At 64.3% G+C, this 112,655-nt stretch carries 108 protein-coding genes, 1 tRNA gene and 1 pseudogene (1 of these 110 running past the window's edge); 51 read left to right on the forward strand and 59 right to left on the reverse strand.

Annotation, left to right across the window (positions count from 1 at the left end):
- The coding region (locus O7A05_RS13390; RefSeq protein ID WP_135879549.1) for a transposase at positions 1-290 on the forward strand (290 nt) is incomplete at its 5' end.
- 264 nt (positions 291-554) lie between these two features.
- Positions 555-743: a hypothetical protein gene (locus O7A05_RS13395; protein WP_337093569.1), complete on the forward strand. Its 189-nt coding sequence runs from the start codon at positions 555-557 to the stop codon at positions 741-743.
- Positions 744-887: 144 nt separating this feature from the next.
- Here the strand turns inward: O7A05_RS13395 and nagA are convergent, their stop codons facing one another.
- From nagA to O7A05_RS13415, 4 genes are read right to left on the reverse strand one after another with little or no spacing between them, the layout of a single operon-like run.
- A complete protein-coding gene (nagA, locus tag O7A05_RS13400; protein WP_337093570.1) occupies positions 888-2,048 on the reverse strand; it encodes an N-acetylglucosamine-6-phosphate deacetylase in 1,161 nt (386 codons plus the stop codon).
- Complete coding sequence (locus tag O7A05_RS13405; RefSeq protein WP_337093571.1) at positions 2,045-3,076, reverse strand: SIS domain-containing protein; 1,032 nt, start codon at positions 3,074-3,076, stop codon at positions 2,045-2,047. The genes nagA and O7A05_RS13405 overlap by 4 nt, the downstream gene beginning before the upstream one ends.
- Complete coding sequence (locus tag O7A05_RS13410; protein WP_224588455.1) at positions 3,073-3,852, reverse strand: GntR family transcriptional regulator; 780 nt, start codon at positions 3,850-3,852, stop codon at positions 3,073-3,075. Before O7A05_RS13410 ends, O7A05_RS13405 begins: the two co-directional genes overlap by 4 nt.
- A gap of 43 nt (positions 3,853-3,895) precedes the next feature.
- Complete coding sequence (locus O7A05_RS13415) at positions 3,896-4,777, reverse strand: glucosamine kinase nucleotide-binding domain-containing protein (protein ID WP_337093572.1); 882 nt, start codon at positions 4,775-4,777, stop codon at positions 3,896-3,898.
- A 200-nt stretch (positions 4,778-4,977) separates the two neighbouring features.
- Between O7A05_RS13415 and O7A05_RS13420 the strand changes: the two genes are divergently transcribed.
- From O7A05_RS13420 to O7A05_RS13445, 6 genes are all read left to right on the forward strand, one after another.
- Positions 4,978-5,886, forward strand: a complete 909-nt coding sequence (locus O7A05_RS13420; protein WP_337093573.1) for an N-acetylmuramic acid 6-phosphate etherase — start codon at positions 4,978-4,980, stop codon at positions 5,884-5,886.
- 50 nt (positions 5,887-5,936) lie between these two features.
- On the forward strand, positions 5,937-7,196 hold the full coding sequence (locus O7A05_RS13425) for an ABC transporter substrate-binding protein (protein WP_337093574.1): 1,260 nt from the start codon (positions 5,937-5,939) through the stop codon (positions 7,194-7,196).
- A 239-nt stretch (positions 7,197-7,435) separates the two neighbouring features.
- Positions 7,436-8,365 carry a carbohydrate ABC transporter permease gene (locus tag O7A05_RS13430; RefSeq protein WP_128259962.1) on the forward strand — a complete coding sequence of 310 codons (930 nt, stop codon included), beginning with the start codon at positions 7,436-7,438 and terminating at the stop codon, positions 8,363-8,365.
- Between the two features lie 8 nt (positions 8,366-8,373).
- Positions 8,374-9,213 carry a carbohydrate ABC transporter permease gene (locus tag O7A05_RS13435; protein WP_337093575.1) on the forward strand — a complete coding sequence of 280 codons (840 nt, stop codon included), beginning with the start codon at positions 8,374-8,376 and terminating at the stop codon, positions 9,211-9,213.
- A gap of 61 nt (positions 9,214-9,274) precedes the next feature.
- Positions 9,275-10,336, forward strand: coding sequence for a Gfo/Idh/MocA family protein (locus O7A05_RS13440; RefSeq protein ID WP_337093576.1), 1,062 nt, complete (start codon positions 9,275-9,277; stop codon positions 10,334-10,336).
- Between the two features lie 15 nt (positions 10,337-10,351).
- Positions 10,352-11,350 carry an ABC transporter ATP-binding protein gene (locus O7A05_RS13445; protein ID WP_337093577.1) on the forward strand — a complete coding sequence of 333 codons (999 nt, stop codon included), beginning with the start codon at positions 10,352-10,354 and terminating at the stop codon, positions 11,348-11,350.
- 305 nt (positions 11,351-11,655) lie between these two features.
- On the opposite strand, the gene O7A05_RS13450 is transcribed toward O7A05_RS13445, so the two are convergent.
- The 5 genes from O7A05_RS13450 to O7A05_RS13470 form a co-directional block, all read right to left on the reverse strand.
- A complete protein-coding gene (locus O7A05_RS13450) occupies positions 11,656-12,501 on the reverse strand; it encodes a fumarylacetoacetate hydrolase family protein (RefSeq protein ID WP_337093578.1) in 846 nt (281 codons plus the stop codon).
- A 200-nt stretch (positions 12,502-12,701) separates the two neighbouring features.
- Positions 12,702-13,433: an SDR family oxidoreductase gene (locus O7A05_RS13455; RefSeq protein ID WP_337093579.1), complete on the reverse strand. Its 732-nt coding sequence runs from the start codon at positions 13,431-13,433 to the stop codon at positions 12,702-12,704.
- 228 nt (positions 13,434-13,661) lie between these two features.
- Complete coding sequence (locus O7A05_RS13460; protein WP_337093580.1) at positions 13,662-16,037, reverse strand: aldehyde dehydrogenase family protein; 2,376 nt, start codon at positions 16,035-16,037, stop codon at positions 13,662-13,664.
- Between the two features lie 168 nt (positions 16,038-16,205).
- Positions 16,206-17,258 carry a deoxyribose-phosphate aldolase gene (deoC, locus tag O7A05_RS13465; RefSeq protein WP_337093581.1) on the reverse strand — a complete coding sequence of 351 codons (1,053 nt, stop codon included), beginning with the start codon at positions 17,256-17,258 and terminating at the stop codon, positions 16,206-16,208.
- A gap of 435 nt (positions 17,259-17,693) precedes the next feature.
- Positions 17,694-18,521, reverse strand: coding sequence for a ferredoxin--NADP reductase (locus O7A05_RS13470; protein WP_224713703.1), 828 nt, complete (start codon positions 18,519-18,521; stop codon positions 17,694-17,696).
- A gap of 222 nt (positions 18,522-18,743) precedes the next feature.
- Between O7A05_RS13470 and O7A05_RS13475 the strand changes: the two genes are divergently transcribed.
- The 3 genes from O7A05_RS13475 to O7A05_RS13485 all read left to right on the forward strand — a co-directional run bounded on the left by O7A05_RS13475 (position 18,744) and on the right by O7A05_RS13485 (position 23,734).
- Positions 18,744-20,816: a hydantoinase/oxoprolinase family protein gene (locus tag O7A05_RS13475; RefSeq protein WP_337093582.1), complete on the forward strand. Its 2,073-nt coding sequence runs from the start codon at positions 18,744-18,746 to the stop codon at positions 20,814-20,816.
- Between the two features lies 1 nt (position 20,817).
- Positions 20,818-22,518, forward strand: coding sequence for a hydantoinase B/oxoprolinase family protein (locus O7A05_RS13480; protein ID WP_337093583.1), 1,701 nt, complete (start codon positions 20,818-20,820; stop codon positions 22,516-22,518).
- A 268-nt stretch (positions 22,519-22,786) separates the two neighbouring features.
- Complete coding sequence (locus O7A05_RS13485) at positions 22,787-23,734, forward strand: phosphatase PAP2 family protein (protein ID WP_337093584.1); 948 nt, start codon at positions 22,787-22,789, stop codon at positions 23,732-23,734.
- A gap of 40 nt (positions 23,735-23,774) precedes the next feature.
- Here the strand turns inward: O7A05_RS13485 and O7A05_RS13490 are convergent, their stop codons facing one another.
- Genes O7A05_RS13490 through O7A05_RS13515 form a run of 6 tightly spaced genes read right to left on the reverse strand, consistent with a single transcriptional unit; the run spans position 23,775 to position 30,884 of the window.
- Entirely contained in the window at positions 23,775-24,236 is a 462-nt protein-coding gene (locus O7A05_RS13490) for a MarR family winged helix-turn-helix transcriptional regulator (RefSeq protein WP_337093585.1), read from the reverse strand.
- Entirely contained in the window at positions 24,233-24,817 is a 585-nt protein-coding gene (locus O7A05_RS13495; RefSeq protein ID WP_337093586.1) for an amino acid synthesis family protein, read from the reverse strand. Before O7A05_RS13495 ends, O7A05_RS13490 begins: the two co-directional genes overlap by 4 nt.
- A complete protein-coding gene (locus O7A05_RS13500; RefSeq protein WP_337093587.1) occupies positions 24,810-25,694 on the reverse strand; it encodes a UPF0280 family protein in 885 nt (294 codons plus the stop codon). Before O7A05_RS13500 ends, O7A05_RS13495 begins: the two co-directional genes overlap by 8 nt.
- On the reverse strand, positions 25,694-27,235 hold the full coding sequence (locus O7A05_RS13505) for a 6-hydroxynicotinate reductase (RefSeq protein ID WP_337093588.1): 1,542 nt from the start codon (positions 27,233-27,235) through the stop codon (positions 25,694-25,696). The genes O7A05_RS13500 and O7A05_RS13505 overlap by 1 nt, the downstream gene beginning before the upstream one ends.
- Entirely contained in the window at positions 27,232-29,979 is a 2,748-nt protein-coding gene (locus O7A05_RS13510; protein ID WP_415927011.1) for a molybdopterin-dependent oxidoreductase, read from the reverse strand. Before O7A05_RS13510 ends, O7A05_RS13505 begins: the two co-directional genes overlap by 4 nt.
- A 47-nt stretch (positions 29,980-30,026) precedes the next feature.
- The gene (locus O7A05_RS13515) at positions 30,027-30,884 is read right to left on the reverse strand and encodes an FAD binding domain-containing protein (protein ID WP_337093590.1); all 858 of its coding nucleotides are present in this window, start codon (positions 30,882-30,884) and stop codon (positions 30,027-30,029) included.
- Between the two features lie 271 nt (positions 30,885-31,155).
- Here O7A05_RS13515 and pncA point away from each other — a divergent pair, with 271 nt between their 5' ends.
- Positions 31,156-31,770 (forward strand): bifunctional nicotinamidase/pyrazinamidase, encoded by a 615-nt coding sequence (gene pncA / locus O7A05_RS13520; RefSeq protein WP_337093591.1) that lies wholly within the window; start codon positions 31,156-31,158, stop codon positions 31,768-31,770.
- Positions 31,771-31,828: 58 nt separating this feature from the next.
- Positions 31,829-33,229, forward strand: coding sequence for a sodium:proton antiporter (locus tag O7A05_RS13525; protein ID WP_337093592.1), 1,401 nt, complete (start codon positions 31,829-31,831; stop codon positions 33,227-33,229).
- 114 nt (positions 33,230-33,343) lie between these two features.
- Here O7A05_RS13525 and O7A05_RS13530 read toward each other — a convergent pair whose 3' ends face one another.
- The 8 genes from O7A05_RS13530 to gcvA (O7A05_RS13565) all read right to left on the reverse strand — a co-directional run bounded on the left by O7A05_RS13530 (position 33,344) and on the right by gcvA (O7A05_RS13565) (position 42,075).
- Positions 33,344-34,072 (reverse strand): ABC transporter ATP-binding protein, encoded by a 729-nt coding sequence (locus tag O7A05_RS13530; RefSeq protein WP_337093593.1) that lies wholly within the window; start codon positions 34,070-34,072, stop codon positions 33,344-33,346.
- A complete protein-coding gene (locus tag O7A05_RS13535; protein ID WP_337093594.1) occupies positions 34,065-34,793 on the reverse strand; it encodes an ABC transporter ATP-binding protein in 729 nt (242 codons plus the stop codon). The genes O7A05_RS13530 and O7A05_RS13535 overlap by 8 nt, the downstream gene beginning before the upstream one ends.
- Positions 34,790-35,752, reverse strand: a complete 963-nt coding sequence (locus O7A05_RS13540; RefSeq protein WP_337093595.1) for a branched-chain amino acid ABC transporter permease — start codon at positions 35,750-35,752, stop codon at positions 34,790-34,792. Before O7A05_RS13540 ends, O7A05_RS13535 begins: the two co-directional genes overlap by 4 nt.
- The gene (locus O7A05_RS13545) at positions 35,749-36,630 is read right to left on the reverse strand and encodes a branched-chain amino acid ABC transporter permease (protein ID WP_337093596.1); all 882 of its coding nucleotides are present in this window, start codon (positions 36,628-36,630) and stop codon (positions 35,749-35,751) included. The genes O7A05_RS13540 and O7A05_RS13545 overlap by 4 nt, the downstream gene beginning before the upstream one ends.
- A 16-nt stretch (positions 36,631-36,646) precedes the next feature.
- Positions 36,647-37,951: an ABC transporter substrate-binding protein gene (locus O7A05_RS13550; RefSeq protein ID WP_337093597.1), complete on the reverse strand. Its 1,305-nt coding sequence runs from the start codon at positions 37,949-37,951 to the stop codon at positions 36,647-36,649.
- 156 nt (positions 37,952-38,107) lie between these two features.
- On the reverse strand, positions 38,108-39,526 hold the full coding sequence (locus tag O7A05_RS13555; RefSeq protein ID WP_337093598.1) for a hypothetical protein: 1,419 nt from the start codon (positions 39,524-39,526) through the stop codon (positions 38,108-38,110).
- Between the two features lie 81 nt (positions 39,527-39,607).
- Positions 39,608-40,912: a nicotinate phosphoribosyltransferase gene (pncB, locus tag O7A05_RS13560; protein WP_337093599.1), complete on the reverse strand. Its 1,305-nt coding sequence runs from the start codon at positions 40,910-40,912 to the stop codon at positions 39,608-39,610.
- 188 nt (positions 40,913-41,100) lie between these two features.
- Complete coding sequence (gene gcvA / locus O7A05_RS13565; protein WP_337093600.1) at positions 41,101-42,075, reverse strand: transcriptional regulator GcvA; 975 nt, start codon at positions 42,073-42,075, stop codon at positions 41,101-41,103.
- 213 nt (positions 42,076-42,288) lie between these two features.
- Here gcvA (O7A05_RS13565) and speB point away from each other — a divergent pair, with 213 nt between their 5' ends.
- From speB to O7A05_RS13585, 4 genes are all read left to right on the forward strand, one after another.
- Positions 42,289-43,344, forward strand: coding sequence for an agmatinase (speB, locus tag O7A05_RS13570; protein ID WP_337093601.1), 1,056 nt, complete (start codon positions 42,289-42,291; stop codon positions 43,342-43,344).
- A gap of 140 nt (positions 43,345-43,484) precedes the next feature.
- The gene (locus tag O7A05_RS13575) at positions 43,485-44,285 is read left to right on the forward strand and encodes a transporter substrate-binding domain-containing protein (RefSeq protein ID WP_337093602.1); all 801 of its coding nucleotides are present in this window, start codon (positions 43,485-43,487) and stop codon (positions 44,283-44,285) included.
- 77 nt (positions 44,286-44,362) lie between these two features.
- On the forward strand, positions 44,363-45,031 hold the full coding sequence (locus O7A05_RS13580; protein WP_337093603.1) for an amino acid ABC transporter permease: 669 nt from the start codon (positions 44,363-44,365) through the stop codon (positions 45,029-45,031).
- Positions 45,028-45,675 carry an amino acid ABC transporter permease gene (locus tag O7A05_RS13585; RefSeq protein ID WP_337093604.1) on the forward strand — a complete coding sequence of 216 codons (648 nt, stop codon included), beginning with the start codon at positions 45,028-45,030 and terminating at the stop codon, positions 45,673-45,675. The genes O7A05_RS13580 and O7A05_RS13585 overlap by 4 nt, the downstream gene beginning before the upstream one ends.
- Before the next feature lie 41 nt (positions 45,676-45,716).
- Here the strand turns inward: O7A05_RS13585 and O7A05_RS13590 are convergent, their stop codons facing one another.
- A complete protein-coding gene (locus tag O7A05_RS13590; RefSeq protein WP_337093605.1) occupies positions 45,717-47,120 on the reverse strand; it encodes an MATE family efflux transporter in 1,404 nt (467 codons plus the stop codon).
- A gap of 244 nt (positions 47,121-47,364) precedes the next feature.
- On the opposite strand from O7A05_RS13590, the gene O7A05_RS13595 reads away from it, so the two are divergent.
- The 6 genes from O7A05_RS13595 to O7A05_RS13620 all read left to right on the forward strand — a co-directional run bounded on the left by O7A05_RS13595 (position 47,365) and on the right by O7A05_RS13620 (position 53,736).
- A complete protein-coding gene (locus O7A05_RS13595) occupies positions 47,365-48,282 on the forward strand; it encodes an AraC family transcriptional regulator (protein WP_337093606.1) in 918 nt (305 codons plus the stop codon).
- Positions 48,283-48,521: 239 nt separating this feature from the next.
- Complete coding sequence (locus tag O7A05_RS13600; RefSeq protein ID WP_337093607.1) at positions 48,522-49,796, forward strand: ABC transporter substrate-binding protein; 1,275 nt, start codon at positions 48,522-48,524, stop codon at positions 49,794-49,796.
- A gap of 100 nt (positions 49,797-49,896) precedes the next feature.
- Entirely contained in the window at positions 49,897-50,763 is an 867-nt protein-coding gene (locus O7A05_RS13605; RefSeq protein WP_337093608.1) for a carbohydrate ABC transporter permease, read from the forward strand.
- Positions 50,760-51,587, forward strand: a complete 828-nt coding sequence (locus O7A05_RS13610) for a carbohydrate ABC transporter permease (RefSeq protein ID WP_337093609.1) — start codon at positions 50,760-50,762, stop codon at positions 51,585-51,587. The genes O7A05_RS13605 and O7A05_RS13610 overlap by 4 nt, the downstream gene beginning before the upstream one ends.
- 14 nt (positions 51,588-51,601) lie before the next feature.
- The gene (locus O7A05_RS13615) at positions 51,602-52,648 is read left to right on the forward strand and encodes an NAD(P)-dependent alcohol dehydrogenase (RefSeq protein ID WP_337093610.1); all 1,047 of its coding nucleotides are present in this window, start codon (positions 51,602-51,604) and stop codon (positions 52,646-52,648) included.
- A gap of 2 nt (positions 52,649-52,650) precedes the next feature.
- The gene (locus O7A05_RS13620) at positions 52,651-53,736 is read left to right on the forward strand and encodes an ABC transporter ATP-binding protein (RefSeq protein ID WP_337093611.1); all 1,086 of its coding nucleotides are present in this window, start codon (positions 52,651-52,653) and stop codon (positions 53,734-53,736) included.
- 5 nt (positions 53,737-53,741) lie between these two features.
- Here O7A05_RS13620 and O7A05_RS13625 read toward each other — a convergent pair whose 3' ends face one another.
- The 9 genes from O7A05_RS13625 to gcvA (O7A05_RS13665) form a co-directional block, all read right to left on the reverse strand.
- Positions 53,742-55,328, reverse strand: a complete 1,587-nt coding sequence (locus O7A05_RS13625; protein ID WP_337093612.1) for an FGGY-family carbohydrate kinase — start codon at positions 55,326-55,328, stop codon at positions 53,742-53,744.
- Positions 55,325-56,008 (reverse strand): HAD-IA family hydrolase, encoded by a 684-nt coding sequence (locus tag O7A05_RS13630; protein WP_337093613.1) that lies wholly within the window; start codon positions 56,006-56,008, stop codon positions 55,325-55,327. The genes O7A05_RS13625 and O7A05_RS13630 overlap by 4 nt, the downstream gene beginning before the upstream one ends.
- A 22-nt stretch (positions 56,009-56,030) precedes the next feature.
- Entirely contained in the window at positions 56,031-57,509 is a 1,479-nt protein-coding gene (locus O7A05_RS13635) for a mannitol dehydrogenase family protein (protein ID WP_337093614.1), read from the reverse strand.
- Positions 57,510-57,673: 164 nt separating this feature from the next.
- Positions 57,674-58,444 (reverse strand): L-iditol 2-dehydrogenase, encoded by a 771-nt coding sequence (locus O7A05_RS13640; RefSeq protein ID WP_337093615.1) that lies wholly within the window; start codon positions 58,442-58,444, stop codon positions 57,674-57,676.
- A complete protein-coding gene (locus tag O7A05_RS13645) occupies positions 58,441-59,445 on the reverse strand; it encodes an ABC transporter ATP-binding protein (protein WP_337093616.1) in 1,005 nt (334 codons plus the stop codon). The genes O7A05_RS13640 and O7A05_RS13645 overlap by 4 nt, the downstream gene beginning before the upstream one ends.
- Positions 59,446-59,491: 46 nt before the next feature.
- On the reverse strand, positions 59,492-60,316 hold the full coding sequence (locus O7A05_RS13650) for a carbohydrate ABC transporter permease (RefSeq protein WP_337093617.1): 825 nt from the start codon (positions 60,314-60,316) through the stop codon (positions 59,492-59,494).
- Positions 60,317-60,522: 206 nt separating this feature from the next.
- Positions 60,523-61,395 carry a carbohydrate ABC transporter permease gene (locus O7A05_RS13655; protein WP_337093618.1) on the reverse strand — a complete coding sequence of 291 codons (873 nt, stop codon included), beginning with the start codon at positions 61,393-61,395 and terminating at the stop codon, positions 60,523-60,525.
- A 143-nt stretch (positions 61,396-61,538) separates the two neighbouring features.
- The gene (locus O7A05_RS13660) at positions 61,539-62,849 is read right to left on the reverse strand and encodes an ABC transporter substrate-binding protein (protein WP_224515040.1); all 1,311 of its coding nucleotides are present in this window, start codon (positions 62,847-62,849) and stop codon (positions 61,539-61,541) included.
- A 173-nt stretch (positions 62,850-63,022) separates the two neighbouring features.
- Positions 63,023-63,931 carry a transcriptional regulator GcvA gene (gene gcvA, locus O7A05_RS13665; RefSeq protein WP_337093619.1) on the reverse strand — a complete coding sequence of 303 codons (909 nt, stop codon included), beginning with the start codon at positions 63,929-63,931 and terminating at the stop codon, positions 63,023-63,025.
- 62 nt (positions 63,932-63,993) lie between these two features.
- Between gcvA (O7A05_RS13665) and O7A05_RS13670 the strand changes: the two genes are divergently transcribed.
- Positions 63,994-64,227: a hypothetical protein gene (locus O7A05_RS13670; protein ID WP_337093620.1), complete on the forward strand. Its 234-nt coding sequence runs from the start codon at positions 63,994-63,996 to the stop codon at positions 64,225-64,227.
- 20 nt (positions 64,228-64,247) lie between these two features.
- Here O7A05_RS13670 and O7A05_RS13675 read toward each other — a convergent pair whose 3' ends face one another.
- Positions 64,248-65,204, reverse strand: a complete 957-nt coding sequence (locus tag O7A05_RS13675; RefSeq protein ID WP_224515038.1) for a sugar-binding transcriptional regulator — start codon at positions 65,202-65,204, stop codon at positions 64,248-64,250.
- Between the two features lie 206 nt (positions 65,205-65,410).
- On the opposite strand from O7A05_RS13675, the gene O7A05_RS13680 reads away from it, so the two are divergent.
- Positions 65,411-66,043, forward strand: a complete 633-nt coding sequence (locus O7A05_RS13680; protein ID WP_337093621.1) for an HAD family hydrolase — start codon at positions 65,411-65,413, stop codon at positions 66,041-66,043.
- Positions 66,044-66,112: 69 nt separating this feature from the next.
- On the opposite strand, the gene O7A05_RS13685 is transcribed toward O7A05_RS13680, so the two are convergent.
- The 8 genes from O7A05_RS13685 to ureC form a co-directional block, all read right to left on the reverse strand.
- Positions 66,113-66,880 carry a class II aldolase and adducin N-terminal domain-containing protein gene (locus O7A05_RS13685; RefSeq protein ID WP_337093622.1) on the reverse strand — a complete coding sequence of 256 codons (768 nt, stop codon included), beginning with the start codon at positions 66,878-66,880 and terminating at the stop codon, positions 66,113-66,115.
- A gap of 82 nt (positions 66,881-66,962) precedes the next feature.
- Complete coding sequence (ureG, locus tag O7A05_RS13690) at positions 66,963-67,595, reverse strand: urease accessory protein UreG (RefSeq protein ID WP_337093623.1); 633 nt, start codon at positions 67,593-67,595, stop codon at positions 66,963-66,965.
- Positions 67,592-68,032, reverse strand: a complete 441-nt coding sequence (locus tag O7A05_RS13695; RefSeq protein ID WP_224637988.1) for a DUF3995 domain-containing protein — start codon at positions 68,030-68,032, stop codon at positions 67,592-67,594. The genes ureG and O7A05_RS13695 overlap by 4 nt, the downstream gene beginning before the upstream one ends.
- Complete coding sequence (locus tag O7A05_RS13700; protein ID WP_415927004.1) at positions 68,029-68,766, reverse strand: urease accessory protein UreF; 738 nt, start codon at positions 68,764-68,766, stop codon at positions 68,029-68,031. Before O7A05_RS13700 ends, O7A05_RS13695 begins: the two co-directional genes overlap by 4 nt.
- Entirely contained in the window at positions 68,693-69,256 is a 564-nt protein-coding gene (gene ureE / locus O7A05_RS13705) for an urease accessory protein UreE (protein ID WP_337093624.1), read from the reverse strand. Before ureE ends, O7A05_RS13700 begins: the two co-directional genes overlap by 74 nt.
- Positions 69,253-69,858, reverse strand: coding sequence for a glutathione S-transferase family protein (locus O7A05_RS13710; RefSeq protein WP_337093625.1), 606 nt, complete (start codon positions 69,856-69,858; stop codon positions 69,253-69,255). Before O7A05_RS13710 ends, ureE begins: the two co-directional genes overlap by 4 nt.
- Positions 69,859-69,914: 56 nt before the next feature.
- Entirely contained in the window at positions 69,915-70,508 is a 594-nt protein-coding gene (locus tag O7A05_RS13715; protein ID WP_337093626.1) for a hypothetical protein, read from the reverse strand.
- Positions 70,509-70,601: 93 nt separating this feature from the next.
- Positions 70,602-72,314: an urease subunit alpha gene (gene ureC, locus O7A05_RS13720; RefSeq protein WP_415927005.1), complete on the reverse strand. Its 1,713-nt coding sequence runs from the start codon at positions 72,312-72,314 to the stop codon at positions 70,602-70,604.
- A 182-nt stretch (positions 72,315-72,496) separates the two neighbouring features.
- Between ureC and O7A05_RS13725 the strand changes: the two genes are divergently transcribed.
- Together O7A05_RS13725 and O7A05_RS13730 are read left to right on the forward strand one after the other, a co-directional pair.
- Complete coding sequence (locus O7A05_RS13725; RefSeq protein ID WP_337093627.1) at positions 72,497-72,874, forward strand: hypothetical protein; 378 nt, start codon at positions 72,497-72,499, stop codon at positions 72,872-72,874.
- A 117-nt stretch (positions 72,875-72,991) separates the two neighbouring features.
- Positions 72,992-73,477: a hypothetical protein gene (locus O7A05_RS13730; protein WP_337093628.1), complete on the forward strand. Its 486-nt coding sequence runs from the start codon at positions 72,992-72,994 to the stop codon at positions 73,475-73,477.
- A 17-nt stretch (positions 73,478-73,494) separates the two neighbouring features.
- Here the strand turns inward: O7A05_RS13730 and O7A05_RS13735 are convergent, their stop codons facing one another.
- From O7A05_RS13735 to O7A05_RS13755, 5 genes are read right to left on the reverse strand one after another with little or no spacing between them, the layout of a single operon-like run.
- On the reverse strand, positions 73,495-73,800 hold the full coding sequence (locus tag O7A05_RS13735) for an urease subunit beta (RefSeq protein WP_095799089.1): 306 nt from the start codon (positions 73,798-73,800) through the stop codon (positions 73,495-73,497).
- A 7-nt stretch (positions 73,801-73,807) separates the two neighbouring features.
- Entirely contained in the window at positions 73,808-74,401 is a 594-nt protein-coding gene (locus tag O7A05_RS13740; RefSeq protein WP_337093629.1) for a HupE/UreJ family protein, read from the reverse strand.
- A gap of 26 nt (positions 74,402-74,427) precedes the next feature.
- The gene (locus O7A05_RS13745) at positions 74,428-74,682 is read right to left on the reverse strand and encodes a DUF1272 domain-containing protein (RefSeq protein ID WP_224515024.1); all 255 of its coding nucleotides are present in this window, start codon (positions 74,680-74,682) and stop codon (positions 74,428-74,430) included.
- 11 nt (positions 74,683-74,693) lie between these two features.
- Positions 74,694-74,996 carry an urease subunit gamma gene (locus O7A05_RS13750; protein WP_337093630.1) on the reverse strand — a complete coding sequence of 101 codons (303 nt, stop codon included), beginning with the start codon at positions 74,994-74,996 and terminating at the stop codon, positions 74,694-74,696.
- A gap of 21 nt (positions 74,997-75,017) precedes the next feature.
- On the reverse strand, positions 75,018-75,866 hold the full coding sequence (locus O7A05_RS13755; protein WP_415927012.1) for an urease accessory protein UreD: 849 nt from the start codon (positions 75,864-75,866) through the stop codon (positions 75,018-75,020).
- A 235-nt stretch (positions 75,867-76,101) separates the two neighbouring features.
- Between O7A05_RS13755 and O7A05_RS13760 the strand changes: the two genes are divergently transcribed.
- From O7A05_RS13760 to O7A05_RS13770, 3 genes are all read left to right on the forward strand, one after another.
- Positions 76,102-76,356, forward strand: coding sequence for an acyl carrier protein (locus tag O7A05_RS13760; protein WP_041003067.1), 255 nt, complete (start codon positions 76,102-76,104; stop codon positions 76,354-76,356).
- A 4-nt stretch (positions 76,357-76,360) separates the two neighbouring features.
- A complete protein-coding gene (locus tag O7A05_RS13765) occupies positions 76,361-77,569 on the forward strand; it encodes a beta-ketoacyl-[acyl-carrier-protein] synthase family protein (RefSeq protein WP_337093632.1) in 1,209 nt (402 codons plus the stop codon).
- Positions 77,570-77,706: 137 nt separating this feature from the next.
- The gene (locus O7A05_RS13770) at positions 77,707-78,411 is read left to right on the forward strand and encodes a glutathione S-transferase family protein (protein WP_337093633.1); all 705 of its coding nucleotides are present in this window, start codon (positions 77,707-77,709) and stop codon (positions 78,409-78,411) included.
- A 5-nt stretch (positions 78,412-78,416) separates the two neighbouring features.
- Here O7A05_RS13770 and O7A05_RS13775 read toward each other — a convergent pair whose 3' ends face one another.
- The 4 genes from O7A05_RS13775 to O7A05_RS13790 form a co-directional block, all read right to left on the reverse strand.
- Complete coding sequence (locus tag O7A05_RS13775) at positions 78,417-78,740, reverse strand: hypothetical protein (RefSeq protein ID WP_337093634.1); 324 nt, start codon at positions 78,738-78,740, stop codon at positions 78,417-78,419.
- Between the two features lie 151 nt (positions 78,741-78,891).
- On the reverse strand, positions 78,892-79,518 hold the full coding sequence (locus O7A05_RS13780) for a nucleoside triphosphate hydrolase (protein WP_337093635.1): 627 nt from the start codon (positions 79,516-79,518) through the stop codon (positions 78,892-78,894).
- A gap of 264 nt (positions 79,519-79,782) precedes the next feature.
- Positions 79,783-80,889, reverse strand: coding sequence for a hypothetical protein (locus O7A05_RS13785; RefSeq protein ID WP_337093636.1), 1,107 nt, complete (start codon positions 80,887-80,889; stop codon positions 79,783-79,785).
- Positions 80,890-81,114: 225 nt separating this feature from the next.
- The gene (locus O7A05_RS13790; RefSeq protein ID WP_337093637.1) at positions 81,115-82,923 is read right to left on the reverse strand and encodes a methyl-accepting chemotaxis protein; all 1,809 of its coding nucleotides are present in this window, start codon (positions 82,921-82,923) and stop codon (positions 81,115-81,117) included.
- Between the two features lie 307 nt (positions 82,924-83,230).
- On the opposite strand from O7A05_RS13790, the gene O7A05_RS13795 reads away from it, so the two are divergent.
- Positions 83,231-84,247, forward strand: a complete 1,017-nt coding sequence (locus O7A05_RS13795; protein WP_415927006.1) for a D-alanyl-D-alanine carboxypeptidase family protein — start codon at positions 83,231-83,233, stop codon at positions 84,245-84,247.
- A gap of 212 nt (positions 84,248-84,459) precedes the next feature.
- Here the strand turns inward: O7A05_RS13795 and O7A05_RS13800 are convergent, their stop codons facing one another.
- On the reverse strand, positions 84,460-84,909 hold the full coding sequence (locus O7A05_RS13800) for a universal stress protein (RefSeq protein ID WP_337093638.1): 450 nt from the start codon (positions 84,907-84,909) through the stop codon (positions 84,460-84,462).
- A 498-nt stretch (positions 84,910-85,407) separates the two neighbouring features.
- Here O7A05_RS13800 and O7A05_RS13805 point away from each other — a divergent pair, with 498 nt between their 5' ends.
- The 5 genes from O7A05_RS13805 to O7A05_RS13825 all read left to right on the forward strand — a co-directional run bounded on the left by O7A05_RS13805 (position 85,408) and on the right by O7A05_RS13825 (position 89,466).
- Complete coding sequence (locus O7A05_RS13805) at positions 85,408-86,343, forward strand: DUF1003 domain-containing protein (protein WP_337093639.1); 936 nt, start codon at positions 85,408-85,410, stop codon at positions 86,341-86,343.
- Positions 86,344-86,567: 224 nt separating this feature from the next.
- Positions 86,568-86,644: transfer RNA gene (locus O7A05_RS13810), tRNA-Arg, on the forward strand.
- A gap of 447 nt (positions 86,645-87,091) precedes the next feature.
- Positions 87,092-87,565 carry a hypothetical protein gene (locus O7A05_RS13815; protein WP_337093640.1) on the forward strand — a complete coding sequence of 158 codons (474 nt, stop codon included), beginning with the start codon at positions 87,092-87,094 and terminating at the stop codon, positions 87,563-87,565.
- 128 nt (positions 87,566-87,693) lie between these two features.
- A complete protein-coding gene (locus O7A05_RS13820; protein WP_337093641.1) occupies positions 87,694-88,329 on the forward strand; it encodes a hypothetical protein in 636 nt (211 codons plus the stop codon).
- Between the two features lie 291 nt (positions 88,330-88,620).
- Entirely contained in the window at positions 88,621-89,466 is an 846-nt protein-coding gene (locus O7A05_RS13825; protein WP_337093642.1) for a toll/interleukin-1 receptor domain-containing protein, read from the forward strand.
- Positions 89,467-89,599: 133 nt separating this feature from the next.
- Here the strand turns inward: O7A05_RS13825 and mocR are convergent, their stop codons facing one another.
- A complete protein-coding gene (mocR, locus tag O7A05_RS13830; RefSeq protein ID WP_337093643.1) occupies positions 89,600-91,072 on the reverse strand; it encodes a rhizopine catabolism transcriptional regulator MocR in 1,473 nt (490 codons plus the stop codon).
- 652 nt (positions 91,073-91,724) lie between these two features.
- Between mocR and iolE (O7A05_RS13835) the strand changes: the two genes are divergently transcribed.
- The 6 genes from iolE (O7A05_RS13835) to iolG all read left to right on the forward strand — a co-directional run bounded on the left by iolE (O7A05_RS13835) (position 91,725) and on the right by iolG (position 97,713).
- Complete coding sequence (gene iolE / locus O7A05_RS13835) at positions 91,725-92,654, forward strand: myo-inosose-2 dehydratase (RefSeq protein ID WP_337093644.1); 930 nt, start codon at positions 91,725-91,727, stop codon at positions 92,652-92,654.
- Entirely contained in the window at positions 92,644-93,525 is an 882-nt protein-coding gene (locus O7A05_RS13840; RefSeq protein ID WP_337093645.1) for a polysaccharide deacetylase family protein, read from the forward strand. The genes iolE (O7A05_RS13835) and O7A05_RS13840 overlap by 11 nt, the downstream gene beginning before the upstream one ends.
- 56 nt (positions 93,526-93,581) lie before the next feature.
- Positions 93,582-94,562 carry a rhizopine catabolism ABC transporter substrate-binding protein gene (locus O7A05_RS13845; RefSeq protein ID WP_337093646.1) on the forward strand — a complete coding sequence of 327 codons (981 nt, stop codon included), beginning with the start codon at positions 93,582-93,584 and terminating at the stop codon, positions 94,560-94,562.
- A 99-nt stretch (positions 94,563-94,661) separates the two neighbouring features.
- Complete coding sequence (locus O7A05_RS13850; protein ID WP_415927007.1) at positions 94,662-95,780, forward strand: ABC transporter permease; 1,119 nt, start codon at positions 94,662-94,664, stop codon at positions 95,778-95,780.
- On the forward strand, positions 95,780-96,598 hold the full coding sequence (locus O7A05_RS13855; RefSeq protein WP_337093648.1) for an ATP-binding cassette domain-containing protein: 819 nt from the start codon (positions 95,780-95,782) through the stop codon (positions 96,596-96,598). The genes O7A05_RS13850 and O7A05_RS13855 overlap by 1 nt, the downstream gene beginning before the upstream one ends.
- A 122-nt stretch (positions 96,599-96,720) precedes the next feature.
- On the forward strand, positions 96,721-97,713 hold the full coding sequence (gene iolG / locus O7A05_RS13860; protein WP_337093649.1) for an inositol 2-dehydrogenase: 993 nt from the start codon (positions 96,721-96,723) through the stop codon (positions 97,711-97,713).
- Positions 97,714-97,733: 20 nt separating this feature from the next.
- Here the strand turns inward: iolG and O7A05_RS13865 are convergent, their stop codons facing one another.
- Positions 97,734-98,843, reverse strand: coding sequence for a Gfo/Idh/MocA family protein (locus tag O7A05_RS13865; protein ID WP_337093650.1), 1,110 nt, complete (start codon positions 98,841-98,843; stop codon positions 97,734-97,736).
- A gap of 157 nt (positions 98,844-99,000) precedes the next feature.
- Here O7A05_RS13865 and O7A05_RS13870 point away from each other — a divergent pair, with 157 nt between their 5' ends.
- The 9 genes from O7A05_RS13870 to phnN all read left to right on the forward strand — a co-directional run bounded on the left by O7A05_RS13870 (position 99,001) and on the right by phnN (position 108,742).
- Positions 99,001-99,846, forward strand: a complete 846-nt coding sequence (locus O7A05_RS13870; protein ID WP_041000137.1) for an SIS domain-containing protein — start codon at positions 99,001-99,003, stop codon at positions 99,844-99,846.
- 155 nt (positions 99,847-100,001) lie between these two features.
- Complete coding sequence (locus O7A05_RS13875) at positions 100,002-101,936, forward strand: bifunctional 5-dehydro-2-deoxygluconokinase/5-dehydro-2-deoxyphosphogluconate aldolase (protein ID WP_337093651.1); 1,935 nt, start codon at positions 100,002-100,004, stop codon at positions 101,934-101,936.
- 32 nt (positions 101,937-101,968) lie between these two features.
- A complete protein-coding gene (gene iolD, locus O7A05_RS13880) occupies positions 101,969-103,819 on the forward strand; it encodes a 3D-(3,5/4)-trihydroxycyclohexane-1,2-dione acylhydrolase (decyclizing) (protein ID WP_337093652.1) in 1,851 nt (616 codons plus the stop codon).
- Positions 103,820-103,968: 149 nt separating this feature from the next.
- Positions 103,969-104,883 carry a myo-inosose-2 dehydratase gene (iolE, locus tag O7A05_RS13885; protein ID WP_337093653.1) on the forward strand — a complete coding sequence of 305 codons (915 nt, stop codon included), beginning with the start codon at positions 103,969-103,971 and terminating at the stop codon, positions 104,881-104,883.
- Between the two features lie 81 nt (positions 104,884-104,964).
- The gene (locus O7A05_RS13890; protein ID WP_127859449.1) at positions 104,965-105,177 is read left to right on the forward strand and encodes a DUF3329 domain-containing protein; all 213 of its coding nucleotides are present in this window, start codon (positions 104,965-104,967) and stop codon (positions 105,175-105,177) included.
- 14 nt (positions 105,178-105,191) lie between these two features.
- Positions 105,192-106,004 (forward strand): 5-deoxy-glucuronate isomerase, encoded by an 813-nt coding sequence (iolB, locus tag O7A05_RS13895; RefSeq protein ID WP_337093654.1) that lies wholly within the window; start codon positions 105,192-105,194, stop codon positions 106,002-106,004.
- Between the two features lie 247 nt (positions 106,005-106,251).
- On the forward strand, positions 106,252-106,959 hold the full coding sequence (locus O7A05_RS13900) for a DUF1045 domain-containing protein (protein WP_337093655.1): 708 nt from the start codon (positions 106,252-106,254) through the stop codon (positions 106,957-106,959).
- Positions 106,960-106,979: 20 nt separating this feature from the next.
- Positions 106,980-108,119, forward strand: a complete 1,140-nt coding sequence (locus O7A05_RS13905) for an alpha-D-ribose 1-methylphosphonate 5-triphosphate diphosphatase (protein ID WP_337093656.1) — start codon at positions 106,980-106,982, stop codon at positions 108,117-108,119.
- Positions 108,116-108,742, forward strand: a complete 627-nt coding sequence (gene phnN, locus O7A05_RS13910) for a phosphonate metabolism protein/1,5-bisphosphokinase (PRPP-forming) PhnN (RefSeq protein WP_337093657.1) — start codon at positions 108,116-108,118, stop codon at positions 108,740-108,742. Before O7A05_RS13905 ends, phnN begins: the two co-directional genes overlap by 4 nt.
- Positions 108,743-108,904: 162 nt before the next feature.
- On the opposite strand, the gene O7A05_RS13915 is transcribed toward phnN, so the two are convergent.
- From O7A05_RS13915 to O7A05_RS13940, 5 genes and pseudogenes are all read right to left on the reverse strand, one after another.
- Positions 108,905-109,720: an ABC transporter ATP-binding protein gene (locus tag O7A05_RS13915; RefSeq protein ID WP_337093658.1), complete on the reverse strand. Its 816-nt coding sequence runs from the start codon at positions 109,718-109,720 to the stop codon at positions 108,905-108,907.
- On the reverse strand, positions 109,720-110,457 hold the full coding sequence (locus O7A05_RS13920) for an ABC transporter permease (protein WP_337093659.1): 738 nt from the start codon (positions 110,455-110,457) through the stop codon (positions 109,720-109,722). Before O7A05_RS13920 ends, O7A05_RS13915 begins: the two co-directional genes overlap by 1 nt.
- A gap of 3 nt (positions 110,458-110,460) precedes the next feature.
- Positions 110,461-111,207: an ABC transporter permease gene (locus O7A05_RS13925; protein WP_337093660.1), complete on the reverse strand. Its 747-nt coding sequence runs from the start codon at positions 111,205-111,207 to the stop codon at positions 110,461-110,463.
- A gap of 89 nt (positions 111,208-111,296) precedes the next feature.
- Positions 111,297-112,153 (reverse strand): annotated as a pseudogene (locus O7A05_RS13930) (transporter substrate-binding domain-containing protein).
- A 180-nt stretch (positions 112,154-112,333) separates the two neighbouring features.
- Positions 112,334-112,655: the 3' end of an ABC transporter permease gene (locus O7A05_RS13940; protein WP_337093663.1), read on the reverse strand. 674 nt of this gene lie beyond the right edge of the window; the window shows 322 of its 996 coding nt (coding positions 675-996); the start codon falls outside the window, past its right edge; its stop codon occupies positions 112,334-112,336.

The raw sequence follows: 112,655 nt of genomic DNA on the forward strand, positions 1-112,655 counted from the left end.
TCGGCCAGCGCTCGCCCAAGGCGATCGCGGCACTGGTCGGCCTTGCCCCGTTCGACAACAAGAGCGGCAAGCTCAACCGCAGGAGCCAGATCCAGGGCGGGCGATCACGCGTGCGCCGCGCCCTCTACATGGCAGCCCTCACTGCCATTCGAACCTGTGAGCGCTTCAAGACCTTCTACACCGCACTTGCTGCCCGGTCGGGCTCCAAGAAGCTCGCTATCATCGCCGTCGCAAGGAAGCTCCTGGTCGTCCTCAACGCCATCATTCGCGACAAAACCGCATTCGCATGAACACAGTTGCCATGCCGTGACGCCAAGGCGCTTGTAACGTTGCAGAATTCTGCACCGTTGCGCCCTATGGCGTTGCCGATATTTTGAAGGAGCATTAACGGACGGGGAACAGCCGGGCAACGATAGCTTATTTCTTCTACTGCCTAGGCGCTATTATTCCAATTACCGCGGTTGTTGTACTATTTGCTTTGCAGACCATGCCGCGATGACATACATCTCTTCGTGAGCGCTCTCGCCTAATTTCGTGTTCATCGGAAGGCAAAGATGTCCGGGATCATAATCGATCAACTGGAACGCCTTAAAACGGCAAAAGGAAAGGAACTTCTAGCCGAGGATCGCCTGGAGGATGTAAAAGTTACCAGTGTGGCACCTCCACCTATCCCTAGCGATGAACGCATCAAGATCGAGGTCGGCGAAGACGGCGCACCAAAGGTCACGGTACGTAAGCCTTAGTCTACCTTCCGCGCATCTCTTTTGTCGCGAAACTCCCAAAAACCCCTGATACATTTTAAGGCTCATAAGCAGCAGGCCTCAAATCTTCATGGTCAGAAAATGTCTGTCCCGGTAAAACCTGCCCGAGGATGACGACCGAAAGGCCTACGCTCCCAAAACCTTCTCGCCGCCGATCCAGACGTTTCTGACATCCAGCCCCTCCGACAGTCCAACAATGTCGGCCGCTGTCCCGTTGGCGAAACGACCGAGCCGGTGCGCCTGGCCGATTGCCTCGGCGGGGTAGAGCGAGGCCATGCGCAGGGCTTCGTCGAGATCGAGCCCGACGACGCGATGGACGTAGCGCACGGCGGAAATCATATCGAGATCGGCGCCGGCCAGCGTGCCGTCGGCAAGCCGCAGACTCCCGTCCTTGCGGTAGATGGTGCGTCCGTTGAGCGTGAAGGAGGTCATGTCGGTGCCGATCGTCGCCATGGCGTCGGTGACCAGCACGATCTTGCCCGGTCCCTGCTTGCCGCGCAGCGCAAGGATCATCGTCGCCGGATGGACATGGATGCCGTCGGCGATGATGCCGGCGTACATGCCGCCGGTGTCGATCGCCGCGCCCGCCAGGCCCGGCTCACGGTTGCCGATCTGGCTCATGGCGTTGAAGAGGTGCGTGACCACCGTGGCGCCGGCTTCGGCGAAGGCGGTGGCCGTCGTGTAGTCAGTATCGCTATGGCCGAGGCTGACGACAACGCCGGCTTTGGCGAGCGCCGTGACGCGGGCCGGCTCGACCGATTCCGGCGCGATCGTGGTGAGCAGGACGGGGAGCTGTTGGCGCGCCGCGATCAGCGCCGCCTGGTCGGCGTGGGTCATCGGCCGGATCAGCGCTGGATCATGCGCGCCTTTGCGGGCGATGGAGAGATGCGGACCTTCCAGATGCAGGCCGAGGAAGCCCGGCACCTTCTCCCTGGCCGCCTCGGCGCCGGCGGCGATCGCCGCGGCGGTGATCGCCGGTGTGTCGGTGATCAGCGTCACCAGCAGCGCCGTGGTGCCGAAAGGCGCATGCGCCCGGCAGATGGTCTCGATCGAGGCGACGTCGGGATGGTCGTTGAGCATCACGCCGCCGCCGCCATTGACCTGGATGTCGACGAAACCGGGCACCAGCAGGCCGCCGCCGGTCTCGACCGTCGAAACGCCGGACGGAATCGCCCCGGCGGGCAGGATGGCTTCGACGACATCGCCCTTGACGACAAGGGCGGCGTTGTCATGCCAGTCGGCACCGTCGAAGATGCGGGCGCCGGCGAGTGCGAAACGGTCGCTCATACGGTTTCCGTCACCTTGCGCAGGTTGCGCGGCGTGTCCGGGTCAAGGCCGCGATGGCGCGCGAAGGCCTCGACGAAGCCGTAGAAGGACACGATCAGCGGCAGCGGATCGGTCAGCGGGTGGCCGGTGGCGACATGCGGCAGAAGCCGCGCGGCCTTCGCCTTGTCGGAGGTGATGAAGGCGGCGGCGCCCTTGGCCGTCAGACCGTCGGCCGCCTCGGCGAGCGAGGGTTCGGACGCATCGCGCGCGGCAAGCGCCAGGACCGGGAAACCCGGCCCGACCAGTGCCAGCGGCCCATGCATGACCTCGGCGGCGCTGTAGGCCTCGGCATGCATGGCGCAGGTTTCCTTAAATTTCAGCGCCGCCTCGCTGGCGATCGCGAAGGACGGGCCGCGGCCGAGGATGAACAGCGATTGCGGGTTCTCCAAAGCGCCGGCGAGTGCCATCCAGTCGCAGGCGATCGCCTTCTCGAAATGGCCGGGAAGGCCGGCGAGCGCCTTAAGCAGTGCTCGGTCATCGGTGGCATGCGCCATCAGCGCAAGGCCGGCAACGGTCGAGTTGACGAAGGTCTTGGTGGCCGCGACAGAGCGTTCCGGCCCCGCCAGGATATCAATGGCAAAGTCGGAGGCGCGAGCCAGCGGCGAATCGGCCGTGTTGGTGATGGCGACGGTGAGCGCGCCGCCGGCCCGCGCGGTTTCGGCCATGGCTACGATGTCGGGGCTCTTGCCCGACTGCGAGACCGCAAGACAGGCCGAGCCTCGGAGTCTCAACCTGGCGCCATAGATCGACGCGATCGACGGCCCAACGGAAGCGACCGCCAGGCCCGCCGTCAGCTCGACGGCATATTTCATGAATGTCGCGGCATGATCGGACGAGCCGCGCGCCACGGTGACGACGAAGTGGGGATCGCGCTCGCGCAGGCCGCGCCCCGCTTCGGCCAAAGCCGAGGCCGAGCCGTCGAGAAGGCGGGCGGCGGCTTCAGGGATCTCGTCGATCTCGCGCCGCATATGGGTGGTGTTGGCGCTCATGGCCGGATCTCCTCTCCCGGCCCGGTCAGCCGGAGTTCCGCGACGAAATCGTAGGCGTCGCCCCTGTAGACCGAGCGGGTGAACTCGATCACCTTGCCGCTCGCCAGATAGGAAATGCGCTCGATCTGCAGTCCGGCAACCCCCGGCGGCACCTCCAACAGCCGCGCATCGGCGTCGCCGAGATTGGTGGCCGAAATGCGCTGCACGGCGCGGACCGGGCGATTGCCGGTCATGCCCAGCGCCGCATAGAGCGACGAGCCGATCGCTTCGGGGTCGGGCAGGACGCTGGCCGAGAGCGCCGCGCGCTCGATCGCCAGCGGTGTGTCGTTGGCGATGCGCAGGCGCGCGACGCGCGCCACCAGCTCTGTCGAGGAGAGGCCCAGCACCATCATCTCATCCGGCGACGGCGCATAGAGGCCGCGGTCGAGCCAGACCGAACGCACATTCATGCCGCGGCGCGCCATGTCCTCGGTGAAGGAGGTGAGCCGCGACAGGGACTGCTCGACGCGCTCCATGCGCGGCGCGACGAAGGTGCCCGAGCCATGACGCTGGACGAGGATGCCGCCCTTGACCAGGTCCTGCACCGCCTTGCGCACGGTCACGCGCGAAATATCGGCCTTGCTGGCGATGTCACGCTCGGAGGGCAGCGCGTCGCCCGGACCGATCAGGCCGCGATTGACCGCTTCCTCGATGCTGCGCCTGAGCTGCAGGTAAAGCGGCGCGCCGCTTTGCGAGGATTCTTTCAACATGGCGAAGATCTGGTCGGCGGCGCTCATCGCGACGCCTCCGGCAACATGGCGAAGATCTGGTCGGCGGCGCTCATCGGCCGGCCTCCGAGCCACCTGCGAAGATGCGCAGGGCTATCTGCACGGCGCCGCCCAGCGCGTCGTCGAGCGGGGCTTTGAGCAGCGCCTGATAGCGCGCCGAAAGGCGCGGCGCATAAAGCGGCGCCAGGCCGCCGAGCAGGCAGAGCGGAGCATCGTCGGCAAGATCGAGCGCGCCGAGCGACGCCTCGACATCGGCGACTGCCTTGTCGAGGATAAAATTGGCGACGAGATCGCCCTTTTCGGCATGCTCGAAGACCTTTGGCGCGAAGCCGCCGAAATCGCCGGGCTTGGCGTTGGTGGTGAATTCGACCACGTCTTCGGGATTGTTGCGGAAGACGGCGAGCATGGCGTCGGTCAAAGGCGATCCCGGACGGATGCCGTCATAGGCAAGCAGCGTCTGCTCGAGCAGGTCGCGGCCGATGCGGGCGCCGCTGCCCTGGTCGCCGACCTGGAAACCCCAGCCGCCAATCGCGCGCGACTTGCCCTCCTTACGCGCCATATAGGCAGTGCCGGTGCCCAGAATCGCCATGGCGCCGTCACTGGGCCCGACCGCGCCCTCGAGCGCGATCTCGGCATCGGTCTCGACGCGGCTCTTGCTGAAGGGCAGGATCGCTTCGAGCTGCTGCCGGTAGGTGCCGACATTGGCGCCGGCGAGGCCGAGAACGGCCGGTGTTTGCGGGATCAACTCCGGATCCTCGCCCGCGGCCAAGAAAGCCTGCCGTGCCGCCTCGACGATGTTGGCGCGAGCGCCGGTGAGGTCGGTACGAATGTTGGCGGCGCCGCTCTTGGCGCGGCCGAGGACGGCGCCGTCGACGGTCGCAAGGGCCGCCCTGCAGCTGGTGCCGCCGCCATCGATGCCAAGCACGAATTTCACGCGATTTCTCCTCGGGGCCGGATAATACCAATAAAATACCAATAGCCAAGAGTTAATTTCGGCTCAAAAAAGATTAAGCCATATTTTATTGAAGGCGCACGCTAATTTGCCGCCGAGCGAAGTCCGCAGCTGGAAATTCGTTAATGCGTGTGGACAAGTGGTATTTTTTTGGTATTGTTCGCTCAGTTGGAGGGAAATAGATGGCCGAGACGCGCACGGAAGCGCTCCACCAGAATGCCGAGGGGCTGGATGTCCAGGCCCCGGAAGCCATTCTGGCGTTCCTGGCCAACGCCCAGATCGAGGCCAGCAAGGCCGTGCATGGCGCCATCCCGGCGATTGCCGTAGCCGCCGAACTCATCGCGAAGCAATTGAAGGGCGGCGGCAAGCTCGCCTACGCGGCGGCCGGCAGCTCCGGTCTGATGGCGGTGGCCGACGCGCTGGAACTGCCGGGTACCTTCGGCATTGCGCGCGACCGCATCGCCGTCCTGATCGCCGGCGGCGACGAGGCCTTCCGCACGCTGGCGGGCGGACCGGAGGACGACACCGAGGAAGCGGCGGCGGCGGTTGCCGCGGCTGCGATCGGCAAGGGCGACTGCCTGATCGCCGTCTCCGCCAGCGGTTCCACGCCCTATGCCGTGCGGGCGCTCGAAGACGCGCGCAGCCGGGGCGCCGCCACCATCGCCATTGCCAACAACCGGGGCGCCGTCCTGTTCAAGCAGGCCGACGTCGCCATCCTGCTCGAAACCCCGCCTGAGCTGATCGCCGGCTCGACGCGCATGGGCGCGGGCACCGCGCAGAAGATCGCGCTCAACATGCTGTCGACGCTGACCGCGATCCATCTCGGCTATGTCCATGACGGCTACATGGTCAACCTCACCGCCGACAACATCAAGCTGCGCGACCGCGCCGTGCGCATGGTCGCCGCCATCAGCGGCAAGAGCCGCGAAGACGCCGCCCGCCTGCTCGAGGAGAGCGGCGGCGTCGTCAAAACCGCCATTCTGCTCGCCGCGGGCGCCGCCAACGCCGACGCGGCCGAGAAGATACTGGAAGGAACCGGCCAGAAGCTTCGGCCGGCGCTTTCCGCGATCGAGGGGAGCAAGGGGCGCTGAGCCCCTGTTCTCAAAACCGAACCTGAAAAAGGTCAACAGGGAGACTGAAGATGAAGACCAAACTACTGACGGCCCTTCTGCTCGGCACAAGCATCCTCGGCACGACCGGGATGGCGCTGGCCGAGGACGTGACGCTCAACATCGAAAGCTGGCGCGGCGACGACCTGACCATCTGGAAGGACAAGCTCATTCCGGCCTTCGAAGCCAAGAACCCCGGCATCAAGGTGGTGTTCGCGCCTTCGGCCCCGACCGAGTATGACGCGGCGCTGGGCGCCAAGCTCGCCGCCGGATCGGCCGGCGACCTGATCACCTGCCGCCCCTTCGACAAGTCGCTCGAACTGTTCAAGAAGGGCAACCTTGCCGATATCAGCTCGCTGCCCGGCATGGAGAACTTCTCGCCCGTCGCCAAGGCCGCCTGGCAGACCGACGACGGCAAATCGAGCTTCTGCGTGCCGATGGCTTCGGTGATCCACGGCTTCATCTACAACAAGGACGCCTTCGACAAGCTCGGCATCAAGGTGCCGCAGACCCGCGACGAGTTCTTCGCGGCGCTCGACAAGATCAAGGCCGACGGCACCTACATTCCGATGGCGATGGGCACCAAGGACCTCTGGGAAGCCGCGACCATGGGCTACCAGAATGTCGGCCCGAACTACTGGAAGGGCGAGGAAGGCCGCCTGGCGCTGATCAAGGGCGAGCAGAAGCTGACCGATCCGCAGTGGGTTGAGCCCTTCAAGGAGCTGGCGAAGTGGAAGCCTTACCTCGGCGACGGCTTCGAGGCGCAGACTTATCCAGACAGCCAGAACCTGTTCACGCTCGGCCGCGCCGCCATCTATCCGGCCGGCTCGTGGGAGATCGGCCTGTTCAACACACAGGCGCAATTCAAGATGGGCGCCTTCCCGCCGCCGGTCGAGAAGGCCGGCGACACCTGCTACATCTCCGACCATACCGACATCGGCATGGGCCTGAACGCGGCCTCGAAGCATCAGGCAGAAGCCAAGAAGTTCCTGGAATGGGTCGCCTCGCCTGATTTCGCCACCATCTATGCCAATGCGCTGCCGGGTTTCTTCAGCCTGAACAGCAAGCCGGTGAAGATGGAAGACCCGTTGGCGCAGGAATTCGTCTCCTGGCGCGGCAAGTGCAAGTCGACGATCCGCTCGACCTACCAGATCCTGTCGCGCGGCACTCCGAACCTCGAGAACGAGACCTGGGTTGAATCGGCCAATGTGATCAACGGCACCGACACGCCGGAAGCCGCGGCCAAGAAGCTGCAGGACGGCCTCGACAGCTGGTATAAGCCGGCGAAGTAAGAGCATCGATTGCGATGCCGGCCGGGCACGCCCGGCCGGCATTCGAACACTTCCAGATAGCGATTGTCGGCGCAGCCTCCCGGTCTTACCCTCACCTTGCGGGGAAGACGGAGCCGATCTGTCGCTGGCCTGTTTTTCCTCCGATAGGGACGAGCGGGCCGTGCGTCGAGGCATCAGCTAGCATCACCTGAACTGGAACCCAGAGACGGCGGGGAACCGAACTCATGGATACCAAACTTATGGCTGCAGAAACGCGAGCGAAAAGACCGATCCGCTGGCATGTCGGCGTCTTCCTGGCGCCGGCGGTGCTGGTCTACACCGCATTCATGATCCTGCCGCTGTTCGGCACCCTCCAGCTCTCGCTATTCCGCAACATCGAACAGTCCCAGGTCTTTGTCGGACTGGGCAATTTCCGCACGCTGTTCGGTGATCCGAACTGGTCGGTGAATTTCTGGAATGCGCTGCGCAACAATGTCTGGTTCTTCATCATCCACATGCTGGTGCAGAACCCGATCGGCATCCTGCTCGCGGCGCTTCTTTCCAGCCCCAGGCTGCGCTTCACCGCCTTCTACCGCACGGCGATCTTCGTGCCGACGATCCTGTCTTTCGTCATCGTCGGTTTCGCATGGAAGCTGATCCTGTCGCCGATCTGGGGCGTGGCCCCGCATCTGATGGATTTCGTCGGGTTGAAGAGCTTCTTCACGCCGTGGCTCGGCAAGGAGCAATATGCGCTGACCGCGCTCAGCCTGGTCTCGGTCTGGCAGTTTGTCGGCATCCCGATGATGCTGATCTATGCAGCATTGCTGTCGATCCCCGACGAGGTGATCGAGGCGGCCGAATGCGACGGCGTCACCGGCATGGCGCAGTTCTGGAAGATCAAGCTGCCGCTGATCCTGCCCTCGATCGGCATCATCTCGATCCTGACTTTCGTCGGCAACTTCAATGCTTTCGACCTGATCTACACGGCGCAGGGGGCGCTCGCCGGGCCGAACTATTCGACCGACATCCTCGGCACCTTCCTCTACCGCGCCTTCTTCGGCTTCCAGCTGCAGGTCGGCGATCCCAACATGGGCGCCGCGATCGCCACGATCATGTTCCTGATCATCCTCGCCGGCGTCTGCGTCTACCTGTTCCTCGTGCAGACGCGCCTGCGTCGCTACCAGTTCTGAGGCGCGCCATGAGCACAGCCACCCGTTCGCTTCCCCGCGCCGTCGGCGCGCATGCGATCCTTTTGACCTACACCGCGATCGCGCTGTTTCCTGTGATCCTGGTGGTGATGAATTCGTTCAAGTCGCGCGCGGGTATTTTCGGCGCGCCGCTGACGCCGCCGACGCCAAAAACGTTCGACCTGATCGGCTACACCACCGTGTTCGGCCAGGGCGACTTCATCCACTATTTCCAGAACAGCCTCGTCGTCACCGTCGCCTCGCTGTTCTTCGTGCTGCTGTTCGGCGCGATGGCCGCCTTCGCGCTGTCGGAATACCGCTTCCGCGGCAACACGATGATGGGGCTTTACCTCGCGCTCGGCATCATGATCCCGATCCGCCTCGGCACCGTCGCCATCCTGCAGCTGATGGTGGCGACGGGGCTCGTCAACACGCTGACGGCGCTGATCCTGGTCTACACCGCGCAAGGCCTGCCCCTGGCGATCTTCATCCTGTCCGAATTCATGAAACAGGTGTCCGACGACCTGAAGAATGCGGGACGCATCGACGGACTATCGGAATACACGATCTTCTTCCGGCTGGTGCTGCCGCTGGTGCGCCCGTCCATGGCGACGGTCGCCGTCTTCACCATGATCCCGATCTGGAACGATCTGTGGTTCCCGCTGATCCTGGCGCCGTCGGAAGAGACCAAGACGGTGACGCTGGGCGCGCAGCTCTTCCTCGGCCAGTTCGTTACCAACTGGAATGCGATCCTGGCCGCGCTGTCGCTGGCGATCCTGCCGGTGCTGATCCTCTATGTCATCTTCTCGCGGCAGCTGATCCGCGGCATCACGTCGGGAGCGGTGAAGTGAATGGAGCCCTACAACTCTCCGTCGGCGCATTCACCCTCTCAGGAAAAAGTGGAGCAGTCAGGTGAGCGATAAAACCCCTCTTCGCGTTGTGGTCGCCGGCCTCGGCAATATGGGGCGCAGCCATGCGCTGGCCTATCATACCAATCCGGGCTTCGAGATCGCCGCACTCGTCAACCGCTCCGACGTGCCGCTGCCGGACGGGCTCGGCGGCTACGGCATAAGGCGCTCCTTCGATGACGCGCTGCGCGACGAGAAGCCGGACGTCGCGGCGATCGCCACCTATTCCGACAGCCACGCCGATTATGCGGTGCGCGCGTTCGAGGCGGGATGCCATGTCTTCGTCGAAAAGCCGCTGGCGACGACGGTTGCCGACGCGCAGCGCGTCGTCGATGCCGCCAAAGCCAACGGCAGGAAACTGGTGATCGGTTATATCCTGCGCCACCATCCGTCCTGGATGCGGCTGATCGCCGAGGCGCGCAAGCTCGGCGGCCCCTATGTGTTCCGCATGAACCTCAACCAGCAATCCTCCGGCCACACCTGGGACACGCACAAGCAGCTGATGCGGACGACGTCGCCGATCGTCGACTGCGGCGTGCATTATCTCGACGTGATGCTGCAGATCACCGATGCCAGGCCAATAGAGGTGCGCGGCATGGGTGTGCGGCTCAGCGACGAGGTGGCGCCGTCGATGTACAATTATGGCCACCTGCAGGTGCTGTTCGAGGACGGGTCGGTCGGCTGGTACGAGGCCGGCTGGGGGCCGATGATCTCGGAGACGGCCTTCTTCGTGAAGGACGTGATGTCGCCCAAGGGCTGCGTCTCGATCGTCATGAAGGAGGGTGTGAAGTCCGACGACATCGACACCCACACCAAGACCTCGACCATCCGCCTGCACAGTGCGGCGACCGGACCGGACGGCAAATTCGCCAAGGAAGACCAGCTGCTGTCGATGGAGGGCGAGCCGGGCCACCAGGAGCTCTGCGACCTGGAGCAGGCCTTCCTGCTCAAGGCCATCCGCGAAAATATCGACCTCACCCGCCACATGGACGATGCCGTGAAGTCGCTCGCCGTCTGCCTCGCCGCCGACGAGAGCGTGCGCAGCGGCAACACCGTGAAACTCTAGAACAGGAACGAAGCCGTGGGCTCGCTGAAGATCGAGAATGTGAAGAAGGCTTTCGGGCCGGTCGAGGTGCTGAAGGGCATCGACCTCGAAGTGACGGATGGCGAGTTCGTCGTCTTCGTCGGCCCGTCGGGCTGCGGAAAATCGACGCTGCTGCGCGTGATCGCCGGCCTGGAGGATTCGACCTCCGGCCGCGTGCTGATCGACGGCGCGGACGTCTCGGTCACGCCGCCGGCGAAGCGTGGCATCGCCATGGTGTTCCAGACCTATGCGCTCTACCCGCATCTGACGGTGAAGAACAACATGGCGCTGGGGCTCAAGCAGGCCGGCACGCCGGCGGCCGAGATCGAACGCCGCATCAAGATCGCTTCCGCCATGCTGTCGCTCGAGCCCTATCTCGAGCGCCGGCCGGCGGAGCTGTCGGGCGGACAGCGCCAGCGCGTCGCCATCGGCCGCGCCGTGGTGCGCGAACCGAAACTGTTCCTGTTCGACGAGCCGCTGTCGAACCTCGATGCGGCGCTGCGCGTCAACACCAGGCTTGAGATCGCGCAGCTGCACCGGCGGCTGAAGGCGACGATGATCTACGTCACCCACGACCAGGTCGAGGCGATGACGCTAGCCGACAAGATCGTGGTGCTCAACGCCGGCCGCATCGAGCAGATCGGCAGCCCGATGGAGCTCTATAATTCGCCGGCCAACGAATTCGTCGCCGGCTTCATCGGCTCGCCGAAGATGAATTTCATCGACGGCGCCAGGCTGGGCGAGACGGCGAAGACCATGGGGGTGCGGCCGGAACATCTGACCGTCGACGCGAAGTCCGGCGCCTGGAAAGGCACGGTCGTGCATGCCGAGCATCTCGGCGCCGACACCAATCTCTATCTCGACTGCGAGAAGGCGGGACTGGTCACCGTGCGCATCTTCGGCGTCTACAATGCCGAGCCGGGCGCGACGCTCTACGCGACGCCGGATGCGGCGAAGACGTATAGGTTCGGGGCGGATGGGAAGGTGCTGAGGTAGGCGGCGTTTCTTTCCTCTCCCTCCGGAGGGTGGAGGGGTGGCGCCGCGAAACGGCGACGGAGTGGGGGAAGACCTAGACCCAAGTCGAAGCCGTAGAGCAGGAACCGCGGCGCTAGTGCGGGCGCCTCGGCACAGCGAATGATGAATTCTTTGGACCCTTGATGTTGGTCTTGACGAGTGGTCGAGCCCCCACTCCGTCTCGGCTTCGCCGAGCCACCTCTCCCCCGATCGACGGGGGAGAGGAAGGGCGCGAAACCACCTTCTCTCTTTCCGGAATACCAAAAGGAGAGAACGAAAAGTCCGCGCTACTCATCCGCCTTGAAGGTCTGCTTCTGCTGGCCCAATCCCTCGATGCCCAGTTCCACGACGTCGCCGGGCTTCAGGAACACCGGCGGCTTCATGCCGAGGCCGACGCCGGGCGGGGTGCCGGTGGAGATGATGTCGCCGGGATGCAGCGACATGAACTGGCTGAGATAAGACACCAGGTACTTCACGCCATAGACCATGGTCCTGGTCGAGCCGTTCTGCATGGTCTTGCCGTTGACGGTCAGCCACATCTTCAGGTTCTGCGGGTCGGCGACCTCGTCCTTGGTGACCAGCCACGGGCCGGTCGGGCCGAAGGTGTCGCAGGACTTGCCCTTGGTCCACTGGCCCTGGCGCTCGGCCTGGAAGGCGCGCTCGGAAACGTCATGCGCGACGCAATAGCCGGCGACATAATCCAGCGCGTCGTCCTCCGAGACATATTTTGCCGTCTTGCCGATGATCACGCCGAGCTCGACTTCCCAGTCGGTCTTGACCGAGCCGCGCGGGATCAGCACGTCGTCATCGGGCCCGACGATCGCGGAGCTTGCCTTCATGAAGATGATCGGCTCTGGCGGCACGGTGGCGCCGGTCTCGGCGGCGTGATCGGAATAGTTCAGGCCGATGCAGATGAACTTGCCGGTGCCGGCGACACAGGCGCCCAGGCGCGGCTTGCCAGGGACCACCGGCAGCGACTTCGGATCGAGCTTTGAGAGCGTCTCCAGCGAGGCCGGATGAAGCGTCGTACCGGCGATATCGGCGACATGAGCCGAAAGGTCACGGATCGTGCCATCCGCATCGAGCAGGCCGGGCTTTTCGCTGCCAGCTTCGCCATAGCGCAACAACTTCATCATTCTTCTCCTAAGGTGCGGCCTGAAGCCATTTTGCAAAATTCGTTTCGATTGGGTGAGGTTGCGAAAAGCCGGGCGGACCGTAGCCATCGATCTGATCGCCGGCAAGCGCGAACGCCGCATCGGGCGATCCGGCGAAAGGGATTTTCAGACTGATCGATGCAGAACCCCGATCTCCCTGCCAAGCCCTTTCCGATCCCTCAGATCGACCAGCCGCCGTCGATGTTGTAGGCCTGCCCCGACGTGTAGGTGGCGCCGGCCAGGTAGACGGCGAGGTCGGCGATTTCTTCCGGCGTGCCAAGCCTGCCCATGGGCTGGCGGGCGATGAAGGCGGCGCGCGCCGCCTCATAGTCGCCCTGCGCATGCATGCGGTCCTGCAGGGACGGGCTTTCTACCGTGCCGGGGCAGATGGCGTTGCAGCGAATGCCCTTGGCGACATAATCGGCGGCGACCGCTTTGGTCAGGCCGACCACGGCCGCCTTGGTCAGGCCGTAGACGAAGCGGTTCGGCACGCCCTTTTGCGAACTCGCCAGCGAGGCCATGTTGATGATCGAGCCGTCGCCGCGCTCCAGCATGCCGGGCAGCACGGCGCGGATGGTGCGGATCATCGAACGGACGTTGAGGTTGAGCGCGAAGTCGAGATCCTCGTCCTTCATCTCGAGGATGGAGCCGCCATGGACGAAACCGGCGCAGTTGAACAGCACGTCGACGCGGCCAATCTCGGCGAAGGCAGAGGCGACGGCAGCGTCGTTCAGCACATCGAGCTTGCGGGTCTTGATGCCTGATGTCTTGGCCAGCTCGGCCAGCAGCGGCTCGTCGATATCGGTGGCGTGAACGGTCGCGCCCGCCTTGGCGAAAGCCAGCGCGCTTGCCCGGCCGATGCCTTGCGCCGCCGCGGTGACGACCACCACTTTACCTGCCAGATCCGCCATGTTTTTCTCCTCGCCTGCCTAGTGCGTCCGCGTCTATCGATGGCCGGTCCGGGCGTCATGCGCCAGACCGCCAGCACAGTACGGCCTAAGTTCTTGCCCACAGATAAAGATGTTTTTTCTGGTTAAAGAACACCTGCATAAGCGTCAAGCCCGAACGCCATCACCCTTTGCGACAGCAGCCAAAACGGCTCCGGCACGCGGGGTGCGGGCGTGCCTCGTGCGGAGGCATCAGTCGCCGTAGGGCACCCAGACGTTCTTGACCTCGATGGCGCGGCGCAGGAACGGTTCGCCGGCGGCCTCGCTCGAGGTCCAGTCGAGCGTGCGGCCGTTGCCGGTCCAGACCCGCTTCAAGTTGCCGATGGAGTCGGCCTCTGCCTTGGCGCAGATGCCGGCATCGGCGAACACCCAGAGCCCGTCGACATCGTCATGCTTGGCCAGAACGCCGGCGAGCTCGGCGCTGCGGCCGGTGACGATGTTGATGGCGCCGGCAGGCAAGTCGGAATATTCGATCACCTGGTAGAGGTCGGTCGCCAGCAGCGGATGCCGCTCAGACGGGACGGCGACGACGGTGTTGCCCATGGCAAGCGCCGGCGCGACCAGCGAGATGAAGTTGAGCAGCGGCTGGTTGTCCGGCGCGACGATGCCGACGACGCCAACCGGCTCATGCAAGGCAAGCGTGACGACACGGGCCGGCGGCTGGTGGACGCGGCCCTCGAACTTGTCGGTGAGGCCGGCATAGAGGAACAGCCGCTCGATCGACAGCTCGACCTCCTCCCGCGCGGCTTTCCCCGTCGCGCCGGTCAACTGGACAAGGCGCGCGGCGAACTCATCGGCGCGGCCCGAAAGGTTCTCGGCGAGATAATAGAGCACCTGGCTGCGGTTAAAGGCCGTCGCTTCCGGCCAGGCCTTGCAGGCGCGCGCAGCGGCGACCGCGTCGCGGATGTCCTTCCGGTTGCCGAGGCCGACTTCGCCGGCAAGCTTGCCCTTGGCGGTGGCGATGGCGAGTGAATAGTTGCCATCCGGCCGCGCCTGCTTGCCGCCGATGAACAGCTTTGCCGTGCGATCGATCGCCGTGCCGTCGGCCTGTTCGACCGGCTGGGCGGAGCCGGAGGCTGTCGGCTTGATGACAGGTCCGACGGGCAACTTCACCGCCAGATATTCGAACATGCCTTCGCGGCCGCCCTCGCGGCCAAAACCGCTTTCGCGATAGCCGCCAAAGCCGCAGGCGGCGTCGAACATGTTGGTGCCGTTGATCCATACCACGCCTGCCTTCAATTGCGGCGCGACATGCAGGGCCAGATTGATGTTCTCGCTCCACACCGAAGCAGCCAGGCCGTAGCGCGTGTTGTTACCAAGCTCGATCGCTTCCTCGGTGTTGCGGAAGCTCATCGTCGCCAGCACCGGCCCGAACACCTCTTCCTGCGCCAGTATGTTAGCCGGCGACACACCCGTCGCAAGCGTCGGCAGGTGATAATAGCCGGAGGATGGCAAAGCGGCGTCCGGCTGCCAGCAGACGGCGCCCTGTTTCGCCCCCTCGGCAATGAGACCCTTGACGCGGTTGAGCTGGGTGCGGTCGACAAGCGGGCCGATATCGGTGTTCTTGTCGAGCGGGCTGCCGACGCGCAGCCGGCTCATCCTGACCTTGATCTTGGCGATGAAGGCTTCGGCGACGCCTTCCTGGACCAGCAGCCGCGAGCCGGCGCAGCAGACCTGGCCCTGGTTGAACCAGATGCCGTCGACCAGACCTTCGACGGCGCTGTCGAGATCGGCATCCTCGAAGACGATGAAAGCCGACTTGCCGCCGAGCTCCAATGACAGTTTCTTGCCCGACCCGGCGGTGGCCTTGCGGATGATCTTGCCGACTTCCGAAGAGCCGGTGAAGGCGATCTTCTGGACGCCGGGATGATTGACGATGGCCGCACCGGCCTCCGGTCCGCCCTGGACTATGTTGACGACGCCTTTCGGCACGCCGGCCCGCTCGCAGATCTCGGCAAACAATATAGCGGTGAGCGGCGTGAATTCGGCCGGCTTCAGCACCACCGTGCAGCCGGCGGCCAGAGCCGGCGCGATCTTCCAGGCCAGCATCAGCAGCGGGAAGTTCCACGGAATGACCTGGCCGACGACGCCGACCGGCTTGTGGTTGGGAAAATCCTTCTCGAGCGTCTGCGCCCAGCCGGCATGATGGATGAAGTGGCGGATCGCCAGCGGCACGTCGATGTCGCGGCTCTCGCGGATCGGCTTGCCGTTGTCGATCGATTCCAGCACCGCGAACAGGCGCTGATGGCGCTGCATGGCGCGGCCGATGGCATAGAGCACTTTCGCTCTGGCATAGCCCGAGGATGCCGACCATTTCGGCAGCGCCTTTGCCGCAGCAACGACCGCGGCATCGATGTCGGCGGCGCCCGCATCTGAGACCTTGGCAAGCAGCTTGCCGGAGGAGGGTTCGCTGGTCTCGAATGTCCTGCCGCCTGCCGCCGCCTTCCATGCGCCGTCGATGAACAGCGCCTTGGAAAAATCGCGGCCGGCGAGCCAGGCGTCGGCCTCATTGCGGGCTTCCGGCGCCGGGCCGTATTCCATGGCGTGATAGCGTTCGAGGATGTTCATGGGGCGCCTCCTTTACCCTCCCCCTTGCGGGGAGGGTCGATCGGCAAAGCCGACCGGGGTGGGGGTAAATGGCTGATGGTTTCGTTCATTGGACTGGCTGTTTTTAGTTCTTTTGACCCCACCCCGCCGCTGCGCGGCGACCCTCCCCACAAGGGGGAGGGTGGAAGCTCACGCCATCGCGTGGCGGTGGTTGGCCGAATAGTGGCCGGTCAAATGATGTTCGAGCTGGCGTTCGATGTCGGTGAGCAGGCTGGACGCGCCGAAGCGGAACAGGTCCGGCTCGAGCCAGGGACGGCCGAGCTCTTCCTTCATCAGCACCAGCCAGTCGAGCGAGACTTTGGCGGTGGAGATGCCGCCGGCCGGCTTGAAGCCGATGAGATAGCCGGTCTCCTCGAAATAGGCGCGGATGGCGCGCACCATGGCAAGGCCGACGGGAAGCGTGGCGTTGACGCTTTCCTTGCCGGTCGAGGTTTTTATGAAATCGGCGCCCGCCATCATCGCCACCATCGAGGCGAGCATGACATTGCGCAAAGTGGCGAGGTCGCCGGTGCCGAGAATGACCTTGAGATGCGCATCGCCGCAGGCCGCGCGCATGGCGACGATCTCGTTGAACAGCTCGCGCCACTTGGCGCCATAGACCAGGCCGCGCGGGATGACGACGTCGATCTCGTCGGCGCCGTCCTTCACCGAAGCCTCGATCTCCTGCAGGCGGGTCGAGAGCGGCGCCAAGCCGTGCGGGAAAGCAGTCGAGACGGCGGCGACATGGATGCCGGTGCCGCGCACAGCGTCGACTGCCGTGGCCACGAAGGGATGATAGACGCAGACCGCCGCCGGGCGGATCGTTTGGCCTGATATGCCGAGACCCTCGACGATATCGCGGCGCAACGGGTTGATCGCCTTGGCGCAAAGCCGGCGCACGCGCTCGTCGGTGTCGTTGGAGTTCAGCGTGGTGAGGTCCATGCAGGCAATGGCGCGCAAGAGCCAGGCGGCCTGGTTGTCGGCCTTGATCGAACGCCGCTTGGTGAGCGTCGCAACACGGCGCTCCAGCGCCGAGCGGTTGACGCTGCGCACCGATTCCAGGAAGCCGAGATCGAGCTTCATGCCGGGGTTGCGGGCAATGCCGTGCTCCAGCGGCACCGGCGTGTTGGCGGCGGCGCGCGCCGGCAGCGGCATCACCTTGGACGCGCCTACGCCTGCGCCAGCCTCGCGGATCGTGCTCATCTCCTGCCCTTTCATTTCAGCGCCTTTGCGCTTTATGCCTTCGTGGGTGTCACTGGGTGGCAGGCACGAAGATAGCCCGTGAAGCGATGCTTCACGAGTCTTTCAAAAGGTCATAGCGCAAAAAGGCCGCTCAGGCAGCAGATTTTTGACCGTATGGTCAAAACATCATGCTGGGTAGGCGCTCCCGGCGTTGGAGATTGGCCGCAACGCCCATCCCTTCGTCATACTCGGGCTTGACCCGAGTATGCATGCCGTGACCTCTGCCGCAGAGTGCAACGGTGCAGAATTCTGTAACCGCCGCAACGCCTTAGCATAACGGCATGGATTCTAGGGTCTGCGCGCGTCGCTCCGCTCCTTGCTCGCCCTAGAAGGACGAAGCGCGAATGTCGTCGCTAATCTCACGCCTCCAACAGAGCTGGCGGACCGCGATATGCCTCAGCCGACGAAGGCGCGCTCGACGACGAAGCTGGCCGGATGGCTCAACGAGCCTTCCTGGAAGCCGAGGCTCTCGGCGAGTTCCTTGACGTCCTTCAGCATGTGCATCGAGCCGCAGATCATGATGCGGTCCGTCTCGGGATTGAGCTTGTCGATGCCGAGGTCCGAATAGAACTTGCCCGAGCCGATCAGAGCAGTGATGCGGCCCATGCGCGCCGATTCCTCGCGCGTCGTCGAATTGTAGAGCGTGACGCGGCCGCCGGTCAGCTCGCCGATCAGCGGGTCGCTCTCGAGCCCGGCCACCAGTTCCTGGCCATAGGTGAGCTCGGCGTTGTCGCGGCAGGTGTGGGTGAGGATGACCTCGTCGAACTTCTCGTAGGTGTCAGGGTCGCGCAGCAGGCTGGCGAAGGGCGCGATGCCGGTGCCGGTCGAGATCATGATCACGCGCTTGGCGGGCGTCAGCGCGTCGAGCACCAGCGTGCCGGTCGACTTCTGGCGCATGATGACGGTGTCGCCGACCTCAATCTTCTGCAGCTCGGAGGTCAGCGGACCGTCCGGCACCTTGATCGAGAAGAATTCGAGCTCATCATCCCAGGCGGGGCTGGCGACCGAATAGGCGCGGAAGATCGGCTTCTCGGCATTGGGCAGGCCGATCATGACGAACTCGCCGGAGCGGAAGCGCAGCGACTGCGGCCGGGTGATGCGGAAGGAGAACAGCCGATCGGTGTAATGCTTCACCGACACCACGGTCTCGGCATAGACATTGGCCGGGATCGGGAACTGCAGCGGCCTTGCGCCGGCGACGTTCAACGCGGATGTCGTGTTCATTCCAACCCAACTTTCCGGCCCAGATGAAACGCACTGGGCGCCAAACTTTCTCCTGCGCGCCCGAACGGTCAGGTCCCGACGTGCTCGCTGCACATTGACAAGCGGTAAGCTCTTGTGTCGGAAACTTATTAGTATACAAATGATCTTGAGGTCAAGATGGCGACGTAAAAGGCCTTTCCAAACCAAGGCATATCCGTAGTCCTGGCATTTCGGGTTTCGGCAATGAATGAGAAATTTTCGGCGTCGGCGGGAAGCGTCGTAGCTGGCATCGATGTCGGCGGGACTTTCACCGATCTGCTTTTGATCGACGGCAAGGCAGGCGGCAAGGTCCATATCGCCAAGACCCCGACCACAGTGGAAAACCAGGCCTTCGGCGTGGTCGCAGCCCTTGGCGCCACCGGCTTTCCGATCGACGGCATCGACCTCATCGTGCATGGCACGACGACCACGACCAACGCCGTGCTGGAGCGTCGCCTGGCGCGGACCGGCATGATCACCACGCGCGGCTTTCGCGATGTGATCGAGCTTGGCCGGCGCACGAGGCCGCAGGCCTATGGCATGACGGGCACTTTCGTCCCCGTCATTCCCCGAGACCTTCGGCTCGAAGTGTCGGAGCGGGTCGAGGCGTCGGGCGCCGTGCGCATCCCACTCGACGAAGCCGAGATGCGCGATGCGGTGAAGAAGCTGCTCGACGCCGGCTGCGAGTCGCTGGTCATCCATTTCCTGCACTCCTACGCCAACCCCTCGCATGAACGGCGCGCCGCCGAGATCGCGGCGGAATTCTGGCCGAACGGCCACATCACCACCGGCCATGCGCTGCTTTCGGAAGCGCGCGAGTTCGAACGCGGCGTCACCGCGGCGGTCAACGCCTCGGTTCAGCCGATCCTCGAGCGCTATGTCGAGCGGCTGCGCAAGGAGCTGGCGGCAAAGGGCTACGCCCGCGACTTCTTGATCATGAACGGCAATGGCGGCATGATCTCGGCTCGCTTCGTCACGCAGGAATCGGCCAAGACCGTGATGTCCGGCCCGGCGTCGGGCGTGATCGCCGCTGCCTATACCGGAAAACGCGCCGGCTTCGGCAACCTCGTTACCTACGACATGGGCGGCACCTCGACCGACGTGGCCCTGATCCGCAACGCCGAGCCCGCCGTGTCGAACGAGATCGAGATCGAATATGCAATGCCGATCCATGTGCCGATGGTGGCGGTGCACACCGTCGGTGCCGGCGGCGGCTCGATCGCGCGCGTCGATGCGGCCGGGCTGATCCAGATCGGCCCGGAAAGCGCCGGCGCCAACCCAGGCCCGATCTGCTACGGGCGCGGCGGCATCGAGCCGACCATCACCGACGCCAATCTGGTGCTCGGCCGCCTGGCGCCGAAGAAATTGCTCGCCGTCGACAATCCGGTCACGGTCGAGCGTGTCACCGATATTTTCGAGGACAAGATCGGCAAGCACACAGGCCTCTCCGGCGTCGAAGCGGCGGGTGCTGTGCTGAGGCTCGGCAACATGAAGATGGCGGGCGCCATCCGCATGGTCTCGGTGTCGCGCGGCCACGATCCACGCGATTTCGCGCTGTTCGCCTTCGGCGGCGCCGGGCCGCTGCATGCGACGGCGCTCGCACGCGAGCTCGGCCTGCCCAGGGTGCTGGTGCCGGCGCGCCCGGGCATCACCAACGCGCTCGGCTGCGTCGTCGCCGATCTCAGGCATGACTTCGTCAACACAATCAACCAGCCGGTCGGCAGCCTCGACGAAACTGCGCTTCGCGAGGTATTGGAACGGCACCGTAACGAAGGCGAGGCGTTGATCGCCAAGGAAGCGGTGAAACCCGAGGTGACCCGCGTCACCCATTCGGCCGACATGCAGTTCGTCGGCCAGACGCACATCATCAACGTGCCGCTGACCTCCTCGTCAGTTTCACGAGAAACACTGCAGCTTCTGTTCGAAAAAGCCTATTTCGCCCGCTTCAAGGTCGAGCTGCCGGAAATCCGCGCCAACCTGGTCAACCTCAACACCTCGGTCACCGGCGTGCGGCCCCAGATCGACCTGTCACGGCTGATCGACCCCGCGGGACGCGCCGCCACGCTCGAGGAGGCGCGGCGCGAAATCCGGCCGGTCTGGTACAGCGGGCGCTGGCACGACACGCCGGTTTACGCGCGCGAAAAGCTGCCGCTCGACGCAACAATTGCGGGGCCGGCGATCCTCGAGCAGATGGATGCCACCACCGTGCTCGAACCAGGCGACCGGGCGCGCTCGGATGCCGACGGCAACATCATCATCGACATCGGCGAGGCTTGAAATGGCAAAGCTCGACACGATCACGCTTTCGGTGCTGCAGGCGGCGCTGCAGCAGGTCTGCGACGAGATGGACCTGACCTTCTCGCGCGCGGCCTTCTCGCCGGTCATCGCGGAAGCCAATGACCGCTCGGACGGCATCTATTCGGCCGTCGACGGCTCGCTGATCGCGCAAGGCAGCCAGGGCCTGCCGGTGTTTGTCGGCGTCATGCAATATTCGACCAAGACCGTCATCGAAATGATCGCCGACGGACGATGCCTGCCGCCGGAGCCCGGCGACATTTACATCGTCAACGATCCCTATCTCGGCGGCACGCATCTGATGGATGTGCGCTTCGTCATGCCGGTCTATCGCGGCGGCCAGATCTTCTGCTGGCTTTCCAACACCGGCCACTGGCCGGATATTGGCGGTTCGGTGCCGGGCGGCTTCTCCGCTTCGGCCACGGCGGTCGAACAGGAAGGCCTGCGCCTGCCGCCGGTGAAACTGTTCAAGAAGGGCGCGCTCGATCCGGAGATCTACGCCATCATCTGTTCCAACATCCGCGTCGCCGACCAACGCATCGGCGACATCCGGGCGCAGGCCGCCGCGCTGCTGATCGGCCAGGACAGGCTCAACGAGATACTGGATCGTTACGGTGACGAAACCGTCGTCGAGGCGATCGCGGAACTGCGCCGCCGCGCCGCCGAGCAGATGCGCGCCTCGATCGCCGTCATCCCTGACGGAATCTACCGCTCGCAGGCCTTTGTCGATTCCGACGGCGTGGTGAACGAGCCGCTGACCATCAGTCTCGCCGTCGAGAAGCAGGGCGACACGCTGATCTTCGACTTTGCCGGCTCATCGAAACCCTGCGCCGGACCGATGAATAGCGTGCTAGCGACGACCTTGTCGTCGGTTTATCTCGCCATGCGGCATATTTTTCCGGAAGTGCCGATCAGCGCCGGCGCTTTCGAGCCGCTGAACGTCAAGCGGCCGGAAGGCACCTTCCTCGACGCCAGATATCCGCGCCCGGTCTCGGGCTGCGCGGCGGAGGTTTCGCAGCGCATCGCCGAAGCGGTGTTCGCGGCCATGGTGCAGGCGTTGCCGGAAAAGGTGACGGCGGCGCCCGCCGGCTCCAGCGGCAATTTCGCGCTCGGCGGCAATGATCCGGCGCGCGGGCGCGACTATGTCATGTACCAGATCTCGGGCGGCGGTTATGGCGGCAATGCCAGACACGACGGCTTGAGCAATGGCTGTTCGACGATCGGCATTTCGAAATCGCCCCCGGTCGAGATCATGGAACAGGCCTTTCCGGTGCTCTACCGGCATTACGCGCTGCGCGAAGGGTCCGGCGGCGCGGGAAAACATCGCGGCGGCTTCGGGCTTGCCTATGAGGTCGAGATATTGCGCGGTGAAGCGCGCGCATCCTTCGTCATGGACCATGGACGCTTTGGGCCACAAGGCGCGCTCGGCGGCAAGGACGGCGCGCCGAACAGCGTGACGGTGTTCCGGAACGGCGAAGCGCATGTGCCGCCGCATCTTTCCAAGGAACAGGACATCGCGCTCAAGGCCGGAGACCGCGTGCGTGTCGGCACGCCCGGCGGCGGCGGGTATGGCGACCCGCGCGAGCGCGACCCGAAGCAGATCGCCGAAGATATTAGGCTTGGCTACTATACATCCGAACAAGCCAGAGAGATGTTTGGCACTGTTGTTTTCACCGGCTTGTAGCAGCGATCCTTTATACAGTTCCGTTCCGTCGTTTATTTTTTGACGACTCAACTCCTATGAAACAAGCTAATAACATTTTAAGTCCCCTAATATAGACGTGCCTCCCTGGGTGGTTTGGGGGCATTCATTCGTGGGATCGCTCAACGATATAACTGTCGGCTCGGGTCTGCCGGGCAGGCCGCAATCGCGGTCCGGCCAACCGGCGGATATCGAGCAGATCGCCGATATCTCGCACAAACTGCTCATCTTCTGCCTGCTCTACACTGCCGTGGCGGTTTTGATCTGGCCAGCGGCATATTATCAAATCGCGCAAGAATATCTGTCCCGGCTCATGTTCTGGGGTCCGCTCTCCGTCTTCGTGGTGATCATTCCGGCGGCAGTGGTCAATTCGCCCAGATCGCCGATCGGATTCCTCGTGAGTGCGCTCAGATCGAACGGGCTACGGGCATTGGTCGTTCTGACGGTGTTCATCCTGTCGCTTGCCGCCTTCACAACCTACAAGGTGAACATCCCGGCCATCGTGCCTTTCTACAGCGACAAAGCGCTGGCCGACATCGGTGAGTTTTTGCACGGCCAGGCGCCGTGGCGGATCGCCCATGCATTCGATTCCGACACATTGGCGCTGCTCGTAGCGGTGACATATTCCATGATCTGGTTTCTCGAATGGTTCGGCATGGTGCTCCTCGCAGCGCTGCACGCCAATCAGTTGCTGCACCTTCGCTATCTTGTCGCGCTTGCGTTCGTCACCGTGGTGGTCGGAACGCTCATGGCGACGGTATTTTCCTCCGTCGGCCCGATCTTCTACGACGAGTTTCTTGGCAGTACGCGCTTTGCGGACCTGCTGGAGGCGTTGAGGCGAAGTCCCTACAACGAGCATGTCCTGCACTATTCCGATTACCTGCTGAGAAATTACAAGGCCAACAATCCAGCGCTTGGTTCCGGGATATCCGCCATGCCCAGCATGCATGTGGCGGTCGCCACCCTGAACGCCTTCTATCTCGCGCGTCTCAACCGCTGGCTTGGGGTTGCGGGCTGGGCATTCGCGATCTTTATCCTGTTCGGCTCCATCTATACCGGCTGGCACTATTCCGTTGACGGCTACATTGCGATGCTGATCGTTGCCGTGATCTGGCGGCGCACCGCAGGTATTCTCGACGGCAAGGCTGAAGCTTCCGGGTCGCCGACGAGCGCATTGCACCCTTCGCCCGCTATTTGACCGACAATACCGCGCTGGCGCTTCCCGCCACAAATTGTCTCTAAGCCAGTTTCGCCAGCAGCCGCAGGAACGTCGCGGTCTCCTTGGCCGTCAGCGGCGCCAACGTCTCCTCGGTGATGGCGCGCGCGAGCGGGATCAGCCGCTCGATCGCCTCACGGCCTTCCGGCGTCAGATTGACCAGCAGGCGCCTTTTGTCGACCTCGTGCTTGGAGACTTCGACCAGCCCGCGCGCCTTCAGCCGGTCGATGACGCCCTTCACGGTTGCGGCGTCCATGGCGATCAGCGTTCCCAACTGGTTCTGCGAGGTTTCGCCGATGTCGTAAAGCTTGGCCAAAGCGGCAAATTGCGGCGGCGTCAGGTCGCCGATATGCGAGGCGAAGATCGAGACATGGCGCTGATGCGCCTTGCGCAGGATGAAGCCGACCTGGTCCTGCAGGTGGTAGTTGTTCTCGTCGCTGTCTTCGGCCTCGACCAGCCGCAGCAGATTGTCCTCGGCGCTCATCTGAGGCCGTCCCATGCCTTGATGTCCTCTGCCGCCAGCCCGCCCATGCGGTTGTGGATGCGCGGACCGCAGGTCATGGCGAGGCAGAACAGGATCTCGTCCGGACGCGGGCCGTCGCTGATGCCGACCTCCATGGCGTCGAAATGGCTGCGCACATAGGCGGCGTTGATGTGGCCGAGCGGCACATCGAGCCTTGACCCGAAGGCGCCGACCTTCTTGGCCGAGGGCACGATCGCCTTGGCATCGCCGAGACGCTCGCGCATGGCGTAGCCGCCCGGCACATGCCACAGCGCGCCGTGCTCCAGCTCCCCTGCCGTGCCGACGATCGCGCCCTTGCCGTAGCCGTCGATCTTCTTCACGTCGCCGCCAAGTGCTGCGATCAGCCTGTCCGAGAGCAGAAGCCCGAGCGGCTTCAGGTCCTCCATCGCGCCCTGCAAATCCTCGACATAACGGCCGGCGAAGGGATTTTTCACAAGCGCCATGGCAGCCGCGCGCAGGCGCGGCTCTCTGGCCGTGGGTCCGCCCTCGTGGAAAATCTCCTCGGTCAGAACCGCAATCTTGCGGATCGGAAACTCAGGCATCGGCAAATTCCTCCAGTGCATGCTTGTCGGGCGCAGCGAGCATCACCGAGCCACTGATGCGGGCCTCGCCCGCCAGAAACAGCGCCGACGCGGCGATCAGGCCGCGCCGGCGAAAATCCTCGGCGACGGCAAGGCCGTTGTCCAGCGCGCGCGCAATCTCGGCGGCGTCAAGTGGGCCGACGCTTTGCGTCACCGGCATCTCACCGAGATCGCTGTCTGGCGCCAGCTCGCGCGCCGCAACGCGTGCGATGGCGGGATGTCCAGGCAGATCGACGGCGTTGGCAATCAGCGTCGCCGCCGCGTCGGCCTCGGCGCCGGTCGGCGCCAGCACCGTGACGGCGTCGGCTATGCCCAGCGAAAACGACCGGCCGCGCCAGCCGCTGGTGGCAACGCCGCGCACGCCCTCCTCGGCGCGAATGGCGACGCGGTCGGCCATGCCATTCCCGGTGCCGGCGATCGCCACCGTCATCGTCTGGCCGATGCCAAGATGGAGAGCGCAGTCGCCGCCATTGTTGACGTAAGCGCGGTCGAGCCGGCGGCCGGCGAGCATTGCGCTGAGAATTTCGTCGGCTACCGAACCGGCAACGGCGGCCATCGGCGTGATGAAGCATTCTGCCAACGGCATGACGGCAGCCTCCATGCGGCGCGCGGTCGGACCGGCGAAATCGCGCGGCGCCAGGAAGAAGGCCGGCAAGCGCAGTTCGGGCAGTTCCTCGACCACCTCGATCAGGATTGTCTGAAAGCGGGCAACCGCCTGTTCGTAAGCGGCGCGGCATTCCTCCGCTTCGCCAAAGGCCTCGACGATCAGGTCGATCGGACCATGGTTGAGATGGAGCCGCCTGCCGTCGGCAAGCCAATGCGCCTGCGGGCCGTTCATCATCCGGCCCCGTTCGCCGCCGCGCGCCGCAGCTGCGCCAGCGGCGGCCAGGGATTGCCGGCCGGCGCGCCGGTGTCGCTGCGCGGATTGAGATACTCACCACCCTTGGTGAGAATGTCCTCCACGCTGCGGATCTCGTTCTCATAGCCGCCCAGCCTGACATAGTCGTCGCGGCGCATGGTGAACTCGATCGGCGCGACCAAAGCCGGCGTCGGCACATAGCCGAAGGCGCCTTCCGGCACGCGGGTGACGTCGACCATCAGCGTGATGCCGCCGCCCGGCCAGACATAGACCGGCGCGCCGCCCACGGTCACATAGGTCTTCAGCCTTTGCACCGAGCGGGTGAGGTTGACCGGGTTTTCGGTGACGCCGGCGCGCAGCGAGCCGCCGGCGCCGCCAATGAACAGAACCGTGCACAGCGCCGGCTCGCAATTGTCCTCGATCAGGCCGACGGACTTTTGCAGCCGCTCGGGAAATGGCTTCTGGACCGGCTTCAGCTGGTCGTCCAGCTCGTAATAGGCGAACTGCTCGCCGGTGGTCGACACCATCAGCAGCGACAGGCCGGGACGCGCGCCCTTCTTGGCGTTCCAGTCACCGAGGATCGATAGCGGATCGGAAATCGTGGTGCCGCCCCAGCCGAGGCCGGGTTCCGACACCTTGAAGTAGCGGCCGGGCGTCGAGCGGCGGCCGATAATCTTTATCCCGGTATCTTCCCAGCCTAGCACCTTGCCGGCCTGATGCTCGGAGACGACGCCGGTGATGTGGTCGTCGACCACCACGACCTCATCGACGAGGCCGCGCCATTGCGTGGCAAACATGCCGATGGTCGCCGAGCCGCAGCCGACGCGCATGCGATGCTCGACCTTGCCGTCGATGACCGGCGCCTTGCCGGCCTCGACGATGACGGTTGCGCCGCCATCGATGGTGAGCTCGACGGGCTTGCGGTTGCAGAGATTGAGCAGCGCGTCGCAGGTGGCACGTCCCTCCGCTTTCGAGCCGCCGGTCAAATGATGGACGCCGCCAAGCGACAGCATTTGCGAGCCGTATTCGCCCGTCGTGACATGGCCGATCGCCTCGCCTTCGGAGCGCACCGTCGCCGTCTCGTCGCCGATGTGGCGGTCGGTGTCGATCTTCACCTTGACGCCGCAATAGGAGAAGATGCCTTCGGTGACAACAGTGACGAGATCGACGCCTTCGACTTCCTGGCTGACGATGAAAGGCGCGGGCTTATAGTCCGGATAGGTGGTGCCGGCGCCGATCGCGGTGACGAAGCGGCGGCCGGTGTTGACCAGCTCGCCGTTCCATGCCTCGCCCTCGGCGACGAAAGGCACGACCGCGCCGCCCGTCTCGGCCGCGTGGTCGAGGATGGTCAGCGGATCCATGCGCACGATGCGGCCGCCGACATTGCCGTAGCGGTCGCAGGCGCCGGTGCGGCCGTCGGCGATGTAGCACATGACCGGGCAGGCATCGCAGCGGATCTTCTCCGCCACCTGCTTCTCACCGGGATCGTGGGTTTCGAAACGTTCGGCAAGCTCGCTCATCGGCGCGCCTCCTTCTCGCGGATCGCTGCCAGGATGCGGCTCGGCGTCGCCGGCACCTTGGTGACTAGGACACCGGTGGCATGACGGATGGCGTTGAGGATCGCCGGCGCCGTCGGGATCAGCACATGCTCGCCCAGGCCCTTGGCGCCGAAAGGGCCTTCGGGGTCGGGTACTTCGACCAGAATATGCTCGACCGGCGGCACGTCGCCGATGGTCGGGATGAGATAGTCGTGCAGGTTCTCGGTACGGCCGGGGATGTATTCCTCCATCAGCGCCATGCCGATGCCTTGCGCGATGCCGCCCTCGATCTGGCCTTCGACCAGCACCGGGTTGATCGCCTTGCCGACATCATGCGCGGCGGTGATCTTGATCAACTTGACGGTGCCCAGCTTGAGATCGACCTCGAGCTCGGCGATCTGCGCGCCATAGCCGTAGACCGCGTAAGGCTTGCCCTGGCCCTTGGCGTCGAGCGGCAGCGTCGGCGGGTCGTAGGTTTCTTCCGCGACGAAGACGAAGCCGTCGGCATCGGCCTTGAGCGCAGCGAGATCGATGCGCCGCGCGGCATCGCCCTCCCGGATGGAGATGCTGTCGCCGTCGAGCGCGATCGTCGCCTGACCAGAGACATTGGCAAAACGCAGGATTTTCTCACGCAGCGCCCGGCCGGCTTTCTCGGCGGCCCTGCCGGTGACAAAAGTCTGCCGCGAGGCGGAGGTCTTGCCGGCATCGGGCGTGATGGCGGTATCGGCGCTCTTCAGCTTGAACTTGTCCAGCGGCAGGCCGAGCGCGTCGGCGCAGATCTGGGCGATGACCGTGTTGGAGCCCTGGCCTATATCGACCGCGCCCTGGTGCAGGACGACGTCGCCGGAGGCCGAGATGCCGACCTTAATGGTGGACGGATTGGGTAACGAGGTGTTGCCGCAGCCATACCAGCAAGAGGCGACGCCGACGCCGCGCTTGCTTGCGGCATGGGTCGCATTGAACGCCTCCGCTTCCGCCAGCGCACGCGCCCAGTGCGGCTTGAGCTGTTCCAGGCATTCGCCGATACCGACACCGGATTCGAGGTGCTGACCCGTGACTGTTTCGTACCCGTTACGAAGACAGTTTTTCAGCCGGAAGTCGAGACGATCCATGCCGAGCTTGGCGGCGAGCTCGTCATAGAGCGTTTCCTGCATGATGGTGGCTTGCGGCACACCGAAGCCGCGGAAGGCGCCGGCGATCGGGCCATTGGTGTAGATGGCGTAGCCCGTCGCCCGGTAGTTTGGCGTGAGGTAAGGGCCGGAGGCATGCACCGGCACGCGGTTGGCGACGGTCGGGCCCCAACTGGCATAGGCACCGGTGTTGAAATCGCCCTCGAAGACCATGCCTGTGACACGGCCTTCGGCATCGGCGCCGATCGTCGCCTTCATCTCGGCCGGATGGCGCTTGGTGGTCGACATCATCGATTCATTACGGGTGTAGGCAAGTGCGGCCGGCCGACCCGTCTTCATCGCCACAAGGCCGATGAGAGGCTGCAGCGAGACATCGAGCTTCGAGCCGAAGCCGCCGCCTGTGGCGGTCGGCACGATACGGACCTTCTCCACAGGAAGGCCCAGCACTTTCGCCGTGTCGTCGCGGTCCATGTAAGGCGCCTGAGTGCAGGCGATGACGACCAGCGTATCGCCATCCATATAGGCGTAGCCGGCTTCGGGTTCGATATAGGCGTGCTCGACAAAGGACGTCTCGATGGTGCCGGAGACGGTGGCGGCCGCGCTGGCGAACGCTCCTTCCGGATCGCCACGCTCGACATGGCCGGAGGTGAGCAGATTGGCCGGGCGGTGCGGATGGATCAGCGCAGCACCGTCGGCTTTCGCGTCGCGCGGCTGCAGCACATGCGGCAGCTCCGTCCAGGCGATAGGGAAATCCGTCAGGTCGAGATCGAGGATCGCTTCGCGGTCGCCCGCCACCAGCGCCACCGCCTCGCCGCGCAGGCGGACAAAACCCTCGGCCAGCGCCGGCTGGTCGGCGAAGGGGCCGATGACGCCAAAGCAATTCTTTCCCGGAATGTCGGCGGCGGTGAAAACGCCGGTGAGGCCAGGATGCGCCTTGGTCCAGGCGTCGAGATCGCCGAAGCTGAATCGAGCGTGATAATGCGGCGAGCGGATGACCAGGACGGACAGCGCGTCGGCAGGGAAGGAGTCGCCACCAAACTTCTCGTCACCGGTGACCTTCGGCACGCCGTCGAGGCGGATCGGCGAGGCGCCGACCGCGTGGCCCGCTTCCGGCAGGCGAAGATCGATGCTGTTCATGTGCTGCGAGGCCTGCATCACCGCCGCAATGATCTTTCGGTATCCCGTGCAGCGGCAGAGCACGCCGCCCAGCGCATCCTGCGTCTCGGCCTCGCTCGGCGTGGGGTTGCGGTCCAGCAGCGCGGTGGCTGCCACAAGCAGGCCGGGCGTGCAGATGCCGCATTGCGCGGCGCCATGTTCCAGGAACGACGCCTGCAGGGCAGACAGCCGGCCATTGGCCAAGCCTTCGACAGTGGTGACGGAAGCGCCGACCACCGAGGCCGCCGGCACCAGGCAGGCACAGACGGGATTGCCGTCGACCAGCACCGTGCAGGCGCCGCAATCGCCGGCATCGCAGCCGACCTTGGTGCCGGTCAGCCGCAACTCGTCGCGCAACACCTGCGATAGCCGCCTGACCGGCGGCACGGATACGTTGACAGCCGCGCCGTTGACCTCGAAGGCGATGTCGGCGCGTTCCATGCCCGACTGGGCCATGCCGGACTGGGTCATGCCGGATTGGACCATGCTCATGCGGCCACCTTGCCTTGATCAAGCCCGACCGCCGCGCACACGGCACGGACGACGATCTCGCGCGCCGCTTGCTCTCGGTACTCGGCGCTGCCGCGCACATCGGCGATCGGCGACAGTTCATCGAATGGCGCCGACAGCACTGCATCGGCAAGCGCTTCATCGATCGGACGCCCGCGCAGGGCCGCCTCGACGCCGGCCAGGCGGCGGGCAACCGCCGAGCAGGAGCCGACGGCGATCGCCGCTCCGGCAATCACGCCATTCTCGACCACCAGCCTCGCCGCCGCCATGGCGATCGAGATGACGAGATAGCGCCGGGCGCCGAGCTTGACGAAGGCCGAGCTGCCGGCAGCGGAATGCTTCGGCACACGGATGGCGGTGACCATCTCGCCCGGCTGCAGCGCCGTGCGGCGATTGCCGAGGATGAATTCACTGAGCGGACGATGGCGGACGGCTTTCGCCGAGCGCAATTCGACATCGGCATCGAGGGCCAAAAGCGCCGGCACGCCATCCGCTGCCGGCGAGGCATTGCAGAGATTGCCGGCAATTGATGCGACATTCTGGATCTGGACCGAGCCGACTTCGCGCGCGGCCGCCTTCAGTGCATCGAAGGCGGGCGGGAGCGGCTGGCGCACGATGTCGGTCCAGGTCGTGCGGGCGCCGATGCGCCAATGCTCGCCGGTCTCGGCGATGCCGCGCAGTTCGGCGAGACCGTTGATGTCGAGGACGTTGTCGCGGAACGGCTTCGCGCCCTGCGCCGGATAGAAATCCGTGCCGCCGGCGAGAATGCGCCAGCGGTCCTCGCCAAGCAGAGCGAGCGCCTCGTCGACCGTGGTGGGTTTCGCGTAACGGATCACGCTCTGCCTTCCAGACAATTGGGCCTTCCTGGCCTCCCGAAGCGCCTGCCTCGGGTCTTCTTGCCGATCTCCGGATCAGGCAAATTCATTCGTATGCAAATGATATCAGGCCGGTCGGAATTGTCAAAGCCGGAGTTGGCGCCGCGAAGACCTGAACGCGATTGTTATGGCGCCGGAGGTTGACGCCGCCGGCCATCTGGTCAAGGTTCCCTCTCCGGTCGCATCAGCGGCTTTTGGACTGGAGCCCCAAGCTGAAACGAGAGGGAACCGCATGGCCGAAGAAGCGCTCATCGTCATCGACCTGCAGAATGATTTTTGCCCCGGCGGCGCGCTGGCGGTTGCCGGCGGCGACGAGATCGTGCCTTTGGTCAACGACCTGATCCGGCGGACCGAGCATGTGATCCTGACGCAGGACTGGCACCCCGCCGGACATTCGAGCTTCGCGTCCAGCCATCCGGGCAAGCAGGCCTTCGAAACGATCGAGATGCCCTATGGGCCGCAGACGCTGTGGCCGGATCATTGCATCCAGGGCAGCCTCGGTTCCGATTTCCATTCCGGGCTCGCCTGGACCAAGGCGGAACTCGTGATCCGCAAGGGATTTCGTACCGCGATCGATTCCTATTCCGCCTTCTTCGAGAACGACCATACGACGCCGACCGGCCTTGCCGGCTATCTCAAGGAACGCGGCATCGACACGATCACCCTGGTCGGCCTCGCCACCGATTTCTGCGTCGCCTTCTCCGCGCTCAACGCGGTTAAGCAGGGTTTCAGGACGACAGTGCGGCTCGACGCCTGCCGCGGCATCGACCTTAACGGCTCGGTCGAGGCGATGCTGAGGCGCATGCGCGAAGCCGGCGTGACGCTCGAAGATCATTCGGCGGATTGACGCCACGGTGAGGCAGCGAGGGGGCTTCACGACATTTGGGGAAGTGTTGGCGGCAGGCATGGCAGCCGCACTTACTCTTGCTTTTCCGCAATCGGCTTTCGCGGCCGAAATCCACGAACTGCCCGGCGCCGCGATGTCGCTCTGGTGGGCGCTTCCCTTTGCCGGCCTGCTCCTGTCGATCGCGACAGGGCCGCTGCTCTTTCCGCATGTGTGGGAGCATCACTACGGCAAGATCGCCGCGGCCTGGGCCGCGCTGGTGGTCGTGCCGCTGGCGATCGTCTTTGGCCTTCCTTCGGCAGGCGAAGCGGTGCTGCACACACTGCTCACCGAATATCTGTCCTTCATCATCCTGTTGTTCGCGCTTTACACGATCTCGGGCGGCATCCTGCTCGCCGGCAACATCCACGGCACACCGCTCGTCAATGCCGGGCTGCTTTTGATCGGCGCGCTGCTTGCTTCGGTGATCGGGACGACCGGTGCCTCGATGATCCTGATCCGGCCGATGCTGCGCGCCAACGACAACCGGCCGATCAACGCCCATGTCGTGATCTTCTTCATCTTCCTGGTCTCCAATATCGGCGGCTCGCTGACGCCGCTTGGCGATCCGCCTCTGTTCGTCGGCTTCCTGCGCGGCGTCGATTTCTTCTGGACGACCGCGAATCTGTGGCGAGAGACGCTGTTCAGCGGCGGGCTGGTGCTCATCGTCTTCCTGGCGCTTGATGTCATGCTGCATCGCCGCGAGGGCGGCATGCCGAAGACCAAGGATCCGACGCCAGACACGAAGGTGCGGCTGCGCGGCCTGGCCAACCTGCCGCTGCTTGCCGGCGTGATCGGCGCGATCCTGCTTTCGGCGAGCTGGAAGCCGGGCATCAGCATCCCGATCCTCGGCGTCAGCCTCGAGCTGCAGAACCTGGTGCGCGACGCGATCATCCTGGCGCTTGCCCTGCTGTCCCTCAAGGTCTCGTACAAGAGCCACCGCGAGGCGAACGGCTTCACCTGGGAGCCGATCGCCGAGGTGGCGAAACTCTTTGCCGGCATCTTCATCTGCATCGTGCCGGTCATCGCCATCCTGCGGGCCGGCCATGACGGCGCGCTGGCGTCGCTGGTGGCATTGGTCACGTCTGCCGACGGCCAACCGAACAACCTCGCCTATTTCTGGCTGACCGGGGCGTTGTCGTCGTTCCTCGACAATGCGCCGACGTATCTGGTGTTCTTCGAGCTTGCCGGCGGCGATGCGCGCCACCTAATGACGGGGGCCGCCTCGACGCTCGCGGCGATCTCGGCCGGCGCAGTGTTCATGGGCGCCAACACCTATATCGGCAATGCGCCGAATTTCATGGTCTATGCCATCGCCCGGCATCGCGGCGTGAAGATGCCCGGCTTCTTCGGCTATATGGCGTGGTCGGGAGCGGTGCTGATCCCTACGTTTCTGGTTGCGGGGTTTCTGTTTTTCGAGTGAGACGGCGCCTTACCTCCCCCTTGTGGAGAGGTCGGACCGTAGGTCCGGGCGGGGGTCGGCGCTGCCCCCGCCCCGCTGCTTCAGCGACCTTCCCCCACAAGGGGGAGGGTAATGTTATCCCACGCCCACATACCTGCGCACGGCCGACGGATCGGCGCGCAAGGCCTCGACACCGACCGTTTCGCGGTTGCGGCCGTTTTCGATGAAACAAACCCTGTCGGCCACCGACAGCACGGCGTCGACGCGCTGCTCGACCAGGATCGTCGAGACGCCGAGTTCGCGCAGCTTCGCCACCGTCTCGCGGATTTTGGCGATCATCGACGGCATCAGCCCTTCGGTCGGCTCGTCCAGCAGCAGTACTTGCGGCTCGAGGCAGAGCGCGCGGGCCATCGCCAGCATCTGCTGCTCGCCGCCCGAGAGCGTGCCGGAGCGCTGCCTCAGCCGCTCCCTGAGCAACGGTAAGAGATCGAGCACGCTCTCGCGGGTTTGCTTGCCCTTGCCGCGCGCCATCAGACCGATCTCGATGTTTTCCGCTACCGTCATCTCGGCGAACAACCGCCTGCCCTGCGGCACATAGGCGACGCCTGCCTTCGGCACGTCATGCGCGGCAAGCCCGGTCAGTTCCTTGCCGTCCAGCCGGATCGAACCGGCCGCAGCCGGCAGCAGACCCATGATCGCCTTCAGCGTCGTCGTCTTGCCGGCGCCGTTGCGGCCGAACAGGCAAAGCACCTCGCCCTTGTTCAGCGTGAGGTCGAGGCCGTAGAGCACCTGCACCTCGCCGTAGAAGCAATCGAGGCCGGAAATGGTGAGCAATCCGCCATTGGTTCTAACGGAGTCAGCCATGGGTCGCTCCGAGATAGGCGTCCTGCACCTCGGCGTTGGCGCGGATTTCACCCGGCGTGCCTTCGGCGAGGATCTTTCCCGAATTGAAGACGGTGATGCGGTCGGCAAGCTGCATGACCACCGGCATGTTGTGCTCGATCAAAAGCACCGTAGCGTCCCTGGCGATCTCGCGCACCAGCATGATGAAATTGTCGATCTCGCTGTCGGCGAGACCCTGCGTCGGCTCGTCGAGGATCAGCAGACGCGGCTTCAGCGCCAGGCCCATCGCCACTTCGAGCAGTCGCTGGTGGCCGTAGGAGAGTTGCCCGGCAAGCGTGCCCGCCCGCTCGGCAAGGCCGGTGCGCTCCAGCGCCGTCATGACGCCGCTTCTCACCTGGCCCTTTGTGCGACCGTCGGTCAGCGTGCGCTGCACCGGCAGCGCGACATTGTCGAAGGCGGTGAGGTTGGCGAAGACGCTGGTGATCTGGAAGGTGTAGGCAACGCCGAGGCGAACCCTTTTGTAAGCCGGCATGGCGGTGATGTCGGCGCCGTCGAAGACGACCATGCCGGAGGACGGCCGGATGCGGCCTGAGAGCAGGCTGACGAAAGTGGTCTTGCCGGCGCCGTTGGGGCCGATGATGGCGCGGATCTCGCCCGGCATCAGCGCGAAGTCGACGCCGTCGACTGCGCGCAGGCCGCCGAAATGGCGCGACAGGCCCTTGGTGGTGAGCAGCGGCGTCATGGCAGCCACTCCAGCCAGCGCTCGCGGATGCTGCCCAGAATGCCTTTCGGGAAGAACAGCACCAACAGGATGAGCGCCACGCCGACGATCAGCAGGTAGGCGGAGGTGAAGCCGCTGGTGATGTCGGTCACATAATACATGAAGAGCGTGCCGATGAGCGGCCCGAGCGTGGTTGCGGCGCCCCCGAGCAGCACCCAGAGCAGCGGCAGGATGGAATATTGCACGGAAGCGAAGCCCGAGCCGACATAGCCGAAGAGCAAGGCATAAGCCGCGCCGGAGGCCGCGCAGATAGCGCCGGAGGCGACGACCGCGGCGAGCTTGTTGGCGACCGTGTCGTAGCCGAGCATCTTGGTGCGCTCCTCATTCTCGCGAATGGCGACCAACACGCGGCCAAAGCGCGAGCGGACGACGGCTAAGGTGACGAGCAGAATGATCGAGAACAGCGCCAGGGCGCTCATGTAGCGCACGGTCGCGTTGGTGAGGTCGAAGGATGCGCCGCCGATCGCGATCACCCGCGACGCCTGCTGGATGACAAGGCCCTGGTCGCCGCCGGTCCAGGTGGCGAAATAGAGGATGAGCAGGTAGAAAACCTGGGCGAACATCATGGTGACGATCATGAAGGCGACACCGGAGGTGCGCAGCGCCAGCAGGCCGATGACCAGGGCGAGCAGCGCGCCACAGGCGACACCGGCGACAAAAGCTTCCGGTACGCCCCAGCCGAGGTGATAGACGGTCAAGCCCGCACCGTAGAGGCCGGCCGAGAAGAACATGGCATGGCCGAGGCTGAGCAGGCCGACATAGCCGAAGAGCAGATTGTAGCCCATGGCGAAGACGGCCAGCGCCATGATCCGGGCGAACAGGCCCTGGTGATAATCCGGCAGGACGAAGTTCAGCGCGAAGAGAAGCGCGACGACGCCGATATGCAGGGCGTAGGTCTTTGCCGGCGAAGCATCCCTCATCTGGACGTCGCCCCGAACAGGCCTTGCGGCCGGAACACCAGCACCATGGCGACGACCAGCGTGGCGATGATCTTGGCCAGGGTCGGTGAGAAGAACATCGAGACGATGCCGTCGGAGAGGCCGATCAGGATGGCGGCCACCACGGTGCCGCGGAGCGATCCCAGGCCGCCGATGATGACGACGATGAAGGAGAGCAGCAGCGGATCCTGCCCCATCAGATAATGCGCCTGGCTGATCGGCACGATCAGCACCGCAGCGATCGCCGCCAGCATGGCGCCGACGGCGAAGACACCGGCATAGACGCGCTCGACCGGGATGCCGAAGGCCTGCGCCGTCTCGCGGTCATACTGGGTGGCGCGCATGACGAGCCCGATCTTGGTGCGGGTCAGCACCAACCAGGTGATGACGAGCAGAATGGCGGACGCGGCGACCACCGAGAGCTTGTAGCCGGAATAGCCGAACCACGGCAAAAGGATGCGGTAGCTGAAAGGCGGTTCGACCGGGCGCGCCTCGGGACCGTAGAAGGTCAGCGCCAACTGCTGGATGATGTAGAGCATGCCGATGGTGGCGACGATGGTGCCTTCGGGATTGTAGTTGAGCCGGCGCAGCACCAGGCGCTCGGCGAGCAGCGCGACCAGCCCGACCAGCAAGGGCGCGATCACGAGCGCGGCGACGAAACCGACCGCCGGGTGGCCGGAAATCGCCGTCGAGATCGCCCAGGCGAGCACCGCGCCCAGCATGAAGAACTCGCCATGCGCGACATTGACGACGCGCATGACGCCGAACACCAGCGACAAGCCAAGCGCCGTCAGCGCCAATACGGCGGAGGTGACGAGGCCTTCGAGCGCGGCGAGGAGGAGGTGGGGTCCGAAATGCATATGCTATGAGACAAGCTCACAGCGCCTGCTTCGTATAATCCCCTTCCGGCTCGTAGAGACCGTCCTCGATCTTGGTCTTGTGGACGACCTTGAGCTTGCCGCCTTCGACCTTGGAGATGTTCTGGATGCCGAAGCACTGGTGGATCTTGCCGTTGAAGGTTTTCGGACCCTGCGGATGCTCCGGCCCCTCGGCGAATTCCTTCAGCGCCTCGGTCGCCTCGACAAGCTTGGCGCGGTCTTCAGGTCCCTTGTAGCCGGCATCCTCCATCGCCTTCTTGACGACGTAGAGCGTTTCCCAGCAGCCGAACATGTGGGCCGCGGCGGAGACGTCCTTCGGGTCGCCGACGGCGGCGCCGTTGTCGTCGATGCCGACCGCAGCGCGGTAGGCTTTCTGCGCCGCCGAGTCATCGGGCTGCGCATAGCGCGGCGAGCCTTCCCAGAAATGGCTGCCGTCGAGGAATTCGAGGCCGGGGCTGTTGATGTCGACGGCTTCGAGCGAGTCGATGAAGCCGAAGAGCTGCGGCCGTTGCGAACCGTAGAATTCGCCGAGCTCCTTGACGAAGGTGAGCACCGCAGGGCCGACCATGACATGGTAGATCACCTCGGTCTCGGCCGGGATCTGCGGGAAGTATTTGGTGAAGGAGGATTCTGTCGGCGGGATGGCAATCTGGGCGATCACGTCGGCGCCTTGCGCCTTCAGCGCGGGCGGCAGGTAGTCGCGGTGGTCGTAGCCGAAGGCGAAGTCGGGGAAGATCTGCGTCACCTTCTTGCCGGCGTTCGCCGCGATCCACGGCGCCATCGACTGAATCTGGCTCTTCACGTCGGTAATGCCGGGCTGGAAAACATAGCGGTTGAGCTTGGTGGAGGCGACGTGATGGCCTTCGCTGACGACGAAATAGGGGATCTTGTTTTCGCCGGCGGCGGGCGCCGAGCCGATCACGACATGCGAGAACAAGGTGCCGAAGACGATGTCGGTCTTGTGCTGCTTGGCGAATTTGTTGACCACCTCGGCGCCGCGCGCCGGATCGGTGCCGTCATCCTCGATGACCAGCTCGACCTTGCGGCCGCTGATGCCGCCGGCGTCGTTGATCGCCTTGACGGCGGCGGCGCTGGTCTTCTCGTACCAGCGGCCATAGGCGGCGCCGATACCGGTGCGGTGAGACTGGAAGCCTATTCTGATCGGCGCCGAGCTCTGCGCCTGGCTGTAACGGACGAAGCCCGGCGCCAGCGCCAGGCCGGCCCCGGCGGCCATGCCCTTCAGCGCGGCGCGGCGCGACAGCGTCGTCTTGGAGAGGTCGAAAAATCCGTTCTTGTCAGCCATGTGGGTTCCCCTGTTTTTTCAGTTTTGACCAGCGATAAGGCGGCTAAACCATCCTCTTGCGAAGGATGGAAAAATTGCATGTGTACAAACTAAATCACCAAAGCCCTGGCCTGGCAAGCGAGCTTTATCCGACCGCTTCGGAGGGGCGCCTTGGTGTCATCCGGCGGTCGGCGTGGCAAGCAGCCAGAGGCCGAAGATCGTGTAGGCGATCATCAGAAATGTGAGCGGAAGCTGGCTGAGCGCCGCGCGCGAAGGCTGAGGGTGGAGACGCCAGGCAAGGCCATGCGCGATCAGAACCGCCAGCACATGGCCGGCGATGATCACGCCGGCCTGGATATTCCACAGCCACCAGGCCGACTGGGCGCCGGCGACGACGCCCGCCTCGACCATCCTGTCGGCGGTGCCGAACAGGTTCCAGCCGAGCGCGAAAGGATCGGAGAGCGCGACCAGCGCATACTGGCCGTCGACCAAAAGCACGGTGAGGTAATGCGCGATGTGATAGGCGAGCGCGATCGGCACGATCGACCAGACCAGCAGGCCCGAAGGCGCCCTCAATGAATGATCGTCGCCGGCAAGGCGCTGTCCAAGAAAAACGGCCGACGCGAACACGGCCGCGAGCAGGACGAAGGTGAGCACAAGGCCGAAGCTGCCGATGCCGATCAAAGCGGTGCGGCCGGGATATTCCAGCGGATTGACGCCGAACAGACCGAGCCAGAAGAAGGTTTTCGACAGCCCGTCGAAGGACACCGACGACAGCGCCAGCAAAAGGAAAAGCGTGCCGCTCAGCGGCAGCGGCGCGGCCGCAAGCAGCTTGGCACCGGGCCAGCAGAGCGAGAGCCGGCCATCGAGGCGCTCGACGGGCGCGAAGCGGGCGACCATTGTGAAGAAGACAGTGAGGAATTCGCCGCGCAGGCTCCAAGCGTCGTAGCCGAAGACGAGCATCGCGACAAAGCTCGCCAGCCAGTAGATGCCGGCGGCAAAAGCCAGGCGGGCCGGATCGTCGGGCGCCGGATCAATCAGCTCGAACCAGGCGAAAGCGAAGAACAGCGCGAAGGCAGGCCAGTAGCCGAGCCATGACGGCAGGCGCGATGGCTTTACATCGCCAGCCTGACGGCCGAAGACGCGAGAGGCGACGCGCCATGGCCCATACCATGGGTTGAGCCAGGACCACAGGTCGCCGAAGACGCCCTGCAGCAGGGTGAAGCCGGCCCAGAGAAGGGTCCAGATCACCAGAGGCAGCGGATTGGAGAGCGGGTCGCGGCTGCCGACGAGGCCAGCGGCGATGAGAAGCGCAAAGCCGGCAAAGGAAATCAGGCTGACGAGGGTTCGTGGAGTGTCGCCGAAGGTGAACAGGGGCAGGCGCCGACGCCAGAAATTGTCGAGGGCGGCAGGCGGCAGCAGCGCCAGCACGAGGAAGCTGACGGCCACCGCCAGCGCGCCGCCGGCGATGTAGTAGCCGGTCGGGAAAAGCAGGACGTGGCCGCGGTCGGAAGCGTGGGCGAAGGCGGAGGTTGGAAGGAGCGAGGTGAGCGCGACGGCTAGGGCGAGAATAACACCAGCGCTGCGATCCTTCACAGAGGGGGGTGGACGGGAACTCAACGTTTCAGAGTTAGGGGCGTCAGGTGGTGATCCAGGCATGGACATCACCGCCATCCCTCACACCTTCACCAGCTGCTCCACCCGCCCCTTCTCGCCAAAAATCCTCAGATACCGCTTGATCTCCTTCTCGTCCCCCGTCGCCTTGGCGGGGTTGTCCGACAGCTTCACCGCCGGCCTGCCATTGGCTTCGGTGACCTTGCAGACCAGCGAGATGGCGTCGAGGCTGTCGGTTTCGGTCGGGGCGCAGCCTTCGAAATCGTTGGTTAGGTTGGTTCCCCAGCCGAAGGACATGCGCACCTTGCCGCGGAAGTGCCTGTAGGTCTCCTCGATGGACTCGACCTCCAGACCGTCGGAGAAGATCAGCAGCTTCTGCTTGGGGTCCTTGCCCTTCTTGCGCCACCAGTCGATGATCTTCTCGCCGCCTTCGATCGGCGGCGCGCTGTCGGGACGGAAGCCGGTCCAGTCGGCGACCCAGTCGGGCGCGTCGCGCAGGAAGGAATCCGTGCCGAAGGCGTCGGGCAGCACGATCAGGAGATTGCCGCCATAATAGCGCTGCCAATCCTGCAGCACCTTATAAGGCGCCTCTCTGATTTCCTTCTCGGAATTGGCGAGCGCCGCGAAGACCATCGGCAATTCATGCGCGTTGGTGCCCAAAGCCTCGAGGTCGTTGTCCATGGCCAGAAGCACGTTTGAGGTGCCGGTGAAGGCCTCGCCGATGCCTTCCTTCAGCGCCTCGACGCACCAGCGCTGCCAGAGGAACGAATGGCGGCGCCGCGTGCCGAAGTCCGAAATGCGGATGCCCGGCAGCGCCTTCAGCCGCTCGGTCTTGGCCCACATCTTGGCCTTGGCGCGGGCATAAAGCACGTCGAGCGCGAACGGACCGAATGAGCGCATCGCCGCGCGCGAGCGCAGCTCGTTGATGATGGCTAAAGCCGGGATTTCCCAGAGCGTCGTGTACATCCACGGGCCTGGGAAGTAGAGTTCGTATTGGCCGCCGTGCTTGGTGAGCTCGTAATCCGGCAGCCTAAAGTCTTCCAGCCAGGCCAAAAACTCCGGCTCGAAGATCTGCTTGCGGCCGTAGAAAGTGTTGCCGCCCAGCCAGATCATTTCCTTCTTCGAAAAGCGCAAGGTCCGGGCGTGGTCGAGTTGCTCGCGCAACTCCCCCTCGTCGATCTCTTCGGCCAGACGCACCGAGGTGGTGCGGTTGATCAGCGTGAAGGTGGCATCGACCTTGGGATACATGCCCCAGATCATCTGCAGCATCAAAAGCTTGTAGAAGTCAGTGTCCAGCAGGCTGCGGACAATCGGGTCGAGCTTCCAGGTGTGGTTGTAGACGCGCCGCGCTATATCGGTCTTTGCCATGCTCGCTCATCCATAAAGCACAACGCACGGAAACGGGGCGTCACGCTTCAAATCCTTGTTCGATCACTCCGGACGGAACCCCGTTGCACGGAATTGCTTTAGCCAACTGCCTCTTAGCACCGTATTTCCGAACGCGCTCGCTGCTTTGCAAGCTGGCCCGACAAAAAGCAGCTATGCAAGTCCAGCCATCAGGACGCGGTCCTGGCGCCTATGACCTTGAGGGACGGACGTTTCCTGCGGCTCGGCACGCGGCCGGCCACCGGCGCGTCGGCTCGGGCCTCGTCCTGCTCCTTCTCGGCGAACAGCCAGTCGATGAAGAGCTGGACGATCGGCGCCGAGCGCATCTCGTTGCGGCAGACGACGTAGAAATCGTCGACTGCCGGTACCGACAAGGTGAAGGGCGCGACCAGCATGCCCCTGGCGAGCAAGGCGCGCGCGGTGACGGAATCGCCGAGCGCCACGCCATGGCCGTGCACGGCGGCCTCCGTCGCCATGCGCGCATCGCCCAAGCGGTGGCGGCGGCCGCGCTCCAGATCGAGCGCGTCGGCGGCGGCCAGCCAGGTGTGCCATTCACGGCCATCGTCGCCATGCAAGAAGACGTGGTCGGCGAGGTCGCGGACGCTGCGGATCGGGCGGTTGTTGATCAGCGTCGGGCTGACCACCGGAAACAGCTCCAGCCCGGACCATTTGCGTATCCAGCAGTCACTCCAGCTGCCGTCGCCATAATGCACGCAGACGTCGATGTCCGCGGCGCGGATGTCTTTGGGATCGTTGGACGGGATCAGCGTCAGCTGGATGTCCGGATATTGCGCCGTGAAGGAGCCGAGCCGCGGTGTCATCCAGAGCAAGAGAAGCGCCGGGACGCAGGAGACCGACAGCGCGCCGGCACTTGCCGGCCGCGTCATGCGCTGGGTGGCGGCGGCGATGCCGTCGAAGGCGGCCGATACCGCCGGCAGGAATTCGGCGCCATGCGGCGTCAGCTTCACGCGCTGACCGCTGCGCTCGAAGAGCTTCACGCCGAGCGACTGCTCCAGCGCCTTGATCTGGTGGCTGACGGCGCCATGGGTGACGTTGAGCTCACCCGCGGCCTTGGTCAGCGAAGCATGCCGCGCCGCGGCTTCGAAGGCGCGCAGGGGGTTCAGAGGCGGCAGGCGCTTGGCCATGGAAGGGCTCCTACTTTGTGAGATTTTTTCACAGCGAGGACCCTAACAATATCAATTGATTTTTCAATGCGGCTGCCCGACACTTTTGTCCGGAACAGCTTTCAACAGGTGAAATCCGCAAGGGACAGCGGGCAACGATCCAGCCGGACAACAGGCTGGCTTGGCAAATTGTTCGTCCGCCAGCGCTACAGGCAGGCAAGAGGAGGACCGGACATGGGTTACGATCGCGGCAAACTCGAAGCGTTGCGCCGCAAATATGGCGAGAGCCATGGCGGCGAGATGTTCGACCCGAAATTCCGCAAGGTCGCCGACAAGATCTTCAACAAGTCGGGCACACGCCTCGCCCCCTATTCCGGCATCCCGACTTTCCTCGCCGCGCCCTACCGCGAAATCGCCGCCGAGAACCCGGATTTCGGCGACCTGCAGGTGGCGATGATCGGCGTGCCGATGGATCTCGGCGTCACCAACCGTCCGGGCTCGCGCTTCGGGCCGCGCGCGCTGCGCGCCATCGAGCGCATCGGCCCCTATAACCATGTGCTGGAATGCGCGCCGACGCATGAGCTTCGCGTTGCCGATATCGGCGACACGCCGTTCCGCAGCCGCTACCGGCTGGAGATCAGCCATGAGGACATCGAAAAGCGCACCAACCAGATCGTCGACGCAGGCGTGCTGCCGCTCTCTGTCGGCGGCGACCATTCGATCAGCCATCCGATTCTGAAGGCGGTCGGCAAAAAGGCTCCGGTCGGCATGATCCATATCGACGCCCATTGCGACACCAGCGGGCTGTTCGACATGACCAAGTTCCACCATGGCGGACCGTTCCGCAACGCGGTGCTGGATGGCGTGCTCGATCCCTCGCGCACGATCCAGATCGGCATCCGCGGCTCGGCCGAATATCTGTGGGAGTTCACCTACGAGTCCGGCATGACCGTCGTGCATGCCGAGGAGGTGACCGGGCTCGGCATCCCGGCAATCATCGAGAAGGCGCGCAAAATCGTCGGTGACGGCCCGACCTACATTTCGTTCGACGTCGACAGCATCGATCCGGCCTTCGCACCCGGCACCGGCACGCCGGAAGTCGGCGGATTGACGACCCGCGAGGTGCTCGAACTGCTGCGCGGCCTGAAGGGCCTCAACATCGTCGGCGGTGACGTGGTCGAGGTGGCGCCGCAATATGACGCGACCACCAACACCGCTCATGTCGGCGCCCAGGTCCTGTTCGAGATTCTCAGCCTGATGGTGTTCAGCCCGGCGATCAAGAAGGACTGATGTCTCACGCAATTCCAGACGGACGCTATGGCGAAGTCGCCAAGCCTAAACCGCGTCTCCTGGAATTGCTCTGCCAACACGGCCGCCGCGCTGGAGCCGGCGGCCGGTTTCAACAACAAGCTTCCAGCAGGGGAATAACAATGACACTTCGCAACGCACTGAAATCCATAATCACGGCAGCGATGATGCTCAGCGCCGCCGGCCTCGCCACGCAGGCGAAAGCCGACGCCGTCGACGACATCACCAAGGCCGGCGCCATCAATGTCGGCATCTTCTCGGACTTCCCGCCCTTCTCCTCGGCCAGCGCCGATATGAGCATCAAGGGCTATGACATCGACGTCGCGCAGGCGATCGCCGACGCCTTGAAGGTGAAGCTCAACCTGGTCAGCGTCACCGGCCAGAACCGCATTCCTTATCTCACCGACAAGCGCGTCGATATTTTGATGAGCGTCGGCTACTCCAAGGAGCGTGAGCAGGTGATCGATTTCGCCGCTGCCTACGCGCCCTATTACATCGCCGTCATCGGCCCGGCCGAGCTTGCCGTCAAAGGCAAGGACGACCTCGCCGAGAAGTCGATCGCCGTCAATCGCGGCACGCTGGAGGATACCTCGCTGACCCAGGCGGCGCCGGCTTCCGCCGACATCCGCCGCTTCGACAACTACAATTCCGTCATCCAGGCCTTCATCTCCGGCCAGACGCAGCTGATGGTCGTCGGCAACGATGTCGGCGCCCAGGTGCTGGCCAAGCAGGATGCACTGAAGCCGGAGCAGAAATTCCAGCTGCTCACCTCGCCCTCGCATATCGGCCTCAACAAGAATGAGGACCGGCTGAAGAAGGCGGTGAACGACGCCGTCGCCAAGATGCTGGCCGACGGCAAGCTGGACGAGAGCTCGAAGGCCTGGCTGAAGACGCCGCTCAATCCGGACAACCTCAAGGATTGATCTGCCTACCGGTTCGGCGCCGTAAGGGGCGCCGAACCCCTCTCTTAGGTCAGGCACCTTCAACAAGGTCAATCGCCATGGGCTACAGCCTCGACTTCGGCTGGCTTGCGGGTGCGGCGGGCGTGATCGCGCGCGGCGCGGCGATGACGCTGCTTTTGATCGCCGTCACGACGCTGGCGGGCACATTCCTTAGCATCCTCGGCGCTGCCGGCAGGAGAAACGGCCCCAAGCCGCTTCAGCTGGCGATCGGCATCTACGTCGAGGTGATGCGCAACACGCCATTCCTGGTGCAGCTGTTCTTCATCTTCTTCGGGCTGCCCACGCTCGGGATCAGGCTGGACCCGATCCTGGCCGCGATGCTGGCGATGACGCTCAACATGGCGGCCTATACGATCGAGATCGTCGGCGCCGGCCTCGACGCCGTGCCGCGCGGGCAGACGGAAGCCGCGCTGGCGCTCGGCCTCAGGCCCCGCCAGGTGTTCGTCAAGATCGTCCTGCCGCAGGCGCTGAAAGTGATCTATCCGGCGCTGACCAGCCAGATCGTCATCATGATGCTGGAATCGGCCGTGGTCTCGCAGATCGCGGTGCGAGAATTGACCTACGAAGCCGACATGCTGCAGGCGCGCACTTTTCGCGCCTTCGAGACCTATTTCGTGGTGACGATCGTCTATCTCGGCCTGTCGATGGCGCTGCGCCGACTGCTGGTCGGCGGCGGCCGCCGTGTTCTGGGGGCGGGCGTGTCATGATCGAATTCACCTTCTGGGACATCGTCCGCAACCTGCTGCTCGCCGCGCGCTGGACGGTGCTGTTGTCGCTCGCCGCTTTCATCGGAGGCGCACTGGTCGGGCTTGTGGTGCTGTTCTTCCGCATCGCCAAGAACAACTGGGTCAAGCGGATCGCCTCCGGTTATATCGCGCTCTTCCAGGGCACGCCGCTCTTGATGCAGCTCTTTTTGATGTTCTTCGGCCTGCCGATGCTGGGGTTGCGCATTGAGCCGTGGACGGCAGCGGCGCTCGGCCTCACCTTTTTCGCCAGCGCCTATCTGGCCGAGATCTGGCGCAGCGGCGTCGACGCGCTGCCGCGCGGACAATGGGACGCCGGCGCCAGCCTCGGGCTGCATTATCTGCAGGAGCTCAGGCTGATCATCCTGCCGCAGGCCTTCGCCATCACCCGGGCGCCGACCGTCGGCTTCCTGGTGCAGCTCATCAAGTCGACGGCGCTGACCTCGATCATCGGCTTCGAGGAACTGGTCAGGACCTCCAACGCCATCAACAACGCGACCTTCGAGCCGTTCAAGGTCTACGGGCTGGTGGCGCTGATCTTTTTCGTCATGTGCTTCCCGCTGACGCAATACGCACGGCGGCTGGAGCAACGCGCAGGGGCGCGCTGAGCCGACGAAAGGCTGCCGACCGGACCCGCAGCCTTTGTCGATCAGTGTCCGAAGGCGAGCTGCGGCGCGATGCGGTCGCGCCTGAGCCAGCGCGCCAAGAGCAGCGCCGCCACCACGGCCAGTCCCGAGGCCAGGCCGATCCAGATGCCGACGCCGTTCAAGCCGAAATGGAAGGCAAGCAGCACGCCGAGCGGCAGGCCGACGCCCCAATAGCCGATCGCGGCATAGATCATCGGCACCTTGGTGTCGTGCAGGCCGCGCAGCATGCCGGCGGCGACCGCCTGGGCGCCGTCGAAAATCTGGAACAACGCTGCGAACACCAGGAACGACACCGCAAGCGTGATCACCCTGGCGTTCTTGGGATCGGCGAGATCGATGAAGGCGCTGATCAGCGCATGCGGCCAGAGAATCATCACCAGGCCCATCAGCGCCATGAAGCACACGCCGATGACGAAGGCTGTCCAGCCGGCGCGCGAAACGCCTTCCGGATTGCCGGCGCCATGCGCCAGTCCGACCCGGACCGTGACCGCCTGGTTGAGGCCGAGCGGCACCATGAAGGAGATCGAGGCGATCTGGATGGCGATGGCATGCGCGGCGAGCGAATCCGCATCGATCAGGCCCATCAGCAGGGCCGCCGCATTGAAGATCGTCACCTCGAAGGCGAGGATGCCGGCGATCGGCAGGCCGAGCCTCAGCAGGCCGCGGAAACGCGGCCAATCGGAGCGCCAGAAGCGGCCGAACAGACGGTAGCGGCGGAACTTCTTCTCCTTGATCACCACCGCCGCCAGGCCGACGAACATCAGCATGCTCGACAGAGTGGTGGCGAGCCCGGAGCCGGCAATGCCCATCGACTTGACGCCGAGATTGCCGAACATGAACACCCAGTTGAAGAAGGCGTTGCAGGCGACCGCGACGAAAACGATGATCAGCGCCCAGCCCGGCCGCTCCAGCGCCGAGATGAAGGAGCGCAGCACGATATAGCCATAGAAGGGCAGCACCGCCCATTGCAGCCAATGCAGATAGATGCCGGCCTCATGCGCGAGCTCCGGCTTCTGGCCCATGGCCAGAAGCACCTCTTCGCCATGCGAGAGAAAGATCCAGATCGGGATCGAGATCAGGATCGCCAGCCAAAGGCCCTGGCGCACGGTGCGGCGCAGGTCGCGCACCGAATGGCGATGACGGCCGAGTTCGGTCGCCATCATCGGCGAGGTCGCCAGCATCAGGCCGAGGCCGAAGATCAGCGGCATGAAATAGAGGTTGGAGCCGAGCGCGCCGGCGGCGAGCGTATCGGGCCCGAGGCGGCCCATCATCATGACGTCGGTCGCGGTCATGGCGGTCTGGCCGAGATTGGTCAGCACCATCGGCCAGGCGAGCGCGATCGTCGCCCTGATTTCCTGACGCCAAAGGTTTTCCGGCGCGCGAGCGCCGGCTTCGATCGCAGACATTGTTCCGCTCTTTCAGAACACGGCGCGTCGGCCAAAGGGCCGGAAGCCGCACAACAATGGCGCAAAATGGCGCCATTTGCGTCGCCTTGTGAACGAAATGCGACATGTTGGCAAGGGACGAGGCCCGGCTAGCGATTGATCCAGGTGGAACCGGGATTCCGCGACGCCTCTTTCATTTGCCGGCCGTGGGCTGCTACGGATGCCCTTGGCATGTGCAGCCGGCGCGCCATGCCGGGAGGAATGGATGCCATTCAGGCGCAGAAAGAACACGGCCGCGATTCCGCGCACGGCGCCCGCCTTCGAGCACATCGTGACGGAGGCGAGCGAGAGCTTCCTGTGGCGGCTGGACGATTATCCATGGGAGCGCAATGTCTGGAATTTCCATCCGGAATACGAAATCCATCTGCTCAGGAAATCGTCAGGCGTCGTGCTGGTCGGCGACCATATCGGCGAGTTCGGGCCGGGCTATCTGACCATAGTCGGCAGCGGGCTGCCGCATGACTGGGTGACGGCGGTGCAGCCCGGCGAGCTGATCGAAGGCCGCGATATCGTGCTGCAATTCGATGCCGAGCGGCTACGCGGCTCGTCGGGACTGCTGCCGGAGCTGCGCGAGCTGGAGCCGTTCCTGGAACGCTCGCTGCGCGGCATGGTCTTCCATGGCCAGACCGCGCTCGACGGCGCCGGGCTGATGGAACGAATGGGCGAGGTGCATGGGCTGGCAAGATTCCGCATGTTCCTCGAACTGCTCGACCTTCTGGCCACCACCGACGAATACGAACTCTTGTCGTCGCCGGATTTTTCGCCGCTCCTCGACGCGGAGTCGCTGGATATCGTCCAGCGCTCGCTGACCTATCTGTTCCAGCATTTCGCCGAGGATTTGAAGCTGCCGGACGTGGCGGCATTGGCCGGTATGAGCGAAAGCAGTTTTTCCCGCTTCTTCCAGAAGAACACCGGCAACTCCTTCAGCGATCACCTCGCCAAGCTCAGACTTTGGCAGGCCTGCAAGCTGCTCGCCGACACCGATATCCCGATCACCGACATCTGTTTTCAGGTCGGCTACATGAACATCTCGAACTTCAACCGCGCCTTTCTACGCAAGCACAAGATGACGCCGTCATCCTATCGCAAACTGTCGCGGCAGCGGCTGACGCTAAGGGCGTAAGAAGCCGAGATGCGCCCACTTCGACGGCACTGATATTCGTGTGACGGGCAGACTCTGCCTGCGCCATATTTTGCGCCGCACAATGCATAAAAGTACATGTCTGCTGCAACGGGGCTTCTAGCCTCGCTCTCTCCAACTGCTCATTTTGGCGACGGGTGGAAGGTCACAAGGCGACGGTGAGGGTCGCTTAGCCCGAGGACCTGCCGCTTTTCGCGAGTGTTCCTGGAGGAGAAAAACCAATGAATTCAAACCGGCTCGCTGCCAGCCTCGGCGCAGCGTTCGTGCTTACCGCTTCCGTATCAACCGCGGCGCTTGCCCAGGCGCCGGTCTGCTCGGCGCCGGTCAAGGTGCTGGCGCAGCCGCGCGACGGCCTGACGCTTCTGGAGGACTCCAAGGACGAGTTCAAGAAACTCTCCGGCGCCTCGTTCCAGATCGATTACCTCAACGAGAACGACCGCCGCGCCAAGTCGCGCGCCGACGCTTCGACCGTCGGCAATTACAACGTCTACTATGTCGACGAGGCCAATGTGGCGCTGTTCGCCTCGTCGGGCTGGATCGTGCCGCTGACCGATTATTACCCGGCTGACTATGACTATGCCGACTTCGATCCAGGCCGCCAGAAGGTCGCCACCTATGACGGCAAGGTCTGGTTCGCGCCGCTGACGGGCGGCGGCGACCTGATGGTCTATCGCAAAGACGTGCTGGAGGCCGCAGGCATCCAGCCGCCGAAGACGCTGGACGAGCTGATCGCCGACGTGCCGAAGCTGACCAATGCCGACAAGGGCATGTACGGCATCGCGCTGCGCGGCGCGCGCGGCTCGGGCGCCAATGTCTGGCGCTGGATGCCGTTCTTCAAGGCCTATGGCGGCAAGTGGTTCGACGGCGACAAGCCGGCTTTCAATTCGGACGCCGCCGTGAAGGCGACTGAGGCCTATTTGAAGCTGTTCAAGGACTCGGCCCCCGGCACGCAGACCGGCAGCTGGGACGAATCGACCGGCGCCTTCCTCTCCGGCCAGGTCGCCATCCTCGTCGAATCGACGCCGCTGTCGGGCATGGCGGTGGACCCGAAGACCTCGCAAGTGGTCGGCAAGGTCGGCTTCCTGCCGCCGCCCTCGCCGCTGCCGGGCGGCGGCTACGGCCATGGGCTCGCCATCGGCACCAAGGCCAATGCGGACGACGCCGCGAAGAAGTGCGCCGGCCTGTTCATCGCCTGGGCGACGTCGAAGGAGAATGAGAAGCGCCGGCTCGACGCGCACCAGTTCGGCGAGCTGAACCGCACCAGCGTGCTCTCCAGCAAGGAATTCGCCGACATCTACGGTGCCGATCTCGGCAAGGCGCTGGCCGATACCGGCAAGGTGACAGCGGTGAACTTCTGGCAGGATCCGCGCTGGCCGGATCTCGGCGACCGCTGGGGCATCATCCTGGAAGAGCTGGTCACCGGCACGCGCACCGACATCAAGGGCGGCCTCAACGAGCTCGAGGCCTATGCCAATGAACTGGTGAAGAAGAAGTAATCCTCCCGCCTGCGGCGCGCGATCCACGGCATTCGAAGGAATGCCGGGATCCGTGCGCCGCGGGACCTTCACCAGACAGCAGTAAAAATCCGAGGAGGCCATGCGCCGACGCTCTTCCCTGCCGGTCACATTTCTGGTTCCGACTTTAGCCGTCCTTCTGGTGCTGTCGATGGTGCCGACGCTCTATGCCATCGTCATCGCCTTGCAGAATCGCGAGCTGAGCACGACCGGTTACTCCTGGGTCTGGTTCTCGAACTTCGCCGACCTCTTCCTCGACCGCCGCTTCCTCAACGCCGTCTGGGTTTCGGTGAAATGGGAGATCGTCACCGTCATCGCGACGATGGTGGTGGCGATCGGGCTGGGCGTCTTGATGTTCGAGGTCGCCGGCCCACGCCTGCGCAATTTCTATTGCCTCCTGTTCATCATTCCGGTGCTTCTGCCGCGCGTGTCGGCCGCCTTCGTCTGGAAGTTCGCCTATCACCCGCTCTACGGCATCGCCACCTATCCCTACCGGCTGATCACCGGCGGGCTGATCTTCGATCCGCTGTCCAAGCCGGGCACCGCATTGTTCGCGGTCGCTTCGGTGGATGTCTGGCAGTGGGGGCTGTTCTTCGCCGTCATCGTGCTGAAGCTGCTTGAAACCTTGCCGCCGCAGCCGATCGAGGCGGCCAGGCTCGACCACGCCAAGCGCTGGCAGATCCATGCCTATGTCACCTTGCCGATGCTCAAGGCGCCGCTGATCAGCCTGATGTTCGTCAAGATGATCGAGTCGCTGCGCTCCTTCGACCTGATCTATGTGATGACGCGCGGAGGGCCCGGCGTCGCGACCGAGACGCTCGACATGTACGCCTTCTCGCAAGGCTTCATCGAGTCCGGCAAGGTCTCCTACGCATCGGCCATGGCGGTGCTGATGATGATCGCGACCGTCATCACCTTCACCATGCTGTGGAAGCGGGTGCAGGCATGAAGCAGCATCCAATAAGACCGGGCCGCCTGGTCGCCAAGGCCATCCTCGCGCTGGCCGGATTCCTGGCCGTGTTCCCGCTTCTGTGGACGGCGCTCAACGCGCTGAAGAACAATGTCGACATCATCACGCGCGTGCCGAAGGTGATATTCACGCCGACGCTCGCCAACATCAGCTACATCCTCGGCCGCGACAGCGTGCTGACCGGGCTCTACAACTCCGCGGTCGCCTGCGGCGCGGCGGTGCTGATCGGCATCGTGCTCGGCCTGCCGGCGGCCTATGCGGTGGCGCGCTATCCCAATCGCTTCGCCGGCGACATCCAGTTCTTCGTCCTATCGCTGCGTTTCCTGCCGCCGGTGGCGGTCGCCATCCCGCTGATGGTGATCTGGCTGCAAATCGGGCTCTACGACACTTTGCCGGCGCTGATCGTCACCTACTCGCTGCTGACCATCTCGGTGATCATGTGGCTGGCTATCCCGGCCTTCCAGGGCGTGCCGAAGGAGATCGAGGAGGCGGCCTTCGTCGATGGTTACGGCGCTTATGCCGTCTTCTGGCGGATCGCGCTTCCCGTCGCGGCGCGCTCGCTGATCGGCGCCATCGCCTTCAGCTTCGTGCTGGTCTGGAACGAGTTCCTGATCGCGCTGATGCTGTCGAGCTCCAACGCCAAGACGCTGCCGATCGTGGCTTCCGAGCTCTCCCAGCAAGGCATGAACGTGCCGTGGGGCATCCTCAACGCCTCGGTCGTGCTTTTGTCGCTGCCGCCGCTGCTCTTCCTCGGCGTGCTCAGCGGCTTCCTGAATTCGGTTTTCCGGCAAAAGAAAAGTTGAAGTGAGGATATTCGATGCGGGCACTGGTGCTTGAGAAAAAAGGCGAACTGTCGCTGCGCGAGATCGCGCTGCCGCAAGACGTCGGACCGGACGACGTCAGGATCGCCATCCACACGGTCGGCGTCTGCGGCAGCGACGTGCATTACTACACGCATGGCGCCATCGGCAGCTACATAGTTCGCGAGCCCATGGTGCTCGGCCACGAGGCCTCGGGAACGATCGTCGAGGTCGGCGCCAATGTGACGAGCCTGAAGGTCGGCGACCGCGTCTGCATGGAGCCGGGCGTGCCGAACCTTGCCTCGCGCGCGACGAAGCTTGGCATCTACAATGTCGACCCTGACGTCCGCTTTTGGGCAACGCCGCCGGTGCATGGCGTGCTCGCGCCCTACGCCGTTCATCCGGCGGCCTTCACCTACAAGCTGCCGGACAATGTCTCCTTCGCCGAGGGCGCGATGGTCGAGCCCTTTGCCATCGGCATGCAGGCGGCGGCGCGCGCCCGAATCGTGCCGGGCGATGTCGCCGTCGTCGTCGGCTGCGGTCCGATCGGCATCATGATCGCGCTCGCCGGGCTGGCGGGCGGCTGCTCCAAAGTGCTGATCTCGGACTTCTCCGCGCCGAAGCTGGAGATCGCCGCCCAGTATCCCGGCATCGTGCCGGTCGATATCGGCAAGCAGTCGCTGGTCGACGCGGTGCGGGCCGCGACCGACAATTGGGGCGCCGATATCGTGTTCGAGGCGAGCGGCAGCCCGAAGGCCTTCGCCAACCTGTTCGACGTGGTGCGGCCGGGCGGCGCGGTGGTGCTGGTCGGCCTGCCGGTGGAGACGGTCGAGCTCAACGTGCCGGCGGCGATTTCCAAGGAGGTCCGCATCGAGACCGTGTTCCGCTACGCCAACATCTTCGATCGCGCCCTGCAGCTCATCGCCTCCGGCAAGGTCGACCTCAAGCCGCTGATCACAGGTACCTATGATTTCTCCGAGAGCATCAAGGCGTTCGAGCGCGCGGCGCTAGGCAAGCCGCAGGATGTCAAGCTGCAGATCCTGCTGACCGGCGAGAAGGGATAAAGATGTCCGCGATCGTTTGCTCCCATCTCGACAAGGCCTATGGCGCCACGACCGTCATCCGCGACCTCAACCTCGCGATCGAGGAGCATGAGTTCGTCGTGTTCCTCGGCCCGTCCGGCTGCGGCAAGTCGACCTTGCTCAGGATGCTGGCCGGCCTGGAGGATATCAGCGGCGGCGAAGTGTCGATCGGCGGCAAGGTGGTGAACGATCTCGAACCGGGCGACCGCGGCATCGCCATGGTGTTCCAGAATTATGCGCTCTATCCGCATATGACGATCTTCGACAACATCGCCTTCGGGCTGAAGCGGCAGAAGGTGCCGGCAGCCGAGATCAAGAAGCGGGTCGAGGCGGTCTCCCGGACGCTCGGCCTGGAACCCTATCTCGGCCGCAAGCCGACAGAGCTTTCCGGCGGCCAGCAGCAGCGTGTGGCGATCGCGCGCGCCATGATCAAGACGCCGAAAGTGTTCCTGTTCGACGAGCCGCTCTCCAATCTGGACGCCAAGCTGCGCAACCATATGCGCGTCGAGATCGCCAGGCTGCACCAGTCGCTGAAGACCACCACCGTCTATGTCACGCATGACCAGCTCGAAGCGATGACGCTGGCCGACCGCATCGTGCTCTTGAAGGATGGCGTGATCGAGCAGATCGGCTCGCCGGCGGAGATCTATCGCCGTCCCGGCAATCTGTTCGTGGCCGGCTTCATTGGCACGCCGAACATGAATTTCATCGAGGCCATGGTCGGCCGGAAGGGGGATGGCTGGACGCTGACCGGCGCGGGGACGGTGCTGTCGCTGCAAGGCGGCGACTTCGACCTGCGGCACGGCGATCGCGTGGTGCTCGGCATCCGGCCTCCGGATCTGAAGACGGCGCAAGCCGGCACGGCAAACCTTTTGCAAGGCACCGCCGATCTCATCGAGTTCCACGGCAATGACGCGCTGGTGACGTTCGGCTCGGGCGGCAAGGAGATCAGCGCACTGGTGCCGGCCCGCGAATGCCCGGAGCTCCGCGCGCCCGTGCGCTACACGTTCGACGAAGAGAGTATCCATCTGTTCGACGCGGAGACCGGCAAGTCGCTGCGCAGGCAATAAGGCGGCTATCCGATCGCGTCGAGCGCCTGCCGCTGGCGGTGCATTTCGAGGAAGATGCGGTAGTCGCGATCGAAGCGGGCGCCGGCTTCCTTGTTGGCGGCGCGCATCCTGCCGCCCTGCTGCATGGCGACGCAGGCCGCGTTGAGGTCGCGATAGAGCCCGGCGGCGGTCGCCGCCACCATGCCGGTGCCGAGCAGCACCGCCTCGTCGGCCAGCGGCTCGACCACCGTGCAGCCCGTGGCGTCGGCGTAGAGCTCCATCAAAAGCGGGTTCTTGGTGTGGCCGCCGGTGACATGCAGCGTGTCGATCAGATAGCCGTTCTCGTTCAGCGCTTCGAGCACATGGCGCACGCCGAGCGCGATGGCGACGGCGGTGCGCCAGTAGAGCTTGCACAGGCTGTCGAAGGAGGAATCGAGCGTCAGGCCGCTGATGACGCCGACCGCATGCGGGTCGGCGAGCGGCGAGCGGTTGCCGTGGAAATCCGGCAGCACATGCAGCCTTGCCGCCAGCGCGTCGCCATCCTCGGCGCGCAGCTCGGCGACGCGCCTGGCGATCTTCATATGCATGGCCGCGTCCGGCTCGCCGCCGGCGCCATGCCAGCGGATGATGTGATCGAGCAGCGCGCCGGTGGCCGACTGGCCGCCTTCCGACAGCCACAACCTCGGCAAAGCCGCGCCATAATACGGCCCCCACACCCCGGCGAAGGGCTGCGGGTCGGGTGACATGGCCATAACGCAGGACGATGTGCCGGCAATCAGCGCCAGATGCCGGCTGATGTTCTTCTCGTCGCCGGCAAAGCCGCCGAGAACGCCCAGCGCACCGGCATAGGCATCGATGACGCCGGCGCCGACCCGGCATTTCTCGGTGAGGCCGAGCTCGGCCGCGGCCTTCGCCGTTAGCGGGCCGATATCGGCGCCGACCGGGCTTGCCTTTTCCGGCAGATTGCCGTGCTCGAACAGGTCACCGAGCCCGACGAGCTCGAAGAAATCGCGCCGCCAGCTCTTTTCCTCATGCGCGAGATAGGTCCATTTCGCCGTCAGCGTGCATTGCGAGCGGGCGAGCGAGCCCGATGCCTTCCAGGTCAGGAAATCGGCAAGGTCGAATAGATAGCCGGCTTCATTCCATGTCTTCGGCAGGTGACGCTTCAGCCACATCAGCTTCGGCGTTTCCATCTCCGGCGACATCACACCGCCAATGTAGTCGAGAACGGCGTGGCCGCTCGTCGTGCATTCATCGGCCTCGGCGATGGCGCGATGGTCGAGCCAGACCATCGTGTCCCAGCGCTTCTCGCCGGTGACTGAAACACTGATCTGACCGCCCTGTCTGTCGCGCGCGACCAGCGAGCAGGTCGCGTCGAAGGAGATGCCGGCAACATCGCCGGCGGCGACGCCGGATTTTTGGAGCGCGGACCGCACGGATTTGCACACCGCCGACCAGATATCTTCCGAATCATGCTCGGCATGATCGGGCTTGGGCTGATGCATGGCGATCGGATGATCGGCACGGCCGAGCAGGTTGCCGCGCGCGTCGAGAATGCCCGCGCGAGCGCTCCCGGTGCCGACGTCGACCGCGCAAACGAAACTCTTCGTCAAGATGCTTTTTCTCTCGCTCCCAGGCCTGCAATCAGATCGGGCAATTGCAGCATGTCAGCGAATATAAAGTCCGGTTCCGTCGACGCAAGCCGCGCCTTGAGGGCGGGGTTGGCGGCATGCGCGCCGCCGGTGAAGGCAAAGACGCGCATGCCGGCCGCGCGGGCGGCGGCGACGCCGGCGGGGCTGTCCTCGATCACCAGGCACTCGCGCGGATGCACCCGCATGCTGGTGGCGGCGTGGAGGAAGAGATCGGGCGCCGGCTTGCCGCGCTCGACCATGGTGGCGCTGAACAGGTGCGGCTCCAGCAGGGAGAGCAGGCCGGTAACGTCGAGCGCATAACGGATGCGCTCCAGCGTGCCGGACGAGGCGACGCAGCATGGCCGGCCGAGCTTCGGCAACACCTCCTTGACGCTTGGGATCGGCTTCAATTCCTCACGGAATTTGCGCATCAGGTCGACGCGCATGGCGGTCAGATACCCGTCGCTGATATCAAGGCCGAAATCGCGACCGAGGATCTCGCGCACGCTCTTCATGCTCTTGCCCAGGAAATGCTCATAGGCGGCATCCTCGCTGACCGTGCCGCCGGCGAGTTCGATCATGGCAAGCAGCGCCGAGACCGAAAGCGCCTCACTGTCGACCAGCACGCCGTCACAGTCGAAGATGACCAGTTCGGGCGTCATCGAGGCGGCTTCCGGCGGCGCCTCAGAGCGTGCCGGCGAGATAGCGCGCCAGCGTGTCGCGCGCGCCGTGCGCCCACAGCATTTTCAAGGCGTGAGCGAAGGCTTCGGCGAAGACGGGCGAGCGGCCGACATCGCCGTAGATGTCTTCCATCGCCAGCCAGGCCTTCGGATCGTCCTTCGCCGCCTTCGCGGTCGCCTGCATGCGGTCCCAGCTCGGGTCGTTCGGCTCGATGACGGCGCCGCTGTCGGTGGTGCCGAAGCAATAGCGGCACCATAAGGCCGATTCCAGCGCGAGACCGGCAACGCCCTTGCCTGCCTTTAGCCGGTCGGCGATCGTCGGGATGATGAACTTCGGCTGGCGGTTGGAGCCGTCGAGGCAAAGCCGGCGGATGGTGTCGCCGATCTTGGGATTGGAGAAGCGCCGCTCGATGAGCTGGTAATACTCCTCCAGATCCGTATCCGGCACCGGCGGCACGGTCGGGATGATCTCGTCATGCTCGAGCTTCGACAGGAAGGCGCGCACCAACGGCTCCTGCATGCCTTCATGGACGAAATGGATGTCCATCAGGCCGGCCGGATAAGCGATGGTGGCGTGGCCGCCATTGAGGATGCGTATCTTCATCAGCTCGTAAGGCGAGACGTCCTTGACGAATTGCACGCCGACCTTTTCCAGCGCCGGGCGGCCGGCGGTGAAATGGTCCTCCAGCACCCATTGCTTGAACGGCTCGCAGAACACTGGCCAATTGTCCTCAAGCCCGAAATCGTCGGCGAGTATCCTGCGCTCGCGGTCAGTGGTGGCCGGGGTGATGCGATCGACCATGCCATTCGGGAACGCGACCTTGTCGCCGACCCATTTGGCGAGGTCCTCGTCGATCAACCGGGCGAGGCCGATGACGCCGTCGGAGGTGACATGGCCGTTATGAGGGATGTTGTCGCAGGACATGACGGTGAACGGCACGATGCCGTCGGCGCGCCGGCGCAACAGGCCGGCCAGGATGATGCCAAACACGGTCCTAGGCACAGCACCTGGCTGCGCGTCGGCGACGATGTCGGGATGGGCCGGGTTGAACTTGCCGGAGGCCGGATCGATGAAATAGCCGCCTTCGGTGATGGTCAGCGAGACGATCTTGATCGCTGGATCGGCGAGCCGCTCGGTGATCGCGGCCGCATCGCCGGGCGTGAGGAAATCGATCATGGCGCCGGTGACGCGGGCGCTCATATGGCCCTGATCCTGCTCGACCACCGTGGTCAGCCAATCCTGCTCTTCGAGCTTGGAGCGGCCGATCTTCTCGCCGTCGAACACGCCGGCGCCGATCAGCGCCCAGTCATGGCCCTCGCCGGTGCCGAACAGATCGTCGAGATAGACCGCCTGATGCGAGCGGTGGAAATTGCCGACGCCGAAATGGACGATGCCGGCCTTGAGAGCGGAGCGGTCATATTTGGGGCCGGCGACCTTGGCCGGCAGCCTGGCGAGGTTCGAGGAAGAGAGTTTCACGGTCATCTCATTTACCCTTTGGCCGATCTGCAGCCCGACTGATTACGCCTCCTTCGGGAGGAGCGAGGATGAGGGGCAACATCCGGTTTTCCGATATGCTGCCCCTCACCTGCCCCGCGGCGCCCTCTCCGGAGGAAAGAGAGAAGCGCCTTCCCCCTCAACTCATCCCGTCAGCTCATCCATTGACCGCCATCGACATTGTAGGTCTGGGCGACAATGTATTCGGCCTCGTCGCTGGCGAGGAAAACGGCCATGCCGGCGAGATCCTCAGGCTTGCCCATGCGGCCGTAGGGCACGCCTTCGCCGACCAGCCGCTTCTTCTCGCCCTTGGGGCGGTGCTCATATTTGGCGAAGAGCGCATCGACCTGGTCCCACATGTCGCTGTCGACGACGCCCGGCGCTATGCCGTTGACGTTGATGCGATGCTTGATGAGGTCGAGCCCGGCCGACTGCGTCAGCGAGATGACCGCGGCCTTGGTGGCGCAATAGACCGCGACCAGCGGCTCGCCGCGGCGACCGGCCTGGCTCGCCATGTTGATGATCCTGCCGCCCTTGCCACGCGCGATCATCGAACGGGCAGCCGCCTGCAGCATGAAGAGCGTGCCGGCGACATTGACCGCGAACAGTTTTTCGTAGCTCGCCCTCGTTATCTCGACGATCGGCGCGAGGTCGAAGATCGCCGCGTTGTTGATCAGCACGTCGATCCCCTCGGTCCTGGCCTCGACCGCTTTCATCGCCGCCTCGATCGAGGACTGGTCCGTGACGTCGAGCCGGACTGCGTAGGCGGCGGAACCGATCGCTTTCGCCGTTGCTTCCGCCGCTTCCAGGTCGATGTCGGCAATCGCCACCGTCGCGCCTTCGCGCGCATAGGCCTCGGCGAAGGCCCTGCCGATGCCGCGCGCCGATCCGGTGATCAGCGCCGATTTGCCTTTCAACCTCACTGCACCAGCGCCTTGCCGTCGGCGCCGAAGCGATGGAGCTTGGTTTTGTCGGGCGTCAGATAGACGGTGTCGCCATGCTTGACCGCGACCTCGCCGTCGGCGCGGACATTGATGGTGCCGATGCCGTCCGCCTGGACATGGAGGAAAGTGTCGGAGCCGAGATGCTCCGCAACGCCGACCGTCGCCTTCCAATCGCCGGCCGAGGTCGAGATGTTGAGATGCTCGGGCCGGATGCCGATGGTCTTGGCGCCATATTTCTCCGCCGGCGCGCCTTGGATCATGTTCATCTTGGGCGAGCCGATGAAGCCCGCGACGAAAAGGTTCTTCGGCGTCTTGTAGAGCTCCATCGGCGAGCCGACCTGCTCGATGTTGCCGGCATTGAGCACGACGATCTTGTCGGCCATGGTCATGGCTTCGACCTGGTCGTGGGTGACGTAGACCATCGTCGTCTTCAACTGATGATGCAGCTCGCTGATCTCGAGCCGCATCGTGCCGCGAAGCGCGGCGTCGAGGTTGGACAGCGGCTCGTCGAACAGGAAGGCCGAGGGCTGGCGCACGATGGCGCGGCCGATGGCGACGCGCTGGCGCTGGCCGCCGGACAGCTGGCCTGGGCGGCGCTCGAGATAGTTGGTGAGGTTCAAGATGCGCGCGGCGTCCTTCACCTTCTTGTCGATGGTCGCCTGGTCTTCGCCGGCCATCTTCAGCGGGAAGGCGATGTTCTTGGCGACCGTCATATGCGGATAGAGCGCGTACGACTGGAACACCATGGCGAGCTTGCGCTTGGCCGGCGCCTCGCGGGTTACATCGCGTCCATCGATGCTGATGGCGCCGCCGCTGGTGTCCTCGAGCCCGGCGATCAGCCTAAGCAGCGTGGACTTGCCGCAACCCGACGGGCCGACGAACACCACGAACTCGCCGTCCTCGATGTTGAGGTCGATGTTCGGAATGATCGTCGTCGACCCAAAGGACTTGGAGACGTTCTTGAGCGCGATGTTTCCCATGGTTTCCTCCCGGGGATGGTCTTCGTCGTCCGCCGCTTGGGCGTTGCTACTTCACGGCGCCAAAGGTGAGGCCGCGCACCAGCTGCTTCTGGCTGAACCAGCCCATGATCAGGATCGGCGCGATCGCCAGCGTCGAGGCCGCTGACAGTTTTGCCCAGAACAGGCCTTGCGGACTGGAGAAGGAGCTGATGAAGGCCGTCAGCGGCGCGGCATTGGTGGTGGTGAGCCGGATGGTCCAGAACGCCTCGTTCCAGGCCAGGATGATGTTCAAGAGCATGGTCGAGGCGATGCCGGGAACCGCCATCGGCGTCAGCACATAGATGATCTCGTTCCACAGCGAGGCGCCGTCCATCCGCGCCGCTTCCAGGATCTCGCCCGGGATTTCGCGGAAATAGGTGTAGAGCATCCAGACCACGATCGGCAGGTTGATCAGCATCAGCATGACGGTGAGGCCGACGCGGCTGTCGAGCAGGCCGGTGTCGCGGAAGATCAGGTAGATCGGGAACAGCACCGCGACGGCCGGCATCATCTTGGTGGACAGCATCCACATCAGGATGTCCTTGGTGCGCTTGGTCGGTGAGAACGCCATCGACCAGGCTGCCGGAACCGCGATCAGGATGGCAAGCAGCGTCGAGCCGACCGACAGGAGCACCGAGTTCAGGAAGAACTTGAAATAGCCGCTCTGCGCCTGCACCTCGGCATAGCTCTCCATGGTGCCGGACGGGATCAGCGCAAAGCCCTGAATCGCCTCCTGCTCGGACTTGAACGAGGTGATGATCGTATAAAGGATCGGAAAGAAGATCAGCAGGGCGACGACCCAGGCCGCGGCCGTGGCGATGGTCTTGTGCTGGGTGGTGACTGCGCGTGCCATGATCAGATCCTCCCGTATCGGCGATGTTGGCGGCAGGGTCGACCCCCGCTCCGGTTTGCTGCGCAAACCACCTCTCCCCCGATCGACGGGGTAGAGGAAGCGCGCGGCTTCGATGCAGGCGTTTCCTCTCCCCCGGGCAGGGGGAGAGGTGTCCCACGCAGCGGGACGGAGTGGGGGTGGTTCAGCGCAAGCGGCATCGTCTCCCCCTACTTGTCCAGGTTCTTGCCGACGGCGCGCATGGCGAAGAAGGCAACGATGTTGGCGAGAATGACGGCGATCACGCCGCCGGCGGACGCCTGGCCGATTTTGAACTCCAGCAGCGCCTTCTGGTAGACGAGGAAGGGCAGGTTCGTGGAGGCATAGCCCGGGCCGCCATTGGTGGTGACCAGGATCTCGGCATAGACCGACAGCAGGAAGATCGTCTGGATCAGGATGACGACGGTGATGGCGCGCGACATATGCGGCAGCGTCAGATAGATGAAGCGGCTGAGGAAGCCGGCGCCGTCCATCTCGGCCGCTTCCTTCTGCTCGCCGTCGAGCGATTGCAGGGAAGTCAGCAGGATCAGCGTGGCGAAGGGCAGCCACTGCCAGGCGACGATGAGGATGATAGCGGTCAGCGGATGCTGGCCGAACCAGTCGATCGGCTCGGCGCCGAAAAAACGCGCTATATCGGCAAAGACGCCGTATTGCGGATGCATGATCATGTTCTTCCAGACCAGCGCTGCCACCGGCGGCATGACGAAGAAGGGCGAGATGACCAGGATGCGCACGATGCCCTGGCCCCAGATCGGCTGGTCGAGCAACAACGCCAAAAGGATGCCCCCGACGACCGTGATGACCAGCACGCTGACGACGATGATCAGCGTGTTGAGGATCGAGGAGAGGAAGGCCGGGTTGGAATAGAACAGCGCGTAGTTAGAGAAGCCGACAACGCCGTTACGGATCGGGTTCAGCGGATTGTATTGCTGGAACGAGAACCACAGCGTGAACAGGAGCGGCACGATCATCCAGACGAACAGCAGGATCACCGATGGCGCCATCATGAAACGGGCAAGCGAACGGGTTTGCTGAGTAGCCATGACGGTCACCCTCCCAAGGTCAGCCGGATTTTCAGAGTCGTGCCAGAATTTTCCCGATTTTGAAGGGTGGCCGCCCGAACTGGGTTTCGGGCGGCCCCTTGCCGGTCATGATGCGCTACCGGCGTTCGGCACCGGGAGGAGCCTTACTTGATATAGCCGCCTTCGGTCATCGCCGCGGTGGCGGCGTCCTGAGCCTGCTTCAGCGCGTCGTCGACGCTCGACTGGCCGGCAAGAGCTGCCGAGAAGAGCTGGCCGACGGTGGTGCCGAGGCCCTGGAATTCAGGAATGGCGACGAACTGCACGCCGACATAGGGCACCGGCTTGACGGTCGGATGCGTCGGATCGGCGGCATTGATGGAGTCCAGCGTCATCTTCGCGAAGGGCGCCGCCTTCTGGTACTCCGGATTGGCGTAGAGCGAGGAGCGCGTTCCAGGAGGAACGTTGGCCCAGCCCTCCTTCGAGGCGACCAGCTCGAGATAGTGCTTCGAGGTCGCCCACGAGACGAACTTCTCGGCGGCATCGGCCTTCTGGGTGCCGGCGGGGATGGCGAGCGACCATGCCCACAGCCAGTTGCCGCGCTTGCCGAGGCCGTTGTCCGGCGCCAGCGCATAGCCGACCTTGTCCGCGACCTTCGAAGCCTTCGGATCTGAGACGAAGGACGCCGCGACGGTGGCGTCGATCCACATGCCGCACTTTCCCTGCTGGAAAAGCGCCAGGTTCTCGTTGAAGCCGTTGGAGGAAGCGCCTTCCGGACCGTCGGCTTTCATAAGGTCGACATAGAACTGCAGCGTGTTCTTCCATTCCGGCTGATCGAACTGCGGCTTCCAGTTCTCGTCGAACCAGCGGGCGCCGAAGGAGTTCGACATGGCGGTGAGGAAGGCCATGTTCTCGCCCCAGCCGGCCTTGCCGCGCAGGCACACGCCGTTCACGCCGTTGGCGCGGTCGGTCATCTTGTCGGCGGCCTGCTTGATGAAGTCCCAGGTCGGCGCGTCGGGCATCTTCAGGCCAGCCTTCTCCATCAGGTCCTTGCGGTACATGACGAAGGAGCTCTCGCCGTAGAAGGGCGCGGCATAGAGCTTGCCGTCGACCGAAAGGCCGCCGGCAATGGCCGGGATGATGTCCTTGACGTCATAGTCGTCGCCGAGCTTGTCGAGCGGCAGGAGCCAGTTCTGCTTCGCCCAGATCGGAACCTCATAGGTGCCGATGGTCATGACGTCGTACTGGCCGCCTTTGGTGGCGATGTCGGTGGTGACGCGCTCGCGCAGCACGTTCTCTTCGAGCGTAACCCAGTTGAGCTGGATGTCCGGGTTCGCCTTGGTGAAGTCGTCCGTCAGCTTCTGCATGCGGACCATGTCGCCATTGTTGACGGTGGCGATGGTGATGGATTCGGCATGCGCGGCGAAAGCGAGGGCGCTGGCCGACAACAGGCCCAGGGTGAGCGTGCGAAGTTTCATCAAATTCCTCCCATAAACCAAGATGAGCATTTGCCTTGATTATGAGCAATTACTCACTTGCTGTGATTTATGTCAAGCCGGAATCTATGCTGCAGCGCAGCAGAAATGACGCAACGTGACCCCCTCCGGCGACGCGGCCGACATGCTGGCACGGGAGGCTAGGGGCAGACGGCCTACGGGCAGGCGATCTCGGCCAAGATCCAGTCGCGGAAGGCGCGGATCTTCGGCACGTTGCGGCGTGCCGTCGGATAGACCAGCCAGTAGGCATGGCCGTCGTCGCCGACGAGGTCGAAGGGCTGGATCAGGCGGCCGTCGGCGATCTCGTTCTTGAACAGAGCCCTGGTCAGGATCGCCACGCCATGGCCGGCCATCGCCGCGTTCGCCTCATAGGCCTGCGCGCCCATGCTGGAGCCCGGCCGCTTGGCGAGATCATGCCCGGTCACACCGGCGGCCTCGAACCACTGCGACCACCAGATGTCGCCCGGGTCGAGGATCGGCAGGCGCAGCAGGTCCGCCGGCTCCTTGACGCCGCCTATGCTCGCCGCGAGCTTGGGGCTCAGCATCGGCGTGAAATCGGCGTCGAGCAGCTTGTGCGCCTCGAGGCCCGGCCATTTGCCGCCGCCGGAGCGGATGGCGAGATCGACATCCTCTCGCGCGAAATCAGTCAGGCGGCTGGACGTGTCGAGCCGCACGGCAAGTGCCGGATGGGCAAGCTGGAACGAGCCCAGGTGCTGCGCCAGCCAGTTCGAAGCGAAAGTCAGCACCGTTGTGACGCAAAGCAGGCCATCGGCGCCGCCGCGCGCCGCCGCATAGGCTTGGCCCAGGATGGAAAAGGCTTCGCTGACCGCGGGCGCCAGGCGTTGGCCGGCCTCGGTCAACTCGATCTGCCGTGGACGGCGCAGGAACAGCGGCGCGCCGATGCGTTCCTCCAGCAGCTTGATCTGGTAGCTCGCAGCCGCCTGGGTCATGCCCAGCTCCTGCGCCGCCTTGGTGAAGGACAGGTGCCGTGCCACCGCTTCGAACACCCGGATCGCCTGCAGCGGCGGCAGCGGCGCAAGCTGCGGAGAGCTCAGATTGGGCATAAGGCCTCCTTATGGGTCATGATCGAGGTTTGATTGGAAGCACGAACCGGCCAGACCGATATTTGGGTTCGACGATCAATCCAGTTCAAGCATTGCGAAGGCTGACGATCATGGTCACGGTTCAGGAAAAACTCGTTTCCACCCCGGCACGGGGCTTGTTTTTCACGCTGGTGCGGGAATTTGCAAGGTTTGCGGGCCGCAGGCGCGGCTATCTCGATGTCCGAGAATTTTCCGAGCATCTGCAGCGGGACATGGGATTTCTCGACGGCAACGACCCGCGAGGCCGTTCGCAATAGCCGGCTTTTTCTATGGGCAGTCAGCCGGCAAGCAGAGCTTCGGCCGTCCGTTCGTCGGTGATGAGGCCGTTGACCAGCCGGCGGTTGACGGCGGCGAGGATGCCAGGCAGCTTTCGCTCGCCCATGGCCAAGGCGATGACCAGGGACTTCTCCCGCGACGGCAGCGCGGCGGAGGACACGCGATCGTTGGTGATGCCCTCGATCATGCGGCCTTCGCGGTCGAAGACCCAGCCGACGATCTCGGCGATGCCGCCGGCCTTCTGCAGCGCCTTCAACTCGCTTTCGGAAATGAAGCCGTCCTCGTAGAGCGGGGCCTTGGGCCCGAGATCGCCGATGCCGACGAAGGTGACGTCGGCTTCCGCGGCCAGCGCCAGGGTCGGCTGGATCATCGGCTGGTTGAGCAGCATCTCGCGCTCTTCCGGCGAGGAGGCGATGACCGGCAGCGGCATAGGGAAGGACCGCGCCTTGACGCGGTCGGCCATGGTGAAGATGACGTTGTAGAAGGCGGCCGAGCCGTCGGGCGAGATGTTGCCGGTCAAGGACACGACCTTGTGCTGCGGACAGTCCATCGGCGGCAACTGCTCGATCGCTGCCTTCAGCGTGCGCCCGGTGCCGATCGCCATGACGATGGGGGCCTCAGAGCGCAGCCGGCGTTCGATCTCGGCCGCGGCAGCTTCCGCGATGCCGATCGTCGTCGAGCTCGAGGTCGGGTCGCTCGGCACCACCTCCACAAGGTCGAGCGCGAAGCGCGACTTCAGCCGCGCGGCAAGGTCCAGGCAATTGGCGATCGGATGATCGACCCGCACCTTGATCAGGCCCTCCGACATGGCGAGCGATACCAGCCGCTGCGCCGTCTGCCTGGAGATGCCGAGCTTGGCGGCGATCTGGTCCTGCGTGTTGCCGGCAACATAATAGAGCCAGCCGGCGCGCGCGGCGTCGTCCAACCTGGTGCTGCCGGTTTCCTGTCGCGAATTCACGTCCGCCTCCCCACCCGCAGAATGCTGAAACGGGCACCATAGCTTACCGCGAATATTTCAGCGCGCAATTGTCTATCGAAAGAGCAATTGCTTAGAGGTCTCATAGGCTGGTGAAGACCAATTGATCGCGCTTCCGACCATTTGACCGCGGGACGGTTTATCTCCGCCGGGAAACCGATTAAGGGGATCGGCGAGAGGAGCCGCGCATGACGCCGAAAGCCGTTTTCTGGGATATGGACGGAACGCTGGTCGATAGCGAGCCGCTGCACGAGGCGGCACTCGCGGCGGCCCTGCGCAGCGTTGGCATCGCCCCGCCGCCCGACCTGCATGAGCGCGTGCTGGGCATCGCGGCATGGCCGGTCTACGAGATGCTGCGCGACGAGTTCGGCCTCGCCCTGCCCTTCGACGACTGGATCGTGCGCAAATACGATCACTATCTGCCGCTGGCCGCAACGCTGAAGCCACGTCCCGGCGCGATCGAAGTGTTCAACGAATTGCGCGCGCTCGGCGTCGAGCAGGCGGTGGTGTCCAACTCCGACCGGCTGATCGTCGACGTCAATCTGACCGCCGTCGGCCTTGTCTATCCCGGTATGCTGACGGTCAGCCGCAATGACGTGATCGACGGCAAACCGCTGCCCGAGCCCTTCCTGCGCGCCGCCTATCTGGCCGGGGTCGAGCCGGCAGACGCATTCGCCGTCGACGACAGCCTCACGGGTGCCATGGCCGGACTGGCGGCCGGCATGAGGACGATTTTCTGGCCGGAAGCGCCGATGGAAGGTCCGGCCGGAGCGATCGTCATCAACAGCGCCGAGGAGTTGCGGGCGCAATTGGGGCTCTGAGCCCCCGCGTCAGCGCTGCCCCTCATCCGCCTGCCGGCACCTTCTCCCCGTGAACGGGGAGAAGGAAGATCAATTCCTATAAACCGGCTCTTCCTCGTCGAGGATCGCTTTCAACTCCGCCAGATGGCGCTCGGCCTGGCCCGGGTAATCGTCCATCTCGCGCGCGGTCTTCTCGGCGATGTCGTCGGAGAGCGTGCGCAGTGGGCGGCCGGTCCACAGCGCCTTGATGTAGGTCTCGGCGGCGCGCTCGAAGTAGAACATGCGGTTGAAGGTGTCGGCGACAGTGTCGCCGATGACCATCACGCCGTGATTGCCCATGACCATCACCTTGACCTTGGGGTCGGTCAGAAGCTGCGAGCAGCGCTCGCCCTCTTCCTCGAAGGCCAGCCCGCCATAATTGGCGTCGACGACATGGCGGTTGAAGAACATGGCCGAGTTCTGGTCGACCGGCGGCAGCGTCGAATCGGCCAGCGAGGCAAGCACGGTGGCGTGGATCGAATGGACATGCATGACGCAGCGCGCATGCGGGACGTTGCGGTGGATGGCGCCATGCAGGCCCCAGGCGGTCGGGTCGGGTGCGTTGGGGCCGGACAGCGTGTCGGGATCGTTGGCGTCGATCAGGAGCAGGTCGCTCGCCTTGATGCGCGAGAAATGCACCTGGTTGGGGTTCATCAGGAACTTCGTGCCGTCCTCGCTGACGGACAGCGAGAAGTGGTTTGCCACCGCCTCATGCATGTTGAGCCGCGCCGTCCAGCGGAAGGCGGCCGCAAGATCGACCCGCTCCTCATAGTAAGGCAGGTTGCTCAGCGGTTCCTTGTGCAGGCGGGCAAGGCTCATCGAAAATCCTCCGCTCGGGTTTGTGTTCCGAGAATGCCGCGCATGGTGGCTGCCAGCAACCGATAAACGCTGGCTCAGCGGGTCAAGCCGCCGGGCGCGCCGACTGCAGGCCGCCCTGCTCGACGATGAAGTCGATCACTTCCTGCAAGCCCTTGCCGCGCGACAGGTCGGTGAAGCCGAACGGCCTTTTGCCGCGCATGCGGCAGGCGTCGCTCTCCATCACGTCGAGGTTGACGTTCACATAGGGTGCCAGATCGCTCTTGTTGATGATCAGGAAATCCGAGCGCGTGATGGCCGGCCCCCCCTTGCGCGGGATCTCCTCGCCCTGGCAGACCGAGATGACGTAGAGGGTCAAGTCGGCAAGGTCCGGCGAGAAGGTGGCGGCGAGGTTGTCGCCGCCGGATTCGATGAAGATGATGTCGAGGTCCGGGAATTTCTTATTCAGCTCGGCAATGGCGCGCAAATTGATCGAGGCATCCTCGCGAATGGCGGTATGCGGGCAGCCGCCGGTCTCGACGCCAACGATACGCTCTTCCGGCAACGCCTGCAGGCGCGCCAGCATCATCGCATCCTCCTTGGTGTAGATGTCATTGGTGACGACGGCGATGGAGAAATCGTCGCGCAGCGCCTTGCAGAGCTTTTCGGTGAGCGTCGTTTTGCCGGAGCCGACCGGGCCGCCGATGCCGATGCGAAGAGGACCGTTTTTCGATGTCATGCCGGAAACTCCGTGATGGCAAGGATTGCGAAGCCTGCCCCGATCAAGAGGCAAAGCGGCGAATAAAGGCTTTGGTCAAGCCGCGCGAAAGGCTGTTCGGGCGCAAGCCGGCGCCACCAGGGCGTGAAGCCGGCAATGCCGCGACCGAGGAAGACGAGGCCGATCATCAACGCCGTGGCAGCCAGGCCTTCCCGTGGAAAGGGCGTGGCGAACACGCCAGCGAGCGCCAGCGGCCAGAGCGTCGCGAGCGCGAGGCAAGCGGCGACAGCAAAACTCGCAAAGGACGACGGCATCTCATCGACGCCGCGGAAGCCGACGACGGCGCGGGCGCAGGATGCCTGGTCGGTGCCCGGCCAGATCCCGCCTATGCCCCAATAGACATGCAGCGTAGTGATCAGGAGCAGGACGAAGGAGAGGATGACGGCAAGCACGATCATGAGCGGAAAAGCCTGGAGTATTGCGTCTCGTGCTGCATCGCCATGATGTCCGACATGAAGGCCGCGCCACCCAGATCATCAAGCGTCGATGCGGCGGCACGCGACGCAGTCGCAAGCGCCAGCGATTCGAAGCCGGCTAACAATGCGACGGCATCGACCTGGCCGGCGACGCCCAACCTGATTGCCGCCTGCACGAGATTGGAGAAGAAAGCCTGCAGGAAGGCGGAAAGCGCATCCGAAAGGCTGATGCCGCTGCTGCCTGCAACGGCACCGACTGCAACGCAATAGGGGCAATCGGCCGGCAAGCGGTGCAGCACCGGAGACGACCAGGCGGACGCCGCCTGGAGAAAAGCCGTGCCCTGCAGCATGGTTTCGAGATGACGCTCCCGCGACCCGGCGAGCGCCTCGGCCAGCGCGGCAACCTCGCTGAGATCGCCGCCGTCCCGTCCGCGGCGCCAGCTTTCGGCGAAGAGCACGGCATCGTTCCAGCCCGAGCCGATCTCGACCAGCGTCTCCAGCCAGCCCGCAAGATCTTCGCGATCCGCGATCAGCCCATCTTGCACGGCGCGTTCGAGGCCGTGGCTGTAAGAGAAGCTGCCGACCGGAAAGGACGGCGACAGCCAGGCCATCAGCCGCAGGAGCGCGACGCTGGAAAGCTCCTCAGTCATGATGGTGGTGGCCGTGGTCGTGGTGATGGTGATCGTCATGATCGTGATTATGGTGGTCGTGATCATGCGAATGGCCGTGATCGCGGCCATGTCCGGAATAGGCGCCGCGCACCGGGCTGAACGGCTGCGAGACCTCGCTCACCGTGGCGCCGAGGCCTTCCAGCATCGCCTTGATGACATGATCGCGCAGGATGAGGATGCGGTCCGTCTCGATCGCCGCGGCAAGGTGACGATTGCCGATGTGCCAGGCGAGTTCGGTGAGATGAACCGCGTCGCGGGCGCGGATGTCGTAAACCTCCTCGGGTGCTGCGACGATTTCGAGTTGGCGGCCGTCTTCCAGCACCAGCCGGTCGCCATTGTTCAGCGCCACCGGTTCGGGCAGGTCGACCAGCACCTTTTCGCCGGCCACGGTCTCGATGGCTCGGCGACGCAGATGCCGCTCGTCATGCGGCAGCACGGCTTTGTCGTACGGTGCGGTCAAAGCCGGATCGCCGGCGGCAAGCACCGCGAGGGCGCGCGAAAACTTGGTGAAATCGGTGTTAATGTTGAGCTTCATTTCATGGCTCCGCCATTGGCTTGCGCCCTTGCACGGGCGGGGCGCTGAAGGACACGGTCGAAATAGGCGTTGACGCGCTCGGAATCGATCGGGAAACGCCCGGCACGCGCCCAGCCGCCGATATCGCCGAGCAGGACATCGACAGCGGAGAACCGGTCGCGCAGCGCAAAGGGCTTGTCGCCAAGCCGGCGATCCAGTGCTTTTATTTCGGATGCGAAATCATAGGCCGCGGCCGGGCCGACATCGACGCGCACGTCCCTGGGCAGCAGGAAGCGGTGGCGCAGCTTGTTCCAGAGCGGCGCTTCCAGCTCGCTCTGGGCAAAATGCATCCAGGAATCCATCTCGGCGCGGCCGGCGAGACCGGGATTGGCGCCCATGCCCTTATCGGCATGCTTATCAGCCAGATAGACGCAGATCGCCGCTGAATCCGTGACCTTGAGCTCGCCGTCGATCAGGATCGGCACCTTGCCGGAGGGGTTGAGCGCATAGGCCTCCGGCGAGCGCAGCTTCACCTCGACGAATTCGTAGGGCTGCCCGAGCTCCTCGAGCATCCAGAGCACCCGGCTGACCCGGGATCCGCGCGATCCGATGGCCTTGTACATGGTTAACCTTGCTTTTCCGAAACCTTAGACCATCGCCCGCATCAGCCCAATGGCGCTCAGACGATGGTGTCGAAGAGCCGCAGGATGAACGATACCTGGTAGACAAGCGCAGCCGCGACGAAAGCGACGTGGAAACGGCGGTCGCGAACCAGGATCGCCACCAGGCAAAGCGCGACGAAGACCGGCGTGCGGATCAGATATTCATTGCCGAAGCGGGCGAAATGCTCCGGACCTTTGAGCAATGTGTCGACCACGTCGAGCAGATAGGTCGCCGCCAGCAGCCCGAAGAACCAGGCGCGGCGCGAGTAAAAATAATCCTCGTAGCTGGTGTAATCGAGCATCGAATCCGGAAACAGCAGCGCACAGAGCAGGAACAGCGTGATGGCGTAGAAGATGATGAAAAGATATTTGCCGAAGGTCCAGTTCTCGATGGCGTAGAGGCCGAACTCCCACCACCAGAAATGCACCAGCATCAACAGCACCGAAGCGACCCAGGCGAGATGCACCGCGTAGAGCCGGTACTGGCCGGGGTGCTGGACGATGCGGGCAGTTCCCGAAAGCAGCCGCGTGACGCCGAGGCCGATCACCATGCCCATGACGATTCGGATATGCGGGAAGATGTCGTGCGGGGAGGCGATTTCGGTGGGCATGCGTAATCACAATGCGGCTGCTGCTTTGCCGCATATTGCGGTCTGCGCGCGCGAGCCGCAACGATATTTGCCCATTCGCCGATCAGCCGCCTGTCAAAACAGGAAATACCGTTGCGCCATCGGCAGCACGGTCGCGGGCTCGCAAGTCAACAACTCGCCGTCGGCCCGCACTTCGTAGGTTTCGGGGTCGACCTCGACATGCGGCGTGGCGTCGTTGAGCACCATGGAATGCTTGCCGATGCCGCCTCGCGTGTTCTCGACCGCGATCATCGCCTTGTCGACACCCAGCCGGCCCTGCAGGCCGGCATCGAAGGCGGCCTTCGAGACGAAGGTCACCGATGAATTGGTCAGCGCCTTGCCATAGGCGCCGAACATCGGCCGGTAGTGCATCGGCTGCGGCGTCGGGATCGAGGCGTTGGGGTCTCCCATCGGAGCCGCGGCGATTGAGCCGCCGACCAGCACCATCTCAGGCTTGACGCCGAAGAAGGCCGGGTTCCACAGCACCAGATCGGCGCGCTTGCCGACGGTGATCGAGCCGATCTCCTTCGACAGGCCGTGCGCGATGGCTGGATTGATCGTGTATTTGGCGATGTAGCGGCGGACGCGGAAATTGTCGTTGTCGCCGGTTTCGTCCGGCAGCGCGCCGCGCTGGCGCTTCATCTTGTCGGCGGTCTGCCAGCAGCGGATCGCCACCTCGCCGACACGGCCCATGGCCTGGCTGTCGGAGGAGATGATCGAGAAGGCCCCGATGTCGTGCAGTATGTCCTCCGCCGCGATCGTCTCCTTGCGGATGCGGCTTTCGGCGAAGGCAATGTCCTCCGGGATCGACGGCGACAGATGATGGCAGACCATCAGCATGTCGAGATGCTCGGCCAAGGTGTTGACCGTGTAGGGCCTGGTCGGATTGGTCGAGGAGGGGATGACGTTGGGCAGACCGCAGACCTTGATGATGTCGGGCGCATGGCCGCCGCCGGCGCCCTCGGTATGGAAGGCATGGATAGTGCGGCCTTTGATGGCCGCCACCGTGTTCTCGACGAAGCCGGATTCGTTCAGCGTATCGGTATGGACCATCACCTGCACGTCGTAGGCGTCGGCGACCGACAGGCAGCAATCGATGGCGGCCGGGGTCGTGCCCCAATCCTCATGCAATTTCAGCGAACAGGCGCCAGCCAGCACCATCTCTTCCAGCGCCGCCGGCTTTGAGGCATTTCCCTTGCCCGACAGGCCGATATTCATCGGGAACGCGTCGAAGGACTGGATCATGCGCGCCATGTGCCAGGGCCCGGGCGTGCAGGTGGTGGCCAGGGTGCCATGCGCGGGGCCCGTGCCGCCGCCCAGCATCGTCGTGACACCGCTCATCAGCGCTTCCTCGATCTGCTGCGGGCAGATGAAATGAATGTGCGCGTCGAAGCCGCCGGCCGTGAGGATCTTGCCTTCGCCGGCGATGATCTCGGTGCCGGGGCCGATGATGATGGTGACTCCAGCTTGCGTGTCCGGATTGCCGGCCTTGCCGATCGCGGCGATGCGGCCATCCTTCAGGCCGATATCGGCCTTAACGATGCCGGTAAGCGCATCGACGACCAGCGCGTTGGTGATGACGGTATCGACAGCACCCTCGGCCCGCGTGACCTGGCTCTGGCCCATGCCGTCGCGGATGACCTTGCCGCCGCCGAATTTCACTTCCTCGCCATAAACGGTGAGGTCTTTCTCAACCTCAATGAAGAGCTCGGTGTCGGCAAGCCGCACCTTGTCGCCGACCGTCGGTCCATACATCTGCGCATAGGCGGCACGGCTTATCCTGGCCATCAGCAATTGCTCCCGAAATTCAGGTCGCCAAAAGTAAGTTTGTTTGAGCGCGGGGCACACATTGTCGCCATCCAATGGTCATGCAATGACCCACCCGGCGACACTTTGAGCGCCCATTTGGGCGTTCCCATCGGGCCGTTGAGGCGGGCGGAATCACTCCCAAGCCGATGGAAGGAATATCCATGCGCAAAGCGATACTTCTCGCCGCGACCGCCACCCTGATGATGGCGGGGGCTGCCAGCGCTCAGCAGCAGCCGACGCCGCAGCCAAGCCCGGCGCCCACCGCACCCGCTGCACCGAAGGCCCAGTCGGCGGCGCCGGCGATCCAGAGCGTCAACGTCGTCGACATCACCGAACTGCCCAAGGACGCGCAGACGCAGGTCAACCAGATCGTGGCGCAGCGCGGCGATGCCGGCCTGCAGACATTGCGCAAGTCGATCGACGCCACGCCCAAGGTGAAATCCGCGCTCGAAGCCAAGGGCATGAGCTCGGCGCAGGTGATCGCCGCCAGCATGCAGCCCAATGGCGCGCTGACGCTGATCACCAAGAAAGCGAGCTGATTGCGCGCCTTGGCGGGCCGCCTTGCGGTCCGCCTGCCGGCTTTTGAAGGGAACCTGCGGCCAGACAGGACCGTTTCGCTGTTTTCGCCCCGCCACGAGTTCAGTCAGGAGCGAGCGATGGCGATTGCCCCGCGTTTTGCAAAATGGAGTCCCGTGGCTGCTGCCACGCTTTTCATGGCCGTGACCCATGCGGCGCCCGCGGCGCAGCCGCTGGACAACGGCCGGCCTGCCGCAGCAATCGTCGATTCCGATGTCCGGCAGGAAGAGGCGCTCTCCACGACGGAGGCCGGAAAGGTCATCACAGCCATCGACCGCACCCGCGAGAATATCGGCGCGGTGCGCAAGATCACCAAGCTCGACATGGTCGACATCGTCTTCCTGACCGACGCGGCGCGCAGCGAAGGGGGGCCACCGCCGGCTATCGAGAACAAGGTGAAGCAGCATCAGGAGGATGTCGCCGAATTGCGCAAGGAGATCGAGGCGAACGCCTTGCTCTTCAACGCGATGGATTCGCGACGCGTGCAGGCCGAGGACGTGCTCGCCGTAGAGTTCGACAATCCGGGGAAAGTCGTCATCTATGCCGCTGCCAAGCCGCCGAAGTGATGTGAGCGCGCCGGACCTCACAACTTGCCCATCACCTTCTGCTGGAAACCGTAGACCTCGCGCTTGCCGCCCAGCGGCACCAGCGTAACGTCGCGCTCCTGTCCTGGCTCGAAGCGCATGGCTGTACCTGCGGCGATATCGAGCCGCATGCCGCGCGCGCGCTCGCGGTCGAATTTCAGGCCCTCATTGGTTTCGAAGAAATGATAGTGGCTGCCGACCTGGATCGGCCGGTCGCCGCTGTTTGCGACCTTGAGCGTCACGGTGGGCAGGCCCTTGTTCAGCTCGATGTCGCCTTTGGCCGTGATGACTTCGCCGGGGATCATCTCACCCTCACAACACACCGAAGGCAAGGCCGACGCCAATTGCCGCGCAAGCTGCGCCGGCAGCACGCGCCACGCCGCGGAAGCGCGAGCCCAGGCCGAGACCGGCCGCGATGCCGACGCCGTGGAGCAGCGCCGTGGCCATCGCGAAGCCGGCCATATATTCAAAACCACCGGCATTTTCCGGCACTTCGGTGCCATGGGCATGGCCGTGGAACAGCGCGAACAGGCCGATGATGGCGATCCCGGTCGAGACCGGCAGGTCGATCGCCACTGCCAACAGCAGGCCAAGCGTCACGACGGAGGCGAGGATAGCCGGCTCAACGAAAGGCACCGGCACATGCAGCATGCCGAGCGCGCCGCCGGCCAGCATCACGCCGACGAAGGCCAGCGGCCAGGCCCAGACGGCCTTGCCGCCCTTCATCGCCGCCCAAAGGCCGACGGCGATCATCACGCTCATGTGGTCGAGCCCGGACAGCGGATGCGCGAACCCGGCTGCGAAGGAAGAGGTCGTGCCGACGCCGACATGGGCGTAGGCGGGCATGGCGGCCGCCAGCAACAGGACGACGGCGAGCGTGCTGCGTTTCGTCGAAGCGGGGATCATCTTTCTGCCCTTTCCAATTGACCCGGTTAAGCGGCCTTGCGCGGACCGCAGCCTTCGGCCTTGAGCACGCGCCTGGTCGAAGGCGGATATTTCGCCAGCTTGGCCGCCGGCCGGATCGGCCGCGGCGCGAAATTGCCGCCGCAATTTGGGCAGACGCCGCCCAGCACATTATCCACGCAGTCGGCGCAGAAGGTGCATTCGAAGGTGCAGATCAGCGCATCGGTCGCCTCCGGCGGCAGATCCTTGTCGCAGCATTCGCAATTGGGCCTGAGCTCCAGCATCGTCTTCCTCCTCACCGGATCGGTTCGTGCACGGTCACCAGCTTGGTGCCGTCGGGGAACGTTGCCTCGACCTGGACGTCATGGATCATCTCGGCGATGCCCTCCATGACCTGGGCGCGGGTGACGACATGGGCGCCCGCCTCCATCAAATCCGCGACAGGGCGGCCATCGCGCGCCCCTTCGACGACGAAGTCCGTGATCAGGGCGATGGCTTCGGGATGGTTAAGCTTGACGCCGCGCTCCAGGCGCTTGCGCGCCACCATCGCAGCCATGGCGATGAGCAGCTTGTCTTTTTCACGCGGCGTAAGATTCATGCAATATCCCGGTATTTCAGATCAGAGTGACCACAATTTGGGCAGACCCGCCCGCCCATTGAGCAGTTCGACGAGCGGAATCAGCCGCTTGCGGAGCTGGTAGCCGTCGCCGGCACAGAGCCTCGCAAGAAGCTTGCCAGATCGGCGGACGCTCCAGAAGCTGGCGCCGCCCCAGCCGTCGATGCCAGGATCGCCGATGATGGCCCGGACCTTGTCCAGCAGATCTTCCGCTTGCGGCGAAACGAAGAGCACCGTGGCGACGGCAAGCGCGCCGCCGGTCGCCGCCCGCCGCTGGAGCGTTGCCGCGATGTCCGGGCCGAGCCTGAAATCCTCGGCATGGACCAGCGCACCGCCCTGGCGGACCCGCCACCGGTCGTGAAAACTGCCTTGAACCGTCCGCTCGCCCATCGCAAGCCGGCCGAACAGTGTGGCTTCGAGCATCAATGCCTCGGCATCGTCGCCAAGCTCGACATCCAGCGTGCGGACGAAGGCGGCGCGGTTGAAAACGATGGTTTCCTGCGGCAGCCAGGCGATGCGGCCGCCCGAACCGACCCGCAGGCCGACGCTTATCTCGGCCCTGTCGGCGGCGGCACGATAGACCTTCTCGCAGGCCTGGGTGGTGATGGAGGCTGAGGCGCCGGCGCCGACCTCGATCGTCCAGCCGAGGCGGTCGCCGCCGGTCATTCCGCCGGCCGTGTTGATGAGCACCGCCTCGAGCGGATCGCCTTGCACCGCCGGCAGGCGGATCTTGGCCGATCCGTCCTGGTAGAGCCGCTGCAAGCGCGTTCGGCCATCGCTCTTGCCGCAGAAAAGCCTGGCTCGCCCGGCAACACGTTGCGCGGCAGGCAAAGGAGCGGCCGCTGGAGGCAAGGCGGGCCGGGATGTCAGGGGGTTCTCGATCGTGTCCACGATTCCAGGTTAAGCACTCCGGCGGCTTTGTCGATATATCGCTTGTTGCTTGACATCGTTTTGGTTTCTATAGAGGGAAGCCACCCTGGAGCGGTCGCGCGGTGTCTGGCGAGGTAAGGGCAACGGCGTTTGTTGGGTCCGGGGATAAAAAAGGCGCTGATCAGTTGGCGTCGGGAAACGACAGGGAAGGAACCGAATGGCTGACCAACTGACGACCGAGATCATCGAAAAGATCAAAGCGCATGCCGACACCGGCGGCGAGGAAATCACCGCCAGCACCGATCTCGGAACGCTCGGCATCCATTCGCTGGAGTTGACCGAGATCATCTTCGATCTCGAGGAAAAATACGGCATCGAGATCGAAATGAACACGGTCGATGCCTGGAGCAATCTCAAGAACGTCGGCGACATGGTCGAGGCGGTTCGCGAACTGATCGCGAAAAAAGCCTGACTGCATGCAAAAACGCGTCGTCATCACCGGTATTGGCGGGATTTGCGGGCTCGGCAACGATGCGGCGGCGATATGGGACGCCATGCGCGCCGGCCGCTCGGGCATCGGCCCCATCGACAATCCGTCGCTGCATGACCTCAAAGTCAAGACCGGTTGCGAAATCAAGCAATTGCCGGACCATGGCATCGACCGCAAACAAGTGGTGTCGATGGACCGCTTCAGCCTGCTGGCGGTGATCGCGGCGCGGGAAGCGATGCGACAATCGGGCCTGACCGCGCATGCCGACAACACCTACCGGATGGGCGCAGTCGTCGGCGTCGGCGTCGCGGGCTTCGAGACCATCGAGGAGAATTACCGCGCGATCCTGCTCGAAGGGCGCAACCGCGCCGCCATCTTCACCGTGCCGAAAGTGATGCCGGGCGCGGCCGCCGGCCAGGTCAGCATGAATCTCGGGCTGCGCGGTCCTGTTTTCGGCGCCACTTCGGCCTGCTCGTCCGCCAACCATGCGATTTCCTCAGCCGTCGACCAGATCAGGCTCGGCCGCGCCGACGTGATGGTCGCCGGCGGCACCGAAGCGCCGCTGGTGTGGGGCGTGCTGAAGGGCTGGGAGGCGCTCCGGGTGCTTTCGCCCGACACCTGCCGGCCGTTCTCGGCCGACCGTGCCGGCCTTGTGCTCGGCGAAGGCGCCGGCATGGCGGTGCTGGAAAGCTACGATCATGCGATGGCGCGCGGCGCCACGATTCTGGCCGAGATCGCCGGCGTCGGGCTTTCCGCCGATGCCTCCGACATCGTCGCGCCGACCGTCGAGGGACCGGAAGCGGCCATGCGTTTCTGCCTGGCGGATGCCGGGCTCAATCCGGAAGACGTCGATTATCTCAACGCGCACGGCACCGGCACCAAGGCCAATGACCAGATCGAGACAGCGGCGATCAAACGCGTCTTCGGCGACCATGCCCGTTCGCTTTCGGTGTCGTCGACAAAGTCGATGCATGCGCATTGCCTCGGTGCTTCGGGCGGACTGGAGATGATCGCCTGCGTTATGGCGATCCGCGACGGCCTCGTGCCGCCGACCGCCAACTACCGCGAGCCGGACCCGGAATGCGATCTCGACGTAACGCCGAACACGGCGCGCGAGCGCAAGGTGCGCGCCGCGCTCAGCAACAGTTTCGCCTTCGGCGGAACCAATGCGGTGCTGGCCTTCAAGGCGGTCTGACCGGCCGAAGCCTACCGGTTGACTGTGTGTGCACGGCAAGCCGGCTGGCGGCATATTGATCCCGGCTGGCCGGGGTCCTAATTCTCCCTGGCCCGCCATAAGCGCCGCCCCGCGCCAATCCGCATCCGGAGTTTGCGATGACCGACCTGTCCGCCTTTCCGATCGCCAAGCGCTGGCCGGCCAAGCAGCCCGAGCGCCTGCAGCTCTATTCCGCCACGACGCCCAATGGCGTGAAGGTCTCGATCGCGCTGGAGGAGATCGGCCTTGCCTATGAGCCCCATTATGTCGATATCGGCAAGAACGAGAGCTGGACGCCGGAATTCCTGTCGCTCAACCCGAACGGCAAGATACCGGCGATCATCGACCCGGACGGCCCGGGCGGCAAGCCGATCGGCCTGTTCGAGTCCGGCGCCATCCTGCTCTACCTGGCCGACAAGACCGGCAAGCTCATTCCCGCCGATCCGGCGCGCCGCTACGAGGCGATCCAATGGGTGTTCTTCCAGATGGCGGCGATCGGCCCGATCTTCGGGCAGGTCGGCTTCTTCCACAAATTCGCCGGGCGCGAGATTGCCGACAAGCGGCCGCTGGAGCGCTACCGCGACGAATCGCGGCGGCTGATCGGCGTGCTCGAAACGCGCCTGAAGGGGCGCAAGTGGATCATGGACGACGACTACACAATCGCCGATGTCTCGATGCTGGGCTGGGTGCGCAACCTGATCGGCTTCTACGAGGCGCGCGACCTGGTCGGCTTCGACGATTTCCCGACCGTCGCCGAGTGGCTGGAGCGCGGCCTGGCACGACCGGCGGTGAAGCGGGGGCTCACCATTCCAGCGAAGGGCTAGGGCGCTTATTTCGACTTGGCGCTGGTTCCCCTGCCAAGCACAGACGCGGCCAATCTTGCAGTCGCTACCACCGCGCCGGTTGCAACGCTTGCAACCGTGCGGATCGGACCCGGCCTGCTTGCGGCTGGTTTATGGGGCTTCTGCGCCTTGGCCGCGACCTTGTGACCGGCGCCGGGTGTCACTTTCTTCGGCGCTGCCTTACCGAAAGCCGGCTTGGCGTCCTTCGATCGTTCGGCCGCCGCGGGGCCGGCGCCGGCTTGGGCTTGCGTGGTCCTGGCTTGGCTGGCCCTGACCTTCTTGGGCGCGGTTTTTCTGCTGTTCGTTGCCATCTGACGGCTCCTGCATTCTCGGTCGCAGTTTCGGAGGGAAAGCGTTCGCCCGCCTTCCTGGAATTGCTCCGGCGCCGAACAATTCGGGATAGGATCATAACGGCGCGAAAACCTTAAGGTTCCCGCCCAAAACTATTGAAAATTGAGCAGGTTAACCAATAACCAAGGAACCAACGACCATGTCGGCAGGCCGGCGCCGCGCCAGCACCCGCTCGATGTTGGGCATGTCGTTGGAGGCGATCCATGCGCGGGCATCCTCGTCGGACTTGCCATGTTCGCGCCAGCGCTCCATCAGCCGGCGCTCGAGCTCAGCCCGCGGCACGTCGACGAAGATGGTGAAATCGAACAAAGGCGCCAGTCGCGACCAGGGCTCCTCGTCGAGCAGCAGGTAGTTGCCCTCGACCAGGATGAACTTGGTGTCGGTGCCGATGATTTCGGCCGCTGCGCGCGACAGTTCCATGCTGCGGTCGAACACCGGGATGGCGATATCGGGTTCGCCGGAGCGGATGCGCTTCAGCAGCGTCTCGAAGCCGGCAAAATCGAAGGTTTCCGGCGCGCCCTTGCGCGGGCGCAGGCCGCGGCGGTTGAGAATGATGTCGTCATAGTGGAAGCCGTCCATCGGCACGACCTCCGAGCTGCCCTCCGGCAAAAGCTCATGCAATGACGCGGATATTGTCGACTTGCCGGCGCCGGGCGGACCGGCGATGGCGACGACGAAGCGCTTGGCCTTGCCGGCGCGCTTGAAGATGGCGGCTGTGATATGAGCGATCTCGGACATCGGGCTCTTTCCGGTGCTGTTCGGCCGACATTTTGGCGGCACCGAGCGGAAAATTCAAACCTTAGGACGTCGTTTTAGACTGCAAGGTGGCAGTCGCATGCTGCCGGCTCATGCAGAAATCCAAACGCCGGCGGGACAGCACCCCCCTCTGTCCTGCCGGCAGGCCAGAGGGGGTGTGACGGAACTCGGCGTTATAGAGCAACTTAACCGTCTTTCCTTAGAGCTCGCCCTGGAATGGCGAACTCTCAGGCGCTGGCCGACCTCTCAAGCAGGAACCGAGCGGCCGATGCGCAGGAACCCCCCGTCGAACGGCAGTTCCCGCGCTGCCCCGCCGGCAGCGAGGACACGCAGGCGGTCGGGCGCGGTTTCCAGACTCCCCGGCGGTTCGGTGTCCGCGAACGGCACCGCGCCGATGACATGGCGAAAGGAGACCGACCGCCCCTCGGCCAGCGCAAAGGCCGTCGCCACGCCCTCATGCTTCAGCCAGTTGTCGCCGAGCGAAGCGGCATGGCCGATCGCGGTGCGGCCGTCCTCGATGCCGAGCACGCCGAGATGGCGGCCGCTCCAGGGCGCGTAGTCGCGGCCGCCATTCGAGAACCACAGCATGGTGACCGGCAGTTCGGCCGGGTTCTTCAGCACAAGAACCAGATCCCGCTCGGCGCGCCGCGCAATCGCCGTCCAGCCCGGCCTGCCGTGATCCGCCTCCACCAGGGTGATGAAATCCTCGCGCTTGTTTTCGATGCGGTAGTCGGTGAGATCGGTTGTGCCGCCGGCGGCGAGCGGAAACTGCGTGAGATCGCTGGCGCGGGCCGGATAGGCCAGCATGAAGCGGCCGCGCGCCGGATCGGGCTCGAGGGGCGTGGCCGGCGTCACCGCCACGCGCTTCGGCGAGAAGGCCAACCGGCCGCCGCCTTGCATGACCGTCATCGGATGATGGGCGACGGAGATCGCGCCCGAGCCGCCGGAAAAGATGTGCTCCTGGTAGAGGAACGGGTGGCCGTCGCGCAGCGTGAAGACCTTGTCGACCGTGGCGCCCATCACCTTGCGACGCAGCCGGAAGACGGCCCGCCAGCCGCCGGCAATGGCGGCGCTTTCGACGACATCCCATTCGCTGTTGGCCGGCCAGCCATGCAGGGGCGCCGCCTCGACGTCGCTGGCCGAGAAGGGCGCGCAGAGAAAATCGCCTGAGAGCCGCACCGTGCCTTCGGGGAGGGCCTCCGGCAGGCTCTCGCGCGGCGAGCCAACCCACGGCGCGCGATGCAGCGGTTTCAGAACACGGCCATCGGCTTCGATGTCCATGGCGGCGATATGGCCGACGGCAAGATCGAGAGAGACGGAGATGCCCTTTGCGCCAATGGTAACCGTGTCCATGAATGCCTCCCGCGAATCTTTTTCTCGCGGCAGCAAAGCCTGTCCAGCACCGGGTACGCAAGCGTGATGGCAGGCAATTCGCATCAGGCGGCGTAGGAGTCCTAAGCACGAGGAGACCACTTTTCCGACTGTCGGCGCCGCCCCTCATGGTCCTGCCCATCCTTCGCAGCAGCTACGGAGGGTGAACCGGGCATTTCTCCCCGTAAACAGGGAGAAAGAAGCTCACTACTGCCTCTTATATTCCCTGACCGGCGACTTGGTGCCGTCGGTATAGGTCACCTGCACCGCCATCGATTTCACGTCGTCGTTGACCTTGAAGTAAGGCTGGTAGTTGGACGGAATGGCGTAGGGGTCCTTGGCGTCGCAGGGCGGCATCTTGATCTCCTTGTCGAGCGCGGTGCCGTTCAGGCTGTAATGCACCGCCTTGATGGCGCAGCGGAAGGAGAGCATCTGGGTGAAATAGACCAGGCCGCGATTGCCGCCGGCGTCGAAAGCGATCCAAGACGTCCAGAACTGGTCGAGGATCTGCTTGTTGCCTTGCTGAAGCGCCGAATCCGGATCGAAGCGGATGTCGAACGGACCGGTCTCGCGTCCGCGGATGTCTAGATATTTGATGGCGATGATGGCGGCGGCGGTGCTGTCCGGCAATTCGAAGCTCGGATTGGGCATCGGCTTGCCGGAGCGCTGGTCGTTCACGGCCATCAGGCCGGTGTCGGTGAACGGACCGCTATTGCCGAGCCGCCAGGAAATCGCAGTCGCCGGCTCGGGCAGCGAGATCGTCATCGACCAGCCGGCGTTGGAGCGCGTCGGCGTCAACGTTGGCACGAAGCGCGAGGGATCGAGCACGTCGCCCAATGCCGCGAGACGCGTGCGGCTGCGGTCGAGCCAATCGGCCAGTTGCGTCTGGTCGACGAAATATTTGAGCAGGCCGCCATCCTTCTCGTAAGAAGCGAACTTGGTCAGCGCCTGCGCTTCGCTGCGCTTGTCGGCGAGCGTCTGGCTGCCGAGACGATCTTCGGAGAATTCCTGCGCCAGGAGAAAGTAAGCCGGCGCGTAATCCGGGCTGGCGGCGATGAAGGCGTTGAGCTTGTCGAGCCGCTGCGTGTCGTCGAACTGCAAGAGATGGACGAGCTTGATCGAGGGCGCCTTGGCCTTTTCCGCCAGCGTTCCGAACACTTCGCGGGCGCCGGCCTTGCCGTCCTGGACCCTGAGCAGCGTGGCAAAGCGCGTATAGGGGTCGATCGCATCGACATCGAAGCCGGCAAAGGCAAGATAGGAACGGCGGGCGTTGAGCATATCGCCGGCCAGCTCGTAGACGCGGGCATTGTGATAAAACTCGTCCGGGCGCTTCGGATCGGCGATCGTCCCGCCTTGCGCCGCAAGCTGCGCAAAACCCTTGGCGATCGTGTCGATGGAAGCGGCGATCTGCTCGGTCGTCGCCTGCAGCTTTTCCACCTGCGCCTGCTGCTGTTCTTGGCCTGCTGCCAAGCTGTCGGTGGTCTGCTTGACCGCTTCGACCGTTTTCTGCGTCTCGGCGCCTTGCGCGGTCTGCTTGGTCTGCGTCTGCGCTATCTCCTCGGTCGTCTTCGCCACCGTATCGGTGGACTTCTTGACCTCTTCGACCGTCTTCTGCGTCTCTGTGACGGTCTTCTCGATCTTTGCCACTTTCTGCGAGACGATGCCCAGCGACTGCTGCAGCTCGGCGACCGCCGGCACGAGGCTGGCGATCACGCCGTTCTGCGAGTTCGTTTGCTGCTGGATGCCGTAGACGCCGCCGGCGATTGCCGCGGCGCTGGTGGCGAAGATCAGCGCCGGCATGGCTTTTGCCGCCAGCACCAGGCGCAGCACCATGGCGATGGCGATGATCAAGGCCGCGACCGCGGCGCCGAGCGCGATATAAGCGGCAAAGGGTCCGAGCGGGTTGAGCACGTCCCCGACCGCGCCGCTGATAAAGGCGAAGCTCGCCGCCCATTTGCCGGTGCGGCTGAGCGATGCTCGCAAAAGCGAGGTCGTACCCCTGGCGATTTCCGACATTGCCGATTCCCCCCAAACCAAGCCGCACGCATATTAGCGGAAAGGTGGTGGGGAAGGCAAAGCGTGGACATCCTGCAACGCTGGCGATTGGCGAAAGCCTGCGCGACATCCGATCTCCCCCGCAAGGGGGGAGATTGGCAGCGTCGCCGCCAGCGCGAACCCCCGAAAACCTGGGCAAATGCCTTGCTATCGCCGTTAACCAGTTGGACGCGGCACATGCGTTACGTTAGCTTCGCCGCAACTCAGCAACAGCTTTAGAATCGTCTTGCCCCGTCCCTTTCCTTTCCTCCAGAAACTCATCGCCGCGATGGCCCTGCTCCTGCTGGTGGCCGGCTGCACCACGGCCGCGCCGCCTGAAAGCGTGCTTGCCGTGCCGGCGAAGCCGCAGAAATATGCGGCGATCGTGGTCGACGCCTTGACCGGCAAGACCTTGTTCGAGGTCAATTCCACGGCGCAGCGCTATCCCGCCTCGCTGACCAAGATGATGACGCTCTACATGCTGTTCGAGGCGCTGGAGAGCGGCCGCGTCACCAAACAGACGCAGATCCCGGTTTCCGACCACGCCGCCTCGCAGCCGCCGACAACGCTGCGTTTCCGCCGCGGCGAGACGATCGACGTCGATTCCGCCATCCGCGCCATGGTGGTGAAGTCGGCGAACGACGTGGCGGTGGCGGTGGGCGAATATCTGGGCGGCGGCTCAGAGGACCAGTTCGCCGCCATGATGACCGCCAAGGCGCGCTCGCTCGGCATGACCGGCACCAATTTCCGCAATGCCTGCGGCCTGCCCGACGATGGCCAGGTGACGACGGCGCGCGACATGGCGGTACTGGGCATGGCGCTGGAAAAGCGCTTCCCGCAGCACTTCCACTATTTCTCCGAAAGCGACTTCATGTTCCGCGGCCGGCTGGTGCGCGGCCACAACGACATGCTGGGGCGCGTGCGCGGGGTCGACGGCATCAAGACCGGCTATATCCGTGCCTCCGGCTACAACATCGTCACCTCCTACAATGCCGATGGGCGGCATCTGATCGTGGTGGTGATGGGCGCCGACAGCGCGCGCCAGCGCAACAACCATGTCGAGGCGCTGATCCAGCGAAGCCTGGGGCCGACGATAGCCGATGCCGGCCAGCCCAGGCTGATGTATTCCGGGCAGCAGCCGGCTTCGCCGCCGCCTGGCTTGCAGCCGCCGGACTCGGCATTGCCCGGCCTGTCGATGCCGAATCAGGCGACGCCTGCATCGACGCTGCCGGGCCAGCCGGCGTCGGATCTGCCGTTGCCGGATCTGGCGTCGCCTAGTTCACCGCTGCTGCTGCCGGCGCAGTAGAGCGGCGCCTTTCGACTTCGTCATGTATGGACGGCCCCTTTTGGCAAGTGGCAAAATGGCGACGACGGCCCGGGGTCTGTCGAGATTCAGGTCAGGCCGCGCCGAGAATGATGGTTTCCGAGAACCGGAGCGGAGCGTATTTTAAGTACGTGAGCACCGGAAGCGCAGGAAACCATCGTTCGCAGGCCGGCCTCACCTGAATATCGGCGGACTTACCGAACTACCAGCACCGGGATCTGCGTCAGCGACACCACCTCCGCCGTCTGGCTGCCGAGCACAAGGCGCCCCAGCCCGCGGCGGCCGTGCGAGGCCATGACGATGAGGTCGCAGGCCTCAGCGGCAGCCACCTCGAGGATCGCCTCGGCGGGCGTGCGGTTCTCGATGTGCAGGGTCTTCGCACCGATGCCCTTCGCATCCGCCTCGGCCTTGCATTTGTCGAGCATCTCGCGGGCATATTTGCGCGCGTTTTCCTGGTAATTGGTGAGCTCGTCGGCGGCGACATAGCCGGCCATGGCGCCGCCCCAGGCCAGCGTCGGGAACGGCTCGGAGACGGTGACGAAGATGGCGGTGGCGCCGAGCCCTTTGGCCAGCTCAAGCCCGTGGGCGACGCCCTTTTGGGCGAGTTCCGAACCGTCGGTAGCAATCAGGATTGTCTTGTACATGGTGGCGATCCCTCTTTTGCGGGGCGCTGCGCGCGGCCCAGGTGGCGGGAGCCTGAACGGTCAGGCCTGATCTCGATATAGTCAGCCTGTCAGGCCCGCCACAGGGGCGAGCTTGATCTCACTCAAGGCCAGGGGGCGGAGACGATTGCTCCAGGGGTGGTGAGAAATTGCCGACGGCGCTCTCCTCTCCGTCTCGGCTTCGCCGAGCCACCTCTCCCCCGCCTCCGGCCGGGGCGAGGAACCTAGGATTGCGAAGGCCGCGCCCTTGACGGTTGGCGTTTCCTCGCCCCCATGAAACGGGGGAGAGGTGGATCGGGCGAAGCCCGAGACGGAGAGCGGGCTGCGCCGCCACGTGCGATTGCAGCGCGAAGGTCGGCGGAGAAAGCAACGCCCACCCCATCACAAGAACTTGTTCCGTCACACACTTTTCACACTGACCATGGATATGCCGCCGGCTTGGCGTATCGTATCGCAAAGCCTCGAACAGGAGCACCGAGCATGGCAGGCGACCCGAAGGCATCCGCGCAGCCCGACGACGAGAACGACATCGCCGGCGAGTATCTCGAGGCGGAAACCGTGCCGGAGGATGCGCAAGCAGCCGCCGACGAGATCCTGGAAGCGCCAGAAGTGCCGGATTCCGAGCCGCACGCCGAACCGCATGTTCCCGGCGCCGCCAGGGTCAAGCCGAAGAAAAAGCCCTCGGCTATATCGGGGCGCAAATTCCGCAAGCGCGACCTGGTGCGCATCGACGACCTCAGGCCCAGCCTCGCCGACCGCATCCGCTCCGACCATCCCGACCTGCCGCGCGGCGCCCGCATCAGCCGCGAGGAGCTCGGCCGCTACCGCATGCGCTACATGGAGGAATTGCTGCAGCAGGAGCATGGCGAATTCTCCGAGCTCGACCGCCAGGTGGTGGAATCGATCGCAAGGCAGGACACGATCTCGGAAAACTCGGAAGAGGAATTCGAAGAGCACCGCTCCTTCGCCGACCGCGTCTCCGACGGCATGGCCGAGTTCGGCGGCAGCTGGTGGTTCCTGATCTCGTTCGCGGCGGTGCTGTTGATCTGGATCGGCCTCAACCTCGTCCAGGGCGAATCCAAGGCCTTCGACCCCTATCCGTTCATCCTGCTCAACCTTCTGCTCTCCTGTATCGCCGCCATCCAGGCGCCGGTGATCATGATGAGCCAGAAGCGCCAGGAAGCCAAAGACCGACTGCGCTCCTTCAACGACTACCGGGTGAACCTCAAGGCCGAGCTGGAAGTGCGCCACCTGCACGAAAAGCTCGATTACCTGATCTCGCGCCAATGGCAGCGCCTGGCCGAAATGCAGCAGATGCAGCTGGATGCCATGCATGAGCTGGCAAGTGCGAAGAAGCAGAAGCACACCGCGCGGGCGGTGCGGCGGAAGACGGCGAAGGTCGAGGCAGAAGGTTAGGCCACCGGAGCTTCGGTTCCTCGCCCCCGCCAGAGCGGGGGGGAGGTGGCTCGGCGAAGCCGAGACGGAGAGGGGGAGCGCCCTATCCGGCAGCCTATCAGTCGGACAATCACCCAACAGGCCGGCGCACAATCGCCAATTGCCCGTTGAAGCCCGCAGCGGCTTCCGCTAAGAAGCCGTGGCTGGCCGGCTCATCGGCTGGTTCGTTTTCCGGGTCCCGGGAAGCACCCGTAGCTCAGCTGGATAGAGCGCTGCCCTCCGAAGGCAGAGGTCACAAGTTCGAATCTTGTCGGGTGCGCCACGTTTGTCCTAGCGCATTGAAAAGCCAAAAGGTATAAGGTTCAGGGCCTTAGATAGAGCCGCCTTGTACACAAAGAGGCCCCACAAAGGCGGTTCACCATGGCGGCTTTGAGCTACATGCAGCGGCGCACTTCCGGCATCTATTAGTTTCGCAAGCGGCTCCCGCAGGAGCTTGCCGCCAAGCCCGTGCCTCCTCACCTGAGGGCCAAACTGTCCGAGTTGCTCAACCCCGCCACCGGTCTCTTCAAGCGGGAGCTTACAGTCTCCCTTAAGACTGCGGACTACCGGCAGGCTAAACGCAATTTGTGAAGCTCCCAAGTTGCATCTGCATCTGGCAGACTGCCATTACGATTGCGTAAAGTGAAAGACCATGCGACCAATCCTTTCCGAATTGCGGGGGGTCGTTGCTTTGGTCTCTCAAGACCTTCTGGCTATGGTCGACACTTTCATGGCCGAGACGAAGACTATAGTTGGCGCTGACGGGCCATACAATTGGCGTCCGGGCTACAGCGCTCACGAACGCGCGACGGATTTCCCGCTTCAGGTCGAAGGTGAGCAGCGGGGCGCAAAGCTTTTGATAGTTGGGTTCCCTAGGGCGAAAGAGCTGAAGTTCAGGCTCAGCATCTGTTTCAACGCGGCGATTTGCCGACTTGACTATACGGACGAATATCACCCTAACTCGCTTCACGCGCCGGCAGGGTTGCCTCCCTTCGTACAAGGTCCGCACTACCATTCATGGCCGCTCAATAGACAGTTCTTTCGTGGCACGCTGACGCCTCCCGACCTTCACCTTGCCGAACCATTCACCAATCCGGCCAGAACATTTGATGCCATCTTGCGTTGGTTCTGCGCTGATACGAAAATTGTCGGATTGCCGCCCGATCATCTAATCGAGCTGCCAAAGTCGGATCTACTGATATGAGTTGGACACCTTCGAGCGCATTGGAAATGGCGGAGTATTTGGCCAATTCCCTTCCGGCTACGCGAGAGACATCGGAGGGTTTGGTTGTAACCACCCACTGTATGTACCCGTCAAATGGGCTTGTGCGAGTGCTAGTGCGCACCGGGCGGGAAACCGTAGTCGTATCCGACGAGGGCGAGGCTTTAGGGCAGGTGCTGGCCGCAGGCATCGAAGTGGACGCTGCTGACAGGCTCGTTAGGCACATTGTGCAAGAGCAAGGATTGCTCATTCAAGGCGGGGTCATTCGCACACCGGGGATGCCAATCCAGTCCGCGCCGCTGGGCGTGCTGCTTGTAGCCAATACGGCGCGGGATGTGGCCCATTGGTTGTACGATCACAAAAAGGTCAAGCGCGGACGGGATTTCAGGAAAATGTTGGCTGACTATTTGCAAGCAGCATTTACCAAGCAAGTGGCACAAACCGAGATCATCGGAATGAGCACGAAGCAACACAAGTTTGCCAACGTTGTGAGCTTTGCCAATGGCCGCAAGCTAATCATCGACGCTGTTGCGAAAGACCCATCCTCAATCAACGCCCGTGTTGTTGCCAACCTTGATGTGAAAGCGAGACATGATCCGACGCTAATCCAGCGGATTATTTATGATGACGCTGAAAGCTGGTCAGCATCAGACCTCAATCTACTTCAAGTCGGAGCCGATGTAGTGCCATTCTCGGAAGCGAAGACGGTCATCCAACGTCTCGCCCAGAAAGAGCTGGCGGCGTAAAAAGAGGCCTAGCGGGTTCAGTCCCATTGGGGGGAAGGTCTGTTCCGCCCTTTCGTGAAATAGGCGGCGGCGGCTTCACGTTGCGCCCAGAGGCCAAGCCCAGAGGCCCCTTGGCGGCCTGTTGAGACGCGGAGGTATGGATTGACGTACTTACTGCGGAACTCGAAAGTCTGGCTACCCAGCTTTGCGCATGACGGGTCCCATCTGCCCCCCCCCGGGGGGAGGTGCCCCAGTGCTCTCGTAACATGACCTCTCAAATTCCCGACCCGAAATTTTAGACTGAGACTGCGAATGGCTACCGTCAAGGAATACTTCTTCAAAGACGCCCACGCTCTCACCCAGCACGCCGAGTTCCCGATCTCGGATCGCGACGGGAAGGAGTTAATGAAGGTCATCTCCAGGGTTCACCTCAACTTCGAGGCCAATGCTTTCTACGTGTCGTTCTACATCCCGGCTCGCAGCGGGGTCGAATGGCCCGAACTGTTGTGCCTGAATTCGCTCAGGGAACTCTTCGAATGGAAACGCAATCTGCATGTCACCATGCGGCTGTCCAACTTGCAGGAGGCGACCTCCGACGATCTGCGCTTCACGGGGCGCATATTCCTGTATTCAGAGGAGCCTGTACCGGACCACCTCAAGGAACAGATTTGGCGAGAAGGGAAGCAGCAAGGCCACTTCATCGAATTCCGGAGCGTCGAATACATGGAAGCTCGCAACCGCAATGAGAAGCCTCTTGCGTTCATTTCACATGACAGCCGCGACAAAGAGGAGATCGCTCAGAAGCTGGCGTTGGCATTGAGCAGCCGCATGTGCCCCGTATGGTACGACGAGTACAGCCTCAAGGTTGGCGATAGCCTCAGGGAGAGCATTGAGAAGGGGCTCAAGCAATGTAGGAAATGCATCTTCATTTTGACCCCCAACTTCCTCGCCAACGGCGGGTGGGCGAAAACCGAATACCAGTCGATCTTCACCCGTGAGTTGGTTGAGCAACAGAAGGTCATCCTTCCCGTTTGGGCGGGGGTTACGTCCAAAGACATCTACCAGTATTCGCCTATCCTAGCCGACCGCGTGGCTGCCCAATGGTCGGATGGCCTTGACGCTGTCGCGACAAAGCTGATGGCTGCTATTGGCGCCTAGCCCCTTCCCCAGAACCCGCAGCGGTGGTACACAAGCGCTACATGGCTGCTTAGAAAGCCTTTTCTTTTCAAGCGCTTTGGCGACTTTGCGGCGTTTCTTGTGCGCCAAGCACTACAGGGGACGCAGCAGCCCCTCACCCCAGCACCTCCCTTATCGCCGCCGCCAACCGCTCCACCCCATCCCTTGTCTGCGCCGCGTCACACGCCGCATAGCCCAGCACCAGCCCTTGGGTCGGCGCGGTGTTCTGGAAATATTTCGACAGCGGCGAGACGTTGATCGCCTTTTTTGCTGCGGCCTGGCTGACCTTGATGTCGTCGATGCCATCCTTGAGATAGCCCACCACCTGGATGCCGGCTTCGGCGGGGGACAGCGTGATCTCATCGCGCAGGCGCTCGGTCACGATCTCGCGAAAAAGCTGGCGGCGCTGGGCGTAAATGCGGCGCATGCGCTTCAGATGCCGGCTCATATGGCCTTCGGTGATGAAGTCGGCCAAGGCGGCCTGCAGCAGCAGCGGCGCGAACTGGCCGGTGGTGGAGAGCGCGTTGACGATGCGGCCGGCAAGCTCCGGCGGAAGCACCATGAAGCCGAGGCGCAGCGCCGGGAACAGCAGCTTGGCGAAGGTGCCGACATAGATGACGCGGCCGGAGCGGTCCATGCTCTGGATCGCCGGCACGGGGCGGCCTTGAAAGCGGTATTCGCCGTCGAAATCATCCTCGATCACCCAGGCATTCGCGGTCTCGGCGATATCGAGCAGGCGCAACCGCTCCTCCATGCGCATGGTGATGCCGAGCGGATGCTGGCAGGCCGGCGTCACATAGATGAGACGGGGCGAGAAGTTTGGAGCATCGAGCCGCCAGCCGCGCTCCTGGTCGACGGGGATGGGCAGGATCCTGGCGCCGGCCACGGTGAAGGCGGCCTTGGCGCCGTAATAGCCGGGCTCCTCCATCCACACCGTGTCGCCGGGGTCGAGCAAAAGGCGAGCGAGAAGATCGAAGGCGGCCTGCGCGCCGGTGGTGATGACGATCTGCTCGGGACGACAGCGCACGCCGCGCGCGGAATAGAGATAGCCGGCGATCGCTTCCTTGAGCGCTGGATGGCCGGTGACGTCATAGGTGCCGAACAGCGTCTCGCCGCCATGGCTGGCGCGGCGCGCGACCAGCCGGCCCCAGACGCCGAAGGGAAAGCTCTGCGCATCCGGCATGCCGGGGTGGAAGGCGACATGCCCCGGCCGGCCGTGATGATAGGGCTGGCTGAGCAGCTGCTGGCCGCGCAGCGAGGGCTGGCGCAGCGGCACGGGCGGCTCCTCGGCCGCTGACTCGCGCGGGCCTTCGGGCAGGTCGACGATGACCGGGCGGGCGCCCTGGCGATTGGCGAGATAGCCTTCGGTGACGAGCTGGTCGTAGGCGGCGACGATGGTGTTGCGGCCAAGGCCGAGCTCGGCGGCCAGAGCGCGGGTGGACGGGAGCTCCGAGCCGGGGGGAAGCCCGCGGCTGCGGATGATGGCGACGAGGCCGTGATAGAGCTGGCGCGAAAGATGCTCGGGGCTCGAGCGGTTCACGGCCAGCATGTCGAGGGGGAAGGCTTGGGGCTTGGGGTGGGAGCGCATCGGTTATGCCCTGGCGTTGGAGGGGAGGTGCGGGTGACGATGCGCTTTTGACTCGTGGCAGGGAATAATCGCGTAGGGCGCTCCCCCTCTCCGTCTCGGCTTCGCCGAGCCACCTCTCCCCCACTTTGTGGGGGAGAGGAACCCAAACTTGCAAAGGCCGAGCTCCCGCCCACCCCCCTCTGGCCTGCCGGCCATCTCCCCCGCAAGGGAGGAGATCAGATGTCGCCGTCGCCTTCGCCAATCGCAAACGTTGCTGGAGAGGTGCCGCCGGCGAAGCTGCCAATCTCCCCCCTTGCGGGGGAGATGTCCGGTAGGACAGAGGGGGGTGCCTCGCGCCGACGGTAGACGCTTAGTTCCATAGTGCTGCGTGGATGCTCTTGGATTTCCCATCTCCCATCCTGCCACACCCACCCCCCAACACAAACTGGTTCCTTCATTTTCCGGAAAACTGGCCCTCGTGATGGAGACAGAGCGGCGTAGACTTCGCTCAATGACGTTGGGGTAAGACGTCGACAAACATGTGAGGCGCGGCGCTGGGAGGGCGTCGTGCCGAACGAACGGCAGGGTTTCGCCCCGCCGCCGGCAACCGCAGCATCTCCTCCCGAGACAGGACACCCCGCAGCCATCATGGCTGCGGGGCGGAAAGCGAGCAATGACGACAGTTCGACTTGGCATCAACCCGATCACCTGGACCAATGACGACGTGCCGGAACTGGGTGGCGACACGCCGCTCGAGACCTGCCTCAGCGAGACGGCGGAGGCCGGCTATGCCGGCACCGAGCTTGGCGGCAAGTTTCCGCGCGACAGCCGCGCGCTTCGGCCGATCCTCGACCATTACGGGCTGGCGCTGGTCTCCGGCTGGTATGACGGGCGCATCTGCGAGAAGGAGGTGGATGAGGAATTCGAGGCCATCCGGCCGCATCTGACGCTGCTTCGCGATCTCGGCGCGAGACGCGTCGTCTATGCCGATACTTCGCGCGGCCGGCATGGCGCGATCCACGATCCGATCTCGCAGCGGCCGAAGCTGATGGACGAGGAGTGGAAGGCCTATGGCGCGAAGATCACCCGGCTCGCGGAGCGGTTTTCCGATTTCGGCGTCGGCATGGCCTTCCACCATCACATGGGCACGATCGTCGAGACCGACGCGGAAATCGACAGGCTGATGCACACCACCGGCGAGGCGGTCGGCCTGCTCTACGACACCGGGCACTGCGCCTTTTCGGGCGGCGACCCGGAGCAATTGCTGCGCCGGCATGTCGAGCGCGTGGTGCATGTCCATTGCAAGGACGTGCGCCCGGCCATCCTGAAGAAGGCGCGCGAGGCCGACATGAGCTTCATGGGCGCGGTGATGGAAGGCATCTTCACCGTGCCGGGCGACGGCGCGATCGACTATCCGACGCTCTTAAAAATCCTCGCCGACCAGGGCTATTCCGGCTGGCTGGTGGTGGAAGCCGAGCAGGACCCGACCAAGGCGCATCCCTTGACCTATGCCACGATGGGCTATCGCAATCTGAAGAAACTGGCGCAAGGCGCGGGCTTCTACGTGCATGAGCGCGCCAAGGAGGTCCGCCATGCCGGCTGAACGCAAGGTCGTCATCAACATCGACGATGTCGGCATGTGCCATGGCGCCAATGTCGCCTATCTGAAGCTGAAGCGCGCCGGCGCGGTCGACAGCGGCTCGGTGATGGTGCCCTGCCCGTGGTTCCTGGAGATCGCCGAGGCGGGTGCCGCAGACCCCTCGCTCAATCTGGGCGTCCACATCACGCTGACCTCTGAGAAGAAATACTATCGCTGGCGGCCGCTGACCAAGGCAAGCCAGGCGTCCGGCATCGTCGATGGCGACGGCTATCTGTTCCGCTCCGTGCCGGAATTGCGCGCCAAGGGCGAGCCGGAAGCGGTGGAGGCGGAGATGCGGGCGCAGATCGACGCGGCCAAGGCCGCCGGGCTGTCGCTCACGCATATGGACGGCCACATGGGCGCGGTGTTCTCGCCGGAATTCGTCGAGCGCTATGCGGCGGTCGGCATCGACTACGGCCTGCCGACGCTGTTCCCCAAAAGCATTTCCGTCTACGGGCCGATCCACAATCTGGGCAAGCTGGACGACAGCATCTATGCCGCGCCGGGCAAGCGCCTGGAGCAGGCCGGCGAGACGCTGGCAAGCGCTGTGCTGGAAACGCCATGGCACCGCAACCAGCCGGCCCGGGCGCGCTATGAGGGTTTGTTCAACCAGATCAGCGAAGGGCTCAACTTCCTTTGCCTGCACGCCAATGCGCCCGGCGAGATCGAGGTGATCGAGCCCGACTCGGCGCAGATCCGCATCGACGAATTCGAACTGCTTCCAGACCCGGACTTCATGGCCTTCGTGGAGGGCCTGTCCATCCGCCGCGGCTCGCTCCGGGATTTCCGGGCCGCGTCGGCAAGGGCAGGCCTGGAGGCGACGAGAACGGCCTGACCGGGAGGGTCGAGGCCAGGACTTTGGGAACACAACAACAACTGAGGAGAACCACCATGAGTGCCTTATTCTCGATCCGAAACCTGCTTGGCGCAGCGGCGCTCTCGCTCGCCTTTGCCGGCGCCAGCATCCTGCCTGCGCCGGCCCAGGTGAAGAAGGAGAGCGATGTGCGCATCGTCTTCGTCACCCACGGCCAGGCCAACGACGTCTATTGGAGCGTGGTGAAGAACGGCATGCAGGCCGCCGCCAAGCAGCTCGGCGTCAAGGCCGAGTACCAGGCGCCGGAAACCTTCGACGTGGTGCGCATGGCGCGCATGATCGAGGCGGCGACCGCGTCGAAGCCCGACGGGTTGGTCGTCTCCATTCCCGACATGGACGCGCTGAAGGCGCCGGTGGAAGCGGCCAAGGCGGCGGGCATTCCGGTGATTGTGATCGACAGCGGCGAGGAAGCGGTGGAGCCTTGGGGGCTCGACCTCTTCGTCGGCGGCGGCTCGGAATATGACAATGGCGTCAAGGCCGGCGAGATCATGGCCAAGGCCGGCGTCAAGAAGGGCGTCTGCATCAACCACGAGGTCGGCAATGTCAGCCTCGACAAGCGCTGCGAGGGCTATAATGACGGGCTGAAGAAGAGCGGCGGCTCCTCCGACGTGGTCGCGGCCACCATGGATCCGACCGACGTGACGCGCCGCGTCGAAGGCTATGTCAGCGCGCATCCGGACGTCACCGGCGTGCTGACGCTCGGCCCGACCGTCGCGGCGCCCCTGCTCAAGATGTTCGAGGACGCCGGCACGATCGGCAATTACAAGATCGGCACGTTCGACCTGTCGCCCGAGATCCTCGATGCGGTGGCCAAGGGCACCATGATGTTCGGCATCGACAACCAGCAATATATGATGGGCTACTATCCGGTCGTCTTCCTGACAAACAAGGCGATGTACAAGACCTTCCCGACAGCCGCCGTGCGCACCGGTCCCTCCTTCATCATGAAGGATGATGCGGCCGCCGTGCGCGATCTCAGCAAGGGCGGCATCCGCTGATGCTATAATGGCCCGCCGGCGAAAGCGCCGGCTGGGCCATTGTCGGACGCCGAGCCCGCCGCTGCGGATCTGCCTGGGGTGCCCTGGACGCTTATTGGGATGACGATCGTGACTGATGCACTGAATCCGGCTCATCCGCCCGAGCCGAAGCCCGTTTCGCGACGTCTGGTGCGCCTGATGCGGCGGCCGGAGCTTGGCGCCATCACCGGCACCATCATCGTCTTCCTCGCCTTCGGCATCACGGCCGGCAATAGCGGCCTGTTCTCGATGGCTGGCATCGCCAATTTCCTGCAGGTGTCGGCGCAGCTCGGCATCCTTGCCGCGGCCGTCGCGCTGTTGATGATCGGCGGCGAGTTCGATCTTTCCCTCGGCTCGATGATCGGCTTTGCCAGCGTCACCATCGGGCTCTGCGTCACCCAGTTCGGGCTTTCGATCCCCGTGGCGGTGGCGATCGCCTTCGTCATCGCAATCATTGTCGGCGCTTTGAACGGCATCCTCGTGGTGCGCACAAGGCTGCCCTCCTTCATCGTCACTCTGGCGGGCCTCTTCATCCTGCGGGGGCTGACGCTCGCCATCACGCGCACCGTCACCGGGCGCACGCAGATCCCCTATATCACCGACGGCCAGGAAGGCAGCTTCGTCGTCTGGCTCTTCGGCGGAAAGTTCGGCGCGCCGGTCTTCGCCTGGCTCGCCGCGCATGGCGTGATCGCCGCGCGCCCCGACGGCTCGCCGATGGTGCAGGGCCTGTCCATGTCAATCCTGTGGTGGGTTGCGGTGACCGCCTTCGCCACCTGGCTGCTGATCAAGACGCGCTTCGGCAACTGGGTGTTCGCCGTCGGCGGCGACGACCGCGCGGCGCGTAATGTCGGGGTGCCGGTCGACCGGGTGAAGATCCTGCTCTTCATCGGCACGGCGCTGTCGGCGACGCTCTTCGCCGTCATCCAGGTGCTCGAAGCCGGCTCGGCCGACACGCTGCGCGGCACGCAGAAGGAATTCCAGGCGATCATCGCGGCGGTGATCGGCGGCTGCCTGCTTACTGGCGGCTACGGCTCGGCGATCGGCGCCATGTTCGGCGCGCTGATCTTCGGCACGGTCGAGATGGGCATCTTCTACACCGGCATCGACACCGACTGGTTCCAGGTGTTCCTCGGCTCGATGCTTTTGATCGCCGTGCTGGTCAACAATTACGTGCGCCGCAAGGCGACGGAGGCACGCTGATGACTGACGCCGTTCCGCTGATCGAACTGCGCAACGTCACTCGCCGCTTCGGCTCGGTGACGGCGCTGCGCGACATGTCTTTCGCCGCGCATGCCGGCGAGGTGCACTGCCTGCTCGGCGACAACGGCGCCGGCAAGTCGACGCTGATCAAGACGCTGTCGGGCGTGCACACGCCGAGCGAAGGCCAGATGTATGTCGACGGCAAGCCGGTGACGTTCAGTTCCCCCAGGCAGGCGCTCGACGCCGGCATCGCCACGGTCTTCCAGGACCTGTCGATGATCCCGCTGATGAGCATCACCCGCAACTTCTTCCTCGGCCGCGAGCCGGTGAAGGGCTGGGGCCCCGCCAGACGTATCGACATGAAGGCGGCCGATGCCATCGTCTATGACGAGCTCGGCAAGATCGGCATCAATGTGCGCGATCCGCAGCAGGCGGTGGGCACGCTTTCGGGCGGCGAGCGGCAATGCGTGGCGATCGCGCGTGCTGTCTATCACGGCGCGCGAGTGCTGATCCTGGACGAGCCGACCTCGGCGCTCGGCGTGCACCAGGCCTCGATCGTGCTGCGCTATGTGGCGCAGGCGAGAGCGCGCGGGCTCGCCGTCATCTTCATCACCCACAATATCCATCACGCCTATCCGATTGGCGACGTCTTCACCATGCTCAACCGCGGCCGCTCGCTCGGCACCTTCCGCAAGGGCGACATCAGCGAGAAGGAGGTGCTGGACATGATGGCCGGCGGCCGCGAGATCCGCGAATTGCAGCAGGAACTGGAGCGCTTCACCAAGCCGGGTTCCGGCGCGGAAGCGGCAGCCCACTAGAGCATGATTCCGAAAAGTGGGAACCGGTTTTCGGAAAAGATCATGCTCCAACAAAGAGTTAGAGCAGGATGACGATTCAATGAAATGTCGTCCTGCTCTGAGGCATTTCAGAAGGTAGAAAAATGATCGACGCCGCATTGTTCGGCGCCGGGCTGATCGGCTCGGTGCATGCGAAAAATCTTGCCCGCCATCCGGGGGTGCGCCTGCGCACCATCGTCGATCCGCGCCGCGACGCGGCCGAGCGGATCGCAGCCGGAACCGGCGCCGAGATCGCCGACGCCGCGACGGTGATGAACGACCCGTCGATCAAGGCAGTGGTGATCGCGTCAGCCACCCGCACCCATGCCGACCTGATCATCGAGGCCGCGGCCAAAGGCAAAGCGATCTTCTGCGAGAAGCCGATCGATCTCGATATCGCTCGCACCGACCAATGCCTGGCAGCGGTCGAGAAGGCCGGCGTGCCGCTGCAGATCGGCTTCAACCGGCGCTTCGATCCATCCTTCGCCGCTGTTCGCAAACGGATCGACGCCGGCGAGATCGGCGCTGTCGAGCAGGTGATCATCACCAGCCGCGACCCGGAGCCGGAGACCGAGGAAGCGCTGGCCGGCGGCGGCGGCGTGTTCCGCGAGATGACCATCCACGATTTCGACATGGCGCGCTTTTTGTTGGGCGAGGAGCCGGTGGAGCTCTTCGCAACCGGCTCGTCGCTGGTCGAGCCCTATTACGCCAAGCTCGGCGATTACGACACGGCGATGTTCATCCTGCGCACGGAGTCCGGTCGGCAGTGCCACATCAACAACAGCGTGCGCGCCGTCTATGGCTACGACCAACGCGTCGAGGTGCATGGCTCAAGAGGCATGCTGCAGGCCGGCAACCGCACGCCGACCTCCGTCAGCCTCAGTGGCGAGAACGGGATCGCCACTGAGCGGCCGCTCTATTTCTTCGTCGAGCGCTATGCCGAATCCTACGAAGCCGAGCTCGACCATTTCATCCAGTCAGTCGGCGCGGGGCAGAGGCCTGCGGTCGGCGCGGCGGACGGGCGCAAGGCGATGATCCTATGCGAAGCGGCACTTGCCTCGGCCAAATCCGGCCGCTTCGAGCCTGTCCGGTTCTGAGGCGTGACGCGTTGCCTGCCCTATCTCACATCGACCCAGCGCTGCTCCTGGAACGAGCGCGCCATGGCATGCACGGTGCGCTCGATCTCCAGCCCCTCGTCGAAATCGATGATGCGCGCCGGCTTGCCGGCGATGCGCATCAGGAGTTCGCGGCATTCGATCATCTTGAGGTCGTTGAAGCCGAGGCCGTGGCCGGGCGCCGGCAGAAAGGAATCGTACGGCTTGTGGTGCGGCGCCACCAGGATGGTGCGGTAGCCCTGCTCGGTCGGCCGGTCGGCGGTGAGGTAGAGCTGGAACTCGTTCATCCGCTCCTGATCGTAGAGGATCGAGCCCTTCGAGCCGAAGATCTGGATGGCGATGCGGCCCTTGCGGCCCCAGGCCGAGCGGTTGACCAAAAGCGTGCCGGCAACGCCGTTCTCGAGATGCATCAGGACGCTGGCGATATCATAGGTCTCGACCGCGCGGCGGGCGCCGGACGCGGTCTTGCGGTCGGCATAGGGTTTGACCATGTCGCACATGACGCGGGACACACGGCCGAACAGCGCCTTGATCAACGACAGCGGATGCACGGCGAAATCGTCGAGCGCGCCATAGCCGGACGACGCCTCGTGCTTCCAGAAGAACAGCGCCTCGGGGTCGGCCATGAAGTCCTCGTCCATCTCGATGCGCAGGAGGTTGACGTCGCCGATGATCTTTTCCTCGAGCAGCGCGCCGATGTGGCGGATGGCGGGGTTCTGGATGTAGTTGTAGCCGAGCGCGGCGACCTTGCCGGATTTTCTTGCGGCCTCCGTCATCGCCTCGGCCTCGGCGAAACTCGGCGCCATCGGCTTCTCGCACCACAGATGCTTGCCGGCTTCGAGGATGGCGATCGCCATTTCCGGGTGGAACTGGTTTGGCGTGGTCAGCGAGACGATTTCGACGTCCGGATCCTCGACCACGGCGCGCCAGTCGCCGGAGCCTTTTGCGAAGCCGAACTCGGCAGCTTTACGTTTGGCAAGCTCGTCATTCACCTCGCCCAGATGCACCAGCCTTGGCTTGTCGACATCGGGAAAGACGGTGCCCACCGCGTTCCAGGCGATGGCGTGGCACTTGCCCATGAAGCCCGTGCCGATGAGGCCCACTCCGACCATGTCGATTGTCTCCAAAACAAAGGAAAGTTCGCATGGATGAATTAGTCCATTTTAGTAGAGAATGGAACATCTAAATCATTTTTTATGGTGTTCTTGCGCGAACTTGCTATGATGAGGCAGGAGAGGGACAAACCTTATGAGCGTGGGCGGAGCGACGATGGACGAACGGGTGCCTCGCGATTTCGAAACACTGCGCGCGACGATCCTGGACAGGCGCGCGAGCCTGCCCAAGCGCATCGCGCAGATCGCCGCCTATGCGCTCGACAACCCTGACGACATCGCCTTCGGCACGGCGGCGAGCATTGCTGCCTCGGCCGGCGTGCAGCCCTCGACGCTGATCCGTTTTGCGCAGCAGCTCGGCTTCGACGGCTTCACCAGCCTGCAGCAGGTTTTCCGCGAGCGTCTGCGCGAACGCAACTCTTCCTACGACGAGCGGCTGGCGGCGCTGCGCGCCAAGGCCGAGGAAGGCGGCGGGCACCGGGCGATCTTCGACGGCTTCGTCGCCGCCGCCAGCACCTCGCTGGGCGACATTTCGCGCTCGCTCAACGATGCGCATTTCGAAGAGGCCGTGGCGCTGCTGGCGAAAGCCGAGACCATCTATGTGCTGGCCAAGCGCCGCTCCTATCCGGTCGCGTCCTACATCGCCTATGCGCTGGGCAAGCTCAAGATCCGCAACCAACTGGTGGAATCGGCCGCCGGCCTGAACGCCGAGATGATCGGCTTCGCCACGCCGCGCGATGCCGTCATCGCCATCAGCTTCTCGCCTTACGCGCCGGCGACCATCGAAGAGACGCGTTCGATCGCGGAACAGGGCGTGCCGATCGTGGCAATCACCGACTCGTCCTTCTCGCCGCTGGCGCAATTTGCCAAGGTCTGGTTCGAGGTCGCAGAGGCCGATTTCGGCGGCTTCCGCTCGATCTCGGCGACGATGGCGCTGGCCATGGCGCTGACCGTCGCCGTCGGCGAGAAACGCCGCGAGGCCGGGCGCCGGCGTAAGGGCTGAGCCTCGCCGGCGGGCAGCTTTTCGCCGTGGGAACGCTCATTCCATATTGACTGCGAATTGGAATTAATATTTCATATTGACGACACCACGCCGTCGCTGGCGCGCGCTGTCCAAAACGACGCTGCTCTGCACAACAAGGCCGATGGGAGGTTCGAATGGGCGAAGCCGTGGAAGGGAAATACCCGCCGCTCGACGTCATCACCATAGGCCGCGCCTCGGTCGATCTCTATGGCCAGCAGATCGGCTCGCGGCTGGAGGACATCACCTCTTTCGCCAAGTCGGTCGGCGGCTGCCCGGCCAATATTTCCGTCGGCACGGCAAGGCTCGGCCTGCGCTCGGCGCTACTCACCCGCGTCGGCGACGAGCAGATGGGCCGCTTCATTCGCGAGCAGCTTCGGCGTGAAGGCGTCTCGGTCGACGGGCTGAAGACCGACAAGGAGCGGCTGACGGCGCTGGTGCTACTTTCGGTCGAGAGCGAAGGCGTCTCACCGATGATCTTCTACCGCTCCGACTGCGCCGACATGGCGCTGGCCGAGGAGGATATCGACGAGGCCTTCATCGCCTCGGCGCGCTCGGTGGTTGTCACCGGCACGCATTTCTCGCGGCCGAATTCCGATGCCGCACAGCGCAAGGCGATCCGCCTGATGAAGGCCAAGGGCGGCAAGGTGGTGTTCGACATCGACTATCGCCCGAACCTCTGGGGCCTTGCCGGCCATGCCGAAGGCTTCGAGCGCTACGTCAAATCCGACCGGGTCTCGGCGCAGCTGAAGACGGTGCTGCCGGATTGCGATCTCATCGTCGGCACCGAGGAAGAGATCATGATCGCGTCTGGCGCCGACGATTGCCTGAGCGCTCTGAAGACGATCCGCGCCCTGTCCTCGGCGACCATCGTGCTCAAGCGCGGTGCCAAGGGCTGCATCGTCTATGACGGCCCGATCAGCGACGATCTCGAGGACGGTATCGTCGGCAAGGGTTTCCCGATCGAGATCTACAATGTGCTCGGCGCCGGCGACGCCTTCATGTCGGGCTTCCTGCGCGGCTGGCTCGGCGGCGAGAGTTTTGCGACAGCCGCGACCTGGGCCAATGCCTGCGGCGCCTTCGCGGTGTCGCGCCTGCTCTGCGCGCCGGAATACCCGACCTTCGAGGAGCTGCAGTTCTTTTTAAAGAACGGCAGCAAACACCTGGCGCTGCGCAAGGACGAGGCGATCAACCACGTCCACTGGGCAACGACGCGGCGGCGCGACATCCCCTCGCTGATGGCTTTAGCCTGCGATCATCGCGTGCAGCTTGAAGACGTTGCCGCCAAGGTCGGCGCAGATGTTTCGCGTATTCCCGACTTCAAGGTGCTGACCGTGAAGGCAGCGGCAAAGGTCGCCGCCGGCCGCGACGGCTACGGCATGCTGATCGACGAGAAATATGGCCGCGACGCCATGTTCCAATTCGCCCGCCATCCCTTCGCCTGGCTCGGCCGCCCGGTTGAATTGCCCGGGTCGCGGCCGCTGCGTTTCGAATTCTCGCAGGACATAGGCTCGCAGCTCACCGAATGGCCGGTCGACCACTGCATCAAATGCCTGTGCTTCTATCACCCCGATGACCCGGAAGCGCTAAAGACCGAGCAGCAGCAGAAGCTGCGCGCTTTGTTCGAAGCGGCGCGGAAAGTCGGCCGCGAATTGCTGGTCGAGATCATCGCCGGCAAGCATGGCAAGCTCGACGACACCACCATTCCGCGCGCGCTGGAGGAACTCTATGCGCTGGGCATCAAGCCCGACTGGTGGAAGCTCGAGCCGCAGGCTTCGGCAGGCGCCTGGGCCAAGATCGAACAGGTGATCGTCAAGAACGATCCATGGTGCCGTGGCGTGGTGCTGCTCGGGCTGGAAGCGCCGCAGGACGAGCTGGTCGCGGCGTTTGCCGCCACCGCCAATGCGCCGATCGTCAAGGGATTTGCCGTCGGTCGCACCATCTTTGTCAACGCCGCCGAACGATGGCTGGCCGGCAGGATGTCGGATGACGAGGCGATCGCCGACATGGCCGCGCGCTTCGAACAGTTGACCGAGGCATGGCTTGCCGCACGCGGCCGCAAGGCCGCATAAGAAGACCGCTGAAGGACTGCGGAGGAGACATCATGAGCAAGACAATCCGCCTGACGATGGCGCAGGCGCTGACCCGCTTTCTCAGCCGGCAAATGACCCAGATCGACGGGAAGAAGGTGCCGATCTTCGGCGGAGTCTGGGCGATCTTCGGCCATGGCAATGTCGCCGGCATCGGCGAGGCGCTTTATCAGGTCCGCGACGAGCTGCCGACCTTCCGTGCCCATAACGAGCAGGCGATGTCGCATGCGGCGATCGCCTATGGCAAGGCCAATTTCCGCCGCCGCTTCATGGCCGCGACCTCGTCGATCGGCCCCGGCGCGCTCAACATGGTGACGGCCGCCGCGCTCGCGCATGTAAACCGGTTGCCTGTCCTGTTTTTGCCCGGCGATATCTTCGCCAACCGTCTGCCCGACCCGGTGCTGCAGCAGGCGGAGGATTTCTCCGACGGTACGGCGAGCGTCAATGACTGCTTCCGCCCCGTATCGCGCTATTTCGACCGCATCACGCGGCCGGAGCAGATCATCCCGGCGCTGAACCGCGCCATGCAGGTGCTGACGGATCCGGCCGAATGCGGCCCGGTGACGCTCTCGCTCTGCCAGGACGTGCAGGCCGAGGCCTATGATTACCCCGAAAGCCTGTTCGCCGAGCGTGTCTGGACACCGCGCCGGCTGCGCCCGGATCGCAATGAGCTTGCCGCGGCCGTCGCGGCGCTGAAGGGCGCCAAGAAGCCGCTGGTGATCGCCGGTGGCGGGGTGCTGTATTCGCAGGCTTCGGACGAGCTCGCCAAGCTGGTCCAAGGCGCAGGCATTCCCGTCTGCGAAACGCAAGGCGGCAAATCCTCGTTGCCCGACGACCATCCGCTCAACATGGCGGCGGTCGGCGTCACCGGCACGTCGGCCGCCAATCGCCTGGCCGAAGAGGCCGATGTCGTGCTCGCCGTCGGCACCAGGCTGCAGGATTTCACCACCGGCTCCTGGGCGCTGTTCAAGAATGCCGGCCGCACCATCATCGGCCTCAACACCCAGGTTTTCGACGCCGGCAAGCATAGGGCGCTGCCGTTGGTCGCCGACGCCGCCGAGGGCCTTGCCGAACTATCCGCCGCGCTGAAAGGCTGGAAGGCCCAGAGCGCCTGGACCGATAACGCGATGAAGGGCAAGACGGACTGGCAGACCGCCGCCGCCAAGGTGACCGCGTCGACCAACGCCGCCTATCCATCCGACGCGCAGGTGATCGGCGCCGTGCAGCGCGCCATGGGTTCGGGCGTCACCTTGCTGCATGCCGCCGGCGGCCTTCCCGGCGAATTGCACAAGCTCTGGCAGGCCGGCGCGCCGGGCTCCTACCATGCCGAATACGGCTTCTCGACCATGGGCTACGAGATCGCCGGCGGGCTCGGCGTCAAGATGGCGAAGCCCGACCAGGAGGTGGTCGTCATGGTCGGCGACGGCTCCTATCTGATGCTCAATTCCGAGATCGCCACCTCGGTGATGCTTGGCCTGAAGCTCACCATCGTGCTGCTCGACAATCGCGGCTATGGCTGCATAAACCGGCTGCAGATGGCGACCGGCGGCGCCAACTTCAACAATCTGTTGAAGGACGCGCGCCACGAGGTGATGCCGGACGTCGACTTCGCCGCGCATGCGGCAAGTCTGGGCGCCGTCGCCGAGAAGGTGGCGTCGATCGCCGAGCTGGAGACGGCGCTCGCCAAGGCGAAGAAAAACGACAAAACCACGGTGCTGGTCATCGACACCGACCCGCTGGTTTCGACCGAGGCCGGCGGCCATTGGTGGGACGTCGCCGTGCCGGAAGTCTCGTCGCGGCCGCAGGTCAATGCCGCGCGAAAGGAATATGAGGAGAAGAAGCAGAAACAGAGCGTTGGTGATTGAAGCCGGCGAGGCGATGCTCCCTACCTCCCCTCGTGGGGAGGTCGGACCGAAGGTCCGGGTGGGGGCAGCGCCGCCCCCCACCCCGCTGCTTCGCAGCGACCCTCCCACAAGGGGGGAGGGTAGGAACGAACCGATATTGGAGTGACGACTTGAAAGCCAAACTGGGCATGTCCCCCATCGCATGGTGGAACGACGATCTCGTGGAACTGAGCGATGACGTGTCGCTGGAGGAGTGTCTGCGCCAGTCGCGCTCGGCCGGCTTCACCGGCATGGAGATGGGCCGCCGCTTCCCCAACGATCCGAGGGTGATGCTGCCGATCCTGAAGGAGGCCGACGTCACGCTCTGCGGGGGCTGGTTCTCCGGCACGCTGGTAGATGAGGACCTGGCGAAGAACAAGGATCGCATCCAGCCGATGATTGACCTGTTCAAGGCGGTCGACGCGCCCTGCATCGTCTATGGCGAGGTCGGCCGGTCCATCCAGGGCGACCGCTCCAAGCCTCTGGCCACCAAACCGAAACTTTCAGACGACGAGATGAAGGCTTACGGCCGGCGCGTCACCGAGTTCGGCGAATGGTGCGCCGAGCAAGGCATGCCGCTTTCCTACCATCATCACATGGCGGCGGTGGTCGAGACCGAGCTGGAGCTCGATGCCTTCATGCGCAACTCCGGCGAAGGCATTCCGCTGCTGCTCGATGCCGGCCATCTCGCCTTTGCCGGCGGCGACGTGCTGCGCGCCATCGACAATCACCACAAGCGCATCAACCACGTCCATGTGAAGGATGTGCGCATGGGCGTGATCGACGGACTCGACCGGACAAAACAGTCCTTCCTCGACGCTGTGGCGCTCGGCGCCTTCACCGTGCCGGGCGACGGCTCGCTCGACTTCGGCGCCATTGTCCAGCGTTTCGCCGATTACGGCTATGAAGGCTGGTTCGTGGTCGAGGCCGAGCAGGATCCGAAGAAGAACCCGCCGCTCAAGATGGCTCAGCTCGGCCACAAGGAGCTGATGCGGGTGATGACCGCCGCCGGCTATACGGTCGAAACGCAAGGTTTTCCGGCCTGAACGGTGGATTCGTCATGAATGATGGATTAGTCGGGGCGCCCGGTCTATCTGATGCGCTTTGGGCAATCCTGGATTGGCGCGATGAAAGACTATGAGCATCCCTTCTTCCGGCCGCTGTGGCGGCGCATCGCGGTCGTCGCCGTCTGCCTGGTCTGGTCGGTGATCGAGTTCGCCTCCGGCACGCCCTTCTGGGGCGTCATCGCGCTCGGCTTCGCCGGCTACGCGGTGTGGCAGTTTTTCTACCTCTACAAGCCGGCCGAGGAGGCGAAGCCTCCGGCCGAGCCGAAGGAATGATCAAAGGAGCTCCCATGTCGAAACTGCTCGTCAAGGCCGACAAGGGCCACGGCCATGTCGCTCACGTCACCCCGCAAAGCGCCGGCTGGACCTATGTCGGTTTCGATCTGCATCGGCTACGGCCAGGCGAGACAGCGTCCGGAAAGACCGGCGAGCGGGAGGTCTGCCTGGTCTTCGTCACCGGCAAGGGCAAGGCGTCGGCCGGCGGCAAGGACCTCGGCCTGCTCGGCGAGCGCATGTCGCCCTTCGAAGGCAAGCCATGGTCGGTCTACGTGCCGCAAGGCTCGGACTGGTCGGTGACCGCCGACACCGAGCTGGAGCTTGCCGTCTGCTCGGCGCCCGGCTTAAGCGGCGGCCTGCCGGTGCGTGTCATCGGGCCTGACGATCTCGGCCAGGAGGTGCGCGGCAAGGGCACCAACACGCGCTACGTCACCAACATCCTGCCCGAGGGCAAGCCGGCGGATTCGCTGCTGGTGGTCGAGGTCATCACGCCCGGCGGCCATACGTCGAGCTATCCACCGCACAAGCACGACCATGACAACCTGCCGGCCGAATCCTATCTCGAGGAAACCTATTACCATCGGCTCAACCCGCCGCAGGGCTTTGCCTTCCAGCGCGTCTACACGGATGCCGACCGCAACGGCGTGCGCGAGCTGGACGAAGCGATGGCGATCGAGGACGGCGATGTCGTGCTGGTGCCCAAGGGCTATCACCCCTGCGCGGCCTGCCACGGCTACGACCTCTATTACCTCAACGTCATGGCCGGACCGAAGCGGACGTGGAAATTCCACAACGCGGCCGAGCACGAATGGCTGATGAAGGCCTGATCGGCAGGCCGGCAAAGCCATTGGTCCAGCCCGGAAAAATCGTCGGCTAACGAGTTCTGCGCTGGACTTGCCTTCGAAAACCCATGAAAGCTTCGTCAATCCGTCATGGAAATCACCTATGGCAGCGGGTCTGATGCATGTCGCCGCAAGCGCTCCGGCGTTTTTGGGCCCCGACTTGCCGAAACAATGACTTGAAGCGCGTCGCATAATCCTTCGGGGCGCGCAGCGCGCTTGACGAGGAACGCCCATGCGCTACGCCATCTACTACACCCCGGGGCAGGACGAGAAGCTGGCGCGCATTGCCGCCAACTGGTTGGGCCGCGACCCGTTCGGCGCGGCGACGCGGCCGGTCGAGGCCGTGGGCGATCTGTCGGCCGCGGAAGTCGCCTTCCACACCGCCTCCGCCCGGCGCTACGGATTCCACGCCACGCTGAAGGCGCCGTTCCGGCTGGCACCGAACCAGACGGAAGCCTCGTTGCGCGCCGCGCTCGACGCTTTCGCCGCGGCGACGCCGCCGGTCGTCATCCCGCGTCTGGTCGTCGGCCAGATCGACGGCTTCTTCGCGCTGGTGCCGGAAAAGCCGTTTGCGCCGCTCAACGATTTCGCCACCGAGGTGGTGCGCGCCTTCGATCCGTTCCGCGCGCCGCTGACCGAGGCCGAGATCGAGCGCCGCAGCCCCGATGCGCTGAAGCCAGACGAATTTCGCAATCTCTGCCAGTGGGGCTATCCTTACGTCTTCGACACGTTCCGCTTCCACATGACACTGTCGGGGCGCGTCGGGCCGGAGGAAAGCCCACGTCTTCGCGCAGCGATCGACGGCCTGTTCGCCGACGTGCTGCGGCAGCCGGTGCCGGTGGATTCGCTGACCTTGTTTGTCGAAAGCGAGCCCGGCGCCCCGTTCATGGTGCTCTCGCACCATGCGCTTGGCCGCAGCCCTGCCCGCAAAACAGCTTGATTGATATAGGACCGCCCGAGATGACCGCCGAAACCGTTCTCACCAATGCCCGCATCGTGCTGCCCGACGAAATCGTCGAGGGCTCGCTTTTGTTGCGCGACGGCCTGATTGTCGCCGTCGAGCCGGGTGCTGCCCGCACCGGCGAGGACATGGGCGGCGACTATATCATCCCGGGCCTCGTCGAACTGCACACCGATCACCTCGAGGGCCATTACGCGCCGCGTCCGAAGGTGCGCTGGAACCCGATCGCCGCCGTGCTTGCCCATGACGCCCAGGTCGCGACCGCCGGCATCACCACCGTGCTCGACGCCTTGCGCGTCGGCATGGACGAGGACGCGGATCTGAAATCCGACGATGTCCGCAAGCTGGCCGACGCGATCGAGGACAGCGTGCGCCAGGATCGGCTCAGGGCCGACCATTTCATCCATCTGCGCTGCGAGGTCTCGGCGCCGGACTGCCTCGAGGCCTTCGCCAATTTCGAGACCGACGAGCGGGTGAAGCTCGCTTCGCTGATGGACCATGCGCCTGGACAGCGCCAGTTCGTCAATCTCGAGACCTATGCCTACTATTACCAGCGCAAGTTGAAGCTGACGGACCACGACTTCCAGAAATTCTGCGAGAAGCGGATGGCGGAATCGGCCCGCAATTCCGGTCCGAACCGCGTCTTCATCTCGGCCGCCTGCCATGAGCGCGGCATCGTGCTGGCCAGCCATGACGACGCGACCGCCGGCCATGTCGACGAAGCGATCGAGCAGGGGGTGCGCGTCGCCGAGTTCCCGACGACGGAAGAGGCGGCCAAGGCCTCGAAGGCGGCGGGCCTCGGCGTGCTGATGGGCGCGCCGAACGTCATGCGCGGCGCCTCGCATTCCGGCAATGTCTCGGCGCGCACGCTCGCCGCCGACGGCCTGCTGGACATCCTTTCATCCGACTACATCCCCTTCAGCCTGATCCAGTCGGCCTTCTTCCTCGGCGATGTCGTCGAAGGGATTTCGCTGCCGCAGGCGGTCGCGATGGTCTCGAAGAACCCGGCCGAAGCAATCGGCCTTGCTGACCGCGGCGTCATCGAGCCCGGCCGCCGGGCCGACCTTGTGCGGGTGCGCGTGGACGACCACGTGCCGGTCGTGCGTACCGTTTGGCGCCAGGGCCGCCGGGTCGCATGATGGTGTCGGCCCTCATCGAGCGCGAGCTGGCCGACAGCCTGCCGATCCGCAACGGCGTCTTCGTCGCGGTGGTCGGCCCGAGCGGCGCCGGCAAGGATACGCTGATCGGTTACGCCAAGGCGCGGTTTGCCGGCGAGACGCGGCTGGAATTCGTGCGCCGCGTCATCACCCGACCAAGCGATACGGCAAGCGAGGACCACGATACGCTGGCGGACGCCGCCTTTGCCGAGGCGGAGGCCGACGGCGCCTTCTCGCTATGCTGGGACGCCCACGGCCTGCGCTATGGTCTGCCGGCCGACGTCGACTGGGCGGTCGCCAATGGTCATGTAGCCGTAGCGAATGTCTCCCGCGCGGTCATCCCGGCGCTGCGCGAGCGCTATGCCAATCTGGCCGTGGTCGAGATCACCGCCACGCCGGAGATCCTCGCCGAGCGGCTGGCGGCGCGTGGCCGAGAATCGCGCGGCGAGGTGCTTGCCCGCCTGGCGCGCAGCACCAGCCTCAGGCTGACGGGACCGGACGTCACCTCGATCGACAACAGCGGCGACAAGGACATCGCCGGCGAACGCTTCGCCGAGGTGCTGCGCAAGGCGATGGCGTTCTCGGATCTGTCGAACATGATCTAAGATGTGCTGATATTCAGGTGAGGCCGGCCTGCAAGTGGCGGCTCCCCTGCGCTTCCGGTGCTCACGTACTTAAGTACGCTCCGCTCCGGTTCTCGGAAGCCACCACTTTCGGCTCGGCCTGACCTGAATCTCAACACATCTTGGCGCCGGGCGGCTCTGTCTTCACTTGTTGAAGTTGGCGATGAACTGCTTGAACTGCGGCGTCGGCGGCTTGGCGAACATTTCCTTCGGTTCGCCGACCGTATCCACCTCGCCCTTGTGCAGGAACATCACCTTGCTCGACACGTCGCGGGCAAAACCCATCTCATGCGTGACGACTAGCATGGTGCGCCCTTCTTCTGCCAGCGAGCGCATGACGCGCAGCACCTCGCCGACCAGTTCCGGATCGAGCGCCGATGTCGGCTCGTCGAACAGCATCACCTTAGGATTCATCGCCAGCGCCCGGGCGATTGCCGCGCGCTGCTGCTGGCCGCCGGACATGTGGGGCGGATAGTAGTTGCGCCGCTCCCATATGCCGACGCGCTTCAGCAAGGCCTCGGCCTGCTCCAGGCACTCGGCGCGCGGCCGCTTGAGCACATGCGTCGGCGCGGCGACGAGGTTTTCCAGCACGGTCATATGCGACCAGAGATTGAAGCTCTGGAAAACCATGGCGAGGTTGGCGCGGATCCGCTCCACCTGGCGCATGTCGGCGGGCATCTGGTGGCCGTCGCGACCCCGCTTCATCTTGATGAGCTCGCCATCCACCCGCACTTCGCCGGAATCCGGGGTTTCCAGAAGGTTGATGCAGCGCAGCATCGTGCTCTTGCCGGACCCGGAGGAGCCGAGAATCGAGATGACGTCGCCCTTGTGCGCTTCGAGCGAAATGCCCTTGAGCACCTCATGATCGCCAAAGCACTTGCGCAGGTCCTTGACGCTGATGGCGGGCGTCTCATCGGAGGACGGTGCGGCTTTCGCGGCAGCGGCGACATTTGCCGACATCACAACACCTCCGGGACGGGTTTGACTAGCTGGCTCTGCTCAGGCGGGGGACGCAGATGCGGTGAAAGCCGGTGTTCGACCCAGGCGAACAGCCGGGCGATCGACAAGTTGAGCAGCAGGTAGATAACACCGGCGCAGGTCAGCACCTCGATCGGCCGGAACGTGTCGTGCTGGATCTTCTGCGCCGTTCCCATCATCTCCATGATGGTGACCACGGACGCCAGCGCGGTCGCCTTGGTCATGAGGATGATTTCCGTCGAATAGGCTGGCAAGGCGAGCCGCAGCGCGATCGGCAGCGTGACGAGGCGGAAACGGGTGAAGGCCGACATGCCGAATGCCTTTGCCGCCTCGATCTGGCCGACAGGCACCGCCCGCAGCGCGCCGCGGAAAATCTCGCTCTCATAGGCGGCTGTGTTCAAGGCCATGGCGACGATCGTGCAATACATCGGATCGCGCAGGATAGGCCACAGGATCGGGCTGTGGCGAACGAAGTCGAACTGGGAGAGCCCGAAATAGATCAGATAGAGCTGCACAAGCAGCGGCGAGCCGCGGAAGACGAAGACATAGGCGCGGGTGAAATATTCACCCAATTTGTAGCCGGAAGCCCGCAGCCAGGTCAGGCCGGTGGCGATGATGAGCCCGAAGGCGATGCCGAAGAACCAGATCTCGAGCGTCAGCGGCAGCGCCTTCAGCACGCTCCATATGGTCGAAAGGTAGAAATCGAACCCCACCGCCACCTCTCACTTCGGCCGCGTGAAACTGCGCGAGGTGTAACGCTCGGCCTTGTCGAAGATCGGCGTCGAGATCGACGTCATCACCAGATAGAGGATGCCGGCGAGCGTGTAGAAAAGCAGCGAATGATGCGTCGAACGCGCGGCCTTGTTGGCGGTGAGCATCAGCTCGGCGACGCCGGTGACCGAGATCAGCGCCGAATCCTTGATGGTCAATTGCCAGACATTGCCCAGCCCCGGCACTGCGAGACGCAGGACCTGCGGCATAATCACGAGGCGAAACCGCAGCCAGGCCGACATGCCGTAGGCACGGGCCGCTTCCAGCTCGCCGCGATGAATCGCCAGGAACGACCCGCGAAAGACCTCGGCCTGGTAGGCGCCGGAAATGATGCCGACCGCAAGCACGCCGCCGAGGAAGCTCGGCATGTTCAAGATGTCCGTCGAGCCGATCGAGCCGGTCGACCGCGCCACACCGGTCAGGACCTGCGTGCCGCCATAGTAGAACAGGTAGATGATCAGGAGTTCCGGTTCGCCGCGGAAGACGGTGGTGTAGCTCTCGCCGATGAACCTCAATCCGCCGCGATGTGAAAGCTTGGCCGCCGCCACCAGCGAGCCCAGCACGGCACCAATCAGCATCGAAACGACGGTGACGGCGAGCGTCCAGCCGATGCCCCAGAGCAGTTGCACGCCCCAGCCGGCAGCCAACAGCTCATAGGCCGTCGACACCTGGTCTTTCAGATCGTTGAGAAACTCCACTTTTACGGCTCCTGTGGGCGCCGAGATAGGTATCGACGTATACTTCTCAATGCAAAACGGGAGCAGCCTTGGCTGCTCCCGTTGCGACATTACTTGGTAATGTCGATCTTGAACCATTGCATGGAGTATTTCGACACCGAGCCGTCATCGAGCGCGGCCTTGAGCGCCTTGTTGTAGATGTCCTGCAGGTCCTTGTCGGTCTTGCGGAAAGCGGCGCCGATACCCGGTCCGAGGATCGGGCCACCCTTGAATTGCGGGCCGACGAATGCCAGGTCCTTGGCATCCGGCTTGGCCAGCGTGCCGAGGAAATAGGTGGTGTCGGCGAAGGCGACGTCGATACGGCCCGCCATCAGGTCGAGGTCGTGCTCGTCGGTGGTCTTGTACTCATGGACGTTGGCCACGTCCTTCAGATACTTGTCGGCGAACGTCGCCTCGGTGGTCGAGACCTGCAGGCCGACATTCTTGCCGGTGAGCTCCTTGCGCAGCGTGTCGATCGCCGCCTTGGCTTCGGCGTCGTCCTTCGACAGATCGATCATCTTGCCGCTGTTGGACAGCTGCGCCAGCGGACCGTTCTTGTCGGCCAGGAAAGCCACCGGCGACGAGGCATAGGGGATCGAGAAGTCGATCGTCTTCATGCGCTCTTCGGTGATCGACATGCCGTCCATGACGATATCGAACTTGCCGGCGGTGAGCCGGGAATGACGCCGTCCCAGTCCTGCGCCACGATGTTGCATTCCAGCTTCGCGCGGGCGCAGACGTCGTTCAGGATGTCCACCTCGAAGCCGACGATCTTGCCGCTGGCATCCGTCTGGTTCCAGGGGGCATAAGAACCCTCCATCGCCACCGTCACGGTCTTCCAGTCCTTGGCCATAGCCGGGGTCGAGCAGGTCAACGCCAGCGCGGCGAGCGCGATCCAACGTGATGATGTCACGGTCATTTCTCCCATATTTTGTTCTTGGAACCCTCAGATGCCAATTGCTTAGCCCAGCCCCGATTCTGCGACAAGGGCTGTTTTCCGGTTCACGCTTTGTTGCAATTCGTCCGCGAATCCGGACTTGCCCGCGGCTTCACCGCGAGCATCGATCCAATCGGAACCCGGTCCGGGAGTGGGCGGAAGAGAGCGAGGCTACTCCGCCGGCGCACCGGCGACGCCCCTGCGCGACGCCTCCAGCATCCGGCGCCGGGCGCGGAAGACGCCCCATTGTTGGTCGACCAGCACGCCGATCAGGATCACGCCGCCCATCACCGCGAAATTGAGCGACGAGGGGATGCCGAGCAAATTGACGAGATTCTGCAGCTCCTGCAGCAGCACGGTGCCGAGGACGGCGCCGACCAGCGAGCCCTCGCCGCCGCGCAGCGAGAAGCCGCCGAGCACCGCCGCGGCGATGGCATAGAGCTCGTAGAACTGACCGTGGCTCGCCGGCGAGATCGAGCGCGTGTACATGGCG

Source organism: Mesorhizobium argentiipisi (SeqCode) (genome assembly GCF_037179585.1).
In the GTDB taxonomy this organism is placed as follows: domain Bacteria; phylum Pseudomonadota; class Alphaproteobacteria; order Rhizobiales; family Rhizobiaceae; genus Mesorhizobium; species Mesorhizobium argentiipisi.

What these genes read in the sequence shown, in the direction of transcription:
- O7A05_RS13395 (WP_337093569.1), top strand. Translation starts at nt 555, where the DNA reads ATGTCCGGGATCATAATCGATCAACTGGAACGCCTTAAAACGGCAAAA.
- nagA (WP_337093570.1), bottom strand. Translation starts at nt 2,048, where the DNA reads ATGAGCGACCGTTTCGCACTCGCCGGCGCCCGCATCTTCGACGGTGCC.
- O7A05_RS13405 (WP_337093571.1), bottom strand. Translation starts at nt 3,076, where the DNA reads ATGAGCGCCAACACCACCCATATGCGGCGCGAGATCGACGAGATCCCT.
- O7A05_RS13410 (WP_224588455.1), bottom strand. Translation starts at nt 3,852, where the DNA reads ATGAGCGCCGCCGACCAGATCTTCGCCATGTTGAAAGAATCCTCGCAA.
- O7A05_RS13420 (WP_337093573.1), top strand. Translation starts at nt 4,978, where the DNA reads ATGGCCGAGACGCGCACGGAAGCGCTCCACCAGAATGCCGAGGGGCTG.
- O7A05_RS13425 (WP_337093574.1), top strand. Translation starts at nt 5,937, where the DNA reads ATGAAGACCAAACTACTGACGGCCCTTCTGCTCGGCACAAGCATCCTC.
- O7A05_RS13430 (WP_128259962.1), top strand. Translation starts at nt 7,436, where the DNA reads ATGGCTGCAGAAACGCGAGCGAAAAGACCGATCCGCTGGCATGTCGGC.
- O7A05_RS13435 (WP_337093575.1), top strand. Translation starts at nt 8,374, where the DNA reads ATGAGCACAGCCACCCGTTCGCTTCCCCGCGCCGTCGGCGCGCATGCG.
- O7A05_RS13450 (WP_337093578.1), bottom strand. Translation starts at nt 12,501, where the DNA reads ATGAAGTTGTTGCGCTATGGCGAAGCTGGCAGCGAAAAGCCCGGCCTG.
- O7A05_RS13455 (WP_337093579.1), bottom strand. Translation starts at nt 13,433, where the DNA reads ATGGCGGATCTGGCAGGTAAAGTGGTGGTCGTCACCGCGGCGGCGCAA.
- O7A05_RS13460 (WP_337093580.1), bottom strand. Translation starts at nt 16,037, where the DNA reads ATGAACATCCTCGAACGCTATCACGCCATGGAATACGGCCCGGCGCCG.
- deoC (WP_337093581.1), bottom strand. Translation starts at nt 17,258, where the DNA reads ATGAGCACGATCCGCGAGGCTGGCGCAGGCGTAGGCGCGTCCAAGGTG.
- O7A05_RS13470 (WP_224713703.1), bottom strand. Translation starts at nt 18,521, where the DNA reads ATGAACACGACATCCGCGTTGAACGTCGCCGGCGCAAGGCCGCTGCAG.
- O7A05_RS13475 (WP_337093582.1), top strand. Translation starts at nt 18,744, where the DNA reads ATGAATGAGAAATTTTCGGCGTCGGCGGGAAGCGTCGTAGCTGGCATC.
- O7A05_RS13480 (WP_337093583.1), top strand. Translation starts at nt 20,818, where the DNA reads ATGGCAAAGCTCGACACGATCACGCTTTCGGTGCTGCAGGCGGCGCTG.
- O7A05_RS13490 (WP_337093585.1), bottom strand. Translation starts at nt 24,236, where the DNA reads ATGAGCGCCGAGGACAATCTGCTGCGGCTGGTCGAGGCCGAAGACAGC.
- O7A05_RS13495 (WP_337093586.1), bottom strand. Translation starts at nt 24,817, where the DNA reads ATGCCTGAGTTTCCGATCCGCAAGATTGCGGTTCTGACCGAGGAGATT.
- O7A05_RS13500 (WP_337093587.1), bottom strand. Translation starts at nt 25,694, where the DNA reads ATGAACGGCCCGCAGGCGCATTGGCTTGCCGACGGCAGGCGGCTCCAT.
- O7A05_RS13505 (WP_337093588.1), bottom strand. Translation starts at nt 27,235, where the DNA reads ATGAGCGAGCTTGCCGAACGTTTCGAAACCCACGATCCCGGTGAGAAG.
- O7A05_RS13510 (WP_415927011.1), bottom strand. Translation starts at nt 29,979, where the DNA reads ATGGAACGCGCCGACATCGCCTTCGAGGTCAACGGCGCGGCTGTCAAC.
- pncA (WP_337093591.1), top strand. Translation starts at nt 31,156, where the DNA reads ATGGCCGAAGAAGCGCTCATCGTCATCGACCTGCAGAATGATTTTTGC.
- O7A05_RS13525 (WP_337093592.1), top strand. Translation starts at nt 31,829, where the DNA reads ATGGCAGCCGCACTTACTCTTGCTTTTCCGCAATCGGCTTTCGCGGCC.
- O7A05_RS13530 (WP_337093593.1), bottom strand. Translation starts at nt 34,072, where the DNA reads ATGGCTGACTCCGTTAGAACCAATGGCGGATTGCTCACCATTTCCGGC.
- O7A05_RS13535 (WP_337093594.1), bottom strand. Translation starts at nt 34,793, where the DNA reads ATGACGCCGCTGCTCACCACCAAGGGCCTGTCGCGCCATTTCGGCGGC.
- O7A05_RS13540 (WP_337093595.1), bottom strand. Translation starts at nt 35,752, where the DNA reads ATGAGGGATGCTTCGCCGGCAAAGACCTACGCCCTGCATATCGGCGTC.
- O7A05_RS13545 (WP_337093596.1), bottom strand. Translation starts at nt 36,630, where the DNA reads ATGCATTTCGGACCCCACCTCCTCCTCGCCGCGCTCGAAGGCCTCGTC.
- O7A05_RS13550 (WP_337093597.1), bottom strand. Translation starts at nt 37,951, where the DNA reads ATGGCTGACAAGAACGGATTTTTCGACCTCTCCAAGACGACGCTGTCG.
- pncB (WP_337093599.1), bottom strand. Translation starts at nt 40,912, where the DNA reads ATGGCAAAGACCGATATAGCGCGGCGCGTCTACAACCACACCTGGAAG.
- gcvA (WP_337093600.1), bottom strand. Translation starts at nt 42,075, where the DNA reads ATGGCCAAGCGCCTGCCGCCTCTGAACCCCCTGCGCGCCTTCGAAGCC.
- speB (WP_337093601.1), top strand. Translation starts at nt 42,289, where the DNA reads ATGGGTTACGATCGCGGCAAACTCGAAGCGTTGCGCCGCAAATATGGC.
- O7A05_RS13575 (WP_337093602.1), top strand. Translation starts at nt 43,485, where the DNA reads ATGACACTTCGCAACGCACTGAAATCCATAATCACGGCAGCGATGATG.
- O7A05_RS13580 (WP_337093603.1), top strand. Translation starts at nt 44,363, where the DNA reads ATGGGCTACAGCCTCGACTTCGGCTGGCTTGCGGGTGCGGCGGGCGTG.
- O7A05_RS13585 (WP_337093604.1), top strand. Translation starts at nt 45,028, where the DNA reads ATGATCGAATTCACCTTCTGGGACATCGTCCGCAACCTGCTGCTCGCC.
- O7A05_RS13590 (WP_337093605.1), bottom strand. Translation starts at nt 47,120, where the DNA reads ATGTCTGCGATCGAAGCCGGCGCTCGCGCGCCGGAAAACCTTTGGCGT.
- O7A05_RS13595 (WP_337093606.1), top strand. Translation starts at nt 47,365, where the DNA reads ATGCCATTCAGGCGCAGAAAGAACACGGCCGCGATTCCGCGCACGGCG.
- O7A05_RS13600 (WP_337093607.1), top strand. Translation starts at nt 48,522, where the DNA reads ATGAATTCAAACCGGCTCGCTGCCAGCCTCGGCGCAGCGTTCGTGCTT.
- O7A05_RS13605 (WP_337093608.1), top strand. Translation starts at nt 49,897, where the DNA reads ATGCGCCGACGCTCTTCCCTGCCGGTCACATTTCTGGTTCCGACTTTA.
- O7A05_RS13610 (WP_337093609.1), top strand. Translation starts at nt 50,760, where the DNA reads ATGAAGCAGCATCCAATAAGACCGGGCCGCCTGGTCGCCAAGGCCATC.
- O7A05_RS13615 (WP_337093610.1), top strand. Translation starts at nt 51,602, where the DNA reads ATGCGGGCACTGGTGCTTGAGAAAAAAGGCGAACTGTCGCTGCGCGAG.
- O7A05_RS13620 (WP_337093611.1), top strand. Translation starts at nt 52,651, where the DNA reads ATGTCCGCGATCGTTTGCTCCCATCTCGACAAGGCCTATGGCGCCACG.
- O7A05_RS13630 (WP_337093613.1), bottom strand. Translation starts at nt 56,008, where the DNA reads ATGACGCCCGAACTGGTCATCTTCGACTGTGACGGCGTGCTGGTCGAC.
- O7A05_RS13635 (WP_337093614.1), bottom strand. Translation starts at nt 57,509, where the DNA reads ATGACCGTGAAACTCTCTTCCTCGAACCTCGCCAGGCTGCCGGCCAAG.
- O7A05_RS13645 (WP_337093616.1), bottom strand. Translation starts at nt 59,445, where the DNA reads ATGGGAAACATCGCGCTCAAGAACGTCTCCAAGTCCTTTGGGTCGACG.
- O7A05_RS13650 (WP_337093617.1), bottom strand. Translation starts at nt 60,316, where the DNA reads ATGGCACGCGCAGTCACCACCCAGCACAAGACCATCGCCACGGCCGCG.
- O7A05_RS13655 (WP_337093618.1), bottom strand. Translation starts at nt 61,395, where the DNA reads ATGGCTACTCAGCAAACCCGTTCGCTTGCCCGTTTCATGATGGCGCCA.
- O7A05_RS13660 (WP_224515040.1), bottom strand. Translation starts at nt 62,849, where the DNA reads ATGAAACTTCGCACGCTCACCCTGGGCCTGTTGTCGGCCAGCGCCCTC.
- gcvA (WP_337093619.1), bottom strand. Translation starts at nt 63,931, where the DNA reads ATGCCCAATCTGAGCTCTCCGCAGCTTGCGCCGCTGCCGCCGCTGCAG.
- O7A05_RS13680 (WP_337093621.1), top strand. Translation starts at nt 65,411, where the DNA reads ATGACGCCGAAAGCCGTTTTCTGGGATATGGACGGAACGCTGGTCGAT.
- O7A05_RS13685 (WP_337093622.1), bottom strand. Translation starts at nt 66,880, where the DNA reads ATGAGCCTTGCCCGCCTGCACAAGGAACCGCTGAGCAACCTGCCTTAC.
- ureG (WP_337093623.1), bottom strand. Translation starts at nt 67,595, where the DNA reads ATGACATCGAAAAACGGTCCTCTTCGCATCGGCATCGGCGGCCCGGTC.
- O7A05_RS13695 (WP_224637988.1), bottom strand. Translation starts at nt 68,032, where the DNA reads ATGATCGTGCTTGCCGTCATCCTCTCCTTCGTCCTGCTCCTGATCACT.
- O7A05_RS13700 (WP_415927004.1), bottom strand. Translation starts at nt 68,766, where the DNA reads ATGATCACGACCACCATAATCACGATCATGACGATCACCATCACCACG.
- ureE (WP_337093624.1), bottom strand. Translation starts at nt 69,256, where the DNA reads ATGAAGCTCAACATTAACACCGATTTCACCAAGTTTTCGCGCGCCCTC.
- O7A05_RS13710 (WP_337093625.1), bottom strand. Translation starts at nt 69,858, where the DNA reads ATGTACAAGGCCATCGGATCGCGCGGATCCCGGGTCAGCCGGGTGCTC.
- O7A05_RS13715 (WP_337093626.1), bottom strand. Translation starts at nt 70,508, where the DNA reads ATGCCCACCGAAATCGCCTCCCCGCACGACATCTTCCCGCATATCCGA.
- ureC (WP_415927005.1), bottom strand. Translation starts at nt 72,314, where the DNA reads ATGGCCAGGATAAGCCGTGCCGCCTATGCGCAGATGTATGGACCGACG.
- O7A05_RS13725 (WP_337093627.1), top strand. Translation starts at nt 72,497, where the DNA reads ATGCGCAAAGCGATACTTCTCGCCGCGACCGCCACCCTGATGATGGCG.
- O7A05_RS13730 (WP_337093628.1), top strand. Translation starts at nt 72,992, where the DNA reads ATGGCGATTGCCCCGCGTTTTGCAAAATGGAGTCCCGTGGCTGCTGCC.
- O7A05_RS13735 (WP_095799089.1), bottom strand. Translation starts at nt 73,800, where the DNA reads ATGATCCCCGGCGAAGTCATCACGGCCAAAGGCGACATCGAGCTGAAC.
- O7A05_RS13740 (WP_337093629.1), bottom strand. Translation starts at nt 74,401, where the DNA reads ATGATCCCCGCTTCGACGAAACGCAGCACGCTCGCCGTCGTCCTGTTG.
- O7A05_RS13745 (WP_224515024.1), bottom strand. Translation starts at nt 74,682, where the DNA reads ATGCTGGAGCTCAGGCCCAATTGCGAATGCTGCGACAAGGATCTGCCG.
- O7A05_RS13750 (WP_337093630.1), bottom strand. Translation starts at nt 74,996, where the DNA reads ATGAATCTTACGCCGCGTGAAAAAGACAAGCTGCTCATCGCCATGGCT.
- O7A05_RS13760 (WP_041003067.1), top strand. Translation starts at nt 76,102, where the DNA reads ATGGCTGACCAACTGACGACCGAGATCATCGAAAAGATCAAAGCGCAT.
- O7A05_RS13765 (WP_337093632.1), top strand. Translation starts at nt 76,361, where the DNA reads ATGCAAAAACGCGTCGTCATCACCGGTATTGGCGGGATTTGCGGGCTC.
- O7A05_RS13770 (WP_337093633.1), top strand. Translation starts at nt 77,707, where the DNA reads ATGACCGACCTGTCCGCCTTTCCGATCGCCAAGCGCTGGCCGGCCAAG.
- O7A05_RS13775 (WP_337093634.1), bottom strand. Translation starts at nt 78,740, where the DNA reads ATGGCAACGAACAGCAGAAAAACCGCGCCCAAGAAGGTCAGGGCCAGC.
- O7A05_RS13780 (WP_337093635.1), bottom strand. Translation starts at nt 79,518, where the DNA reads ATGTCCGAGATCGCTCATATCACAGCCGCCATCTTCAAGCGCGCCGGC.
- O7A05_RS13785 (WP_337093636.1), bottom strand. Translation starts at nt 80,889, where the DNA reads ATGGACACGGTTACCATTGGCGCAAAGGGCATCTCCGTCTCTCTCGAT.
- O7A05_RS13790 (WP_337093637.1), bottom strand. Translation starts at nt 82,923, where the DNA reads ATGTCGGAAATCGCCAGGGGTACGACCTCGCTTTTGCGAGCATCGCTC.
- O7A05_RS13795 (WP_415927006.1), top strand. Translation starts at nt 83,231, where the DNA reads ATGGCCCTGCTCCTGCTGGTGGCCGGCTGCACCACGGCCGCGCCGCCT.
- O7A05_RS13800 (WP_337093638.1), bottom strand. Translation starts at nt 84,909, where the DNA reads ATGTACAAGACAATCCTGATTGCTACCGACGGTTCGGAACTCGCCCAA.
- O7A05_RS13805 (WP_337093639.1), top strand. Translation starts at nt 85,408, where the DNA reads ATGGCAGGCGACCCGAAGGCATCCGCGCAGCCCGACGACGAGAACGAC.
- O7A05_RS13815 (WP_337093640.1), top strand. Translation starts at nt 87,092, where the DNA reads ATGGCCGAGACGAAGACTATAGTTGGCGCTGACGGGCCATACAATTGG.
- O7A05_RS13825 (WP_337093642.1), top strand. Translation starts at nt 88,621, where the DNA reads ATGGCTACCGTCAAGGAATACTTCTTCAAAGACGCCCACGCTCTCACC.
- mocR (WP_337093643.1), bottom strand. Translation starts at nt 91,072, where the DNA reads ATGCGCTCCCACCCCAAGCCCCAAGCCTTCCCCCTCGACATGCTGGCC.
- iolE (WP_337093644.1), top strand. Translation starts at nt 91,725, where the DNA reads ATGACGACAGTTCGACTTGGCATCAACCCGATCACCTGGACCAATGAC.
- O7A05_RS13840 (WP_337093645.1), top strand. Translation starts at nt 92,644, where the DNA reads ATGCCGGCTGAACGCAAGGTCGTCATCAACATCGACGATGTCGGCATG.
- O7A05_RS13845 (WP_337093646.1), top strand. Translation starts at nt 93,582, where the DNA reads ATGAGTGCCTTATTCTCGATCCGAAACCTGCTTGGCGCAGCGGCGCTC.
- O7A05_RS13850 (WP_415927007.1), top strand. Translation starts at nt 94,662, where the DNA reads ATGACGATCGTGACTGATGCACTGAATCCGGCTCATCCGCCCGAGCCG.
- O7A05_RS13855 (WP_337093648.1), top strand. Translation starts at nt 95,780, where the DNA reads ATGACTGACGCCGTTCCGCTGATCGAACTGCGCAACGTCACTCGCCGC.
- iolG (WP_337093649.1), top strand. Translation starts at nt 96,721, where the DNA reads ATGATCGACGCCGCATTGTTCGGCGCCGGGCTGATCGGCTCGGTGCAT.
- O7A05_RS13865 (WP_337093650.1), bottom strand. Translation starts at nt 98,843, where the DNA reads ATGGTCGGAGTGGGCCTCATCGGCACGGGCTTCATGGGCAAGTGCCAC.
- O7A05_RS13870 (WP_041000137.1), top strand. Translation starts at nt 99,001, where the DNA reads ATGGACGAACGGGTGCCTCGCGATTTCGAAACACTGCGCGCGACGATC.
- O7A05_RS13875 (WP_337093651.1), top strand. Translation starts at nt 100,002, where the DNA reads ATGGGCGAAGCCGTGGAAGGGAAATACCCGCCGCTCGACGTCATCACC.
- iolD (WP_337093652.1), top strand. Translation starts at nt 101,969, where the DNA reads ATGAGCAAGACAATCCGCCTGACGATGGCGCAGGCGCTGACCCGCTTT.
- O7A05_RS13890 (WP_127859449.1), top strand. Translation starts at nt 104,965, where the DNA reads ATGAAAGACTATGAGCATCCCTTCTTCCGGCCGCTGTGGCGGCGCATC.
- iolB (WP_337093654.1), top strand. Translation starts at nt 105,192, where the DNA reads ATGTCGAAACTGCTCGTCAAGGCCGACAAGGGCCACGGCCATGTCGCT.
- O7A05_RS13900 (WP_337093655.1), top strand. Translation starts at nt 106,252, where the DNA reads ATGCGCTACGCCATCTACTACACCCCGGGGCAGGACGAGAAGCTGGCG.
- O7A05_RS13905 (WP_337093656.1), top strand. Translation starts at nt 106,980, where the DNA reads ATGACCGCCGAAACCGTTCTCACCAATGCCCGCATCGTGCTGCCCGAC.
- phnN (WP_337093657.1), top strand. Translation starts at nt 108,116, where the DNA reads ATGATGGTGTCGGCCCTCATCGAGCGCGAGCTGGCCGACAGCCTGCCG.
- O7A05_RS13915 (WP_337093658.1), bottom strand. Translation starts at nt 109,720, where the DNA reads ATGTCGGCAAATGTCGCCGCTGCCGCGAAAGCCGCACCGTCCTCCGAT.